Source organism: Acinetobacter sp. ANC 4910, assembly GCF_004331035.1.
Lineage (GTDB): Bacteria > Pseudomonadota > Gammaproteobacteria > Pseudomonadales > Moraxellaceae > Acinetobacter.
Genome location: NZ_SJNT01000002.1, coordinates 1 through 115,343, shown reverse-complemented (window position 1 = coordinate 115,343; position 115,343 = coordinate 1). Strand labels below are relative to the sequence as shown.

Annotated in this window: 98 protein-coding genes, 11 tRNA genes and 2 pseudogenes; 72 read left to right on the top strand and 39 right to left on the bottom strand. The window is 40.6% G+C overall.

Annotated features, from left to right (window positions below; genetic code table 11):
• Positions 1 to 35 precede the first annotated feature (35 nt).
• The 6 genes from E0H82_RS02355 to E0H82_RS02330 all read left to right on the top strand — a co-directional run bounded on the left by E0H82_RS02355 (position 36) and on the right by E0H82_RS02330 (position 5,938).
• Positions 36 to 2,606 carry a type VI secretion system Vgr family protein gene (locus E0H82_RS02355; protein ID WP_228258611.1) on the top strand — a complete coding sequence of 857 codons (2,571 nt, stop codon included), beginning with the start codon at positions 36 to 38 and terminating at the stop codon, positions 2,604 to 2,606.
• Between the two features lies 1 nt (position 2,607).
• Positions 2,608 to 3,123: a DUF4123 domain-containing protein gene (locus E0H82_RS02350; RefSeq protein ID WP_131262820.1), complete on the top strand. Its 516-nt coding sequence runs from the start codon at positions 2,608 to 2,610 to the stop codon at positions 3,121 to 3,123.
• Position 3,124: 1 nt separating this feature from the next.
• On the top strand, positions 3,125 to 3,550 hold the full coding sequence (locus E0H82_RS02345) for a hypothetical protein (protein WP_131262819.1): 426 nt from the start codon (positions 3,125 to 3,127) through the stop codon (positions 3,548 to 3,550).
• Entirely contained in the window at positions 3,541 to 4,248 is a 708-nt protein-coding gene (locus E0H82_RS02340) for a hypothetical protein (protein ID WP_131262818.1), read from the top strand. The genes E0H82_RS02345 and E0H82_RS02340 overlap by 10 nt, the downstream gene beginning before the upstream one ends.
• Before the next feature lie 2 nt (positions 4,249 to 4,250).
• Positions 4,251 to 4,772 (top strand): hypothetical protein, encoded by a 522-nt coding sequence (locus E0H82_RS02335; RefSeq protein WP_131262817.1) that lies wholly within the window; start codon positions 4,251 to 4,253, stop codon positions 4,770 to 4,772.
• Between the two features lie 569 nt (positions 4,773 to 5,341).
• Entirely contained in the window at positions 5,342 to 5,938 is a 597-nt protein-coding gene (locus E0H82_RS02330) for a hypothetical protein (RefSeq protein ID WP_131262816.1), read from the top strand.
• Positions 5,939 to 6,099: 161 nt separating this feature from the next.
• Here the strand turns inward: E0H82_RS02330 and E0H82_RS02325 are convergent, their stop codons facing one another.
• Entirely contained in the window at positions 6,100 to 6,915 is an 816-nt protein-coding gene (locus tag E0H82_RS02325) for an IclR family transcriptional regulator (RefSeq protein ID WP_131262815.1), read from the bottom strand.
• Between the two features lie 140 nt (positions 6,916 to 7,055).
• Between E0H82_RS02325 and pobA the strand changes: the two genes are divergently transcribed.
• A complete protein-coding gene (gene pobA / locus E0H82_RS02320; RefSeq protein ID WP_131262814.1) occupies positions 7,056 to 8,270 on the top strand; it encodes a 4-hydroxybenzoate 3-monooxygenase in 1,215 nt (404 codons plus the stop codon).
• 77 nt (positions 8,271 to 8,347) lie between these two features.
• Here the strand turns inward: pobA and E0H82_RS02315 are convergent, their stop codons facing one another.
• The 3 genes from E0H82_RS02315 to paaZ form a co-directional block, all read right to left on the bottom strand.
• Positions 8,348 to 8,899: a GNAT family N-acetyltransferase gene (locus E0H82_RS02315; protein WP_131262813.1), complete on the bottom strand. Its 552-nt coding sequence runs from the start codon at positions 8,897 to 8,899 to the stop codon at positions 8,348 to 8,350.
• Positions 8,900 to 9,405: 506 nt separating this feature from the next.
• On the bottom strand, positions 9,406 to 10,839 hold the full coding sequence (locus E0H82_RS02310; RefSeq protein ID WP_131262812.1) for a spinster family MFS transporter: 1,434 nt from the start codon (positions 10,837 to 10,839) through the stop codon (positions 9,406 to 9,408).
• A gap of 192 nt (positions 10,840 to 11,031) precedes the next feature.
• The gene (gene paaZ, locus E0H82_RS02305) at positions 11,032 to 13,140 is read right to left on the bottom strand and encodes a phenylacetic acid degradation bifunctional protein PaaZ (protein WP_131262811.1); all 2,109 of its coding nucleotides are present in this window, start codon (positions 13,138 to 13,140) and stop codon (positions 11,032 to 11,034) included.
• 261 nt (positions 13,141 to 13,401) lie between these two features.
• Here paaZ and paaA point away from each other — a divergent pair, with 261 nt between their 5' ends.
• The 13 genes from paaA to E0H82_RS02240 all read left to right on the top strand — a co-directional run bounded on the left by paaA (position 13,402) and on the right by E0H82_RS02240 (position 25,380).
• Positions 13,402 to 14,346, top strand: coding sequence for a 1,2-phenylacetyl-CoA epoxidase subunit PaaA (gene paaA, locus E0H82_RS02300; protein ID WP_131262810.1), 945 nt, complete (start codon positions 13,402 to 13,404; stop codon positions 14,344 to 14,346).
• A 30-nt stretch (positions 14,347 to 14,376) separates the two neighbouring features.
• Positions 14,377 to 14,667: a 1,2-phenylacetyl-CoA epoxidase subunit PaaB gene (paaB, locus tag E0H82_RS02295; protein ID WP_116760241.1), complete on the top strand. Its 291-nt coding sequence runs from the start codon at positions 14,377 to 14,379 to the stop codon at positions 14,665 to 14,667.
• A gap of 17 nt (positions 14,668 to 14,684) precedes the next feature.
• Positions 14,685 to 15,440, top strand: coding sequence for a 1,2-phenylacetyl-CoA epoxidase subunit PaaC (paaC, locus tag E0H82_RS02290; RefSeq protein WP_131262809.1), 756 nt, complete (start codon positions 14,685 to 14,687; stop codon positions 15,438 to 15,440).
• 25 nt (positions 15,441 to 15,465) lie between these two features.
• Positions 15,466 to 15,966 (top strand): 1,2-phenylacetyl-CoA epoxidase subunit PaaD, encoded by a 501-nt coding sequence (gene paaD, locus E0H82_RS02285; RefSeq protein ID WP_131262808.1) that lies wholly within the window; start codon positions 15,466 to 15,468, stop codon positions 15,964 to 15,966.
• A 67-nt stretch (positions 15,967 to 16,033) separates the two neighbouring features.
• Positions 16,034 to 17,092 carry a 1,2-phenylacetyl-CoA epoxidase subunit PaaE gene (paaE, locus tag E0H82_RS02280; protein ID WP_131262807.1) on the top strand — a complete coding sequence of 353 codons (1,059 nt, stop codon included), beginning with the start codon at positions 16,034 to 16,036 and terminating at the stop codon, positions 17,090 to 17,092.
• Between the two features lie 21 nt (positions 17,093 to 17,113).
• Entirely contained in the window at positions 17,114 to 17,884 is a 771-nt protein-coding gene (locus E0H82_RS02275; RefSeq protein ID WP_131262806.1) for an enoyl-CoA hydratase-related protein, read from the top strand.
• Positions 17,884 to 18,675 (top strand): 2-(1,2-epoxy-1,2-dihydrophenyl)acetyl-CoA isomerase PaaG, encoded by a 792-nt coding sequence (gene paaG, locus E0H82_RS02270; protein WP_131262805.1) that lies wholly within the window; start codon positions 17,884 to 17,886, stop codon positions 18,673 to 18,675. The genes E0H82_RS02275 and paaG overlap by 1 nt, the downstream gene beginning before the upstream one ends.
• Positions 18,676 to 18,678: 3 nt before the next feature.
• Entirely contained in the window at positions 18,679 to 20,235 is a 1,557-nt protein-coding gene (locus E0H82_RS02265) for a 3-hydroxyacyl-CoA dehydrogenase (protein WP_131262804.1), read from the top strand.
• A 13-nt stretch (positions 20,236 to 20,248) separates the two neighbouring features.
• Positions 20,249 to 21,460: a 3-oxoadipyl-CoA thiolase gene (gene pcaF, locus E0H82_RS02260; protein WP_131262803.1), complete on the top strand. Its 1,212-nt coding sequence runs from the start codon at positions 20,249 to 20,251 to the stop codon at positions 21,458 to 21,460.
• Between the two features lie 59 nt (positions 21,461 to 21,519).
• A complete protein-coding gene (paaK, locus tag E0H82_RS02255; RefSeq protein WP_131262802.1) occupies positions 21,520 to 22,812 on the top strand; it encodes a phenylacetate--CoA ligase PaaK in 1,293 nt (430 codons plus the stop codon).
• A 65-nt stretch (positions 22,813 to 22,877) separates the two neighbouring features.
• Positions 22,878 to 23,819, top strand: a complete 942-nt coding sequence (locus E0H82_RS02250; protein ID WP_131262801.1) for a PaaX family transcriptional regulator C-terminal domain-containing protein — start codon at positions 22,878 to 22,880, stop codon at positions 23,817 to 23,819.
• 35 nt (positions 23,820 to 23,854) lie between these two features.
• Positions 23,855 to 24,457 (top strand): gamma carbonic anhydrase family protein, encoded by a 603-nt coding sequence (locus E0H82_RS02245; RefSeq protein ID WP_131262800.1) that lies wholly within the window; start codon positions 23,855 to 23,857, stop codon positions 24,455 to 24,457.
• A 311-nt stretch (positions 24,458 to 24,768) separates the two neighbouring features.
• Positions 24,769 to 25,380, top strand: a complete 612-nt coding sequence (locus E0H82_RS02240; RefSeq protein ID WP_131262799.1) for a DUF805 domain-containing protein — start codon at positions 24,769 to 24,771, stop codon at positions 25,378 to 25,380.
• A gap of 150 nt (positions 25,381 to 25,530) precedes the next feature.
• Here E0H82_RS02240 and E0H82_RS16650 read toward each other — a convergent pair whose 3' ends face one another.
• Together E0H82_RS16650 and metG are read right to left on the bottom strand one after the other, a co-directional pair.
• Positions 25,531 to 26,016, bottom strand: coding sequence for a hypothetical protein (locus tag E0H82_RS16650; protein WP_228258610.1), 486 nt, complete (start codon positions 26,014 to 26,016; stop codon positions 25,531 to 25,533).
• A 572-nt stretch (positions 26,017 to 26,588) separates the two neighbouring features.
• Positions 26,589 to 28,646, bottom strand: coding sequence for a methionine--tRNA ligase (metG, locus tag E0H82_RS02230; protein ID WP_131262798.1), 2,058 nt, complete (start codon positions 28,644 to 28,646; stop codon positions 26,589 to 26,591).
• Between the two features lie 189 nt (positions 28,647 to 28,835).
• Here metG and E0H82_RS02225 point away from each other — a divergent pair, with 189 nt between their 5' ends.
• The 3 genes from E0H82_RS02225 (at position 28,836) to E0H82_RS02215 (ending at position 31,022) form a co-directional block, all read left to right on the top strand.
• A complete protein-coding gene (locus tag E0H82_RS02225) occupies positions 28,836 to 29,468 on the top strand; it encodes a hypothetical protein (protein ID WP_131262797.1) in 633 nt (210 codons plus the stop codon).
• A gap of 137 nt (positions 29,469 to 29,605) precedes the next feature.
• On the top strand, positions 29,606 to 30,406 hold the full coding sequence (locus E0H82_RS02220; RefSeq protein ID WP_131262796.1) for a hypothetical protein: 801 nt from the start codon (positions 29,606 to 29,608) through the stop codon (positions 30,404 to 30,406).
• A 142-nt stretch (positions 30,407 to 30,548) separates the two neighbouring features.
• Positions 30,549 to 31,022 (top strand): hypothetical protein, encoded by a 474-nt coding sequence (locus E0H82_RS02215; protein ID WP_131262795.1) that lies wholly within the window; start codon positions 30,549 to 30,551, stop codon positions 31,020 to 31,022.
• A 67-nt stretch (positions 31,023 to 31,089) separates the two neighbouring features.
• Here the strand turns inward: E0H82_RS02215 and E0H82_RS02210 are convergent, their stop codons facing one another.
• Complete coding sequence (locus E0H82_RS02210; protein WP_131262794.1) at positions 31,090 to 31,401, bottom strand: hypothetical protein; 312 nt, start codon at positions 31,399 to 31,401, stop codon at positions 31,090 to 31,092.
• 325 nt (positions 31,402 to 31,726) lie between these two features.
• Here E0H82_RS02210 and apbC point away from each other — a divergent pair, with 325 nt between their 5' ends.
• The gene (gene apbC, locus E0H82_RS02205) at positions 31,727 to 32,980 is read left to right on the top strand and encodes an iron-sulfur cluster carrier protein ApbC (protein WP_131262793.1); all 1,254 of its coding nucleotides are present in this window, start codon (positions 31,727 to 31,729) and stop codon (positions 32,978 to 32,980) included.
• 68 nt (positions 32,981 to 33,048) lie between these two features.
• Here the strand turns inward: apbC and E0H82_RS02200 are convergent, their stop codons facing one another.
• Positions 33,049 to 33,588, bottom strand: coding sequence for a DUF2062 domain-containing protein (locus E0H82_RS02200; RefSeq protein ID WP_131262792.1), 540 nt, complete (start codon positions 33,586 to 33,588; stop codon positions 33,049 to 33,051).
• A 371-nt stretch (positions 33,589 to 33,959) separates the two neighbouring features.
• Here E0H82_RS02200 and E0H82_RS02195 point away from each other — a divergent pair, with 371 nt between their 5' ends.
• From E0H82_RS02195 to E0H82_RS02170, 6 genes are all read left to right on the top strand, one after another.
• The gene (locus tag E0H82_RS02195; protein ID WP_131262791.1) at positions 33,960 to 34,553 is read left to right on the top strand and encodes a LysE family translocator; all 594 of its coding nucleotides are present in this window, start codon (positions 33,960 to 33,962) and stop codon (positions 34,551 to 34,553) included.
• A 127-nt stretch (positions 34,554 to 34,680) separates the two neighbouring features.
• A complete protein-coding gene (gene dcd, locus E0H82_RS02190) occupies positions 34,681 to 35,250 on the top strand; it encodes a dCTP deaminase (RefSeq protein ID WP_099338403.1) in 570 nt (189 codons plus the stop codon).
• A gap of 286 nt (positions 35,251 to 35,536) precedes the next feature.
• A complete protein-coding gene (locus E0H82_RS02185) occupies positions 35,537 to 36,934 on the top strand; it encodes a hypothetical protein (RefSeq protein ID WP_131262790.1) in 1,398 nt (465 codons plus the stop codon).
• A 10-nt stretch (positions 36,935 to 36,944) separates the two neighbouring features.
• Complete coding sequence (locus tag E0H82_RS02180; RefSeq protein WP_131262789.1) at positions 36,945 to 37,562, top strand: hypothetical protein; 618 nt, start codon at positions 36,945 to 36,947, stop codon at positions 37,560 to 37,562.
• Positions 37,563 to 37,585: 23 nt separating this feature from the next.
• The gene (locus E0H82_RS02175) at positions 37,586 to 39,823 is read left to right on the top strand and encodes a DUF6160 family protein (protein WP_131262788.1); all 2,238 of its coding nucleotides are present in this window, start codon (positions 37,586 to 37,588) and stop codon (positions 39,821 to 39,823) included.
• Between the two features lie 26 nt (positions 39,824 to 39,849).
• On the top strand, positions 39,850 to 41,187 hold the full coding sequence (locus E0H82_RS02170; RefSeq protein WP_131262787.1) for a hypothetical protein: 1,338 nt from the start codon (positions 39,850 to 39,852) through the stop codon (positions 41,185 to 41,187).
• A gap of 57 nt (positions 41,188 to 41,244) precedes the next feature.
• Here E0H82_RS02170 and E0H82_RS02165 read toward each other — a convergent pair whose 3' ends face one another.
• From E0H82_RS02165 to E0H82_RS02150, 4 genes are all read right to left on the bottom strand, one after another.
• On the bottom strand, positions 41,245 to 42,960 hold the full coding sequence (locus tag E0H82_RS02165; protein ID WP_131262786.1) for a proline--tRNA ligase: 1,716 nt from the start codon (positions 42,958 to 42,960) through the stop codon (positions 41,245 to 41,247).
• A gap of 89 nt (positions 42,961 to 43,049) precedes the next feature.
• Positions 43,050 to 46,154 carry an efflux RND transporter permease subunit gene (locus tag E0H82_RS02160; RefSeq protein ID WP_131262785.1) on the bottom strand — a complete coding sequence of 1,035 codons (3,105 nt, stop codon included), beginning with the start codon at positions 46,152 to 46,154 and terminating at the stop codon, positions 43,050 to 43,052.
• 15 nt (positions 46,155 to 46,169) lie between these two features.
• Complete coding sequence (locus E0H82_RS02155) at positions 46,170 to 47,273, bottom strand: efflux RND transporter periplasmic adaptor subunit (protein WP_131262784.1); 1,104 nt, start codon at positions 47,271 to 47,273, stop codon at positions 46,170 to 46,172.
• A gap of 26 nt (positions 47,274 to 47,299) precedes the next feature.
• Positions 47,300 to 47,941 carry a hypothetical protein gene (locus E0H82_RS02150; protein WP_131262783.1) on the bottom strand — a complete coding sequence of 214 codons (642 nt, stop codon included), beginning with the start codon at positions 47,939 to 47,941 and terminating at the stop codon, positions 47,300 to 47,302.
• A 282-nt stretch (positions 47,942 to 48,223) separates the two neighbouring features.
• Between E0H82_RS02150 and pilG the strand changes: the two genes are divergently transcribed.
• From pilG to E0H82_RS02120, 6 genes are all read left to right on the top strand, one after another.
• Positions 48,224 to 48,607: a twitching motility response regulator PilG gene (gene pilG, locus E0H82_RS02145; RefSeq protein WP_116760298.1), complete on the top strand. Its 384-nt coding sequence runs from the start codon at positions 48,224 to 48,226 to the stop codon at positions 48,605 to 48,607.
• A 20-nt stretch (positions 48,608 to 48,627) separates the two neighbouring features.
• Positions 48,628 to 48,996 carry a response regulator gene (locus E0H82_RS02140; protein ID WP_131262782.1) on the top strand — a complete coding sequence of 123 codons (369 nt, stop codon included), beginning with the start codon at positions 48,628 to 48,630 and terminating at the stop codon, positions 48,994 to 48,996.
• A gap of 3 nt (positions 48,997 to 48,999) precedes the next feature.
• Positions 49,000 to 49,536: a chemotaxis protein CheW gene (locus tag E0H82_RS02135; protein WP_016167068.1), complete on the top strand. Its 537-nt coding sequence runs from the start codon at positions 49,000 to 49,002 to the stop codon at positions 49,534 to 49,536.
• Positions 49,537 to 49,583: 47 nt separating this feature from the next.
• Complete coding sequence (locus tag E0H82_RS02130; protein WP_131262781.1) at positions 49,584 to 51,656, top strand: methyl-accepting chemotaxis protein; 2,073 nt, start codon at positions 49,584 to 49,586, stop codon at positions 51,654 to 51,656.
• Positions 51,657 to 51,813: 157 nt separating this feature from the next.
• Entirely contained in the window at positions 51,814 to 56,295 is a 4,482-nt protein-coding gene (locus E0H82_RS02125; RefSeq protein WP_131262780.1) for an Hpt domain-containing protein, read from the top strand.
• Positions 56,296 to 56,299: 4 nt separating this feature from the next.
• Complete coding sequence (locus tag E0H82_RS02120; RefSeq protein WP_116760308.1) at positions 56,300 to 56,761, top strand: hypothetical protein; 462 nt, start codon at positions 56,300 to 56,302, stop codon at positions 56,759 to 56,761.
• A gap of 65 nt (positions 56,762 to 56,826) precedes the next feature.
• On the opposite strand, the gene dapE is transcribed toward E0H82_RS02120, so the two are convergent.
• The 3 genes from dapE to E0H82_RS02105 form a co-directional block, all read right to left on the bottom strand.
• Complete coding sequence (gene dapE / locus E0H82_RS02115) at positions 56,827 to 57,960, bottom strand: succinyl-diaminopimelate desuccinylase (RefSeq protein ID WP_131262779.1); 1,134 nt, start codon at positions 57,958 to 57,960, stop codon at positions 56,827 to 56,829.
• A gap of 115 nt (positions 57,961 to 58,075) precedes the next feature.
• Positions 58,076 to 58,216, bottom strand: coding sequence for an entericidin A/B family lipoprotein (locus E0H82_RS02110; RefSeq protein WP_016167063.1), 141 nt, complete (start codon positions 58,214 to 58,216; stop codon positions 58,076 to 58,078).
• Positions 58,217 to 58,307: 91 nt separating this feature from the next.
• Positions 58,308 to 59,210 carry a DUF1853 family protein gene (locus E0H82_RS02105; RefSeq protein WP_131262778.1) on the bottom strand — a complete coding sequence of 301 codons (903 nt, stop codon included), beginning with the start codon at positions 59,208 to 59,210 and terminating at the stop codon, positions 58,308 to 58,310.
• Between the two features lie 96 nt (positions 59,211 to 59,306).
• Between E0H82_RS02105 and E0H82_RS02100 the strand changes: the two genes are divergently transcribed.
• The 11 genes from E0H82_RS02100 (at position 59,307) to E0H82_RS02050 (ending at position 61,956) form a co-directional block, all read left to right on the top strand.
• Entirely contained in the window at positions 59,307 to 59,681 is a 375-nt protein-coding gene (locus E0H82_RS02100; protein WP_131262777.1) for a YbaN family protein, read from the top strand.
• 42 nt (positions 59,682 to 59,723) lie between these two features.
• Positions 59,724 to 60,230 (top strand): cell wall-recycling L,D-carboxypeptidase ElsL, encoded by a 507-nt coding sequence (gene elsL / locus E0H82_RS02095; protein ID WP_131262776.1) that lies wholly within the window; start codon positions 59,724 to 59,726, stop codon positions 60,228 to 60,230.
• A 227-nt stretch (positions 60,231 to 60,457) separates the two neighbouring features.
• Positions 60,458 to 60,533: transfer RNA gene (locus E0H82_RS02090), tRNA-Val, on the top strand.
• A gap of 23 nt (positions 60,534 to 60,556) precedes the next feature.
• A tRNA-Asp gene (locus tag E0H82_RS02085) sits at positions 60,557 to 60,633 on the top strand.
• Between the two features lie 50 nt (positions 60,634 to 60,683).
• Positions 60,684 to 60,760: transfer RNA gene (locus tag E0H82_RS02080), tRNA-Asp, on the top strand.
• A 21-nt stretch (positions 60,761 to 60,781) separates the two neighbouring features.
• A tRNA-Val gene (locus E0H82_RS02075) sits at positions 60,782 to 60,857 on the top strand.
• 13 nt (positions 60,858 to 60,870) lie between these two features.
• A tRNA-Asp gene (locus E0H82_RS02070) sits at positions 60,871 to 60,947 on the top strand.
• Between the two features lie 100 nt (positions 60,948 to 61,047).
• Positions 61,048 to 61,123, top strand: a tRNA-Val gene (locus E0H82_RS02065).
• A 44-nt stretch (positions 61,124 to 61,167) separates the two neighbouring features.
• A tRNA-Asp gene (locus E0H82_RS02060) sits at positions 61,168 to 61,244 on the top strand.
• A gap of 94 nt (positions 61,245 to 61,338) precedes the next feature.
• Positions 61,339 to 61,414 (top strand) — tRNA-Val (locus tag E0H82_RS02055).
• Positions 61,415 to 61,494: 80 nt separating this feature from the next.
• Positions 61,495 to 61,956 carry a DUF2750 domain-containing protein gene (locus E0H82_RS02050; RefSeq protein WP_131262775.1) on the top strand — a complete coding sequence of 154 codons (462 nt, stop codon included), beginning with the start codon at positions 61,495 to 61,497 and terminating at the stop codon, positions 61,954 to 61,956.
• Between the two features lie 3 nt (positions 61,957 to 61,959).
• Here the strand turns inward: E0H82_RS02050 and E0H82_RS02045 are convergent, their stop codons facing one another.
• The 4 genes from E0H82_RS02045 to yccS all read right to left on the bottom strand — a co-directional run bounded on the left by E0H82_RS02045 (position 61,960) and on the right by yccS (position 68,673).
• Positions 61,960 to 62,745 carry a YdcF family protein gene (locus E0H82_RS02045; protein ID WP_131262774.1) on the bottom strand — a complete coding sequence of 262 codons (786 nt, stop codon included), beginning with the start codon at positions 62,743 to 62,745 and terminating at the stop codon, positions 61,960 to 61,962.
• Between the two features lie 132 nt (positions 62,746 to 62,877).
• Complete coding sequence (locus E0H82_RS02040; RefSeq protein ID WP_131262773.1) at positions 62,878 to 65,616, bottom strand: PepSY domain-containing protein; 2,739 nt, start codon at positions 65,614 to 65,616, stop codon at positions 62,878 to 62,880.
• Positions 65,617 to 65,777: 161 nt separating this feature from the next.
• The gene (locus E0H82_RS02035; protein WP_131262772.1) at positions 65,778 to 66,338 is read right to left on the bottom strand and encodes an SdpI family protein; all 561 of its coding nucleotides are present in this window, start codon (positions 66,336 to 66,338) and stop codon (positions 65,778 to 65,780) included.
• 160 nt (positions 66,339 to 66,498) lie between these two features.
• Entirely contained in the window at positions 66,499 to 68,673 is a 2,175-nt protein-coding gene (gene yccS / locus E0H82_RS02030; RefSeq protein WP_131262771.1) for a YccS family putative transporter, read from the bottom strand.
• Between the two features lie 140 nt (positions 68,674 to 68,813).
• Between yccS and E0H82_RS02025 the strand changes: the two genes are divergently transcribed.
• The gene (locus tag E0H82_RS02025; protein ID WP_131262770.1) at positions 68,814 to 70,031 is read left to right on the top strand and encodes a multidrug effflux MFS transporter; all 1,218 of its coding nucleotides are present in this window, start codon (positions 68,814 to 68,816) and stop codon (positions 70,029 to 70,031) included.
• Positions 70,032 to 70,101: 70 nt separating this feature from the next.
• Here E0H82_RS02025 and E0H82_RS02020 read toward each other — a convergent pair whose 3' ends face one another.
• Entirely contained in the window at positions 70,102 to 70,659 is a 558-nt protein-coding gene (locus E0H82_RS02020) for a hypothetical protein (RefSeq protein ID WP_131262769.1), read from the bottom strand.
• Between the two features lie 245 nt (positions 70,660 to 70,904).
• On the opposite strand from E0H82_RS02020, the gene E0H82_RS02015 reads away from it, so the two are divergent.
• Together E0H82_RS02015 and E0H82_RS02010 are read left to right on the top strand one after the other, a co-directional pair.
• Positions 70,905 to 72,404, top strand: coding sequence for a cation:proton antiporter (locus tag E0H82_RS02015; RefSeq protein ID WP_131262768.1), 1,500 nt, complete (start codon positions 70,905 to 70,907; stop codon positions 72,402 to 72,404).
• Positions 72,405 to 72,434: 30 nt separating this feature from the next.
• The gene (locus E0H82_RS02010; protein WP_131262767.1) at positions 72,435 to 72,779 is read left to right on the top strand and encodes an MGMT family protein; all 345 of its coding nucleotides are present in this window, start codon (positions 72,435 to 72,437) and stop codon (positions 72,777 to 72,779) included.
• 54 nt (positions 72,780 to 72,833) lie between these two features.
• Here E0H82_RS02010 and E0H82_RS02005 read toward each other — a convergent pair whose 3' ends face one another.
• From E0H82_RS02005 to carA, 5 genes are all read right to left on the bottom strand, one after another.
• On the bottom strand, positions 72,834 to 73,274 hold the full coding sequence (locus E0H82_RS02005; RefSeq protein WP_131262766.1) for a universal stress protein: 441 nt from the start codon (positions 73,272 to 73,274) through the stop codon (positions 72,834 to 72,836).
• Between the two features lie 343 nt (positions 73,275 to 73,617).
• The gene (locus E0H82_RS02000) at positions 73,618 to 74,244 is read right to left on the bottom strand and encodes a CatB-related O-acetyltransferase (RefSeq protein ID WP_131262765.1); all 627 of its coding nucleotides are present in this window, start codon (positions 74,242 to 74,244) and stop codon (positions 73,618 to 73,620) included.
• Positions 74,245 to 74,668: 424 nt separating this feature from the next.
• The gene (gene greA / locus E0H82_RS01990) at positions 74,669 to 75,145 is read right to left on the bottom strand and encodes a transcription elongation factor GreA (RefSeq protein ID WP_116760346.1); all 477 of its coding nucleotides are present in this window, start codon (positions 75,143 to 75,145) and stop codon (positions 74,669 to 74,671) included.
• A gap of 94 nt (positions 75,146 to 75,239) precedes the next feature.
• On the bottom strand, positions 75,240 to 78,473 hold the full coding sequence (gene carB, locus E0H82_RS01985) for a carbamoyl-phosphate synthase large subunit (protein WP_131262764.1): 3,234 nt from the start codon (positions 78,471 to 78,473) through the stop codon (positions 75,240 to 75,242).
• A 14-nt stretch (positions 78,474 to 78,487) separates the two neighbouring features.
• Positions 78,488 to 79,630, bottom strand: coding sequence for a glutamine-hydrolyzing carbamoyl-phosphate synthase small subunit (carA, locus tag E0H82_RS01980; protein ID WP_116760350.1), 1,143 nt, complete (start codon positions 79,628 to 79,630; stop codon positions 78,488 to 78,490).
• Positions 79,631 to 79,938: 308 nt separating this feature from the next.
• Here carA and E0H82_RS01975 point away from each other — a divergent pair, with 308 nt between their 5' ends.
• Entirely contained in the window at positions 79,939 to 80,394 is a 456-nt protein-coding gene (locus E0H82_RS01975) for a hypothetical protein (RefSeq protein ID WP_131262763.1), read from the top strand.
• A gap of 66 nt (positions 80,395 to 80,460) precedes the next feature.
• Here the strand turns inward: E0H82_RS01975 and E0H82_RS01970 are convergent, their stop codons facing one another.
• Together E0H82_RS01970 and E0H82_RS01965 are read right to left on the bottom strand one after the other, a co-directional pair.
• Positions 80,461 to 81,000 carry a DOMON-like domain-containing protein gene (locus E0H82_RS01970; RefSeq protein WP_131262762.1) on the bottom strand — a complete coding sequence of 180 codons (540 nt, stop codon included), beginning with the start codon at positions 80,998 to 81,000 and terminating at the stop codon, positions 80,461 to 80,463.
• Between the two features lie 9 nt (positions 81,001 to 81,009).
• On the bottom strand, positions 81,010 to 81,333 hold the full coding sequence (locus E0H82_RS01965) for a YhbY family RNA-binding protein (RefSeq protein WP_116760356.1): 324 nt from the start codon (positions 81,331 to 81,333) through the stop codon (positions 81,010 to 81,012).
• Between the two features lie 185 nt (positions 81,334 to 81,518).
• On the opposite strand from E0H82_RS01965, the gene rlmE reads away from it, so the two are divergent.
• The 5 genes from rlmE (at position 81,519) to E0H82_RS01940 (ending at position 87,352) form a co-directional block, all read left to right on the top strand.
• Positions 81,519 to 82,169 carry a 23S rRNA (uridine(2552)-2'-O)-methyltransferase RlmE gene (gene rlmE, locus E0H82_RS01960; protein WP_116760358.1) on the top strand — a complete coding sequence of 217 codons (651 nt, stop codon included), beginning with the start codon at positions 81,519 to 81,521 and terminating at the stop codon, positions 82,167 to 82,169.
• Positions 82,170 to 82,305: 136 nt separating this feature from the next.
• Entirely contained in the window at positions 82,306 to 84,195 is a 1,890-nt protein-coding gene (gene ftsH, locus E0H82_RS01955; RefSeq protein ID WP_131262761.1) for an ATP-dependent zinc metalloprotease FtsH, read from the top strand.
• 143 nt (positions 84,196 to 84,338) lie between these two features.
• Positions 84,339 to 85,190, top strand: coding sequence for a dihydropteroate synthase (gene folP, locus E0H82_RS01950; protein WP_131262760.1), 852 nt, complete (start codon positions 84,339 to 84,341; stop codon positions 85,188 to 85,190).
• 132 nt (positions 85,191 to 85,322) lie between these two features.
• Positions 85,323 to 86,915, top strand: a complete 1,593-nt coding sequence (locus E0H82_RS01945) for a vWA domain-containing protein (RefSeq protein WP_416224486.1) — start codon at positions 85,323 to 85,325, stop codon at positions 86,913 to 86,915.
• Positions 86,916 to 87,037: 122 nt separating this feature from the next.
• A complete protein-coding gene (locus E0H82_RS01940; protein WP_131262758.1) occupies positions 87,038 to 87,352 on the top strand; it encodes a DUF5713 family protein in 315 nt (104 codons plus the stop codon).
• Between the two features lie 85 nt (positions 87,353 to 87,437).
• Here E0H82_RS01940 and E0H82_RS01935 read toward each other — a convergent pair.
• Positions 87,438 to 87,523 (bottom strand) — tRNA-Leu (locus E0H82_RS01935).
• Between the two features lie 209 nt (positions 87,524 to 87,732).
• On the opposite strand from E0H82_RS01935, the gene E0H82_RS01930 reads away from it, so the two are divergent.
• Positions 87,733 to 89,517, top strand: coding sequence for an alkaline phosphatase D family protein (locus E0H82_RS01930; protein WP_131262757.1), 1,785 nt, complete (start codon positions 87,733 to 87,735; stop codon positions 89,515 to 89,517).
• A 40-nt stretch (positions 89,518 to 89,557) separates the two neighbouring features.
• Here E0H82_RS01930 and E0H82_RS01925 read toward each other — a convergent pair whose 3' ends face one another.
• A complete protein-coding gene (locus E0H82_RS01925) occupies positions 89,558 to 90,289 on the bottom strand; it encodes a hypothetical protein (RefSeq protein WP_131262756.1) in 732 nt (243 codons plus the stop codon).
• Positions 90,290 to 90,659: 370 nt separating this feature from the next.
• Between E0H82_RS01925 and E0H82_RS16780 the strand changes: the two genes are divergently transcribed.
• A complete protein-coding gene (locus E0H82_RS16780; protein WP_416224487.1) occupies positions 90,660 to 90,839 on the top strand; it encodes a WYL domain-containing protein in 180 nt (59 codons plus the stop codon).
• 155 nt (positions 90,840 to 90,994) lie between these two features.
• Here the strand turns inward: E0H82_RS16780 and E0H82_RS01915 are convergent.
• Together E0H82_RS01915 and E0H82_RS01910 are read right to left on the bottom strand one after the other, a co-directional pair.
• Positions 90,995 to 91,080, bottom strand: a tRNA-Leu gene (locus E0H82_RS01915).
• Between the two features lie 13 nt (positions 91,081 to 91,093).
• Positions 91,094 to 91,167 (bottom strand) — tRNA-Cys (locus E0H82_RS01910).
• 152 nt (positions 91,168 to 91,319) lie between these two features.
• Between E0H82_RS01910 and folD the strand changes: the two genes are divergently transcribed.
• Together folD and E0H82_RS01900 are read left to right on the top strand one after the other, a co-directional pair.
• Positions 91,320 to 92,168, top strand: coding sequence for a bifunctional methylenetetrahydrofolate dehydrogenase/methenyltetrahydrofolate cyclohydrolase FolD (gene folD, locus E0H82_RS01905; protein ID WP_131262754.1), 849 nt, complete (start codon positions 91,320 to 91,322; stop codon positions 92,166 to 92,168).
• A 300-nt stretch (positions 92,169 to 92,468) separates the two neighbouring features.
• Positions 92,469 to 93,137, top strand: a complete 669-nt coding sequence (locus E0H82_RS01900) for a class I SAM-dependent methyltransferase (RefSeq protein WP_131262753.1) — start codon at positions 92,469 to 92,471, stop codon at positions 93,135 to 93,137.
• A gap of 26 nt (positions 93,138 to 93,163) precedes the next feature.
• Here the strand turns inward: E0H82_RS01900 and E0H82_RS01895 are convergent, their stop codons facing one another.
• Positions 93,164 to 93,595: a hypothetical protein gene (locus E0H82_RS01895; RefSeq protein ID WP_131262752.1), complete on the bottom strand. Its 432-nt coding sequence runs from the start codon at positions 93,593 to 93,595 to the stop codon at positions 93,164 to 93,166.
• Positions 93,596 to 93,724: 129 nt separating this feature from the next.
• Positions 93,725 to 95,044, bottom strand: a complete 1,320-nt coding sequence (locus E0H82_RS01890) for an MFS transporter (RefSeq protein WP_131262751.1) — start codon at positions 95,042 to 95,044, stop codon at positions 93,725 to 93,727.
• A gap of 367 nt (positions 95,045 to 95,411) precedes the next feature.
• On the opposite strand from E0H82_RS01890, the gene glpD reads away from it, so the two are divergent.
• Positions 95,412 to 96,923, top strand: coding sequence for a glycerol-3-phosphate dehydrogenase (gene glpD, locus E0H82_RS01885; RefSeq protein WP_131262750.1), 1,512 nt, complete (start codon positions 95,412 to 95,414; stop codon positions 96,921 to 96,923).
• Positions 96,924 to 97,014: 91 nt separating this feature from the next.
• Here glpD and E0H82_RS01880 read toward each other — a convergent pair whose 3' ends face one another.
• Positions 97,015 to 97,380, bottom strand: a complete 366-nt coding sequence (locus E0H82_RS01880) for a hypothetical protein (protein ID WP_131262749.1) — start codon at positions 97,378 to 97,380, stop codon at positions 97,015 to 97,017.
• Positions 97,381 to 97,478: 98 nt separating this feature from the next.
• Positions 97,479 to 99,311: a phosphoenolpyruvate carboxykinase (GTP) gene (locus tag E0H82_RS01875; RefSeq protein ID WP_131262748.1), complete on the bottom strand. Its 1,833-nt coding sequence runs from the start codon at positions 99,309 to 99,311 to the stop codon at positions 97,479 to 97,481.
• Between the two features lie 413 nt (positions 99,312 to 99,724).
• On the opposite strand from E0H82_RS01875, the gene E0H82_RS01870 reads away from it, so the two are divergent.
• The 5 genes from E0H82_RS01870 to E0H82_RS01850 all read left to right on the top strand — a co-directional run bounded on the left by E0H82_RS01870 (position 99,725) and on the right by E0H82_RS01850 (position 103,930).
• Positions 99,725 to 100,657: a diacylglycerol/lipid kinase family protein gene (locus tag E0H82_RS01870; protein WP_131262747.1), complete on the top strand. Its 933-nt coding sequence runs from the start codon at positions 99,725 to 99,727 to the stop codon at positions 100,655 to 100,657.
• Positions 100,638 to 101,396, top strand: a complete 759-nt coding sequence (locus E0H82_RS01865; RefSeq protein WP_131262746.1) for a metallophosphoesterase family protein — start codon at positions 100,638 to 100,640, stop codon at positions 101,394 to 101,396. The genes E0H82_RS01870 and E0H82_RS01865 overlap by 20 nt, the downstream gene beginning before the upstream one ends.
• A 195-nt stretch (positions 101,397 to 101,591) precedes the next feature.
• Entirely contained in the window at positions 101,592 to 101,882 is a 291-nt protein-coding gene (locus E0H82_RS01860; protein WP_116763434.1) for a co-chaperone GroES, read from the top strand.
• Between the two features lie 60 nt (positions 101,883 to 101,942).
• A complete protein-coding gene (gene groL, locus E0H82_RS01855; RefSeq protein ID WP_131262745.1) occupies positions 101,943 to 103,577 on the top strand; it encodes a chaperonin GroEL in 1,635 nt (544 codons plus the stop codon).
• A 158-nt stretch (positions 103,578 to 103,735) separates the two neighbouring features.
• Entirely contained in the window at positions 103,736 to 103,930 is a 195-nt protein-coding gene (locus tag E0H82_RS01850; RefSeq protein ID WP_131262744.1) for a hypothetical protein, read from the top strand.
• Positions 103,931 to 104,047: 117 nt separating this feature from the next.
• Here the strand turns inward: E0H82_RS01850 and E0H82_RS01845 are convergent, their stop codons facing one another.
• Positions 104,048 to 104,422 (bottom strand): diacylglycerol kinase, encoded by a 375-nt coding sequence (locus E0H82_RS01845; RefSeq protein WP_131262743.1) that lies wholly within the window; start codon positions 104,420 to 104,422, stop codon positions 104,048 to 104,050.
• 425 nt (positions 104,423 to 104,847) lie between these two features.
• Between E0H82_RS01845 and E0H82_RS01840 the strand changes: the two genes are divergently transcribed.
• Positions 104,848 to 107,946 carry a multidrug efflux RND transporter permease subunit gene (locus tag E0H82_RS01840; protein ID WP_131262742.1) on the top strand — a complete coding sequence of 1,033 codons (3,099 nt, stop codon included), beginning with the start codon at positions 104,848 to 104,850 and terminating at the stop codon, positions 107,944 to 107,946.
• A 275-nt stretch (positions 107,947 to 108,221) separates the two neighbouring features.
• Positions 108,222 to 108,809 carry a DUF4112 domain-containing protein gene (locus tag E0H82_RS01835; RefSeq protein ID WP_131262741.1) on the top strand — a complete coding sequence of 196 codons (588 nt, stop codon included), beginning with the start codon at positions 108,222 to 108,224 and terminating at the stop codon, positions 108,807 to 108,809.
• 64 nt (positions 108,810 to 108,873) lie between these two features.
• Here the strand turns inward: E0H82_RS01835 and htpX are convergent, their stop codons facing one another.
• Both htpX and E0H82_RS01825 read right to left on the bottom strand, forming a co-directional pair.
• Positions 108,874 to 109,779 carry a protease HtpX gene (htpX, locus tag E0H82_RS01830; RefSeq protein ID WP_131262740.1) on the bottom strand — a complete coding sequence of 302 codons (906 nt, stop codon included), beginning with the start codon at positions 109,777 to 109,779 and terminating at the stop codon, positions 108,874 to 108,876.
• 130 nt (positions 109,780 to 109,909) lie between these two features.
• Positions 109,910 to 110,782 (bottom strand): lytic transglycosylase domain-containing protein, encoded by an 873-nt coding sequence (locus E0H82_RS01825; protein WP_131262739.1) that lies wholly within the window; start codon positions 110,780 to 110,782, stop codon positions 109,910 to 109,912.
• Positions 110,783 to 111,276: 494 nt separating this feature from the next.
• Here E0H82_RS01825 and ttcA point away from each other — a divergent pair, with 494 nt between their 5' ends.
• Both ttcA and E0H82_RS01815 read left to right on the top strand, forming a co-directional pair.
• Complete coding sequence (ttcA, locus tag E0H82_RS01820) at positions 111,277 to 112,200, top strand: tRNA 2-thiocytidine(32) synthetase TtcA (RefSeq protein WP_116763451.1); 924 nt, start codon at positions 111,277 to 111,279, stop codon at positions 112,198 to 112,200.
• 228 nt (positions 112,201 to 112,428) lie between these two features.
• Positions 112,429 to 112,812 carry an SCP2 sterol-binding domain-containing protein gene (locus tag E0H82_RS01815; RefSeq protein ID WP_131262738.1) on the top strand — a complete coding sequence of 128 codons (384 nt, stop codon included), beginning with the start codon at positions 112,429 to 112,431 and terminating at the stop codon, positions 112,810 to 112,812.
• Positions 112,813 to 112,876: 64 nt separating this feature from the next.
• Here the strand turns inward: E0H82_RS01815 and E0H82_RS01810 are convergent, their stop codons facing one another.
• Positions 112,877 to 113,989: a transglycosylase SLT domain-containing protein gene (locus E0H82_RS01810; RefSeq protein ID WP_131262737.1), complete on the bottom strand. Its 1,113-nt coding sequence runs from the start codon at positions 113,987 to 113,989 to the stop codon at positions 112,877 to 112,879.
• A gap of 367 nt (positions 113,990 to 114,356) precedes the next feature.
• Here E0H82_RS01810 and E0H82_RS01805 point away from each other — a divergent pair.
• Both E0H82_RS01805 and E0H82_RS16645 read left to right on the top strand, forming a co-directional pair.
• Positions 114,357 to 114,500 (top strand): annotated as a pseudogene (locus E0H82_RS01805) (transcription elongation factor GreB); the annotation flags it as partial.
• A gap of 288 nt (positions 114,501 to 114,788) precedes the next feature.
• Positions 114,789 to 115,343 (top strand): annotated as a pseudogene (locus E0H82_RS16645) (hypothetical protein); the annotation flags it as partial.

The window sequence follows — 115,343 nt, the reverse complement described above, 5'->3', positions numbered from 1 at the left end:
TAGAACAGCTGGGATTCACTACACAATAACGTGTATTGCATATCCAGTTTGCCAATGCGTTGCTGAATCAGCAGGTCTATTTACAGCGAATAGACGGGACGCATGGCTTAAATCAAGGCTTAACCGCCAGTTTAATTTGCTTGTCGACACATGCATTTATTCCGCTAAAACAGTTTATTGGCTGTCAGGTCGCTATAGACCAAGTGACTGACACAGGCCAATTGAGCCGTATCACAGGCATCATCACCCAAGCTCAAGCTGGAGCAAGCGATGGTGCACTGACTTTATATCGCCTCATACTTGAAGACCCGACCACCTTATGGAAACAACGCCGTAACAGTCGTGTGTTTATGAATAAAAATGTGGTGGATGTGGTCAACATTCTGTTCCAAGAGTGGCAACAAAAAAGTCCGCTATTTGCGGCAAGCCTGAGCCTTGATTTAGCAGGGCTGAGCCGAGAGTATGACATTCGACCTTTCATTATGCAAAGCAATGAAAGTGATTATGATTTTTTAACTCGGCTCCTCAGAAGCGAAGGGATGAGTTGGCTGATTGATGAAGCACAAACACTGCTTGCCCAAATTCACCAACCGATTCAAGCACAAAAACTACGCTTAATTGATGATAACCAGCACTACCAAGCCCTGCCACGATGTTTTATCCGTTTTCATCAGAGCAGTGCCGTTCAAGCCGCAGATAGCATTATCGATTGGCAGGCACAACGCCAGTTACAGCCCACAGCAGTGCATGTTCAGCGCTGGCAAGCTGATGCACTGACCCAAGATGATGGTGCAGGCAGTGTACAAAGCAAACATCAGCAAAGTGAGCAATATGATGTTGCAAGTTTAGGGCTAGAACAAGCATGGCATTTTTCACCCGCATGGATGCAAGACCTGAATGGGGAGGATGGTGCAACAGCATCGGGCAATCCACAACTAGAACAATTTAACCAGCAGTTATCGGACTATTACAATGCACAAGCCAAGCATTTCTGTGCCCAGTCTACGGTGCGAGATGCTCATGTGGGTTACTGGTTTGAACTGCAAGACCATCCAGAAATTAATCAACACAGTGGTGCAGACAAAGAATTTCTCATTACCGAAAAAACCTTTTATAGCCAAAATAACCTGCCTAAAGATTTAAACCAACAATTGGAGCAACTTCTCCAACAAAGTCACTGGCAATTTACATCTACACTGAGCAGCATTGCAAGTGAACAGCGCCAAGGCAATCTGCTGAGCTTACAACGTCGACATATTAAAACTGTACCCGCTTATCATCCCGAGCAACATCGCCCAGCTGCCCACCCGCAACGTGCTCAGGTGGTTGGACCGAATGGTGAAGAAATCCATGTCGATGAATGGGGGCGCATCAAAGTTCGCTTTTTATTCACAAGAAATGAAGACCATACACATGATGGTGGTGCGGGCAGCAATGATAACGATACGGACTCTGCTTGGGTGGATGTATTGACCCCATGGGCGGGTGAAGGCTACGGGGCACGTTTCTTGCCGCGTATCGGGGAAATTGTAGTCATTGACTTCTTTCAAGGAGACATAGATCGTCCTTTTGTGGTGGGACGTCTTCATGAAGCACAGCGTTCTCCTACAAAATTCGATAATGCAGGACAACTCCCTGATACCAAAAAACTGGCAGGCATTAAATCTAAAGAATATCAGGGAGAAGGCTTTAACCAGCTCCGATTTGATGACAGCACGGGTCAAATTAGTGCCCAGTTGCAAAGCAGTCATGCGGCAAGTCAACTCAATTTAGGTAAACTGAGTCATCCTAAAGCCACCGAAGAAAGTGAAGACCGTGGAGAAGGTTTTGAGTTACGTACTGATGCTTGGGGGGCAGTACGTGCAGGTAAAGGTTTACTAATTAGCGCTGCAAGCCAAAACAGTGCTTCAGATATTCAGTTGAATATTCAAGAACTGTTAATGCAATTAACGGAATCTTTGGATCAACTTAAAACTTTAGAAAACAATGCTCGAACCAGTAAAGTCTTTCAAGATGAAAATTATCAAATTAGTCAAGATCTTCTAACTCAAGTTGAGAGTACCTTAGAGAAATTCGACGAATTCAATATTTTAGTCAGTGCCCCCAAAGACTTTATTTCAGTAAGTCAGCAAAATCAAACTCATGTTGCTAAAGAAAATATAAAAATGATGGCTGGGAAACAATTTGATTTGAGCTCATCTGGTGAATTGACTGCTCATGCAGCAAAAGGCTTAAGTTTTTATACACAAGAAAATGGAATTAATGCTTTTGCCACACAAGGGAATATCAAAATTCATGCACAAAATGATGAGCTAGATTTAGCATCTTTAAAAGATTGCAAGATTATGAGCACTGAAAATGCCATCACGATTGCAGCCAAAAAAGAAATTATGCTGACTTGTGGTGGTGGGTACATCAAAATAAAAACTGATGGTTCAATTGAAATTAATAGTCCCGGATTAGTCGAAGTAAAATCTTCTCAAACTAAGTTCCTTAAAGGGAGCAATCATAATTTTCAGTTGCCGAATATTTCTAGCAAAATCTGTATTCCATGTTTGTTAGATGCAGCTAGGAAATCATTACCGTTTGTACATCGGGAAATTTGATATGAATACTAATCAACTCTTTGATCATATTTCTCAACAGCAAGAATCGAATCCAAATTTAAACTTTTATTTGCTTTTAGATAGTGCGAAAAATCATATCTACATTAAACGGTGGTTAAAGACACTGTCGGAAAAACAATTCAATCAAATTGGAAACTTATTTCACGGCACTATCGATGAAACTTCGCCCTTAGAAGTATCTCCTTTGTTGATGCACATCGATCAAGGAAACAATGAAACACTGCAATGGACACTTTTAGTTAGCGAGAATATAGGGATGTTTTCACTAATAGAAACATCTTTGTCTAAACAATCACTAATAAAGCATTTACAGCCATTTTTACAGGCTGAGATGCCGAATGGTGAACTCGCTTTGTTTCGGTTTTACGATCCATCTATTACTAAAATCTTAGATAAAATGTTGGATAAGCAGGAATATCAAAAATTATTTAAGCCCTTGAATAACTGGTGGGTTCAGCAAGCCAATGACACCTTTAATAATTTAGTGAGCGATTGATATGGCAATTAAGTTTACGCAAGAACAAATCGATTCATTTACTACAGATCGTGAAGAAGAATTAGCTTTGTGGAATTGGAATAGGTTAAAAGAAAAATTTCCTTTACTTTCCAAAAAATATTTTGACGATGATGAGAAAAAAGGTGTTGATTTTTTACTTCTTGCCCAAACTCGCGTGAAAAAATATTTACATGGTTTGGAAGATGATATTGACTACAACAAATGGCGCGCGGTCTATGGGGAGATTTGTTTCATTGTGAATAAATATAATATTGAAGAAGACAAATGGAATAGAGGAATTTTAGAAGAAAGGTTATGGCCCCCATATTTAAGAATAGATGTTTTAGCAGGGATTGTAGAAAGTTGCTTGAATAATTCTGAATCCCAAAAATTCTATGCTGCCTTGGAGAAAGAAACATGGCAGTAGCAGCGGATATAGGTAGTTTAGGTGGATGGGGAACAGTCTCTGAAACGGCAGGTACTGTTGTTAAAACAGGTACTAGAGTAAATCCTATCAGCGCGATATTGATTGGAGTTTTAACCCCATCCACATTAGGTGATGGAACAATTTCAGGAATGCATAATATTAATATTAATGTAGCAGAAGAGGATATAGAGGATAGCCGGTCATCTATTTCGCAGGAACAAAAAGATAGAGCATTAGCATCAAGTAAAGCAAAGACTAAAGAGTTAGAAAAATCTTGTAGTAGTAATAATAAAGAATGTAATAAAGGGCAACACAGTGGTCGAATCCAAGCACAAAATGGATATCGCATGATTGTAACTGCAACTGAAGCTGGTAGTGCTTGGACAAATCAACCAGTCCCACCACCATTACTTCTATGTAAGCAATATGCACTTTCAATGCGTATAGCTATGTTGAAAATAGAGGGGCATAGTAAACCTGACACGAAAATTAAAAGCCCTATTGATTATCATAATGGTGCAACGAAAGCATATAAGGCTCAATTAGCATGGATGAAATCTAAAACACCATACGGTGTTACAGTTGGAAAGCACTCATTTAGTTTTATAGGACGACATTTTACAGGTGTAATTCCTCCTGAATTTGATAGTCGAAGAATAGATTTAGATATTATTAAAGGTGAAATTTTAAAGGGTTAAATATGAATAAATCAGAACAAATAGTAGCTTTTTTTAGAAATCATCACAAATTTCCTTTTCATAATTGGTATACCAATTATGATGAATATTGTGCAATGTATTTATGTTTAACCAATTTGCTAAAATCTTATATTTCAGCGGAACAATATAAAGATTGGTCTTATGCTTACAATTATATAGATTTTAGACGTAATCCTGATGGTGAGGTTGCATATCCATTAATGTGCATTAACTCAAAAATAGAGCTTGTGGTTTATTTAGGATGTATCAAAGCTGATAAAAACGGTAATATTGAAACAAAGTTTTCAGTTCAAATTTCTAGGGATGATAGATGGGGAGACCGTTGGGAGACGAATGCACCTCAAGAAGAATGGTATAATGAAATTGCTATACTTCTCGACTTTAATAATACTTTGGCATTACAAAAGATAGATACGATTTTCAAAACAATCTTTGAAAAGAAAATGACTTTTAAAGATTTACAATACTTTGAAGAAAGTAATTTGAATTTTGATGATGAGTGAGTTGTGTAAATATTCAAGCTCACTCTTGAGTTGGTTTTGGAGGAGAGAATAAGACTTTATTGGTTCTGAGAAATTATATGTCTTAGTAGATAAGAAACGGCAAAATTGTAGACGTATTGACTTAGATGTGATGAAAGGCGAGATATTAAAGAGTTAATTATGAGTAAAATTGAGCAAGTTGTAAATTTCTTTCGTAATCATCCTCGGTTTCCATTTTTAAATTGGAATACTAATTAGCTCGAATCCTACTTAAGTCGATGTTTTCACAAGATGAATCATTGGCTTGTTTGTATAGTAGTATTGTTAGTCATACAAAATTCCGAAAATTATATAAGCAAAAAGAAACACAGAATAAATTGAGCAAGGCATCATAGTACTGATTTTTATCTAAATTTTTGTTTTTGTAATATAAGGTATCCATGATATTGACTTTGCCTTGTTATGGTTAAAAAATAGACATGACAAGAATGATAATCTTGAATTTCATTCCATTTTTAAAAGCTATGGCAGGTGTAGTGCAGAACCTAAGTTTGCATTACACACTTAACCTCAAAATCGGAGGATATGCCATGAATTTCCTCAAATTTTTAATCACTGCTGGATGTATTTTTTTATTGTCGCCCATGACTTTCGCTATGGATGATTACAACGGTTCTAGTATGGACATGGCAATGCATAGCTCGCATTCTGCCAATGATAAAAAAGCGATGATGAGTGCTATGAGTGCGGCACCAATGAATGTCAGTGCTGAAGCGACCATCATGGCAATGGATACCAATGGAAAAATGCGTATTTTGCGTAAAGGACAAAATAACTTTACCTGCATGCCCGATAACCCTGCAACACCTGGTCCAGACCCGATGTGTATGGATCCAACTGCTTTAGCATGGGCAGAAGCTTGGATTGGTCATAAAAAACCAGTAGAAGGTGAAATTGGTTTCATGTACATGCTTATGGGAGGGACTGACGCGAGCAATGTCGACCCCTATGCCACCAAACCAACCGCAAACAATCATTGGCTGCAAACAGGTCCGCATGTCATGATTGTAGGTGCATCGCAAAGTTTTTATGATATGTATCCGAAAAGCGCACAGCCTGATACCACAGTTCCTTATATTATGTGGTCAGGAACCCCTTATCAACATCTCATGATTCCTGTGAAATAAGCGGAGATGGCCCTTATTTTTATCTCTTAAAATTTAAAAAAAGCCATGCAATTGCCGTGGCTTTTTTATGTTGAACACATAGGTGTTATTCGTTTAGTATATTTTCTGGATTAAATGTCCAACATTTAGCTATCTGTGTAGCGCTTAAGTCTGAGTAGGCCTTAAATTAAGCCACGCAACTCATTTGCCGCATGTCTTAATAACGGTAAAACTTGCTGAATTAAATACTCTTCACTGGTACGGTTGCTTTGTGACATACAGTTAATGGCTGCAATGGTCTGGCCTTGTGCATTTAACACGGGTACAGCAAGCGCAATAATCCCCAACTCATGTTCTTCTTTCGATAGACAATAATCCGATAACGCTACAGTTTCGAGTTCTGCATAAAACTTATCTTTATCAGTAATGGTGAGCGGAGTTAAACGTTTAAGTCCATATTTATCTATCCAAGTGCGTTGTGCTTCTTTCGATAAAGCCGCCAATAAAACTTTACCTGTCGAAGTAGCATGTGCAGGCAGGCGATTGCCCAAATGCATACCATACGGATTAACGCGAAACTGATCTTGTTGTGGTAGATAACTACGCGCAATCGGCACCACTTCATGTTCATCTAAAACCACCATGGAAAAGGTTAGCGATGTCTGTGCACACAGTAAATTCAGTAAAGATTGTGCCACTTTAGGCAGATGTGCCGAACTTAAATAAGCGCTAGAAAAACGTAAGACTCGTGGGGTTAACCAAAAATAATGTTCATCGGTTTCCAAATAGCCTAAAAATTTCAGGGTTTTTAAATGCCGCCTTGCCGCAGTCCGGCTGATGCCTGTGCGTTCGGCCACTTGGGTCACGTTCAGACGCTGCCGATCGACTCCGAAGGCTTCCAAAATATGTAAGCCTTTGGCTAGACCTGCAATGTAGTCGGCTTGAAGTATGACGTCTTGTGAATGTGGATGTATGACCTTGTTTTGCTCAGCTTCCATACTGCTTATCCTGAAAAATGAATTGCTTTTGTCCGATATTCGGACAACTCTAATGATATACGGTCAATTTAAATTTTTCTATCTAGCTCAAAAGATCATCCCCGCATATTTTAAAACAAGGAATGAGCAAGGATGAAAACATGGAAACTGTAAAAACCAAAGTGGCAATTATTGGTTCAGGTCCCGCAGGGTTACTACTCGGGCAATTGCTTTATAAAGCAGGGATTGAGCATGTCATTATTGAGCAGCGTAGTGCCGACTATGTCGCTTCACGTATCCGCGCAGGGATTTTAGAACAGGTTTCGGTGGACTTGTTGACCGAAGCAGGTGTCGATCAAAATCTTAAAGCGCATGGTCTACCACATTCAGGGATTGAAATTCTGACTCAAGGGCAAAAACATCGCTTAGATTTAGCTGCACTGACAGGCGGTAAGCAAGTGACCGTGTATGGTCAGACCGAAGTGACCAAAGATTTAATGCAGGCACGTGAGCAAGCCGGTTTAAGTTCATTCTATGAAGCACACAATGTACAGATTGATGACTTTTATACACAGCCGAAAGTAACTTTTGAATATCAAAACCAGTCTTATCAAATAGAGTGTGATTTTATTGCAGGTTGTGATGGTTATCATGGCATCTGCCGTGCCAGTGTACCTGAAGATAAAATTAAGACTTTTGAAAAAATTTACCCTTTTGGCTGGTTGGGTGTGCTGGCCGATGTGCCGCCTGTGTCCGATGAATTGATTTATGTACAGTCGGAGCGTGGCTTTGCTTTGTGCAGTATGCGTTCAGAAACGCGCAGTCGCTACTATTTGCAGGTGCCATTAACTGATCATGTTGATAATTGGTCAGATGAGCAGTTTTGGGATGAGTTGAAAAACCGTCTAGACCCCGAAAGTCGAGAGAAATTAATCACAGGTCCATCCATTGATAAAAGTATTGCACCATTGCGTAGTTTTGTGACGGAACCGATGCGTTTTGGCAAACTCTTCTTGGCAGGTGATGCTGCACATATTGTTCCACCAACAGGTGCTAAAGGTTTGAATTTGGCGGCTTCAGATATTGCCTATTTATCCAGTGCCTTAATTCAGTATTACTTAGATGGCTCCGAGCAGGGTATTGAAGAGTACTCGGAAAAATGTTTGCAGCGGGTGTGGAAAGCAGAACGTTTTTCTTGGTGGATGACCCATTTATTGCATCGCTTTGAAACCGAAAGTGAGTTTGATCATAAAATTAAGCAGGCCGAATTGAGCTATGTACTCGGCTCATTGGCAGGACAGACTACATTGGCGGAAAATTATGTCGGTTTACCTTATGAAATTAAGCGCTTAAGTGATTTTCAGCAGGCCAGTTAAACCGGTTTTTCTATTCTTAGATTCTAAAAAGAGAGCACAATGCTCTCTTTTTTATTTTTACACAGATGGAATTGAGTTTAACCATCCTGAGGGTGTAGTGGGGTTGTAAGCGTTAGTTGGTAAAATGCAGCATCTAACCAACGCCCAAATTTAAACCCTGCCTGTTGAATCGTACCTGAATGGCTAAAACCAAGTTTTTGATGCAACTGAATACTGGCAACATTGTTGGCATCGATACAGCCCACCATGACGTGCAATTGTTGCTGTTGTGCTTTTTCAATGAGTGTCTGCATCAGGATTTTACTCAGCCCACAACCGCGATATGCATGGTGAATATAAATGCTGTGTTCGACCGTATATTTATAAGCTGGGAAGGCTCTAAAAGTTCCCCACGTCGCAAAGCCGAGTAATTCCCCAGTCGGATTAACGATGCCAAGCACAGGAAAGTTTTGCTCTCGTTTGATGGCAAACCACGACTGCATACTTTGCAGTGTGCGTGGCTGATAGTCATATAGGGCAGTGGAATTGAGTATCGCCTCATTCAGAATCTCTAAAATAGCAACTGCATGCTCGGTTTCATTACATTCAATCAGTTTAAACTCGGTTAAAGAGGCTTCACTTTGTGACATCACAGGTTCCAAGCAGGTGTAAGGCGCATATTGTATGAGATTTTTCTATCTTCAATCGTTAAAACATAACAATAAGGTTCTGTATTTGGATTGCTAAAAATAATCGGATGTTCTAAATGGATGGTAAGGTCAATCGCCCTGATTGAATATCAAGTTTCCCATCAATGACTCAAATTTGTTGTTGAATGGTGAAATCACGTTGAAGTAGATCATAGGTGATATGCTCCTATGCAGGAACAAGCACTTCGACCTGTTGCGTTGATGATGCCCAACCATGGGATGTTAAACTACTGCGAATATAAGCTGATTCTGGATCTTGCCAAACGGTTTAGTATATGAGAAGTAGTTTCATCTATTCGATTTATTGCATGCATAATGATGCCAAATAAATATTCTGCAATTCACAGCGTTAAGGTCGTGAATTGATTTATATCAAGCATCTTCAGTGCAAAACATAAAAAAGCGAAAGGAGAGCCTTTCGCCGATGTGAGTTGAACAGCACTGATCTACTGTGCGTGTTCAGCTTCTTTTTCGAGTTGAATACTGTCGCGGTAATATTGGCAACCTTTGTACAGTAAGAATGTACCAAGTACGCCTGCTACAGCATTCACAATCGAAATTGAATTACCCACCATCACAGTATTTTGGAAATATTTGTCTGTAATTAAAGCAACTGCGGTGGTGCCAATGCCTAAAGCAATTAAATTAGAAACCAGCAGAAATTTGGCAGACACTTGAGCACGTAATTGGTTTGGCGTGAGCATTTGGGTGGCTGCCGCTGACGCTGGAATTGGAAAAGTCGAGAAGAACATAGCCACAAAAATCAGGGCAAATGAGAGGTACATATTATCCACTTGGGTGAATAAAACACTTGGAATAATCAGGGCTGCACAGCCGATCATACCACTACGAATCGCTGCATCGCTATAACCTCGTTTAGAGAAAAAGTCGATGAGCCATCCGCAGAATAATGCGCCTGATGTATTGGCAATCAAAATAATCGTGCCAAGGATATAACCTGTTTGGCTGGCATCTAAACCATGATTACGCATATAGAAGGCTGGTGCCCAACCGAGTAATGCGTACAGCATCATGGTGTAAAAAGAGAAGCCGATAAAATGACAGAAGAAAGTCTTTTTATGGGTTTTAATAAAAGCAATCGAGTTTTTGAAACTGGCTTTTAGCACTTGACCATCTTGACCAATTTTCAAACCTTTACGTTCAGGTTCACGTACGGTCAGAATCATCAGTAAGGCCAATAATACACCCGGTAAGCCAACCAGCATAAAAGTGAGTTGCCATGTTTTAATCTCACCAATCAGTGGTAGCGTCACCAAGTTCACATTCTTGAGTAAACCAATCACATAACCCCCAATTAAAAAAGCCAGTCCTGAACCAATAAAGGCACCAATTGCATACAGACCTAAGGCACGCCCCAATTTTTCCTTTGGAAATAAGTCGGCAACAATGGAATAGAAGGCTGGAGAAAGTGCTGCTTCACCCGCACCCACACCTAAACGAGACAGGAACATTTGCAGAAAATTCTTGCTTAAACCGCAAGCCGCCGTAGCAAAACTCCAAAAGGCAATCCCAATCGCAATAATTTTAATCCGGGATTTTTTGTCGGCAAGGGCTGCAATCGGCACCCCCATAACCGCATAGAACAATGAAAATGCTAAACCTTGCAACAAGCTGAATTGGGTATCGCTCAGCATCAGGTCATGTTTAATTGGTTCAATCATCAAGGATAAAATTTGACGATCTACAAAAGAAAGAATGTAGGCCACCATACAAATGACCACCACATACCAATGGTAAGCACTACTGCGCGTTTGTACTGCTTCGGTATGTTCTGCAATGGGGTTGTGTTCGAAGTTTTTTACTTCTGGTTGAATCGTCCTTTCAACCAGTTCTATATCGATGGATTTATCGTTCATCATGCAACTTCCTGTGCTGACTGTTTGAGATTATTTGATACTTTTATATTTGTTTTTGTTTTTAATATGTATCGTCTTATTTTTAATCTACGGGTTAAATTAAGTGGGGTCAATCACTTTGTGGTAAAAAGATACATTTATTTTTTATTATAAAAAAAAGAGAATCATTTGATTCTCTTTTTTTATGGATTAGGTTTATGCAGCCCGTTCGACCAGAGTCAAAATGTCATAGGTTGCCACCAATTCATTACGTTGGTTTTTGACTTTAATGTCCCAAACCACCACACCATGCGGTTTTTGCTCTGGATCACGTAGTGGTTTTGGTGTTTTTTGCTTACAGGTCAATTCGACTTGAATGGTATCGCCGATTTTCACTGGCTCTACAAAACGCAGGTTATCCATACCATAATTGGCAATGACAGGACCTGCTGCTGCATCTACAAACAGACCTGCTGCTGCGGACACAATGAAGTAACCATGTGCAACGCGATCACCAAACAAGGAGTCCGCAGCAGCAATCTTATCCATGTGTGCATAGAAGTGGTCGCCACTTAGGCAGGCAAAATTCACAATGTCTGCTTCGGTCACGGTACGACGTGCCGTGAGTAAACGTTCACCGACGCGGAGTTCATCAAAGTCTTTTTTGAATGGGTGTACGCGGTCTTCAAACACTTGTGCACCCGCCGTCCAACTATGACCGACTTGAGTTATTGCATTTGGTGAACCTTGCAAAGCGGTACGTTGCATATAATGTTTTACGGCACGTAAACCACCGAGTTCTTCACCGCCACCTGCACGTCCCGGGCCGCCATGCACCAAGTATGGAAGTGGCGAACCATGTCCTGTACTTTCTTTCGCGCTTTCCGCATCCAGAATGTGTACACGACCATGCCATGGGGCAATTTTGGTAATTAAAGCTTCAATATTTTCATCAACATTACGCACCACGGAAGCCACCAAGCTGCCTTCACCACGCGCTACTAAATCTGCCAATTCAGCCAGATTTTGGTAGGGCATGAGGGTGGAAACTGGACCAAACGCTTCTACTTCATGAATATGTTTGGCTTGTGTCGGTTGTTCACACAGCAATAAAGTTGGTGGGTAAAATGCACCTTTTTCAGGATTTTTAGCTTGTATCTCGAAGTCTTGGCGTAAGTGGCTACCCAATACCACTTTAGCATCTTGGCTCAGTTGTTCCACTTTTTCAGCGACACTGAACTTTTGTTTCACACTCGCCAAAGCGCCCATGGTCACGCCCTCAATTTCAGGGTCGCCTACCACGACTTTTTGTAGCTTAGCCACTAAACGCGTTTGTACAGTTTCGAGCAAAGCTACGGGAACAAAGGCTCGACGGATCGCCGTACATTTTTGTCCTGCTTTGGTGGTCATTTCGCGGAACACTTCACACACAAATAAATCAATGGTTTCATCGTTGGCTTGTTCTGTCAAAATCGCACTGTTAACAGAATCGGCTTCCATACAGAATGGAATTGAATAGTGATTTAAGTGTGGATTTGCACGCAGGCTTTGACCTGTTGCTGCTGAACCTGTGAAGGTGACAGTGTCTTGTGGATTTAATTGTTCAATTAAATCATAAATTTGACCACAGATTAATTGGAGTGAACCTGCGGGTAGGAAGCCACTGGCCAAAATGTCTTTGACCACCGCATGGGTAAGTTCAGCACCTTCGGTTGCAGGTTTCACAATACATGGCACGCCTGCTAAAAGCGTTGGGGCAATTTTTTCCAGCATGCCCCAGATTGGGAAGTTGAAGGCATCAATATGTAATGCCACACCCGCTTTAGAGGTCAGAATATGTTTGGCACCAAAATTGCCGTGTTTAGACAATGGAATCCATGCATCTTCAACCAGTGCCGTTTCATCACTCAGTTCACGACGTACAAGGCTTGAGTAAGCAAATAAAGTTCCTATGCCGCCTTCGACATCAATCCACGCATCTTTACGGGTACAGCCCGTTGCTTTGGCCAGTTCGTAATAGTGTTCTTTACGCTCTAATAAATATTGTGCGACTTGTTTTAAGGCATTGGCACGTTGATGGAACGTCCATGTGGCAATTTCTGCACCTTGCTTTTTCGCATATTCCACAACGGCTTTGGTGTTGATGCCATGGCTACTGACTTGGTAAATCGCTTCACCTGTAATGGCATGATAAACCGTACGTAATTCCGCTTGAGACGAATATTCCTGCCCATACACCAACGAACTCAGGGTTTTAAGCGTCTGAGTTTGGTGGTCTTCAGTTGTATCGTGTTGCTCCACTGAGTTGTTGTCTAACTCTAGCATGGTAAAACTCCTTTTATGATACGTTTTAAACTATTTTTTAGTTTTGATGTTTCATAATTTGTTATTAAAATGCGTAAAAGTCAATCGTAATTCGTATGTAAAAAAATCAAACTAAAATTTAATTTTAACTAAATTTATTAAAAACAATATCTTACATTCAAGTGTGAAATTTAATTAAATGATACCTTAAAATTGATATTGATTTTATTTGTGTATCGTTTTAATTTAACTGTAACGACACTTGGGATAAGTGAGGGAAAAATGAATAACCAACAACAAGCTTTTGATCAGCGCATTGAAAAGGACATTTCAATTGAGCCAAAGGATTGGATGCCAGATGCCTACCGCAACACCTTAATTCGTCAAATTGGTCAACATGGACACTCTGAAGTTGTAGGCATGTTGCCAGAAGGTAATTGGATTACGCGTGCGCCAACCTTAAAACGCAAAGCAGTTTTGTTGGCTAAAGTGCAAGATGAAGCAGGTCATGCCTTGTATCTTTACAGTGCCGCAGAAACTTTGGGTGCTGACCGTGATGACATGATGGATAAGCTCATTGCAGGGCGTATGAAATATTCATCGATTTTTAACTATCCAACACTTACTTGGGCAGATGTGGCTGCGATTGGTTGGTTGGTGGATGGCGCTGCCATTGTGAATCAGGTTGCACTGTGCCGTACCTCTTATGGTCCTTATGCACGGGCTATGGTACGTATCTGTAAAGAAGAAAGTTTCCACCAACGCCAAGGCTTTGAAGCCATGATGCAATTGGCAAATGGTACAGAAGAACAAAAACAGATGGCACAAGATGCCGTGAATCGTTTTTGGTGGCCAGCCCTCATGATGTTTGGTCCAAGTGATGACAACTCTCCAAACAGCGCGCAAAGCATGCAATGGAAGGTCAAACTTTTCAGTAATGATGTTTTGCGTCAAAAGTTTGTCGACAACACCGTGCCACAAGTCTTGCAACTTGGCCTAACTGTTCCAGATCCAGACTTAAAATTCAATGAAGACACGGGGCATTACCAATTTGGCGAAGTGAATTGGGATGAGTTTTTTGACGTGATTGCGGGCAAAGGTCCATGTAACCACGAACGTATTGAAGCGCGACGTAAAGCATGGGAAGGCGGTGCATGGGTGCGTGAATCTGCCGCAGTCTATGCCAAGAAACAACAAGAACAGCAGCAAGCACAGAAAGTTGCTTAATTCAGATCAGAGATGAAGGGAAATAAGGTCATGGATAACAAAAATAACTGGTCACTTTACGAAGTGTTTATCCGCAGTAAACAAGGTTTAAGTCATCGCCATGTGGGTAGTATTCGTGCATCGGATGATGAAGTGGCACTGCAAAATGCACGTGATGTCTATACACGTCGCAATGAAGGCATCAGTATTTGGGTGATTAAATCTGAGTTGATTAGATCTTCTCAACCTGACGAAAAACCAGAATTTTTCGATCCCTCTTTAGATAAGGTTTATCGCCATCCTACGTTTTACAACATTCCAGATGGCATTGAGCACATGTAAGGGAAGGGAGAAAAACCATGAGTAAGCAAGTTTTAGCAGAATTTCTGTTACATGTGGGCGATAGCCAACTGATCCTGTCACACCGTTTGGCTGAATGGTGTGGACATGCACCAGAGTTAGAACTCGATATTGCTTTAGCCAATATTGGTCTGGATTTGTTAGGTCAGGCACGCACAGCCTTAAGTCTTGCTGGTCAGATTGAAGGTTTAGATCGCGATGAAGACCAACTGGCGTATTTCAGAACAGAACGTGAATACCGTAATTTATTGTTGGCTGAACAGCCGAATGGTGATTTTGCACAAACCATCGTGCGTCAATGGTTGATGGATCATTACCATGCATTGTTGTTGGCAGCATTAACCAACAGCAGCCACGCCGATGTTTCTGCATTTGCGCTCAAATCTTTAAAAGAAGTGAAATATCACTTACGTTTTTCGACCACATGGATGGAGCGTTTGAGCTTGGGCACTGCCGAAGCGCATGAAAAAACTCAAAATGGTTTAAACCAGTTATGGCGTTTTACTCAAGAATTGTTCCAGCTTAGCGCTGATGAAATGCAGTTGGTTGATGCAGGTTTAATTCCAAATCTTGAAATTTTAAAAGATCAATGGCTTGAGACTGTGCAATCAGAACTTGTCCGTATGCAACTCAGTCTTCCAGAAACAGGTGCCTATCGAAGTGGTGCAAAACAAGGACTGCACACGGAACACTTGGGTTACATCCTCGCAGAAATGCAATACATACAACGTTCATATCCAAATATGACTTGGTAAAACGAAATCACAGGGAGTGAGTCGTATGAATTTAATTCGACATGTCGCAGATGAATGCTGGAGTGTGTTAGCGCAGGTCTCTGATCCTGAAATTCCAGTCTTGTCTGTGCTTGATTTAGGCATGATTCGTGGTGTTGAACTCAACGCGCAGAATGAAATTGTCGTGCGACTCACGCCAACCTATAGCGGCTGCCCCGCGACGGATGTGCTCACGGCAGATATTACCCAAGCCTTTGCAGCCAAAGGTTTGACCCCAGTAAAAGTGGTGGTGGATCTTTCCGAAGTGTGGACCACAGATTGGATGAGCGAAGCGGGCAAAGAAAAATTGCAGCAATATGGAATTGCGCCACCGCAGGGGAATGCTCACAGTTGTGGTACGCATGTCGCTTTGACCGATGGCATTCAATGTCCGCGTTGCCACAGTCAGCACACCAAATTATTAAGTGAATTTAGTTCGACAGCATGTAAAGCCTTATATCGTTGCCAAGACTGCTTAGAACCTTTCGATTATTTCAAGTGCATTTAATTCAAGACATTTGCAAAGAACCCATGTCTCACACATTGAAAAATCGAAAAGAAAGAGGGAATTTTAGATGAGCCAATTTGTACCATTAACGATTAAATCCATTCAGCCACAAACTGAACAGGCAATTTGCATTGCATTTGATTTGGCACCTGAGCAGTTCGCTGCATTTGAATATCAGCCAGGACAACACTTAACCATTCGTCATATGACTGATGAAGGCGAATTACGCCGTTGCTACTCCATTTGTAGCGATGTCGCAGAAGACATGAGTATTGCGATTAAAAAAATTGATCAAGGGCAATTTTCAACGTGGGCCAATGATCACTTAAAAGCAGGCGATGTACTTGAAGTGATGCCACCGCAAGGCGTGTTCTTCCAAAAAGCCGCCAAAGTGGGCGGTCAAAATTACCTTGGTTTTGCTGCGGGCAGTGGCATTACCCCAATCTTATCGATTGTGAAATCGGTCTTAAACCGCCAAGCAGATGCACAGTTTACTTTGGTCTATGGCAACCGTTCTTGGAAACAAACCATGTTTGCAGAACAAATCATGGATTTAAAAGACCGTTTTAAAGAGCGTTTGCAACTGATCAATATCTTTTCTCGTGAAATGAACGACAGTGAAATTTTTAATGGCCGTATTGATGCAGAAAAATTACAGCAACTGTTCAAGGCTCAATTAATTCAGGCAAATACGGATCATTGTTTTGCCTGCGGTCCAGAAGAAATGATGACCGCCGTAGAAACAGTACTGCCAACATTTGGTATCGAGCGCAGCAAAATTCACACCGAACGCTTCAATACTGGCACGGCACCACGAGCAACGGCACAGCAAATCGAAAGCCGTAGCGAAGAAAAGGTCAACATTATTCTGGATGGTCGTGAACTGATCATTGAAGTATCTAAACAGGATGACAGTATTTTAGATGCAGCACTGCGTGCAGGTGCAGACTTACCGTATGCCTGTAAAGGCGGTGTTTGTGCAACCTGTAAATGTAAGGTGCTCGAAGGTCAGGTTGAAATGGCGATTAACTATAGCCTTGAACAAGATGAAGTCGAAAAAGGTTATGTGTTGAGCTGTCAAGCATTGCCAACGTCAGCCAATGTTCGTTTGAGCTTTGATGAATAAGCCCGAACAAGGAGCGGTAAGATGGAATACATTAAAACCAGTTCTCCAAAATCAGGCGTAGTACTGATTGAACTGAACCGACCTGAAAAACGTAATGCCTTAAACAATGCCACCTTGCAAGAAATTGCCGACTGCCTGCAACAGCTTGAAGCGGATAGTGCGGTGAAAACGGTGGTGATTACCGGCAATCCACAATGTTTTGCCGCAGGTGCAGACCTGAATGAATTGTCTAAGCTGGATGTGGTCAGTATTCAGCAAGACCTGCGCCCACAATTGTGGAAGCGTATTGATGAGTTTTCTAAACCCCTGATTATGGCGATCAATGGCTATGCCTTTGGTGCAGGTTTTGAATTGGCACTGCATGGTGACATCGTGCTTGCAGGTGAAAATGCACAATTTGCTTTGCCAGAAATTGGACTTGGTATGTTGCCAGGCGCAGGCGGTACGCAGCGTTTAGCCCGTTTGGTCGGGCAGCAACTCACCATGCGTTGGGCAATGACAGGGGAAATGATTTCTGCACAAACCGCGCTGCAACATGGCATTACTAGCCAAGTGTGCCCAGTGGGCCTAACCGTACAATATGCCGCGGAATTGGCGGAAAAAATTGCAAAACAAGCGCCATTGGCCATCCGCGTGATTAAGCAATCTTTGAAATCGATTCATGAAGTGACCTTAAGCCAAGGTTTAAAGCTAGAACGTCAGCATTTTGTTTGGTTGGCAGCAACGCAAGATCGTCAAGAAGGCATTAATGCATTTTTAGAGAAAAGAAAACCAGAATTTAGAGGTGTGTAATGGAATACCAAACCGTAATTGTTGAAGAAAAAAATGCAGTGGGCTATCTCACTTTTAACCGTCCACAACAACTTAACAGCTTTAATGAAACCATGCACAAAGAAGTATCGAGCGTACTTAAAGCATGGTCTAAAGACAGCAATATTCGTGCAGTGGTAATTTCGGCAAAAGGTCGTGGTTTCTGTGCTGGTCAGGACTTAAATGACCGTGTGGTGGATCCCAATGCAGATGCACCCGATTTAGGGTTATCAATTGAAAAATATTACAACCCATTAATCAAACTGATTACTGAAATGCCTAAACCTGTGATCTGTGCCGTGAATGGCGTTGCAGCAGGCGCGGGTGCCAACATTGCTTTGGCTTGTGACTTGGTGATTGCTGCAAAATCAGCATCATTTATCCAAGCTTTCTGCCGCTTAGGTTTGGTTCCAGATTCTGGTGGGACATGGTTCCTACCACGTTTGGTCGGTCGTGCACAGGCAATGGGCTTAGCCATGTTGGGCGATAAAATTCCAGCAGAGCAAGCAGTGCAATTGGGCATGATTTGGCAAGTGGTTGAAGATGATGCCTTGAAAGCAGAATCACAAAAAATGGCTGAACATTTGGCGAAACAACCGACTTATGGTTTATCCCTGATTAAGAAAGCCATTCATGCGGCTGCACACAACAATTTAGATGATCAGTTGATTCTAGAACGTGATTTACAGCGTTTGGCAGGTCGTTCAAGCGATTACCGTGAAGGCGTACAAGCCTTTATGCAAAAGCGTACTCCAGAATATAAAGGTTGCTAAAACATGGATAAAATCAATTTACAGCAGGCGCCTATCGCTGTAATTGGTGCGGGTACCATGGGAATTGGTATCGCCCAATTGGCTGCGATGCATGGACATCCAACCTTTGTGTATGATGTAGATGTCAGTAAAACTGAAGCTGCATTACAACAACTTGCTACGCAACTCACGAAACGTGTGCAAGCAGGAAAAATGACCCAGGAGCTGTATGACAGCACCTTTGCCAATTTAAGTATTGCACAGGAATTGTCACAGTTAGCAACCGCACAACTGATTATTGAAGCGATTGTGGAAGAGAAAGAAGTAAAGCAAAGCTTATTTCAACAGTTGGCCGAAGTGTGTTCTAAAGAAACAATTTTTGCATCGAATACCTCTTCAATTTCGATTACAGCCATTGCTGCGGCAATTCCACATCCAGAGCGCGTTGTGGGTTTACATTTCTTTAACCCTGCACCTGTGATGAAACTGGTGGAAATTATCCGCGGCTTAAAAAGTTCAGCAGCAATTGCAGATGCTTTGTTGGAATTGATGAAGTTATGGAAAAAAGTGCCTGTCTTGGCAAAATCTACCCCAGGTTTCATCGTCAATCGTGTGGCGCGTCCATATTATGCGGAAGCCTTCCGTGCGTTACAGGAAAATGTCATACGCCCTGAACAATTAGATTTTATTCTGCGTGAATGTGGTCGTTTTGCCATGGGACCGTGTGAATTGACTGATTTAATTGGTCAGGATGTCAATTTCTCGGTCACACAAAGTGTCTATCAAGAATTCTTTTATGAGCCGCGATATCGTCCATCGCTTATTCAAAAAGAATTGGTCGATGCAGGTTGTTTGGGTCGTAAAACCCAACAAGGTTTTTACGATTATGCACAAGCAACGCCAAGCCCACAGTTTGAATTGCCTGTGCGTTATGCCAAATCGGTTGAGAAATTGGCGGTCACGGTCAAAGGCGATTGGAAACATTCTTCAGGCTTGATTCAGCGTTTGGCACACGCCTCACACCTTGACGTGAAGTTTCAAGAAGGCATGCAGGATGAAATCTTAGTTGGTGAAGTTTCAATCCGTCTTTCATTGGGCGAGTCGGTCGATCTGGATTATGCAGATCAGAAAGTCGTGTTGATGGATTGGCATGCAGATTGGGCGCAAGCCAAAGCGATTCCTGTTGTAGCTTCAGTGGCATGTTCGGAAGTTGATCGGTCTGTTGTTGATATTTTGTTCATTGGTATGAATGTGATACCACTTTGGACACAGGACCATGCAGGACTTTATGTGTTACGAACTATTTCAATGTTGGTGAATGAAGCGTGTGAAGCGGTTTTACATGGTATTGCATCTGAGCAAGATATTGATTCTGCAATGAAATATGGTGTGAACTATCCACAAGGTCCATTCCAGTGGGCGGAAAAAATAGGATGCAACACTATTTTAAAAATTCTAAAAAATCTGTATCGTGTTTATGGTGAAGAACGCTACAGACCAAGTATATATTTAGCGAAAAAAACTGCACGAGGACAGGTGCAAAACAGCCCGCAATCACAACAATTTCTTATTGCAGGCTAAAGGAAGAAGACAAATGGAACAAGTTTATATTTTAGATGGTATTCGTACCCCGATTGGTCGCTATGCTGGTGGTTTAAGTGGCATTCGTGCCGATGACTTAGCCGCATTACCGATTCAGTATTTGAAAAATCAACATCCACATTTGCCTTGGAATGAATTGGATGAGGTAATTTTAGGTTGTGCCAACCAAGCTGGTGAAGACAACCGTAATGTTGCACGTATGGCATCCTTATTGGCGGGTTTACCCGATTCAGTCCCTGCAATTACCGTGAACCGTTTATGCGCTTCTGGTTTAGATGCAGTAGGACTTGCGGCACGTGCCATTAAATCGGGTGAAGTCCAGTTTGTATTGGCAGGTGGCGTGGAGTCGATGAGTCGTGCACCATTTGTACAATCTAAAGCGACGACGGCATTTAGCCGCACCCCTGAAATCTTCGATACCACCATTGGCTGGCGTTTTATCAATCCTAAATTCAAAGCGAACTTTGGTGTCGATAGCATGCCTGAAACGGCTGAACACGTGGCGGAAAAATACCAGATTAGCCGTGACGACCAAGACTTATTTGCCTACCGCAGTCAGCAAAAAACCGCAGTGGCACAGCAAAATGGTGTTTTGGCAGAAGAGATTTTGCCAGTGACTATTCAAGATCGTAAGAAAAACAGCATGACCATCGATACCGATGAGCATCCACGTGCGGAGACTACAGTTGAGACCTTGGCAGCTTTAAAAGCCCCTTTCCGTAAAGAAGGCGGTTCGGTGACTGCGGGCAATGCATCAGGTGTCAATGATGGCGCGGCTTGTATATTACTGGGCAGCCCAGAGTTTGCAAGCAAGCATGGTTTAAAACCATTGGCGAAAGTGATGGCAATTGCACAAGCTGGGGTTGAAGCCAAATACATGGGAATCGGTCCTGTGCCTGCGGTACAAAAAGTATTGAAACAGACAGGTTTAACCCTTGATCAAATGGATGTGATTGAACTGAATGAAGCCTTTGCAGCGCAGTCGCTTGCAGTGATGCGTGAACTGGGGTTGCAAGATGATGATCAGCGTGTCAATCCAAATGGCGGTGCCATTGCCCTAGGTCATCCATTGGGAATGAGTGGAACACGTTTGGTGATTACTGCGATGAAAGAACTCAAGCGCCGTAATGGAAAATATGCACTGTGTACGATGTGTGTAGGCGTAGGACAGGGTGTCGCACTGGTTATAGAAAATGTGGATTAAGGACATCATCCCAAAATGAATTAACCCGCAGTCAGGAAGACTGCTTAAGGACTTAAAATATGAATAACAATGCAATGGAAAAAATCGAAACGGTATCAGTGGATGAATTACGTAATGTGCAATTGGAGCGTATGAAAAAGACACTGCAACACGCCTATGAAAATAGTCCAGTTTATAAAAAGAAATTTGATGAAGCAGGGGTACATCCTGATGATTTCAAATCTCTAGACGACTTGGCAAAATTTCCGTTCACCACCAAAAAAGATTTACGTGATAACTATCCATTTGGCATGTTCGCTGTGCCACAAGAACAGATTATCCGTATTCATGCCTCATCAGGTACGACAGGTCAGCCGACTGTGGTGGGTTATACTCAAAATGATATTAATGTTTGGTCAGATGTCGTTGCGCGCTCATTACGTGCGGCGGGTTTGTCAAATAAAGACATTATACAAGTATCTTATGGCTACGGTCTGTTCACGGGTGGTCTAGGCGCGCATTATGGTGTAGAACGTTTGGGTGCAACTGTGATTCCAATGTCTGGTGGTCAAACTGAGCGTCAAGCGCAATTGATTCAGGACTTTAAGCCGACGGCATTGATGGTGACACCATCTTATTGCTTGAATATTATTGAAGCGCTAGAAAATAAATTTGGTACAGCAAAAGACTGCTCAATCAAAACGGGGATCTTTGGTGCTGAGCCATGGACCAATGAAATGCGCCGTGAGATTGAAGATCGTCTAGGCATTGATGCTTTGGACATTTATGGCTTATCTGAGGTGATGGGTCCTGGTGTCGCAATGGAATGTCTAGAAACCAAAGATGGTCCGACCATTTGGGAAGATCATTTCTATCCAGAAATCATTCACCCTGAAACAGGTGAAGTGCTCCCTGATGGCGAGTTGGGTGAGTTGGTATTCACGACCATTACCAAAGAAGGGATGCCCGTGATTCGTTACCGTACCCGTGACTTGACCCGTTTATTGCCAGGTACGGCACGCACCATGCGCCGTATGGATAAAATTGTTGGTCGTAGCGATGACATGATGATTATTCGCGGGGTAAATGTGTTCCCATCGCAAATTGAAGAGCAAATTTTACATATTCCACAATTGGTGCCGAACTACCAAATTCAAATTTGCAAAAAAGGACACTTGGATACTTTGCATATTCGTGCTGAAATGCGTAGAGATGTGAGTGAAACATTGACGCCGCAAATAGCTGCTTTATTGAAAGCCCAAATTAAAACCATGGTCGGTATTTCAGTCATGGTTGAAATTTTACCAGAAGGCAGCCTGCCACGTTCTGAGGGGAAAGCGCAACGCGTCTTTGATATTCGAAAATCGGCATAAGTTTTAGTTGAATGATAGATCACATGATTTATCATTTTGGTCTGACAAGGTAATAGTTGAACGAAATGAATCTAAAATTAAAACAAGTCATTGATGATTTCATTAGCAACGAAGCACTGAGTGGTACCTCGCTAATTATGACCATCTTTGGTGACTGTATTTTTCACCGTGGTGGCATTATTAGTCTGGCCAGCTTAATTCAGTTAATGGATGTGTTTGGTTTTAACGAACGTTCAGTTCGTACAGCCGTATTTCGCCTTGTCCAAAATGGTTGGCTGATTTCCGAGAAAATCGGACGCACCAGTTACTACCGTGTCACGGAAAGCAGTCGCCAACGCTTTATCATGGCAGACCAGAAAATTTATAGTTTTACGCAACAAGAGTGGGACCAAAAATGGGATCTGGTCTTACTCAGTTCTGTTGAACTGGAAAATAAAGTCACTTTGAAAAAAGAGTTGGAATGGCTCGGTTTTGCCAATATCGCCACCAATGTTATGGCGTATCCGGGCTGTGATCACCTGAAATTACAAAATTTGTTGCTTAGTTTGAAGATGACCGACCAAGTGGTGATCTTTAAAGCTGAAGCTTTACAGTTATGGCAAGAGTCTTATCCAACTGTGAAACGCATGGTCGAAATCAATTGGCCTGTACAAGAGCTACATCAGCGTTATGAAAAGTTCATCAGTGATTTCAGAGAATTCTTTAATTTGGTCGAAAGTGAAGATGAACTCGATCCGATACAAGCGTTTCAAATTCGAATTTTATTGATTCATCAATATCGTCGAATTTTATTGAAAGATCCGAATTTACCTTTTGAATTATTGCCATCGAATTGGCTGTCGCTCAATTCACGTAATTTAAGCAGTAATCTCTATCAAACCGTGGTACTGGCAGGGGATGAATTCTTCCTCGACATCGCACGGACTTCAGAAGGTTCAATGCCACCTGCACATCCACAATTCTATAAGCGTTTTGGTGGCTTAAAGCAGGAAGAGCCAAGTTACTAAGCTCAAATATAGCCCTACAGTTTAAGGAACAAACTATGCCGTGTTATGCCATAGATGGTGTTATTCCAGTGGTTAGCCCAAAAGCTTATGTGCATCCCACAGCAGTTTTGATTGGGGATGTAATTGTTGAAGAAGGGGCTTATATTGGTCCTTTTGCTGCCTTGCGCGCAGACTTTGGCGGCATTCATATTCATAAAAATGCCAATGTACAGGATTCCTGCATTATTCATGGGTTCCCGAACAATGTCACCGTGGTCGAAGAGTTTGGTCATATTGGACATGGTGCAATTTTGCACGGTTGCCGTATTGCTAAAAATGTCTTAATTGGTATGAACAGCGTAATTTTGGATGAAGCTATTATTGGCGAAAATACCATTGTCGGTGCCAATAGTACGGTGAAAGCCAAAGCTGAAATTCCAGCAAATTCCTTGGTGATCGGTAGTCCTGCACGCGTGATTCGTAGCTTGGATGAAAAAGAAATTGCGTGGAAATTTAAGGGTACTCAGCAATATATGGATTTAACTCTACGCTGTTTAAACAGTCTACAAGAGGTTGAACCCTTAACAGAAAACTCAGCAATGCGTTTAACGCATACACATTTTAATACTGACCATGTAATTAAGAGTCAAGCAGTTTAAAACTGACTTTGCAATATATGGCTTCACATGGAGCCATAAAACTGTTTGAAGTATCTATTTTTCCAAATTGTTAGATTTAATATTCTTCAACACTTCAAATTTTAGATCGCGAAAATCGTCTTGTTCGGTGTTTGGGGTAAGACAACTTTTCGCATCAATTTTATGTGTAAAAAATTGAATGGATACAGCCTTCAAACATTGCCAGTAAGGCATTTTGGAGCTGGTTACAGGAATTTGTTTTATAAAATAAAATGTTCCAGTATGATGAATCTTCCAACAATAAAATATTGAATATCAATTGGAACTTTATAATGAAAGGTACATTAGTAGATTTTAATTTCCAGATTAATGAAGGGGTAATCCAAGGGGACGATGGAAAGCGCTACAGCTTTTTTGGTTCGGAATGGAAAGACCATACTTCACCCGCACGTGGTCAAAATGTCGATTTTGCTGTGAATGATTTAAATCAGGCTGTCAGTATTTATGTGCAGGCATTTGCGCGTCAGCCTGTTTTTAAAAAAACAAATAATCAGCATGCAGACCAACTACAAACCGAAGAAAACTTTGGTTTCTTCGATTGGGCAATGAAATGTTTAAAGAATTACGTAAATTTTTCGGGGCGTGCTCGTCGTAAAGAATATTGGTACTTCTATTTATTCCAAATTTTAATTGGACTCATACTTGGTTTAAGTCTAGGTATTATGGGGGTGAGCGAAGGTGGAATAGATGCCATTTCTAGTTTACTTTCATTGTTCTTCTTTTTACCTACACTGGCAGTCGGGGTACGTCGCTTGCATGATGTGAATCGTTCGGGGTGGTGGATGCTCTTGGCGCTTACCATTATTGGTCTTATTCCATTGTTAATTTGGGCTGTTTCTGAAACCAAGCCTGAATCGAACCAGTGGGGAGAGCCAGCGAAGTAAATATATGCGTTAAGACTTGATTTGATCTGACAGTGACTCTTTTTTTGTGTTGCTGTCAGGTTGAGTTTAAGCTAGATCAAACAGAAGTAACTAGACGATTTTCATTTTTTGTGGGAGTAAATGAAAACAAATATGTTTGATTCGATAATATTATATTGTCTTTTTGAACAGAATATATTTGTAGAGTTCTATTTTTAAGCAATCTATGTTGTCATTGTAGAATGTATAAAGTTCCAATACGTTTTTCGTTGTTGTTGGGCGAACATATACAATTCCAAAATTTTTATAACTATTGGTATAGTTTTCTATAATGGTTAGTGTTTCTTGATCTTTGTTTTCAAAAGCGATTAAATCTAATTTTTTAATGATTTCTATATTTAAGTCCTTAAAAGTTTCAAATCGAGTCTTATCGAAATCGATTGGTACAAGCGGTTCTTGATTTTCAACAGCCATTTTAAGCATATCTTCAAGCACAAGATTCTTTTGATTGGGTATGCTATTTATTAAGTGAAATGCTTCTTTTGCTTCATTTGAGATAACCTCACTCCCTTTTTGTTTTTTCCAATTTATAAATATGATGAGAGCAACTAAAGCACCGAAAAAAGTAGCTATCGTATTTAATTGATCAATTTGCATTTAAGACTACCTTGTAAAATAAAATTTAGATGATCTTTACTTTTGACTGGGCAAAAGTAACAAAACCCCTTTGTTCGTTAAAGGGCACGTCCGTGTGCCCTTAACGAACGGGCGACATCCATGTCGCAGGTCATGTGATTGGATTAATACTAAATTTTAAGATTTCGCACGACGTTTGAGGCTTTTTCTATTTGCTTCATTAATTTGTTCAGATAACGTATAAATTGCAGTTATATACTAGAAAGTGTTTCATAATTATTGGTTTATATCGCTTTTAATTGTGAAAATCATACCCATAATTATGAATTAATCTAGCAGAACGTAAGATTAGAGAGGGCGACATGGATGTCGCCGTTAGCTTGTGATACATGGACGTATTATCAAGCTAACAAAAGATTTTTGTTACTTTTGATCTTTCAAAAGTAAGACAATGCCTACGCAATGAAAATTGAGTTTAGATTGTAAAGTGCGGCAGTGATTCAATAAATCCTCTCCTTTAAAAAGGAGAGGGAACTAAAAACTAATAAAAAAGCCCCTACAATGTAGAGGCTTTTTTATTTAAGACTTAAACCTTAAGACACTTTATCACCTGGTTTAGCACCAGATTCAGGTGAAATCACCCAAACACCTTCGCCATTACCTGCTGCAAGCACCATACCGTTTGAAATACCAAAACGCATTTTACGCGGTGCAAGGTTTGCCACCATCACCACCAATTTACCTTTTAGGTCTTCTGGTTGGTAGAACTCACGAATACCGCTAAATACATTGCGCGGTTCAGCTTCACCCACATTCAAGGTCAGTTGAAGAAGTTTGTCTGAACCTTCAACCGTTGCAGCTTCTAAAACTTCAGCGACACGAAGGTCAACTTTCATAAAGTCTTCGATACCAATAATTTCAGCTTCACCGACTTTAGGCTCAGGCTTTTTCTCGGCTTTCTTTTCTTTTTTCTTTTCCACTTTTGGTGCTTCTGCCGCCGCAGCCAAAGAGTCTTTAGATGCATCGACCATTGCAGCAACTGCTTTCGGGTCTACACGTTGCATTAAAGGTTGGAACAATGCAATTTCATGATCGACCAATGCTGTTTGAGCAGAAGCAAAGTCAAAGTTATCTAACTTCAAAAAGTCTTGAACTTGAGCTGCTAAAGTCGGAAGGACTGGGGCTAAATACACTGCCAATTGACGGAACAGGTTAATTCCCACCGAACAAACATCGTGTACTTGTTGCTCTTCGCCTTCAACTTTCGCTAAAGCCCAAGGCTTTTTCTCATCAATATATTGATTCGCTTTATCTGCAAGCGCCATGATTTCACGAATTGCAGCAGAGAACTCACGTGCTTCATAGGCTTTGGCAATAGAATCGCCCGCATCGATAAAGCTTTGTACCAATTCAGGCTCTGCACAAGTTGCTGATAATCTATTATCAAACTTGGTGTTGATGAATTTTGCACAGCGGCTGGCAATATTGACGACTTTACCGACCAAGTCTGAATTTACTTTCTGAACGAAATCATCCAAGTTCAAATCAGAATCTTCAACTTTATCAGACAATTTAGAAGCGAAGTAGTAACGTAAATATTCAGGGTTTAAGTGCTCTAAATACGTTTCAGCTTTGATGAATGTCCCGCGAGACTTCGACATCTTCTGACCATTTACAGTCAAGAAACCATTGACGAATAAACCTGATGGGGTACGGTAGTTTGCACCTTCAAGCATTGCAGGCCAGAACAGGGCATGGAAGTAAACGATGTCTTTACCAATGAAGTGATAGACTTCTTTGTCAGAATCTTTCTTCCAAAAGTCATCAAAACTTAAATCAGGACGTTTAGCTTTAATGTAGTTTTCAAAACTCGACATATAACCAATCGGTGCGTCTACCCAAACATAGAAATATTTGTTTGGTGCATCTGGAATTTCAAAACCGAAATACGGTGCATCACGTGAAATATCCCAATCCGATAAGCCCGCTTCAAACCATTCATCCAGTTTGTTTGCAATTGAAACAGGGAGGCGACCTTGGTCACGCGTCCACTTTTGCAAATATTCTGAGAAATTTGGCAGTTTAAAGAAGTAGTGATCTGAAGATTTCTCAACAGGCGTTGCGCCACTCAAAGTCGATTTCGGGTTTAAAAGTTCAGTCGCGTTGTAAGTTGTCCCGCAGACTTCGCAAGCATCGCCATATTGATCTTCTGACTTACATTTCGGGCACGTGCCTTTAATGAAACGATCCGATAAGAACATGCCTTTTTCAGGGTCAAAAAGCTGGTTGACAGGACGGATTGCAATATTGCCTGCTTCACGGTTTTTCACATAAATTTCAGAGGCACGAGAGCGGTTTTCATCACTATGGGTTGAATCATAATGATCGAAATGCACGCCAAAACCATCAAAGTCACGGATGTGTTCTTTTTGCACATTGGCAATTTGTTGTTCTGGAGAAATGCCATTGGCTTCAGCACGTAGCATAATGGCTGTACCATGAGCATCATCCGCACAGACATAAGTCACATCATGTCCCATTGCACGCATGGCACGAACCCAGATATCTGCTTGGATATAACCGAGTAAGTGACCCATATGGATAGGGCCATTGGCGTATGGTAGGGCGTTAGTGACTAAAATATTACGCACGGATATGACTCTCTCATTCGTATTTTATATAAGGTCAACGATTTTACCTTAGATAGCCGCGACTTGCACAAGTGAATCGGTGAAAAGTTTTCAAAAGAGACTAAAGCCAGTATGAATTGATGGGTTGGATTGAGTATTTATCGCCAATTTGAGTATGATGTTGAAAAAGAAGAACCAATAGGAAAGAGTTTGTCTAAAAAAAGCATTAAAAAGTTTGCTGATCTTTCCAATAAAATTTTAGACGGGGTTTTAAAACTGGTCGGTTATACCTTTATATTGTTGTTGGCTGTGATCATCATCTTCTATCTTGCATTTTCGATTTGGTTTGGAAATATAAGAGATGGGCAAAATGCAGAAAGATTGCTACACAGTCAGAATTATGACCATCAGACTTTTCCATATTTGGCTGAACCCATGTTCTTTTATAAGCGGATGCATATAGGTGATCGTGGTGCTTGGGTGGAGGTTTATCCTTTGGATGAACAGACCAAAAAGCAATTTTTACTTCAGTTACAACAGCAAGAAATTCAACCACAAAGCACGCAGATTGAATGTATCCAACCGACCATTAAAAAGCGTTGGAAAAGCTGGCATTCGAATATTCATTATGTACAGCCAGCTGAATGGCTAAAAGATCATAATGATTACAAAGTACATGATTCTTTTATTGTTTATGGTTCGGAGCAACACATTAAAATTGTAGAACGAGCTTGTATGGAGCGGCAATTTAAAAAGCTGGTTGGTAAGGATGTGCGACCACATGATTATTGGGCAATTTCTGAAAAGGAAAATTTGCTATACAGTGTATATGTCATCGACTAAATTAATTTAAATCTCTTTTGAGTGGATTGCGAAAGCTCAAAGCTTTGAGTCTAAAACTACTGCATATTTTCTCTATATTCATAAGGCAATAACAGCGATAATACGTCCATTCAGCCCGTTTTAAGAGTATGCAGTCCATGATCGATGATGATTTTGATTTCGACCAACCCGTGACCCGAATTCCGCAAAATCCACAAGCGACTAAACTATTGGGCAATCAACTTTTACAACAAGCTGAACAATACCTTGCTTCAATGGGGAGCCGAGCGCATGCACAATTGGTTGAGTCGCTCCGTCAGCTCGAGTTGGAAGATCCATACTTTGCAATAATGGCCGATCAGCTTGAGTACGAAAGTGATGAACCGATGGCCAATGACGTGCTCAATCTGTTGTATTTTTGGCAAATGGCTAATGAAAAAGAAGCGGATATTACTGAGTTTCAATTGCCCCATTTAATCCAAACGAACTATTTCCAAGCAGCTTTCCTTGAAGCGTATGATGCGATGGATTTGGGCACATTCCAAGCCCAACGCCGCAGCGTGATTGAAGAAACATTAAAACTGTATCAACAGCAATGTTATGCAGGTTGTATTACGGTTCTTTATGGTCAAATTGAAGGGATTTTGACGGATACACTGATTGAACATGGGTATTTACAGCAAAATCAAACCAAGTTTGTCGATGTGTATAAAATCGTACCAGGTTTGAAAGGGCATGAGGTCAAAAGCTTATGGCATAAAGTCAAAATTGCCAGTGAAATCAATCCGTATTTTCTGAGCCTTGAAGCATTGAAAATGGATGCAAGCTCAAGTGTGACCGCCAGCCGTCATAACATGGTACACGGTGCAGACGTTACTCATTTCACTCAAGCACGCAGTTTCATTTTGTTTATTTGGTTGTTTGCAGTCATCAGCTTTATCAGCACTTTACAGCGATAATCTATTCCTTATCGTGGTACAGGATGGCATTTAAATTGCTGCATCCTGTACAGCTATTGTTTCAATATGCTGTTTTGCATTTTAATCTGCCTTGATCGCGGTATAACTATAACCAGATGCCATAACAGAAAAAGGTGTAACAATGACTGTTGAAAATAAAATTGATGAATTAAAAGACAAAGCTGCGGAACTTGGTGATGATTTAAAACAAGTCGCAAAAGATGCTCAAACTGAAGGCGAACAGGCGATTGATGAATTAAAAAGTTCTGCTGTCGAAGTCAAACAAGCTGCCGAACAAAAGCTTGATGAAGTGAAGGGCAAGCTAGATGAACAACAAGCTGCGGTTGAAGATGCAGGTCTTGATAGCACCATTGAAGATGCCAAAGCCAAATGGGCTGACGTACAGCATCAGGCGCAAGAAAAGTACGAACATTTAAAAGCAGAAGCGAGTCATTTACTTGACGAAGCCAAAGTTAAGTCCGCAGAGCTGAAACAGGAAGCATCGGTAAAATTTGATGAACTCAAAATTCAGGCAACCGAAAAATTTGATGAACTCAAAAAAGCCGCGACCGACAAACTTAACAAATTTAAAAAAGATGATCACGATCAAACTTAATTTTAAATTATCTTGATCAGGTTAAATGAGTAAGCATTCGACATGGACGTTGAGTAGCTTTAGGTCATTAAGGATTTATGCTGACCCATTCGATTTGACGAATTCGGTCATTCACTACAGTAATGGTATAGCGTTTACCTTCTATTTCGTAAACATAGTGCATTGCAGTGTAGTTTCTTTGATTTTCGGTGACTGTTGAGCTGCTCATGCCCTCGGGAGACTGCCCCATATGTGTTGCTAATTTTTGATAACTGTCACCAACGTGTAGCACTACACCTGATGAGGTTCGTAGACTGTTCAGTTGTTGTATAGCTGCCCAAATGCTCGGGGATATGCTGAAACATAGGAAACTTAACACTAAAACATGCGGTATTTTCATGGCAATCTCCTGTTTTTATCTCAGATATGTTGGTTGCCTTGGTATTTGAATAATGCGCTGTAAAGCTAAAATGAGTTAAAGCCTGTATTTTTAAATTTAATGCCTATTTATTTACAAAACATCATGGAAATTGTTAATTATTTATCATTTTTAGCGTGTGAAAATCCTCATTTTCCAGTTATGAAAATAAAGTCGAATGATATCTGACTGAAATACTCGGTTTTTTCTGGCTTATTGGCAACGTAGCTCGGTGAAATGCTTAACCTAACGGAAAATAAGCGTTAAACTATATGATTCAGCTGTAATCCAGATTTGGAGTAAATGTATGTCTTGGCTTTCTTCACTTAAATCCATTTTTTCGCCCGCTCAGGAGGTGAAAGAAGAAGAAATCCAGCAGGTTTTACAGCAATATATTTTGCCGAATTCAAATCACGCTTTAAAAGACCGTATTTCTCAAATTAATGTGCAAGGTCGAGTATTACAGATCACCATTAATACTTATCCTGAAGAAGCCGATCATTTACAGCAAATTCATGATGATTTGGCTGAGTCCCTAGAAAAATGTGGGATTCAGGAACTTAATATGCATGTGATTCAACAAAAAACAGCACATGCTGAAAAATCTGGTGGCTGTGGGCATAATCATGCGCAAGGCGAAAGCTGTTCAAGCCCTGCTAAACCAGAGAAGACCAATTTGCCGCCAGTCATGGATGCTACCGCGACAATGCAAACCGAAGCAGATCCGAATAATCCACCTATTGCCAAAGCAGCCCCGCAACAACGCGATGTGCCGAAGCATCCACGTATTCAAAATGTGATTTTAGTGTCTTCTGGTAAAGGTGGTGTCGGTAAATCAACGACAACAGTTAATTTGGCTTTGGCAATGCAGCAATTAGGACTAAAAGTTGGTGTATTAGATGCCGACATTTATGGTCCAAGTATTCCAACCATGTTGGGCAATGCGGGTAAAACCCCAATGATTGAAGCTGAAAACTTCGTCCCGCTTGATGCGTATGGACTTGCTGTACTTTCGATTGGGCATTTAACTGGTGACAATAATACCCCTGTGGCATGGCGTGGTCCTAAAGCGACAGGTGCATTAATGCAATTATTTAACCAGACCTTATGGCCAGATTTGGATGTGTTGGTGATTGATATGCCACCAGGAACTGGCGATATTCAATTGACTTTGGCACAGCGTATTCCAGTGACTGGCGCTGTGATTGTGACTACACCACAAAATGTCGCACTCTTGGATGCGACCAAAGGCATTGAACTGTTTAACCGTGTGCAGATTCCAGTCATGGGCGTGATTGAAAACATGTCGACCCATATTTGCTCAAATTGTGGTTTCGAAGAGCAAATTTTTGGTACAGGTGGAGGTGATAAATTGTCAGAGCAATATCACATTCCATTATTGGGACGTTTACCGCTGGATGCATCCATCCGTGAAAATGCAGATGCAGGTCAGCCTTCTGTTATTGTTGGTGATGCTGCGGCAGAAAGCTACTTGGCGATTGCGGAAAAAATCGTGGCACAATTAACTAAGTCGGATAAAGATAAAAATCGAATTTTCTAAAGTCGATAAAAAAGGGATGTTGATCGCAACATCCCTTTTTACATGAAAGTTTTGGCTGAGTGTTTTTTTTAGGAATGAAATCTTTTATTCCATTTACGCAAAACCGACCATCGCCAAATAATACGTGTGCAAATATAAAGAATAAATGCAGTTAACAATGCTTCTAATACTAATCCTGTGACTAAAATTTTGGCAAGATGCAGATCAATATGACCATGCCCGAAGTTTTTAACCCAGTTCAAAATTTGGTGTAATACCCCCAAAATCATATCTTTATCAATCATATTGACTTGGAAGATTTTACTGCCTAACCAGAAGCCTAAATATAAAATCGGTACGACAGTGAGTGGGTTAGATAACCATGCAAGGGTTAGGCTCAGTGGGAGGTTCACTTCAATCAGTAATACTGTGAACACAATAAATACACTGTGAAATGGCACTGGTAGAATCCCCCAAAAAGTACCGATAAATACCGCATGGGAAATAGATTTTCGATTGACGTACCAAAGCACGGGATTTAAAGTGCGCTGACCAAAAATCCGCATAAACTTCAATTGATTGACTTTTTCAGGAGAGGGAAGCCACGATTGGAAAAATTTCTTTGCCATACGAAATCAGCTTTTCAGGACAGGGTATTGTGCATGATTTAAGTGAAAAACGATAGTTGATTCACCTTTTTGCTATAAGGAACTGTGCTTTAGAGTTACATACAAAACTGAAAATAAACTTAAAAAAACTGCTGAATCATGGTTTTAAATCGTATAGCACTGAATGAAAATTAAATGAATTGTGACAAAAAAAATAATATATTTTTACAGAATGACTCATAGGTTTTATGGGGCTTATTTTTGTTAAGATGATGATTTTTATTGGGTATGTTAAATTCCTAAAAACTTTTACCATTTTCCTTTACAATATTTTTTTTGCTATATTGAAACAATTCAACTACGCTTCATTTGCTCAAATGTGAGGTAAGAGTATGGTTTCTTTGTTCTTTATAGGGTTGGTGGTTTCTTTATTATTAACCCCAGGTCCTACCAATACTCTACTTGCTTCATCTGGTATTCAGGTAGGCATTCGAAAATCATTTCGTCTTATTCCTGCAGAAGCATTTGGTTATCTAATTTCTATTAGCGTGTGGGGTATCATTATTGGTACTGTATCGCGTCATTATCCTGTCATCCCGACTGCACTGAAACTTTTTAGTGCCAGCTATATTTTATTTTTAGCCGTTAAACTATGGAAAACGGCAGATGTAGAAGAAAGTTATAATCAACCAACCATTCGTGCTCGTGAGTTATTTTGTGCAACCTTGTTGAACCCTAAAGCGCTTTTATTTGCATCTGCTATTTTCCCAGCAGTTGTTTGGCTCAATGTGGATGCTTACATTGCACATATGTTGGTATTTTTAATTTTGATTGTTCCGATTGCTTTTTTCTGGACTTTTATTGGTTCGATCTTGGCATCCAATCGAGTAAGTTGGTTAACTAAATCTAATTTGCAAAAAACAGCATCGGTTGTGTTAATCAGTTTTTCTATTCCACTAAGTTATTCGGCACTATTAAACCTTTAATTATCCAAGCACGCGGTTGAATTCGAATTTTCAAAGCGTGCAGCATCGCATGTGCCCGTATTTTCATTGGGGCTGAATTAAGTTAAAGTACAGCGCAAGAATTGCTTGAAGTTTTGGAAATAGAATAATGGCTATTAAGTCTGATCGTTGGATTCGCGAAATGAGCGAAAAACACGGCATGATTGAACCGTATGCGGAAAATCAGGTACGTTTGGATGAGAATGGCGAAAAGCTCATTTCTTATGGCGTGTCGAGTTATGGCTATGATGTTCGTTGTGCGCGTGAATTTAAAGTGTTCACCAATGTTCACTCTGCAATTGTCGATCCAAAACATTTCGATGAAAAAAGTTTTATCGATATCGAGTCTGATGTTTGCATCATTCCACCAAACTCATTTGCTTTAGCGCGTACTGTGGAATATTTCCGTATTCCTCGTAATGTGTTAACCGTGTGTCTTGGCAAGTCGACTTATGCACGCTGCGGTATTATTGTAAACGTGACACCGTTAGAACCTGAGTGGGAAGGTCATGTCACGCTTGAGTTTTCCAACACCACCAATTTACCTGCGCGTATTTATGCGGGTGAAGGTGTTGCACAAATGCTGTTTTTTGAGAGTGATGAAGTGTGTGAGACTTCTTACAAAGATCGTGGTGGTAAGTACCAAGGGCAAACTGGTGTAACTTTACCGAAAGCCTAATTTGCAATAAGTTGTACCATCGCTAAAAACCTATTTGTTCAGTCAAATAGGTTTTTTCTGTTTTTAGGTTCCAAAATTACGTCTTTTTAAAAATTTTCATTCATCGGAAAATGTCGACATTTTCCGAGTTTTTTTTGCAATCGTGTAATTATTCAGCATAATGAGCTTTAAAAATGTCTTGGTGAAATGTACCTAATACGGAACATTTGACAGTAAAACAAAGCATAACCAAGTCTAGGATGAACAAAATAATGATGCGGAGCATCAAATAACAAGGAAGGTCGCGATGACGGATAGGCATACGACAATTTTGCGTAAAACATTGCTGGCGAGCATGATTGGGCTCTGTTGTTCTTATAGTTTTGCTTTAGAAGTACTTTCAGATCAGGTATTAAGTAATTCTACAGGCGAAGGCATTGCTATTCTGCCTGAAAATTTCAAAATGGTATTTCAAACTGCCGAAGATGGTTTAACCGCGGCACAGAATCAAACGCGTTTAGCCAATCGTAACTATGACACAGGGTTTGTGCGTTTTATTCCAGTAGGGCCACTTTCAGACACGGCTAAAACCGCGGGTGCCAAAAAAGCAGATGTCTTTGTTTATGGTTTGGCTTTGTCAGCATCGGACAATAATCTCAATTCCCGTTTTAGTAATCTGGGCTTTAATTGGGGACAAGAAACCAATCCTTGGGTGTTTAGTGTGAAATCTATTAGCAGCACAGCCAATCGCGTAGTTTATGATTTTGCTGGGGTCGCACAAGATTTTAGTTACTTATCGTTAGAAGCACCATATCTTTTAGATGGTGCTGCCAATACCGCAGCGGATAATAATATTAAATTAGGCTTGTGGGGAGACTTCTTCGCACGTAATCCTTTGGTTGCTGCACCTGTCGATGCTAAAAATGGTGCACCTGCGAATTTAAATGGTTTAGATAGTCGTTTAAGACTACAAATGGTGGCCAATGGTCTGTCTTTGAATGGATCTAATTTAAAGTTATTCCAGACTTTGGGAGGAGCAGCCAGCTCATCATTACCGACGTCTTATAACAATACTTTAGGTTTAGCGGCACTCATTCGATTAAATACCAATGATAATCCGAGCACTGCAACTGAAGACAAATCTAAAGCATTACGCATTAGTACGGCAGAAACCTTAAGCACAGATATAACCAATGATTTAACCACACCTGCGATTTCTAAAACTTCGGCACCAAATTTTAATGCGAATGATGGCGTGTTTTTATATAGTCCAAATATTAACTTGGTACTAGGCAGTGTGTATCAACCGTTAATTGTTGATACGGCGGCAGATGGTCAAAACTTTGTTATTGAATTGACCCGTATTCCGAATAAAGCCAATGTTTATCAACAAATTTATACCGACTATACGGCATTGGCGAGTGGAACCACTTCGGCGTATAAAGGTTCAACTTGTAATGTTCAATACTGTGGTGATCCTATCACCATGGGGCAAACCTATCAGGGTAATACAGCCACACACAGCAGTATTTCCATTGGTACAGTCGGTTTTACCAATAACAATAAATTTTTAAAAGCAGATACCAGTACCAATGCGGTGGGAGTGAGTTTTGTCACACCAACAGGAACCAAGACCAATTTAGGGTCCGCAGCCATTGATGGAATGTTAATTCAACATCTAAAAATTACCACCACAGGGCTATAAGGAGAAATAGATGAAACATTATATTCTTGCTGCCCTATTGTTGAGTTCTCAGTATGCTTCGGCTGCGTTAGATGCATTAGATGCGAACCAATTATCGAATATACGTGGACAAGGTGGGGCAGATTTAAGCTGGTCATTTTCTTTAAATCATAACCTGCCGACCAATACTACAGAAGTCCCTTATGACTATTCCTGTAATGGCGCAGGTAATGAATTTTGCCGTTTAGCCTTTAACGTAAGTAATCGTAAAGATGCCAGTGGAAACTTGTATTGGCTCGTTTTCAAAAAAATACAGGGCACAATTGCGATCGATAAATTTCAATTAGATGGCACCACTGTGACGACCAGTGCAGGCTATAAAACGGCAATGAAATTGACCTTTTTAGACGGTTATCCAATCCAGATTCGTAATTTTGGTTTTGAAGCACTTGCCATTGAAAAAGACTCAGGTACGAGTGATGCACAAAAAGGTTATTTAAAACAAACCACTTATAGTTCATCGCATGAGTCTGTGTTTGATCGTGGTTTAGAGACAGGCTTTACAGGCCTAAATATGCATGGAAATTTAGCCTTATCGGGAACAATGAAGTTTTTTAGTTGTAATTCTACTGCGACTTCACGTTGTTAATTCAATCACATAAGGAACTGTGAATGAGTACAAACAAAATTATAAAACTCAGTGTGTTGGCTTCGAGTGTGTTATTGGCGCAGCAGATTTATGCTTTAGAAGCACTTTCAGATCAAAGCTTGCGTACTGTTTCAGGACAGGATGGAATCAGTTTAAGTTATGAAACTGACCGAGTCACCATTGACCAATTAAATTGGAAAGACAATACCAATTTCTCAAATGGTACTTCAGGGAATCTGAATCTTTCCCTGAATAATATTGAAGTGAGTAAAATTGATAATAATAAAATTGGCGGAAAAGTTAAGCTTGATGTGGGCACCAATGCCAATAAGACGGGCATGCGGATAGAGGCGGTGGTTAATCCTGCCAATATACATATTGCTAAAGTGGCCGTTTGTGGTGATGGTACACGTGGTGCAGATTGTGCGAACCAAAATACCTTGGGGGCTTTAACTCTGCAAAATCGGGCACCGATGAATTTTGTTTTAGAAACCAGAAGTGGTTTATTTAACTCAAAAGATAAAGCTTATTTGGAATTTGGCCTGCAAAATGCCAATATTTTTCATACTTTAAAAAATGGCAATGAATATAACCAGTTTATCTTAAAAGACTTTAACTTTAATTTTAAAGGTATGGGTTATTTATATTTAGATGCCAATAAAGGCATGGTGTTATCGACCAACTCTCCAAATGCTTCGGACAGTACAGTGAATGAAGTTGTTCTTGAGCGTGTTCAAGACTTGGATAATCCAGGCAAGACTCGCCCTGGTTTTAATATTGATGTGCGGTATAAAACCAATGTCGGCAATGATGGAAAATTGTATACCGCCAATGAGAATACAGACCAACTCAATTCTATTATCCGTTTAGGGGCATCGGGACGTTTACGAGATGCAGAAGTATCGGTCAATGCTGATCGTACAAATTTGGGTGGAGCAGAAGGGGCTTCAACTTCTAGCACTCAAATGGCGGGTTCAACAGGGCTACATCTGAATGTAAAAACCAGTTTTACTCGTGATGAGAAGAATGCATCTGGTGTTGTGACTGCGGAAGGGACAAAATTTGAGCTGGGGCATACAGGTAAGAATTCTTATGCCATAGAGTTTGGGAATTTAACGCCATTACAAATTCGTACTCAAAGTGGTGCGAGTTTGGTAGCCAATAATAATTTGGCCTATATTAATTTTGGTGACATTTATATTAATGCGGTACAAACCAAATCATTGGAGTTTGAAATTGGGCAAAATATTGCCAAATTATTAGGCAAGCAAGCAGGCATTGGTCGTTATAACTTAAGCAATAATACACAAAACGCTGTCGCAATTGCAGTACGAGGTATGGATTTTCAAGCGATTGCACGAAATGCTAAGTTTATTGCCAATAACAGTAATGACGTGAGCCATCAAATTACCTCCCAAAGTGCAACATGGGGGCTGGGTATTCCCATTTATAATTTGAATGCTAATTTAGGTTTATATGGCACGACTTATGGTGCAAATAATGCCGAAGCGATTGGTTTTGGTTTAACTATGTCTACTCAGGGGCGTGATGCAACAGGTTCTAAAACAACCTCTATTATTTTGATTGATGGTGCTCCGAACAGTTTCAATACGGCTGAAGAAGTGAATTATTACACAGGCCTACGCAATATTGATTTCTTCATGGATACGCAAGGCGTGTTAGCAATGGAGCAATCAGGCATTAAGTTAGACTTGCCTCGTTTAGTCATTGCAATGGGTGCTGAAATTGCATTGGGGCAGTTACCAGGCAGTCGCTATGAGGCTGCTGCATGTGCGAATGCTGCAACAACCAGCTTAAATTGTTTTGTTCCAGCCAATAGTTTTACCAATACGGATGATGTGTTATTCGGATTGGCATTGCGTTTGGATGCTTCAGCACAATTGAACATTTTACCAGGCACTGTAGCAGATAATCATTTAGCGATTCAGGGGAATATTAAACTGAATGCTTCTGATGCAAGCACCAATAAAAACTACCTGCATTTGACCAATGTTCAAGACAATGCCACGATTGGTTTTGACCGAATTCAAGGTGAGCTTGATTTGAATGCCAAAATTTTGGTAGAGAAGGATCAAGTTAAATTTAATAATAACATTCGCTTGAACCCGACTAATCAGGCTGCTGGGGTTTTAAAAGCCGATGTTAATTTATACCCGACAGCAGATCGAGCCCAGAATTTAGGCACAATGGTGTTCACTGGTGGAAATATTCGTAGCAGTTTCGGCATTACACCAAGATAAAAAGAATGAAAGGAATTTAAGTGGTCATGAAGACGAAATTATTATTAAGCATTTTACTGGCTACAGTTGTTACACCCGTCATGGCAAAGAGTTTGCAAAGCCTTTCCGATCAGGAACTGTCAGATGTATCAGGTCAAGCTTTATTAACTTTGCAGTATTTACAGGGCACTACACAAACTGACCAGAAAGGGGATACTTATAATCAATCCAATATTGGCTTTTATAAGTTAGGTCTTGAAGCGGTCATGGAGCTGAATGCTAATATCAATAAATTGGCATTGGGCTGTGGTGGGGTCAACAACAGCGTGCGTGCCAGTAGTTGTGACATTGATATTGATAATATTTCTTTAAGTGGTTTACCTGCAAACGCAAATTATACATCTGATGAGCGAGCAGCAACCTCGGCTAAAATTACCAATCCTTTTTTACAATTTGCGATTAAAAATCCAAGTTCAGCAGCGACGCGAGAAGTGGTGGGATTCCGAGTCAGTGCCGAGAAGATTTCAGGACTCATGACTTTGGGTACAGAAAATTCTGCAACACCAAATGGAATTAACACTTTTAGTGGTTACATGAAAACCAAAACTGCAACGGGTACAGCTGTAACTCAGGCGCGTAATATGACTTACGCAGATACAGGCTTAACGATCAATGGTATTGTGCAAGGCCGATTATTGGGAAGTAGTTCTGGAACAACGTGTGTCGATGGTTTTTTAGATCCTTGTTATGATATTTCTTATACCTCGAATAATTATAATTTAAGCCTTTCTTCAACTTCGGCCCCTTTTACGATTAATTCTACCATTGTGTCGGGAACGAGACTAAAAGATGTGGTATTAAAAGGCAGTGGTACTGTAGGGCAGATTGATTTTAGTGGACAATTACAGGCGACAGTTGCTGGTTTTTTGAACTTGGATAAACAGGTCACAGGCAATATTACAGGGCTTAAAACCGACATTACGGTCAATCAAAATTTGGGCTTAATTCATGCATTATATTTAAATAACCCTGCATCGTTGTCATTGCAATCACAAAAAATCTTATGGCCGGGTGCTGCTGTTGCAGCCAATCAAGGCTGGTGGTTATCTATGGAAGATGAAGTGGAATTGGGGAGCCTAAGTCCAACCACGCAAGTCGCAATTACCAATCAAGTTTTACAGCAAACCATTGCTGGGATTAATAAAGACTTAACTGAAAATCCACGAAATTGTGGAAACCTATTAACAGGATGTGTAGGGGGTTCTGCATTAGTCGTGGGTAATGTTCCTATGAATAGTACGACTTTGGATTTCCCGCTGACCAACTTAACCTTGCAAGGGCAAAATTTCCGTTCCAACTGTTTTGGTGGCATGAAATTTTGTTAATTCAGTTCTCATAAAAAATCCCGCAAGTAGCGGGATTTTTTATTCTAAGTATAAAAATTACTTGGCAATTTTTGCTAATAATTCATCTTTAGAAATGTTTACAGATTCGGCATCGCTACGGCCTTTATATTCAAACGTACCTGCATCCAGACCTTTCTCGCCAATCACGATACGGTGTGGAATACCTGTTAATTCAAGATCTGAGAATTTCACACCTGGGCGTTCATTGCGATCATCCAGTAATACGTCATAACCCGCAGCAGTTAACTCCGCATATAAAGCTTCAGCAGCTTCTAAAGTACGTGGAGATTTATGTGCATTCATTGGCACAATTGCGACTTCAAACGGTGCAATTGCAGATGGCCAGATAATCCCTTTATCATCAAAATTCTGTTCAATTGCAGAAGCCACCACACGGGTAACCCCAATGCCATAACAACCCATAGTGACAGTAAATGGTTTGCCATCTTCGCCCAATACTTTGCAGCCTAAAGCTTCTGAGTATTTTTGACCCAATTGGAAAATATGACCAACTTCAATTCCGCGTTTAATTTGCAGCGTACCTTTACCATCTGGAGATGGATCGCCTTCAACCACATTACGTAAGTCGTACACTTCAGTGAATTGAGCATCACGTTCCCAGTTTACACCTGTCGCATGTTTGTCTGCTTCATTGGCACCCGCCACAAAGTCAGACAGTACCGATGCAGCACGGTCAACAATGACCGTTAAACCTTTTTCAACTAAACCTTGTGGACCACAGAAACCTGCTGTTAAGCCAAGCGCTGTAAGTTGCTCGTCTGTTGCAAATGTTAATGGTGATGCAATGAGTGGGTGCTTCTCAGCTTTAATTTCATTCAGCTCGTGATCACCACGCAAGAATAAAGCGATAACTGGAGTTTGGCCGTTCTCATCTGCTACACCTTGTACCAACAATGCTTTTACAGAGTGTGCAGGATCAGAATTCAAGAATGCAGAGACATCTGCAATGGTTTTCTGATTTGGTGTATCGACAACTTCCAACACTTGGGTTGCAGCAGCGCGTTCACCAACCAATACCGCTTCAGCCATTTCAATGTTGGCTGCATAGTCAGATTCGGTCGAGAAAGCGATATCATCTTCACCGCTTGAAGCCAAAACATGGAATTCATGTGAACCTGAACCACCAATCGAACCTGTATCGGCTTGTACTGGACGGAAATCCAAACCTAAACGGGTGAAAATGTTGCAGTAGGTTTGATACATCAAATCATAGGTTTCTTGTAGAGACGCTTGATCTGCATGGAAAGAATAAGCATCTTTCATAATGAATTCGCGTGAACGCATTACGCCAAAGCGTGGGCGAATTTCGTCACGGAATTTGGTTTGAATTTGGTAGAAGTTAATTGGTAATTGCTTATAACTTTTTAATTCATTACGTGCTAAATCAGTAATCACTTCTTCGTGGGTAGGACCCAAAACGAATGGATTACCATGACGATCTTTAAAGCGTAATAATTCTGGGCCATATTGCACGTAACGACCAGACTCTTCCCAAAGACTTGCAGGTTGTGCTACGGGCATGAATACTTCAAGTGAACCAGAGCGGTTCATTTCTTCACGGACAATCGCTTCAACTTTATTTAGCACACGTACGCCCATCGGCAACCAAGTGTATAAACCTGAAGCCAATTTACGAATCATGCCCGCACGGAGCATAAGTTGATGTGAAATAACTTCAGCATCGTTTGGGGTTTCTCTTAACGTTGCAAATAAAAAGCGACTCGCGCGCATGAATACTGTCCTAATATTAATCGTGAAGGATAATCCAATCTAAAATGAAACAGTCATTCGATGCTGACTGTCCATTGAACTGCCATGGATTATGCCATGATTTTCTGTTTGAGACGAAGTAGAAAATTCTTAAAGTCATCTAAGTAACTAAAGATCACAGGAACCACCACCAAGGTGAGCAGGGTAGAGGTAATGACTCCACCAATCACGGCATGTGCCATCGGTGCGCTTTGCTCACCACCTTCACCCAGTCCGAGCGCTAGTGGAATCATGCCCATGACCATCGCACTCGTGGTCATTAAAATTGGACGTAAACGGGTTTTACCTGCTTGTAAAATCGCATCATAACGGCTGCTGCCAGATTCCATAGCTTTTTTAATAAAATCGATCAGTAAGATGGCATTTTTGGTGACCAGTCCCATCAGCATAATGATGCCAATAATGGAGAATAGATTCATGGTTGAATTAAATAAGAACAGGGCCAAAAATACCCCAATCAATGACAGAGGGAGTGACGCCATAATCGCAGCAGGGTGAATAAAGCTATTAAACTGTGAACCTAAAACAATATAAATAAACACGATCGACAAGGTAATTGCCGTGAGTGCATAGCCCGCCGATTCAGCCATATCGGCATTTGCTCCTTGAGTATCGAAGCTATAACCCGCAGGCAGTTTAAAATTATCCTGAATTTTTTGTATATCGGCACCAATATCGCCCGCGGGGCGCCCAGCCGTATTGGCTTCAACTAAGACTTCTCGTGCCAAATCACGACGATTAATCTGAGAAGCTCCTATGCTTTGGTCTAGACTGGCGATACTGCCAAGAGGCACTAAAATATTTTGTCCTGACTGATCTTGTTTTGCAGAGTTGATGTATAAATTGCCTAAATCACTTGGTAGGCTACGCTGGCTTTCTGCTAATCGAACATTGACATCATAGGTTTCACCTTTGTCATCTTGCCAAGAGCTAACATCATCTCCTGCAATTAAAGGGCGCACAACATTGGCAATTTGACTGACAGATAAGCCTAAATCATTGGCCAAAACCCGATTAATATGGACTACCAAGCTCGCTTTAGGTTCTTTGAGTGAACTTTCTAGGTCGACAACGCCGCGAACCTGAGCAACTTCTTGCATGAATTGGTCTGAGATCTTTTGCAGTTGATCTAAGTCTGGCCCTTTAATCGAAATCATAATAGGCTTTTGCCCGCCAGAAACATTTTCATCGGCAGAGGCAACCGAAGTGACACTTATTCCCGCAATACTTTTAAGACGATCACGAAACTCATTATTCAATTGAATTAGTGTTTTATCGCGTTGTTGGCGTGGCGTCACCGTCACATGCAGGCTGACATGGTTTTTTCCACGATCTGTAACGCCGTTAATCACACCATAAGTGCCTAATACTTCAGGGTTCTGTCTTAGAATTTGCTCGACTTGTAACAGTTTGGCTTGTGAATATTCCAAAGATGCGTTAACTGGCGTTTCAAATTTGATGCGAATTTGGGCTTTATCTGGCGTAGGTACAAATTCAGTACCGATCATTTTAGATAAAGCCAATGCACCGAAAAGAGAGGCAATCGCAATCATGAGCGTAATCAAGCGAAAGCGTAATGCTAACTTTAATAAGTATTCGTAAACGTGGGTAATACGCTCTAGCAGATGTGCAATGGCATCAAAGAAGCGTGTGAATAGATTTGGCTTTTTCGTTTTTTTGTCTGAATCTGTCCAATGTGCAGAGAGCATTGGGTCAAGGGTGAAACTGACAAACATGGAAATCAGTACTGCGGTACTGACCGTTACCCCAAATTGGTAAAAGAAACGACCAATAATGCCGCCCATAAAGGCAACGGGTAAAAATACCGCCACAATGGTTAAGGTCGTGGCTAAGACTGCTAAGCCGATTTCTTTGGTGCCATCCAAGGCTGCACTGACATGATCTTTACCCATATCAGCATGGCGGACAATGTTTTCCCTAACCACAATCGCATCATCAATCAGTAAGCCAATACTCAGCGATAGTGCTAACAGCGTCATCATATTAATGCTAAAACCAAAAGCCCAGATCATGGCTAAAGTCCCCAGCAAAGAGATGGGCAGGGTCATACCAGTAATAATGGTAGAACGGAAGGAGCCAAGAAAAAGTAAGACAATTAAAACCGCAAGTATTGCGCCTTCAAGAATGGTTCGGCTGACATCTTGAATACTGCCACGAATGCCTTGAGAGCTGTCGACTACAACTTTGACACTGACACCTTTCGGGAGTTGCTGTTCAATTTTGGCTAAAGCTTTGCGGGTGCCATCCACCACTTGAATAATATTTGAATCGGAGTTGCGTAATACATCTACAGCGACAGCAGGGTTACCATTTAAAAAAGCGCTAGAGTCAAGTTCTGCCTGACTGTCTTCAACAGTCGCAACTTGTTTTAAAAAAATCGGACTGCCATTTTTAGTGGCAACGATTAAATCTCCAAAGGCGTAGGGATGAATCACTTTGGATTTAATTTCGACCACAAGTTCTGAATTGGCTTGTTTAAGTGTACCGCCCGGAACTTCAATATTTTCACTTTTTAGGGTATTGATGACTTGGTCTACGCCAATTCCATAGCTTTGTAATTTGTATGGATCAATGACAATTCGAATTTGGCGTTGGCTATCACCTAATAAATTGACCGCACCCACGCCAGATACCGTTTGTAATTCTGGCACAATCCGCTGGTCGATATAGGTACTGAGCTCTCTTAAAGATTGTGTGTTCGACTCAAATACAATTGACATAATTGCACTGGCTGTTGGGTCATAGCGTTCTACCACAGGATCCTGAATTTCATCTCGAAATTCAGCAGTCACAGGTGCAATTTTGTCACGAATATCTTGAGCAGCGACAGCAGAGGGAACGTCTAAGTTAAACTCAACAATGATGGTGGAAAGCCCTTCACTCGATTGTGAGATAACTTGTTTAAGCCCTGAAATGGTATTGATCTGATCTTCCATTTTTTTAGTAATTTCAGATTCAATTGTTTCAGGTGAAGCACCAGGATAAGTGGTATGCACGACCACAAATGGAAAATCGACATCAGGAAATTCCTCCACGCTCATGCGTTGCCAAGAAGCTAAGCCGAGCACCAACAGCGATAACATCATCATGATGGTAAATACAGGATATTTTACGCTGATACGGGTTAACCACATTTTAAGACCCTAAACTTATTTGTTTTGCTGAATCGTAACGGTTTTATGCAGATCTTCATCATTGAACTTTACACGGCTAATTTGATCGCCATTGGCAAGTCCAGAGACGACAGCCATATTTTCGCTATAACATTGCTCAAGTATTTGTATAGGAATGCGTTCAATTTTTTGCTGATGGATCACCCAGACATAAGGCTTTTGTTCAATGTTTTGAATCGTATCTAAGGGAATTAATTGTCCTGATGCAGAAGGTACTGCCAGAATATTACCTTCGACAAAGGCACCTATACTCAACGGGTTTAGTACTGAGTTTGGTGTGGCATAGAATTCAATTTGACGGCTATTTAAATCAGCAAGGGGGGAAATACGACTCAGGGTTGCGGTCAGTACTTCAGTACTACCTTGTATGCGGTATTCAATTTTTTGCCCAGCTTTTAATGCATTGCGTTGATCACTCGGTAAGCGAACCTGTAGTTCTAACCGTGTTGGGTCAACGATTTCGAATAAGGTTTGACCCGCAGCAACTGTTTGACCGGGTTCAACCTGACGTTTGGTCACAATTCCTGTAATCGGGCTACGTAAAGTCCCATCTTGTTCAGCCTTCAGTGCAATATTGACCGTCGCTTGTTGCGCGTTGACATTTTCTAATTGCGCCTGATAGTCCACCTGACTTTGTTCAAATTCAACTCTGGAAATAAAGCCCTGATCAAGTAACCGTTGCTTACGTTTCATCATGTTTAGAGCAAGGTTGGCTTGTGCTTTGGTCGCGGCTAAATTCGCTTTCGCTTGAGCTAGACGAGCCTCATTATCTTGATTGTTGAGTTGGATTAAGATTTGTCCTTGCTGTACAGCATCTCCAATATCAGCACGCACAGAAGTCGCTGTTGCAGTCACTTGAGATTGCAGGCTGCTTTGATTCACAGCACGAATGCTGCCAGTAAAGGATGTTTTTTCTACAGATTGACCATAATTAAATGCAACTAAATCTTGCTGAATCAGCTCAATCTTCTTATTTTCACTGGTTGGTGGGGTTTCGGGTTGTTTTTGACATGCTGTGAGTAAAAGACAAATGCAGATAGTGAGGGCGGGTGATTGAAATAATCGGAATACATGCTGCATCTAAATGTCCTTACTGCATTGTAGGATTAGTTTTCCATGGCTTTTAGGCGCGCAATGATATTCGCGTATTCAGCCTGTGTATTGCGATAGTTGGTTTGTAACGTCTGAATTTGCTCTTTTTTATTGCTGATATTGGTCGCATTATTCGTGAGGTTACTTTTCAAAATCGCTGGAATGGGATCACCTTTACGTAAATATTCCATTTCTTGTCGTTTAAAGAAAATATGATCGCTTTGTAATTGTTTGAGTTGGTTTTGTTGAAAGCTGATCTGTTTTTTGAGATAAGCTAAGGCATCATCACGCTTTTGGATAGCAACTTGACTATTGGTATAGGCACGTTTTAAACGTAAATCAGCTTCACGCTGTTTCGCCTGAGCAGCACGTTGCGGCGCTCTTTTTTCTTCAGTTTCTGCATTATAAGGGCGATTGCGTTTAATCACCTGCATATTGCGGTCGAGTGCTTCATAGCCATAGCGAATATGATTGGGGGTGACACTGGTGCTAATATTCGCCACACCTTTGCTATCATAGTAACGATACCAAACAGCCTTTACGCCTTCAGCAAAAGTAAATGCCGAGTGGAGGAGCAACAGGCTAATCAACAATACTTTAAATGCGATTTCTTTTTCTGCAATGAAAGCAAGTTTTCGACTAAACTGACTTTTCATTGAATCCCCCACAAAAGTTAAAGTTGACTAAATTACTTATTTTTAAGTAATAATAAAGTTATATTAGAACTAATCTAGAGAAGAAAAAACCTCTATTCATCAAAAAAAATATTGGGATGAATTAAAATGTGAGATTGTTTGTGAAATTAGATGAAAATGTCGACTTAGTTCAAAACTGTTCATTGAAAATACAAGTAAATATATGTTAAAAATGTTAGCAACTTGTAATAAAATTTTATATACCAAATGTATGTACATTCTAAAAATGGGACGGGTCATTAAATGGACGATAAATTTCAAAATCTAAAAGTCATGGTAATTGATGATTCAAAAACCATTCGTCGTACAGCTGAAACATTATTACAACGTGAAGGTTGTGATGTGGTCACCGCAGTAGATGGCTTTGAAGCTTTATCAAAAATTGCTGAAGCAAATCCAGATATTGTTTTTGTCGATATCATGATGCCGCGTCTAGATGGCTATCAAACTTGTGCACTGATTAAAAACTCACAAAATTATCAAAATATTCCTGTCATTATGCTATCGAGTAAAGATGGCTTATTTGATCAGGCTAAAGGACGTGTTGTCGGTTCTGATGAATATTTAACAAAACCATTCAGTAAAGATGAACTTTTAAACGCAATTCGTAATCACGTAACAGCATAAGTTTTGTATTGGGGAAGAGCATGGCTCGTATTTTGATTGTAGATGATTCGCCTACAGAAACATTTCGTTTCAGAGAGATATTAGGCAAGCACGGATTTGAAGTCATTGAAGCTTCAAATGGTGCAGATGGGGTAACAATGGCACAAGCAGAGCTTCCTGATTTGGTGCTTATGGATGTAGTAATGCCTGGTGTGAATGGTTTTCAGGCAACACGTCAAATTGCGCGTGGCGATACGACCAAGCACATTCCAGTTGTTATTGTGAGTACCAAAGATCAAGCAACTGACCGTGTTTGGGGTAAACGTCAGGGGGCATGCGATTACTTAACCAAGCCAATTGATGAACAGCAATTAATCGACACCATTAAGCAGCACCTCAACGTAGGATAAACTATGGCAGCGAACGGATTTATCGAATTACTTCGCTTGGCAAAACGTGGAAATAAAAACTACGTTTCGACTGAGAATGAAGTAAACCGATGGTCAGGGATTGCATTTGAAATGATGGGGCAATATTTCGTTGCCCCTCTAGGTGAGGTTTCGGAAGTTATTTATCCACCAAAATATACGCCAGTTCCCAATACTCAGTCTTGGGTGATGGGGTTAGCGAATATTCGTGGGCGATTGCTTTCTGTTGCAGATTTGTCACACTATATTTCTGGACATCGAAGCCAATATTCACCGACACAAAAAGTCTTATGTATCAGTCATCATGATCATTATGTCGGATTAGTCGTCGATCAGGTTTTGGGCATTCAACACTTTAATAAGAAAAGTTTCTTTTCTAAACATAAAGATTTAGATAGTAATTTACAAGAATATTGCCAAGGGTATTTTCATCAACATAACCAACAATGGCATGTTTTCTTATTTAGTCGTTTATTGCAAAATCCAAAATATATGAACGCATCTATAAAACTTATAAATTAAATAGTCCCACTCATTAAGAATGAAGGCAAAATTCGGGGAGAAGCTGCATGGGCTTTAAGCTAAAAAAGAAAAATGCAGGTGAAAGTACCAACCGTGCGGGTGGTAATGCTTTAGTAGCAAAATTTCAATCACAGACGGAACAGTTTTCACGTGTATTCGGTGACAGTGAAAAGTCCAAACCATTAATTTTGGGTGCAGCTTTTTGTATCATCTTGGCCCTATTTCTTCTGTTATATCTTTTCTATAGCGTACCGCGTAATAACGAATTTACGCGTAGTTTGGGTGACTTACGTTTATTATCTCAAACGATTTCACGCCAAGCGACAGAAGCAACTGCTTCAGGTACACCAGAATCCATTAAAAAGTTGACAGATTCGCAAAAGGCTTTCGCTGAAAACCTTGAAACCGTGAATGATATTCAAGCGAGTACTCCAGCACTACGTGAAGTGGATGCACAATGGAAAAAAGTTTCTGAAAATATTGATTTAATTGCGTCACAACAAAAAATCATTAATCAGTTATATGACACTAACATTGCAATCAGTGAAAGTATTCCAGGCATTCAGGCTGAATATAACTTGATGGTTGACCAAATGGCACGTCAAAATATGCCAAGTAGTCAGGTAGTTATTGCGAAAAACCAGGTGTTTATTGCGGAACGTATTTTACGTTCGATTAACTCGGTATTAACAGGTACTACTAACTCAAGTGCATCAGCAGATGACTTTAGTGCGGATACTGAAACGTTTGGTTCATATTTGAATGCACAGATTAACGGCAGTGCAGAACTGGGTGTGCAACAGATTACAGAACCTGCTTTACGTGAATCTTTAGATGGTATTAAAGCGGAATATGATGAAGTATTAAAATCTGCGGCAGCGACAGTTTTAAAGAACTCCACGCAAATTGTAAAAGTACGTCAAGCTTCTTCTTCAATTTTTGAACAATCCGATGCATTGTTAACCAACTTAAACAAGTTATCTGGTGGTACAGGTTGGTTAATTGCAATTCCTGCTTTGGGCCTAATTCTGGCACTGATTGGTTTCTTATTCTGCGGATTTAAATTACTGGCACTTCGTGGTGAAGCCGATAAGGTTCGTGTATCACGTTTACAAGAAGAATATGACCGTAACCAGAATGCGATTTTACGTTTACTCGATGAAATTGCCGACTTAGCAGATGGTGACTTACGTTCATATGCAACGGTATCTGAAGATTTTACAGGCGCAATTGCCGACTCGATTAACTTCGCGATCGACCAATTACGTGAGTTAGTTTCGCGTATTACGGAAACTTCAGCAGAGGTTGCACACTATACGCAAAATACGCAGGTCATTACCAACCAGTTAGCCGAAGCGTCTGAGCATCAGGCACAAGAAATTGCAGGTGCATCTGCCGCAATTAATGAAATGGCAATGTCCATTGACCAAGTATCTGCCAACGCTTCTGAATCGGCTACGGTAGCAGAACGTTCAGTACAGATTGCAACCAATGGTGCGGAAGTTGTAAACCGTTCAATCGAAGGTATGGATATCATTCGTGAGCAGATTCAAGAAACATCAAAACGTATTAAGCGTTTGGGTGAATCGTCTCAAGAGATTGGTAACATTGTTGCCCTGATTAACGATATTGCAGACCAAACGAACATCTTGGCATTAAATGCAGCTATTCAGGCATCTATGGCGGGTGAAGCTGGTCGTGGTTTCGCGGTTGTAGCCGATGAAGTACAACGTCTTGCGGAACGTTCTGCCTCTGCAACCAAGCAGATTGAAACACTGGTAAAAACCATTCAAACAGATACCAACGAAGCCGTTATTTCAATGGAACAAACCACTTCGGAAGTTGTCCGTGGTGCGAACTTATCTAAAGATGCGGGTGTTGCACTGGATGAGATTCAAAACGTATCGGGTAACTTGGCAAAACTGATCGCGAGCATTTCGGATGCAGCCAAACTGCAATCGGCATCTGCAGGTCATATTGCGACAACGATGAATGTTGTACAAGAGATTACGTCACAGACGACGACAGCGACCTTCGATACAGCACGTTCGGTTTCTGAACTTGCCAATATGGCAGAATCTCTGCGTGAATCTGTAACGGACTTCAAACTACCTGAATAAGTTAGCTATTCAAGGGTATTCCGATCTGACACAGATCGGAATACTTATCTAGTTTTAAGCATCGAACCGCTGTACTTCTAGAATAAAGTTCGGCGTGATGATTACACTCAGGTTTTAGCGCCTTTTATGGTGGCGAGAAACGTAAGAAGCCAAAGCTATGAAAGAAATATTAAAAAATTTAGTCGATACGACAACGCTTCCAGAAGATAGTTATCTTGAACAAGATGCTGAAATTCTAGAGATCTTTGTAGAAGAAATTGAAGAAATTTTTGAAGAATTAGATACTGTTTTTGAACAGTGGTTAGCAAATCCTTCTGATCAGGATACTTTAACGACCATTCGACGCCATTTTCACACGTTGAAAGGCTCGGGTCGTATGGTGGGGGCAAAGTCTGCTGGTGAAGTGGCTTGGGCTGTCGAAGATACTTTAAATCGTGTCATTTTTGGTTCTGTTCCTTTAGAGCTTAAGATCCAGAAATTTGCAGAAACGGTTTATCGTGTTTTTCAGTTTAAGCTTTATCCGCAGTTTAAATCGGTCAAACCGATAGAAATTGATTTAAGACCTTTGGTTCTATTGGGGCAAGAGCTACAACAGGGGCGATCAATTGAACCTGCACTTGAAGAGTTATTATCTTTAGCAGATCAACTCAGATCTTCGGATGATTTGACTGGACTGGAATTGGATGCTGCTCAAGCAGATATTGTCTTGGTGGAAGAAGAGCTATCTGCCGAATCTAGTGATTTGCAAGAAGTGACCACTTCAATTTTCATTGAAGAAGCAGAAGAACATCTTGCAACGATTGATCACTTCTTAAAACAAGAAGCTGGTGAAGTACCTGATTATAATGGGTTGATTCGTGCCTTGCATACTTTGCGAGGAAGTTCATCTATGGCGCACATCCAGCAAATTTTTGATGCCAGTTCTAAAGTTGAAAATTTATTTAAGACGCTTTTACAAGAAGAGATTGTTTCAACTTCAAATGAAACAGCATTGCTCATTCAGTATGCAGAATTTGTGCGAGACTTCTTGCATATTTTACGTCAGGGTAAAGTCGAAAACTTAAGTCAAATTGATCAAACATTTAATCAAGCATGGGAAAATTACGGCTTTAATCAAGAAGAGTTTGAATCTAGTGCAAATCCACAAGGTTTAGTATCGCAATTAATTGAATTAGATATTGATCTGTTATTGGATGCAGAACTTGAATTTGAAAAACGGATTAAGAATGAATTTCCTACTTATGTCGAGCAATTAAGTCAAAAGGCGAGTTTACTCGCCGAGCATACCAATAATCGTGCTTCACAAGGGATTCATGATTTTATTCAGATTTTAGATAAATGTTATCAAACACTTTTAGCTAAACCGACATTACTCAATATTGATTATGCTTATGAGTTATTTGCTCAGGCGCATCAAGAATTTATCTATCTGTTTGATACTTTAGCTGCTGGGCAGCGCATAAGTTTATCTGCACCAGTAGAGCAAGTGCTTCAAAACTTAACGGCATTTGTACAGCAAGATCTGGAAATTTTTGATTCAGTTGAGGACACCCTATCTGAAGAAAATACTTCTGAGCCTGAAGCAGATTTAACGACAGAATCTGGTCATCAGGTCGCTGCCGTTAACTTTGCGACTTTGTCAAAACGCTTGCACAGTGATGCGAAATTAGTGGATGTCGATGAAGCCAATCGACAATTTGATGAAGACCTGTTGGATATCTTCCTCGAAGAAGCTGATGAGTTGCTGATGGGGATGGATCAGGATGTTCATACATGGAGCAGTGATCAATCTAATACGGCGGCATTGAATAATTTAATGCGTTATTTGCATACCCTAAAGGGTGGTGCAAACATGATTCAAGCGACGCATATTGGTTTAATTGCACATGAATTAGAAACCATTTATGAGCGTATTATCAATCAGCAAATTCAAGCATCTCCTGCTTTGATTCAGATTGTTCGTTTGGTTCAAGACAACATTGCCGATCGTATTCAAACCATTCGAGAAGAAAAAGTTGATTATCCAGCTCCAGAAGCGATTGATATTTTAAATAATATTCAAGCTTTGGTTGCGGGGTCTGTAGTATCTACAGATACGGAAGTGGTTAAAGAACAAAAACTACCTGTTGTTGAACACGTGGTTGCATACGAAGCTACAACCATTGAACCGCCTGCTATACAGCCTGTACGCACAGAAGTCAGTTCGTTTGAAGAAGAACCTGAAACTTCCGATTGGGTTGAACCAGTATCACAATCGAACATTGTTGAGCCATCACTTCAAGTTGAATCTTTAGCACTTGATGAGAGTGTACGCTCAATTGTTGAAGAAACTTTCTACGAAGAAGCCGCAGAAATTTTCGATACCATGGAAAAGCTGCTGCGGAATTGGTCAGAGCAACGTAGTGACCGTAGTTTATTGCTTCAATTGCAACGTGCAGCACATAGCCTTAAAGGTGGTGCGCGCATGGCTGAAATTGAGCCAGTCGGGGCTATTGCATATCGTTTAGAAAGTGCTTTTGAACAGTTTGCAGTTCATCACTTCAATTCAAATGTTTACGATCCGTTACTACAAACCACGATTACATGGTTAAGACATGCAATTTTTGACCATGATTATACTAATTTCGATAGTTTAAAAGCGGGCTTGGAAGCAATTGAATATGCAGATGTCACTGTTCAATTGCCAAGCCGTAATAACTCTAGTCACACGCAGATTACTGCACCAAGCTTTGAATTTATTCAAGGGGATGGAGCAGAACCACCTGCAATGATGGGCGAGTGGGAAAGCTTTGGAGCCAATGATCAATCGAATGAGATGATCCGAATTTCAGCAGATTTGATTGAGAAGATGATTGATTTGTCGGGTGAAAATTCGATTAACCGTTCACGTATTGAAATGGACCTTGGTCAATTAGGCAATACATTGAATGAAATGGAATTGGCGATTAAGCGTCTTGCAGACCAGTTGCGTCGAATGGAAGGTGAATTAGAGTCACAAATTATTGCCAAACACGGCAGTGAAGTTGGTCGATATGCCGACTTTGACCCATTGGAAATGGACCAATATTCATCGTTAAATCAGTTGTCTAAATCCTTGGCGGAATCTGCTTCGGACTTGGTCGATTTCAAGAGTACTTTGGCTGAAAAAATTCGTGATACGGAAGGTTTGTTATTACAACAATCTCGTATTCAGGCCGAAATTCAAGAAGGCTTAATGCGAACACGCTTGGTGCCATTCTCACGTTTATTACCTCGTTTGCAACGTATTGTGCGCCAGACAGCTTCAACGCTAAACCGACCTGCTGAGTTAATTGTCAATAATACTGAAGGGGAATTGGATCGTACAATTCTTGAGCGTTTAGTAACCCCGCTTGAGCATATGTTACGAAATGCTGTCGACCATGGTATTGAAGATCCTGCACAGCGTCAGTCGGCAAACAAGCCTGAAATTGGAAAAATTGAACTCAACATTAGCCGTCAAGGCACAGATGTTGTAGTCGAATTCCATGATGATGGTAAAGGGATTGATGTGAATCGAATCAAAGAAAAAGCCATTTCTTTAGGTTTGATGAAAGCTGATCAATCACTTGAAAAAGAAGAGATTCTACAGTTTATTTTCCATCCAGGTTTCAGTACGGCACAGCAGATTACCCAAATTTCTGGACGTGGTGTTGGTTTGGATGTCGTGCAAAGCTCGATTAAAGCGTTGGGTGGTCATGTCACTGTAGACTCAATACTTGGAAAAGGAACAAGTTTTAGTATTCGCGTTCCAACGACTGTGGCTGTCAGTGACGCCTTAATGGTGAAATCTGGCGATCAGCAATTCGCACTTCCGTTGGCACACATTGAGCGTATTGTTCGAATTGCACCAGCAACTTTAGAAACTTACTTCAATAGTAAAGAAGATTATTTCAAGATTGATAATCAAAGCTATAAGTTGCGTTATATTTCGGAATTTGTTTCCAACCAGCCTTTACCGCGTTTAAGCAGTATTGCTCATTCGTTGCCTGTGCTGTTAATTAAGGGCAATAGTGGTCAAACCATTGCCTTATTGGTTGATCAGTTGATTGGATCACGTGCACAAATTGTGGTGAAACCAATTGGTCAGCAATTTGCAGCAATTGGTGCAATTGCTGGTGCAACCATTCTGGGTGATGGTCAAGTGTGTTTGATTCTGGATGGTCAAAATATTGCCCGTCAAGTGCAAACCACACAACGTGTGAAACATGGTCATGACCAACGTGAATACCGTTACAGTGATACACGTCGTTTAATTATGATTGTGGATGACTCGGTTACAGTACGTAAAGTGACTTCACGCTTGTTAGAACGACAAGGTTATGATGTAGTCACTGCAAAAGATGGTGTTGATGCTATAGAGCAGTTAGAAAACGTCAAACCAGATTTAATGCTACTGGATATTGAAATGCCACGTATGGATGGATTTGAAGTGACGAACTTGATTCGCCACCATGAAGTTCATAAGCAATTGCCTATTATCATGATTACATCACGTACGGGTGAAAAGCATCGTGAACGCGCATTTAGTTTGGGAGTCACTCACTACATGGGCAAACCATTCCAAGAGGCTGAATTGTTGAATAACATAGAAAGTCTTTTGACTGTGAAACAGGGGTAATTTGATGAGTGAGAAAATCGCGAATAAATCGGTTTTAGACCAAATTAGTCAGCAAGAGTTACATCATCTTATTACAGTTTCTACTGGATTTATTGATGCTTACATCATTCAGTGCTATGGCAAAGTGGCAATGTTATTGCCACAAAATATCGTGCTTTCAGCATTAGATAGCCAGACACATGTTTCTTCAGTGGAGTGGCATGATGTGAAATTACCTGTTTATGCAGTGAATGATCCTGCAAAAGAAACGGGTGTTGCATTGGTGATTGAAGGTGATGAAGTCGATCAGCGTTTTGCCTTGATGTGTAATGAAATGCCGAAATCTGTGCGTGTTCGTATTTCTGAGGTGGTTGACGAAGAAATGACAGTCACTGATCCAATGGTGTTTCAGTACGTGAGAATGGGTGAACAAACGTTCCAAGTGCCTAATGTTGTACAGATTCAAACCAGTTTAGGCATCAATTAGTCAGGCTTCAATAAAAAAACCCATGTTCAACATGGGTTTTTTTATTGTTTGATTGATCAGAAATGTTAAGTCAATAAACCTTCCAGAATCTGTTCATAAATTTCAGCTAAAGGCTCTAAATCGGCCACATTTACGTGCTCATCAATTTGATGGATACTGGCATTGAGTACCCCAAGTTCAAGTACTTGAGCGCCTGTAGGAGCAATAAAACGACCGTCAGATGTACCACCGCTCGTAGATAACTCAGTTTCACGACCAGTCACATTACGAATTGCATTTTGAGCTGCACTAACCAATTCGCCGACTGGAGTTAGGAATGGTAAACCTGAATGTGTCCATTGAATTTCGTATGTTAAACCATGACGATCTAAAATTTCCAAGACACGTGCTTTCAATTCTTCTGCAGTGAGTTCTGTAGAATAACGGAAGTTAAATGTCACAGTCATCGTACCAGGAACGACATTGGTTGCGCCTGTACCTGCTTGAATATTAGAAACTTGGAAAGAAGTTGCAGGGAAATACTCATTCCCATGATCCCAAACGGTATCGCACAGTTCTGCAACGGCTTTAGACGCCATGTGAATTGGATTAATCGCAAGATGAGGATAAGCCACGTGACCTTGCTTACCTTTGACTGTGAGTACTGCATTTAATGAACCACGACGCCCATTTTTTACGATATCACCTAACTGATGCGTACTTGATGGTTCACCCACAAGACACCATGTCATTTTCTCTTGGCGAGCTTCTAGCGTTTCAATGACTTTGACAGTTCCATTAACTGCAGGACCTTCTTCATCAGAGGTAATTAGAAATGCGATTGAACCTTTGTGATTTGGGTGCTTAGTCACAAATCGCTCTGATGCCACAACCATTGCAGCCAATGCAGTTTTCATGTCTGCACTACCACGACCATAGAGCTTACCATCCCGAATTTCTGGAATAAAAGGCTCTGAATGCCAAGCATTTAAGTTGCCTGTTGGTACCACATCTGTATGTCCTGCGAAACAAAAAACAGGAGCTTCAGTCCCTTTACGCGCCCAAAGATTATCAACATCATCAAAACGCATAGGTTCAATGTTAAAACCAATTTTTGCTAAACGTTCAGCCATAATGTTCTGACAGTCATGGTCGACAGGCGTAACAGAAGGTTGGCGGAGTAATTGCAGACTAAGTTCGAGTGTTTCAGAGTGATTCATACAGAAAAGCAAATGAAAAATTTGCTGCTATGATAGGCGAATCGAATCAATAAAGGGAGTTTTGATATAAAAAAACCTTATCGTTTTGATAAGGTCTTGATGTTCTTTGGGGGGATTATAATTTGTCTGCACTTTTTTCCGCACTATCTGTAACGACATCCCCAACTTTGGAAACGTCTTTACCTACACCTGCGACCGTATTACAGCCTGCGAGAAAAAAAGTGAGTAGTAATGAGATCGCAATTGCTTTTTTCATAGTGTTCTCCAAAACATGAATTATTATCTTGAACAAATATAGATTAAAAAACATTCAGCATAAACAGTACCATGATTTGATTATAAAAAAGTTAAAGAATGTATATGGCATTATTTTGCGGCTCAGTGTAATGCTGTAGCAAAGGACGGTTACGATACATATAAAAGTTTTGTTCTCCATCTTTATCCAAATAACAATACAGGCCATCTGTCCAGAGCTGTGGTGTTATGCTGGTTGCAGATGCGTGAGGGCAAAGCCATTCATGCCGCTGTAAACGATAAGGTGATGCAGCGTAAGGAATCGCATCATAGCCCCACAAGCCTATTCTCCGGTGCTGATTCACCCAGTGTGGTATTTGCTGTGTCGTTGCATGTAAAGGAATATACAGCTGACCTTTTAGAATAACGAAGCGTTGTTGTATTACGTGATTAAGTGCTTGATAAAATTGAAATTGCTTTTGGGTAAAATGGTTTAATTTGCGCTTTAATGTATCTGTTCGATTGAGCCCATACCAATGCGGAAAAGAAAAATCACATTCTGCTAAATAATATTTTAAAGCCACTTCCCAATGTTCAATTTGATTGGTCTGCGTATTTTTAAGTAAGAAATCTAATTCACCTAAAGTTTTCGAGCCGGCAATTTGTTGAATACTATGACCTAAAAGCTCATAAGGATGATAATCATCATCACGTAACCAAAACCAAATGAACATTTCAAAGCGTAATCCGAGTCGAGTGCTTTTTAATTGATTTAAAAAATCTTCTAATTCAGTCGGATGCTGATCTAAATATTGTAATCGTGTTTGGTAAAGATGAAAATATTGTGTCCAAATAAGCTCAGTATGTAATTGAAATGATTGTTGGATCTCAAATTGATCGGGATAAGCGCGCAGAATATTGGGACTTGCAAGGCTAAAAGCCAATTGCCGCACCAGTGGATTTTTAAAATACAGCCATGGTTCAAAAAGATGGTCTTGTTGTAAGGTCAAAAACATAGTGAAAACCGAAATGGCAGAATAATGTACAGAATTTAAAAAGGATAAAGTGTAAAAACATTTTATACTAGCGCAATTCTGGATTAGGGCTTGAAGATGAAGATATTGTTTTGGCGAAGTTTAGTGGTGCTTTTTGTCATCCTTGGCTTTATTGGTGCTGTACTACCAGGTATGCCAACAACAGTATTTTTAATTTTAGCTGCTTGGGCAGCCTCAAAAGGTTGGCCGCAAGTGGATGATTGGTTATTGAATCATCCCAAACATGGCGCAACATTACGTGCTTGGCGTGAAAATGGCACTGTGCCACGCAAAGCCAAATGGATTGCATCGATCATGATGTTATTTAGTGGTGCGTTGATGCTATTCACAACCGCCCCATTTGCAGTCAAAGTCTTTACAGATTTGACCATGTTGATTGTCGCGATTTGGTTATGGTCGCGCCCAGAACCCACTTCGAGTGAAGCACGATAGATTATGCTTATAACAAGTTGCACTTTTATTTAGGTCAGTTCAATGCAATATTCATTACAACAAGCAGATATTTTAATAGATTTGGCAGAGCAAACTTTGCAACTGCCGAAGCATAATAAGTTTTATGTAATTTCATCGGGTAAAAATGGCATTGGTGAACAAGAAAATAGCGGCAAGACACCAAGAGGATGGCATCAAGTGGCATTAAAGTTTGGTGAGTCTGCACCAATCAATGCGGTCTTTATTGCACGTAAAGAAACGGGGGAGGTCTATGATCAGGCGCTTACCACAGAGTTTCCAGAACGTGACTGGATCTTGTCGCGTATTTTATGGCTTGCTGGTTTAGAGCCACAGTTTAATAAAGGTGAGGGGTGCGACACCTTTAATCGCTATATTTATATTCACGGCACACCAGATAGCGAACCAATGGGTATTCCAATGTCGCATGGTTGTATCAGAATGCGTAATCAAGATGTGATTGAGCTATTTGAACTGATTCCTGAAAATGCATTGGTCTATATTTCGGAACAAACTTTAAATTTAAGTTAAACCGTCGTCATTTTTATATATAGCGTTAAAAATGTTTGAAAATAAAGATAGAACTATGTGTAAAAAATACGCATATTTTCTAAATAACTTACAGAATTTGCTTGTTTTTATAGCAAAACACTTATTTTTTAATCACTCAAACATAAAATTATGAAAACAGTGAGAAAAGCGTTTGACACTGGGTCAGGATTCTCTATAATGCACCACACAAACGATGAAGACGTTAAGGGCGCTTAGCTCAGTTGGTAGAGCGTCTGCCTTACAAGCAGAATGTCGGCGGTTCGATCCCGTCAGCGCCCACCAAGCCTTTACGTTAAACTCTCAGTGCAGCGGTAGTTCAGTTGGTTAGAATACCGGCCTGTCACGCCGGGGGTCGCGGGTTCGAGCCCCGTCCGCTGCGCCACTTGATGAGTTTAATAATTGTTTGTACCACAAATGCGATATTGTGTAAGTGCAGCGGTAGTTCAGTTGGTTAGAATATCGGCCTGTCACGCCGAGGGTCGCGGGTTCGAGCCCCGTCCGCTGCGCCATTTACACGAAGTAGCTTTTGAGGGCGCTTAGCTCAGTTGGTAGAGCGTCTGCCTTACAAGCAGAATGTCGGCGGTTCGATCCCGTCAGCGCCCACCATAATCTTTGCGATGCAGCGGTAGTTCAGTTGGTTAGAATATCGGCCTGTCACGCCGAGGGTCGCGGGTTCGAGCCCCGTCCGCTGCGCCATTTCAAAGAAGTTTTACAGTCTGACAAGCTGTGTTTTAAAAGATAAGCTTTGTTGTTTATCTTGCATCATAAAAATAGTGATGCTATTTTTAATGCCTTAGGGCGCTTAGCTCAGTTGGTAGAGCGTCTGCCTTACAAGCAGAATGTCGGCGGTTCGATCCCGTCAGCGCCCACCATAATTTTGACAAATTATGGATTTTGGTTTTAAGAATTCCGTGTTGCAGCGGTAGTTCAGTTGGTTAGAATATCGGCCTGTCACGCCGAGGGTCGCGGGTTCGAGCCCCGTCCGCTGCGCCATTTTAATATCTTATTACCCTGAATAAGATGTTTAATCCAGATAAAGCTCCTTTATCTAGATTTAATAAAAATAGGTCTCTATTTTTATTCTTCAGGGCGCTTAGCTCAGTTGGTAGAGCGTCTGCCTTACAAGCAGAATGTCGGCGGTTCGATCCCGTCAGCGCCCACCATATATCTCCTTCATATTGTTTAAGCTCAGTCTTTTATATAGAATTTATTACTCAATAATAATTCAATATATATCATTGATATGAGAAACCCTTATCAGCGTAAAGCTGCATCTAAAAGTCAAAATTCTAGCCCGAGCGCGCAGAATATCTATCGGCAATTTATTGAAAATATGGTTGCTCAAGGATCTGTGAGTGCTTTATATCAGGATGGTTGGGCATTGTGTGCAACCCCAACAGGGCAACGTGCATTTGCAATCTGGCAAAATAAAAATTTAGCTAAATTGTTGATTAGAGATAATTGGGCAGATTATCAATTAAAAGAAATCAGTCTCAAAGATTTGGTAGAAAAACTGATTCCCTATCTAAGAAAGGAACATACCACCATTTCGATGGACTTGACTCCTGAAGGACAGAATATTTTGGTTGCACCAGAAAAACTATTGTTAGATTTAAAAAACTATTTATATCAAGTGTATATGCAAAAACCTGAGTTATTTCAGGACATGAAGCTTCCTCTACCTCGTCATATTCGTCTGAATTAATCTTTAAAATTCATTGAAGAGCCAGCCACTACCATAAGCAAAATACTCTCTGAGCCATGAATTATAACGGTTAATTAAAGGAGTGGGGGCGGCTACAGTAATGATATGACGATAGCCTTGTTTACGGGCAATCGCGGCAGCTCTTAAGGTATGAAAATCACTGGTAATGATGGCAATCGGTTCATTCAATTGAATATTGAGCTGAGCTAGAATCGGTTGGCTATTTTTTAGATTTAAATCGGTACTGGTACTTTTGTCTTCAAGCCAAATACGGGTAGGGGATATAGAGAATTTTTGCTGCACATACTTGGACATAATTTCTGCTTCAGTGTATTTCTCTCTAAAATCTAAACCGCCTGTCATAATGAGAGGAACGTTGGGTTGTTGTTCTGCCAGTGCAGCAGCCCGATCTAAGCGTTGTGCTAAGGTGGCGGAAGGTTGCCCGTTTTCTATGCCACTCCCCAGAACAATAATGGCTTTCACAGGGGCTTGCTGAGTATTGTTTTGAGTTGCTAGATGTAAATAGACAAAAAAGCAAACTACACTCGTGCTCCAAAGGAGAAAACCTAAGCAGCCTACACGCCAGATGATATTTCTCAATGGTGTTTTATGAATAGAAATTTGAATTTTAGGGTAGGAAATTGCAAAGACCAGTAGACCTAATCCAATCAACAACGGCAGTATAGTACCTAAATGAATTTTATTGAGACTGATTAAGTAAGTCCCATCCAGGAAGAGCACAGTTCCAATGAGTGCCGCGAATCGTCTTTTTAATGGTGTTGATTGCATAGGTATAAATTGGATTTATATATTTACCATGAATGGTAACCGAGTTTAAGGCATTGCTGCTTATGATATTGAATTGATCAATAAAAAACCGAGCCTATTTAAGCTCGGTTTTTTATTTTATGCTACTGCTTTTTAGTACACATCACGACGATAGCGACCTTCTTGACGAAGTTGCTCTACAGTACTTTCACCTAGAATATCAATGAGGGCTTGATCGACATCTTGGGCCATTCCCTGAATGCTACCGCAGACATAAATTACTGCACCGCGATTAAACCATGCTACAAGTTCTGTTGCTTGATTACGTAGAACATGATGAACGTATACTTTTTCTGACTGATCACGTGAAAAGGCTAAATCTAGACGCTCCAACATGCCTGTGGTTTGCCATGCTTCAATGGTGCTTTGGTAGAAAAAGTCATGTTCCCGTTGACGTTCACCAAAGATGAGCCAGTTTTGGGTGTAATCAGCACGAACTCGAGCATGAATCAGACTCATCAGTCCAGCAAGGCCTGTTCCGTTACCAATACAGATGATAGGGCGATTGTCATCAATGAGGTGGAATGATTCATTATTGCGAATACGGAGTGCAATTTCTTGTCCAATTTCAGTATGTGCAGTTAACCAGCCAGAACCTAGACCAAGTTCACCTGTGAGATCACTTTGCTGACGCACCACCAAACGCAGTGTTTGTTGTGATGGAATGCTGGCAATCGAATATTCACGTGAAGCCAAAGTGTGCAGTTGCTCAAGCAAATGTTCCATGTTGGCAAAAGGTTCAACATCGATATTCAGTTGTTTATCCCATAACGCCTGTTCAATTGTAACAGCTAAAGATTCCACCTGAGTCTGGGGTGCAATTTGATGTTTCGCCATAAATGCAGCGATACGTGCAGGACTATTGCCGGGTTGAATTTCTGCAATATCCCCCGCTTGCCAATGTGCTTCATGTTTGGCTTGAAGTTCGATATTGAATGCGGGTGCGCCAAGACTATTTGGATTTAATAAATCACGTTGGGTTAAGGTCCAGCGATCAAATGTTTTATCGATGTACATTGCTTGCAGCTCAAGCTTGCTACTTTTTGCGAGTGCATGATTCCAACGCTGTATATCTTCATGGTTGGCATTATCGACTTCTATGGTATCGAACAGTGCGTGTGCTTGGTTTTGTTTGAGCCAAGCAGCAATGGCATGTCCGAAGCGACAATAACTGTCTGGATATTCTTTCGATCCTAAGGCCAATACTGCAAAATGCACATGGCTTAAATCTATTTGACTATTCAGTATTTTCTTGGCAAAACCAGAAGCAAGATCAGGTGCATCGCCCGTACCATAAGTACTTGCAACAAACAAGATTTGTTGAGCAGATTGTAGATCTTCTAGGGTCAATTGTTGCACTGTTTTGACGGTTACAGGTTGGCGAGCTTCTTGTAAACTGGTGGCTGTACGCCAAGCCAATTGTTCGGCCACACCCGTTTGTGATGCATAAGCAATAAGCCAAGGTTTCGCATTTGGATCTACAGTAATGCCATAATGGCTTAAACGGGCTGCTTGAGTTAATTTCTTCTGCTTGCGACGTTTAAGATACAACATCCATCCTGTGACAAAGAACAATGGCATTGCAAGTGCGGCAAGCATTGCAAAGAAGTGATACACAGGACCAAAGAAGCTACCTCGGTGTACAGGCAGCATACTGCTCATGATTTTTTCATTGAGCTTTTTGTCTGCATATAATTCAACATCTTGCACGGTTGCAGTTTGATAGTTATAGATGGCTTTATTGCGTGCTCGGTCATGTTGCGGGGTTGGATCGACAAAACCAAGTTCAACTTTGCCATCTGCTTTTTTCGGAAGATTTAAGGTCAGTGTTGAATAGTCATGTCCAAGTTTAGCTTGCACGCCTGTCCATGTTTGTGAAAGTACCGTTTGCATTTGTGCTGGACTGAATTCAGCATGTTGTTCGGAGCCTTTGGTTTCACTATTTGAACGTTCTCGAGCTTCAGGATTACCTTTCATACCATCAAAGGCTTGACGTGATTCTGGATTGCGATCATTCGTTTCAGCTTGACTGCGTGCTGTACCATTTCGACCTTCAGTGTGATCAGAACGATCTTGAGGAACATGTTGGCCACGTTGTTCACCTGATGCCCCACGTGGAGCTTGCCCTTCGGGTTTACCGCCTTGCATTTCTGGTTTCGGTTGTTCAACCCCCATAACCTTGAACATGCCACTACGCCACCAATCATAAGACCAGTAGAGTCCTGTACATGCCATGAGTAAATAAAACACCACCACCCACGTACCCACCACGGCATGTAAATCCCACAGAAAATTACGACCTTTGAGTTTGGGCTTAACAAATAACCATTGTTTAACTGAGTGTTTTTTGGGCCAACGTAAGTAGAGACCACTCAAGACAAAGAAAATCAGCATGAGTGTACATGCAGCCGTAATTTGTTTACCTACAGGACCAACGGTTAAATTACGATGCAACTGCTGCACAAATTGGAAGAAGCCTTGTCCCTTTATTTCTGGCAGAACTTCAGCAGAGTAGGGGTTGACCATCATGTTATAGCCGCGTCGAGCACCTTCTTTGACAATATTGACGGTGCTTGACGCAGTAGGGTCTTTCGCAATTGTGATGCTGTTAATTTGGATATTGGAATCGACGTGCTGAAAATGTAAATAGAGTTCAGCTGGTGTCAGCTTGTCTCGATTTTCAGCCTGCACAACATAGCTATCCGTATTGATCCATTTAAGGATTTGTTGATCATAAGAATAAATAGCGCCAGTTACGCCCATGATGGACAGTATTAATCCAGCGGTAATCCCCATAAACCAATGAATTTGGAAAAATATTTTTTTCAACATGATGGTCAAGTGTTGGAAGTGTGAAAAAATTGACGAAATTATAGCTTAAGATTTAGAAGATAATGTGGATTTTGAGGATAATATTTATTCTCATTATCATTTTTAATTTGTTTCGTAAAAAAGCCTTCATATTTCAGAAGGCTTTTCTTGCATTCGGCTGCTTAGATTTTCTTCGCTTCGCCTACAGACTCATTTAGATGTTTGCGAATAGTCTCGAAAGAGAAATTACGCGAGTCCATACGCTTAGGTAAAATATAGGCACCTTGTTGACCTTTCACTTTAAAGTTCAACAACATAAATTCTGGCGTGTTATACCATTCATAAATGTCTTTCCAGCCAATGGCACCCACACCTTCTTGCATGCCCATTTGTTGGCGCATCACGAGACCGTGAGGTTGTACACCCAATTTTACGCCTTTGATTTCCTGCACAGGAAATTCATTCATTTTGCGTTTAACATACCATTCTAAGCCATAAGTACGAATTGCAAGGTATAAAGCCACCCCAACAATTGCCACCCAGCAGAAAATGGTTGAGTAGTTTTTTAATAAGATGATGCCCAAAATCGCAAGAGCTACGATGGCACCCATAATCATCCATGCTTTGGTGCTAATTTTATTGGTACTACGCCAAATCACCAACTGAGCATGACGCTGCTCGGCTTCAGAGATTTCGTAGTTCACAGGTTGTAGCGTGTAAGCGTATAAATTTTTTGCGGTCATAGTGAAAAGAGCAAATTTAAAACTGGAGAAAGTTTAGCATTAAATACACAGGGTTGATACGTTATAAATGCATTGTATTGCGGGTAAGATGCTGCTTTTTTAACAGCAAAATTTTTAATGTCCCGCAAGCCAATTTGTAATGTGTAGAATTTAATATCTTTTATAAAGGTGCAAACTCGGTCGCCTGATCGTCACGTTCATTGCTCAAGTTTTGCTTGAGGTGGCTAAGTTGCTGCAAGATGCTGAACATTAACGATAATTGCTGCAAAATAATCAAAGACAATTGATCTTCTTTTTTATCTTGCGTAAGGCGTTGTCGAATGGTTTGCAACATATTTTGCGCTGTTAAATCAGGCATTTCGTCTTTAAGTAATGCGCCTTGAATATCTTCCTGTGCTTGATTCAGCAGATTTAGAATTTCAGGGTCAGTGATTTGGGCACGATGTGCACCGAGTGCAGCGATATAACTCAAGAAGGTATGATTTAGACAAAGAAACTCAAAGGCCTGACTTTTTTGCGTAGGGTCAAAGTCAGGTTCGGTCGCAAGGGTTGAAATAAGGGATGCGACATCAGCATCCGTATTGTGTGCAGCACGTCTAACCACACGATAATTCAAACTATTATTTCGACCTTGTTTATATTGTTGAATCACTTCATTTAAATAGGTGCATTGAGCTTGTAAGCTACGTTGAATACTATGCGGCAGACGACGGAATTTCCAATCTGGAAAAATAAAGGTCACACCTAGCCATGCGAGGGCACAACCAATCAAGGTATCAATCATTCGCGGTACGGCTGCCGAAAATCCTAAACCATCTAAATTAAAATTAATTAAGGCCAAGATGGTAATAAAGGCAGTCGCTTGTGCATACTGTTTACTGCGTAATTCAAAAAACAACACGCCACTTAAAATCAACAGCAGTAACTGACCTTCAATTGAAGGAATAAAGTACAGTACTGCCTCACCAATGATAATCCCGATTAGGGTTCCGATTACGCGTAGGCGGAGTCGACGTTTGGTGGCATTAAAGTTGGGTTGGCAAACAAACAGAGCAGTTAAGATAATCCAGTATCCATATTGAATTTGGGTTACTTGTACAAAAATATAGCTGACCAGTAACACAATTGAGAGTCGAATGGCATGGCGAAATAAAACGGATTCAGGCGTAAGATGCTGTTTGATTCGAATGACAATATCATCCCAACCTTTAAGATCATCATCCTTCAGCTGGTTTTCAATATGTTTACTTTTATCAAAAACAATGTTTTGTTCAGTTTCCAAATTACGCAACTGAGCATCAATTGACTTCAGGTTTTGGTATAAGGAGAACAGGGCATTGATCCAAATCGGATCGTAATGGTTGTCGTCCCGCAATTTTTCTAAAGACACTTTTAGATTTTGAAAAGTATGTTTAAAGCGTTTGTTATGTTTATAGTTTTTCCGCAATAAAATGCTTTCACTCAAATCCTTACAGGCTTTACCCTGAATAGATAAAATACGTTGAAAGCGAAACAGGATATCGCTATGTTCAAAAACTTTGGTCAGAATTTGATAGTCAATGTGAGCGGAATCGGCTCGTTCATGGATATCTTGTGCAACAAAATAATATTGCAAACTACGTCGAGTATCGCGCTGACCACGGTCACCTTTTAGGCGGGTGAGTAGCGCAGTTTTCATTTCGTTAAAGATACCGACTAACTTGCCATTTTCAAGTGACAAATCAATCATGCTTTGCTGGTAGCTTTGTGGCGTCATATCGACATCAAAAAGATTGGATTTTGCAAACAGGAAGTTACCTAGCGATGAATAACATTCAGATAATTTGTCTTGGACTTGGCGAACGGGGAACAATAAGAAACTGATGGTTGAAATTAAGCCATACCATGCCGCGCCTGCAACCAATAGCGAGGGTTGCATATACCATTGATCAAATAAATGTACGCCCAACATGGAATACACGGAAATGACCAAACAGCCATAGGAAATGGTGGCATAGCGACGCCCTAAAGAACCCAATAAAATAAAACCAATGCAGGAAATAATGAGTCCGATTGCAAATAGAACAGGGTGTGGAAAAAGAAAATAAATTGAAGTTGCTGTAACAAAAAAACCGATATAGGTATAAACCAAATTTAAAAGACGCACCGAGAAGCGGTCATCAATGTCACTCAGACCCGCAGCCACAACACCTAAGGTAAGGGGGATGGTTGCCAGTTGGTGCCCTAAAAAGTAGGGAACAAAAGCAGTACCTGAGAACGCAATAATCATGCGTACGTTATACATAAAAGTAGTGTTATAAGTGGTTTGCTTCAGACGAGTAAGCCAAGTGTTCAAGCGGTTTCCTTCAAGAGATGTACATCAAACCTTTATGCAAAAAGTAGATTTGAGTCAGGATTTAATTTCACTTTTTTGATCAAGAAATAATACTATGGAGAGTGTAAGCTTGTCTTGTTTCTTCGTAGTTAAAATTAAATATGAATACTCCTCCATCTCCCGTAAAAAAAACCTATTCGACCACTTGGATCATGTTATTGGCCCTATTAACTGCTTTAGGTCCACTTTCCATTGATATGTATTTACCTGCTTTACCACAGATGGCAAAAGACTTTGGGGTTAGTACCCAAATGGTGGCAAATACGTTACCTGCTTATTTTTTGGGGCTTGCCATAGGGCAGCTCATTTATGGACCATTGAGTGATCGGATTGGACGGAAGAAACCACTGTACTTTGGTTTAAGTCTATATGTGGTTGCCAGTTTATTGTGTGTGCTTGCAAGTAACGAATGGGCACTCATCGCAGCCAGAGTATTACAAGCACTTGGGGGATGTGTAGGGGTGGTGATTGCACGAGCTGCGATTCGAGACCGTTTAGATATGAATGCTTCTGCACAGGCTTTTGCCAGTATGATGATTGTGATGGGGGTTGCTCCAATTTTGGCACCAACACTGGGAGCATTGGTACTCAGTTATTTTAATTGGCCTGCCATTTTTGTTTTTCTAATGATCATAGGTGTGGCTTGCTGGTTATGTATTCATTTCTTCTTTCATGAAACCTTAGCGCCTGAACGTCGTCTACGTTTGAATTTAACTCAAGTTTTTCAGTTATATGCGGCTATTTTTCAAGATCGTAGTTTCCGCATCCCAATGCTAGCAGGCTGTTTCTCGGGGGGAGTATTGTTTTGTTATATCAGTTCATCTGCAGCCGTCCTGATGAATGGCTATGGTCTGAATCAGCAACATTTTGCGATTGCTTTTGGTTCCAATGCTTTCGGTATTATGTTGTTATCGACCTTGAATAAAAAACTCGGTAAGCATCTTTCAGTTTTCACACGCTTGAAAATTGGTGGATTTATTCAGTTGTCGGGTGCACTGGTTTTGGTGGTTGCAGGTATGCTGCAACATGCACCGATTGAACTGGTGTATTTAGGTATGTTTTTGGCAGTTTCAGGCATTGGTTTTACAGGACCGAATGCTATGGCATTGGCAATGTCAGAACAGGGTGCACGTGCAGGAACGGCTAGTGCCGTGATGGGCAGCATGCAATTTGCCTGTGGCTTGCTGGGTGGTGTGATTCTGAATTTCTTGGTCTGGACTGATTTGATGAATATGGCGACTTTAATGTTGTGCTTTATTAGTATCGCGATGTTGGCAATCTTTAGTTTATCTCCACAAAAAGTAATGGTTCAGTCATAGGTCTGAATTGAAGTAGGACAGCCATCACTGTCATTGCAAATGATGGCTGTCTTCAAGATTTATTAAAGAGTTACTTGCGTAGAAATTGCTTAAAGTTACGCAAAATACGGTAGCTGACATACAAGGCAATCAGCGCAAAGATGGCAATCCCGAAAACCACATACTTTAATTGCTGAATGTCCTGTTGGAAGAACGTGTGGATTTGTGCATCACTATAATTAAAACGGCTGACTTTCTGAGTTTGGCTGTCATGAAATTGAATATGCTGAATATAATGTTGTTGTCCAATTTGTTTCAAACCAAGTGAGTCAATTTGACGTCGATGAGTTTGATTTTCAGCATCGATACACAAGTCTTGGGCATAATGCTCACAGCTTATTTTGGCAATAAACCCTTGATTGGCGACTAAAATAAAAACGGATTCGTCAGGTTTTTGATTGTTTGTGACCAAGACTAACGGTTTAGCTGTGCTAGATTTCAGCTCAAACTGCTGAGTTTGAGCCAAAGCTTGAGCGGCATTTTTAATTTCTAACGTTTTGACAATACATGTCCAGACCAATGCCAAGGTAATTAAAAAAATACTGGCTGCGAAACACAGGCGAAAAACGGTTTTAATGGTCTGGTGCATAAATGAGCCAATATCCTAAAAGTTTAGAGCACAAAATAAAGGGAGTAATTTAAAGATTGACTCAATCTAAACGCTTTGTTTAATTTTGCACAAGTTTTATGTTAAAAAAATTAACGAAACTAGGAGGCTAGCTTTAAAAGGCGGTACACTAAAAACGTAAAAAACAGTGTTTAAGTCAATATTTAGTCCATAAAGCATTGAGTTCATTCGCTTGATTTCACCCCTAGGTTAGCATCGGAACTCGCATGGGTAATTTTTTATTTCTTCAAATTTTCACCGTTATTTTTGCCTTATCAATTGCGACCACGATTTTTAATAAGCGAATTTTAGGTTTCCCACAAGCGATAGGTGTGCCCATTGTTTCGGCAATTTTTGTCTTTATTTTGCAGTGGGGAGCAAGTTTACTCAACGGTAATCGGTTTATTACCATCAATATTCATAATATCGAAAATGCTGTACGTCACATCGACTTTTATGACTTTCTGATTAATGGGGTGATTTGTTTTATTCTGACCTCCTCGGCCTTGAAATTCAAAGTGTCCGATTTACGCAGTTATTGGAAGCCAATCAGTATTTTAGCCAGTATTGCATTGGTACTCTGTGCCGTGTTCTTTGGGGTGGCACTCTATGGTTATCAATTCTTAGTCGGGAAGCATGTCGATCTGTTGGTGTTATTGCTTTTGGGTGCGGCTTTAGGTGCGACGGATCCGATTGGGATTAAAGGGGTGTTAAGTTCCGTTCGTGCGCCACATCATTTAATGGTTAAGTTAGAAGGCGAATCCTTATTTAACGATGCAATGTGTATTGCCTTATTCATGACCTTACTCAATGTCCTGCAAGGTGAGCATTTTAGTTTTATCGGTACACTACAAACCTTACTGTATGAAATTGTTGTTGCGATTATTATTGGTTGGGGCTTTGGTTTAGCCATTCTCAGATTGCTCCGTGGCAAACATGAAATGGAATCTCTCATTTTAACTACCGCTTTGCTTGCCTGTGGTTCTTATTTGGTTGCGCTATTTGCTCATGCTTCCGCACCGATTGCTTGCGTATTTGGTGGATTAATTGTCGGGAATCGGTGGAAAGAGATTCTGCAAGAGCGTGAAATCCGTGAGGTTAATCATTTTTGGCATACCGTTGAAGGGATTATTAATTCGTTCTTATTCACCCTAATTGGTCTAGAACTCTTTATCTTAGATTTAAGTGTAAGTCTGATTTTGGGTGGCATTATTGCCTTTATTATTCTGCATGCATCACGTTTTGCAGCCAATTATCTCGCTTTTGCTTTTTTCCCAAGTTTTCGACACAAAAGTTATAACGGAAGTTTAGCAATTCTTTCTTGGGGTGGGGTACGTGGTGGAATTTCCTTGGCTTTAATTCTTGCTGTTGCCAATATTCCACAATTGAGCGAATACAGCAGTATTTTAATTGGATATACCTTTATAAGCGTACTTTTGTCGGGTTTGGTCTGCGGATTAGGGCTTCCTGCAGTGATGAATGCTTTTTATTACAATCCTGATGAAGAAACTGAAGGCTTTAAAGGTTGGTACCAGCGTTTATGTCATAAGATGAATCGCAAAGGTTTTCAATATATCGTTGGGGAAGATGCGACTGGCAATGAAACCATCACCATTTATAACCCAGATGCATATGTGGATGTAAAAGCAGATGATGGGGTTGCAGCGGTGCATAATCCAGAAAAAGTCCAAGAAGTGAAACGTCTGGAGAGCCCAGGTAACTTCTAATTGATCTTCAGCTTAGGAATAAACTCAGAAATGCCAATTGCTAAAACATCTTCCCAAGAATTAGCACTGTTAATTTTGCAAGTGGTTGCTTTAATTCCTTATGGGAGGGTTGCGACCTATGGACAAATTGCCCAGATGGCAGGTTTACCTAAACATGCCCGTTTAGTTGGGCGTGTACTGCAACAAGTTGAAGATCAGCATTTGCCTTGGCATAGAGTGATTAATTCACAAGGTAAAATTAGCCTAAGTAAATTGGACCCTCAAGGAGATAATCTTCAGGTCGTAAAATTACAAGCAGAAAATATTGCTGTTATTGCAGGGAAGGTAAATTTGAAGCTCTATCAGTGGAATGGAGAAATTTACAGACTAGGTTAAAGGGTCTTACACTCAACGCTGAGTATGAATGTAAGACCAAGTTGATTGATTAAATTATTGACGAACCACCAATACGGGTACGCTTGTCTCGCCCAGAATTTTTTGTGCCACACTACCTAAGAAGAATTTTTTCAGCCCTGTACGACCATGTGAACCAATCACAATTAAATCGGCATTGGTTTCTTTGGCAGCATTAAGAATTTCCTGATGGATCATTTGTCCTTCAAGTAAACGAGTTTCAACAGTTAAACCCTCGGCACCAAATTTAGCTTTGGCATCTTCAAGTGTACCTTCAATTGATGCACGAGCACGTTCAATCAGATCGTTAGTCTGTGCCGCAGTAATATATTCGGCTGCAATATAAGGGTCTAAAGCAAGTACTTGCACAACTGTAATTTTACTGCCAAATACTTTGGCAAGTTCTGCTGCTTGCTTCACTGCTGCAAAAGAGGTTTCTGAACCGTCAACTGGGACTAAAATATTTTGATAAGCCATCTGTATTACTCCTTGTTTTCATTACAATCTTTTTTAAAACTGTTTTATTTGAGAGTTGCGACTCAAAACTATTGTTTATACTTTTATACTAACGCTAATTTTGATTTTATAAAACCTAGTATTTTCATAGGGATAAGGCTTTATAAACCGTCGATTCCATAACTTAACTTAGCATGTTTTTTGTCTAAAAAGTATGCGTTGTTGTACTAAAGTCTGGTAAAAATTGTGATAAAAATGAAACGGCTATTGGTAAGAGAAAAGAAGCGGCATTGAAAATAATATGAGTTGTATCAAGGCTGCTCACTTTATTGAATATTTAGATGATTGAATTGAACGGATTCTCTCAAACATTCTTTGAGAAGTATTGTATGAGTGCAACAACATCATCCGTCTGCAATTGTTCCCGCATTTTTAAAATCTGCTTTTCATCTAAGTCGTATAGCTTCAGGGAAAGCAGTTTTTCAATGTCTTGTTCAGGAAAACGATACTTAATCACTTTGGCAGGCACACCGCCTACTACTGCATAAGGTGGCACATCTTTGGTGACCACAGCCCCAGTCGCAACCACAGCACCTTCGCCCAGTGTCACCCCTTGCATAATCATGGCACGACTGCCAATCCAGCAGCCATGACCAATGATGGTATCTCCAGAAGGAACAAAACTACGCGTATCAAAGGGGAAAGCTGAAATCCAGTCGGTACGATGCAGCTGATTCCCACCCATCATAATCACGCATTCAGCCCCAAAACAAACAAAGTTGCCAATATGCAGTTGGTCAATCGGTTTTTCAGGAGTCGACGGCTTGTCATGTAAATAGCGTACGACACAGCGCTCAAAACCTTGATCCCAATAGGCTGAATAATATGAATAATTCCCTTTAATGTGAATATTCGGATTCTTCACAGTCTTTGAGATGAATTCAAATTCACACCAGTGTTTGACAGGGGAGTTAATCAAATGTTCAGACATAAAATACATCACAAAGCATGAGGATGTGCATTATAGCGGATCACATGCCGTTTCCCTATTGGGTAATTTTGATGTGGTTGTTTATGGTATATTCGGATGATCATGTTGTGCTAACGAAAGAAATTCCAAAATAATTTAAACCCGTGTTGGATAAAATTGGGGAAAAGAAAATCGGCAATAGCGGAAATTATGGTCGTCATCAGGATGATCATCACTGAGTTAGTACTGCTGTTAATATACATTGACCATGTGAAGGTAAGCATTATTCCAAGCAAAACAGCACCAATTGCGGAGTAGAAAGCTTGGATGATTCTATTGTCCATTATTTGAGTAGTCGTTTTGAATATATGTTTATATTTATCTTAAAAGGTTTTGTACAAAAAAGCCCCTCAGCGGAGGGGCTTGAATCTCTAATTACATAAAATTAAAGGTATTCAACACTGACAATTTCGTATTCAACTTCGCCATTTGGCGTTTGAATTTTTGCTTCGTCGCCTTCGCTTTTACCTAAAAGACCACGTGCAATTGGCGAATTGACAGAAATCTTATTAATTTTGAAATCAGCTTCGTCATCGCCCACGATCATATAGGTCTTTTGTTCTTCGGTATCTAAGTTTTCGATCGTGACTGTGACCCCAAAAACCACACGACCGTTCTGTTCAAGTTCTTTTACATCGATAACTTGAGCCGCACCCAATTTACCTTCGATGTCTTGAACACGACCTTCACAGAAACCTTGTTGCTCACGCGCAGCATGGTATTCCGCATTTTCTTTCAAATCCCCGTGCTCACGTGCTTCAGCAATTGCCGCAATAATACGTGGACGTTCAATACTTTTTAATTGATGTAATTCTTTCTCTAAGGCTAATTTGCCTTGGGGAGTCATAGGATAACGTTGCATTGTTGTCCCTCAAGTCTGTGAGTGTAAAAAAATATAGGTTTATAAATGAAAAAAGCCCGCCACCGAGAGGTGGCGGGACTTCTCGGTAAACGAATTAACCTACAGGTTGTAAATCTTGCAAACGGTATACATCCATTGGCAATTGAATCGCAAAAGCTTGGCATACAGCATCAGCACCGTTCAAGGTCGTCGTGTTATACACTTTCGCTTGAAGCGCTGAACGACGAATCGAGAACGAATCTTGTTGAGCTTGTTTGCCTTCAGTTGTGTTGATAATGAGGTGAACTTCGCCATTTTTCAAGCGGTCCACGATATTAGGACGGCCTTCAGTGACTTTATTTACACGTTCACACTCAATACCCGCAGCTTTAATGAACTCATAAGTACCGCCAGTTGCAAGTACTTTGAAGCCAAAGCCTACCAGTTGCTTCGCAATACCAACAGCACGAGGCTTGTCAGAATCACGCACAGAGATAAATGCATGCTTCACTTCGCCTTCTGTAGGAAGACCAGGTACGCGTTCATTCGAGCCTAACACAGCTTTGTAGAATGCTTCACCAAATGTTTTACCTACGCCCATTACTTCGCCTGTAGATTTCATCTCAGGGCCAAGAATAGGGTCAACACCCGGGAATTTGTTGAATGGGAACACTGCTTCTTTTACAGAGAAGTGAGTCGGGATAATTTCTTTAGTGAATCCTTGAGATTCTAAAGACTGACCCGCCATACAACGTGCAGCGACTTTCGCTAAAGACTCACCGATACATTTAGATACGAATGGCACCGTACGAGACGCACGTGGATTCACTTCTAGAATGTAAACGTCTTCGCCTTTCACAGCAAACTGAACGTTCATTAAACCAATAACGCCAAGCTCTTTCGCCATCGCAACGGTTTGACGACGCATTTCGTCTTGGATTTCATCAGAAAGCGAGTATGGAGGAATCGAACATGCTGAGTCACCTGAGTGAATCCCTGCTTGTTCAATGTGCTGCATAATACCGCCAATCACAACGTCTTTACCGTCAGATACACAGTCTACATCAACTTCAATCGCATCATCTAAGAAACGGTCAAGTAGAACAGGCGCTTCATTTGATGCTTGAACCGCATCACGTAAGTAGCGTTTAAGCTCTTCGTCGTTGTATACGATTTCCATCGCACGACCACCGAGTACATAAGAAGGACGTACTACAAGTGGGTAGCCTACTTTCGATGCTTCAGCCATACCTTCTTCAGCAGATTTTACGATGCTGTTGTTGGGTTGACGAAGTTGAAGACGTTGAATCATTTGTTGGAAACGTTCACGGTCTTCTGCGCGGTCAATCGCATCTGGTGATGTACCGATAATTGGTGCACCAGCTTCTTCTAAAGCACGTGCCAATTTAAGCGGCGTTTGACCACCGTACTGAACGATAATGCCTTTTGGCTTTTCAGTACGTACGATTTCAAGTACATCTTCCAAAGTGATTGGTTCGAAGTACAAACGATCAGACGTGTCGTAATCGGTTGAAACCGTTTCAGGGTTACAGTTCACCATGATGGTTTCGTAGCCATCTTCACGCATTGCAAGCGCTGCGTGTACACAGCAGTAATCGAATTCGATACCTTGACCAATACGGTTAGGACCGCCGCCGATCACCATGATCTTATCTTTATCAGATGGGTTTGATTCACACTCTTCATCGTAAGTTGAATACATGTATGCAGTGTCAGATTCGAATTCTGCTGCACAGGTATCTACACGTTTGTAAACTGGAGTCACGCCCAAGTTCCAACGGTGCTTACGGAATTGCTTTTGTGAAATACCCATCAAGTTCGCGATGCGAAGGTCAGATAAACCTTTACGTTTGAATGAACGGATGTTGTCTGCGTTTAGATCACCAAAACCTAAAGTTTTGATTTCATTTTCAGTTTTGATGATGTCTTCGATTTGGATCAAGAACCATTTATCGATTTTCGTCGCTTGGAACACATCTTCTAACGTGAAACCATGACGGAATGCATCAGCCACATACCAAATACGCTCCGGACCCGGAACTTTAAGTTCAACCAATATCTTTTCTTTCGCGCCTTCAGTACCTACTGCGATTTTTTCATCAAAACCACATGCACCTACTTCAAGACCACGAAGCGCTTTGTTTACAGATTCTTGGAAGTTACGACCAATCGCCATCACTTCACCGACAGATTTCATCTGAGTGGTGAGCGTTGCGTCTGCTTGTGGGAATTTTTCGAAGTTGAAACGTGGAATTTTTGTTACCACGTAGTCAATTGCAGGTTCGAACGAAGCAGGAGTGGTTCCACCTGTGATGTCATTTTTCAATTCATCAAGGGTATAACCGACAGCCAGTTTCGCTGCGATTTTTGCAATCGGGAAACCTGTTGCTTTCGATGCAAGTGCAGATGAACGCGATACACGCGGGTTCATCTCGATGATGACCATACGGCCAGTATTTGGGCAAATACCGAACTGAACGTTAGAACCACCTGTTTCAACGCCAATTTCGCGAAGAACTGCTAAAGATGCATTACGCATCAATTGGTATTCTTTGTCTGTCAATGTTTGTGCAGGAGCAACAGTGATTGAGTCACCTGTGTGCACGCCCATTGGGTCAAAGTTTTCGATCGCACAAACGATAATACAGTTGTCGTTTTTGTCACGAACAACTTCCATCTCGTATTCTTTCCAACCAATTAAAGATTCATCAATCAATAACTGTTTGGTTGGAGAAAGATCGAAACCGCGTTCACAGATTTCAAGGAATTCTTCTTTGTTATAAGCGATACCGCCACCTGAACCACCCATGGTGAATGATGGACGGATAATTACAGGGAAGCCGAAGCGTGCTTGAATCGCTAACGCTTCTTCCATGTTTTCAGCAATTGCAGCTTTTGGACATTCAAGACCAATTTTACGCATTGCCTCATCAAACAGTTTACGGTCTTCAGCTTTTTCAATCGCTTCTTTACTCGCACCGATCAATTCAACATTGTATTTTTCTAAAATACCGTTGGCATCAAGTGCAAGCGCACAGTTCAGGGCTGTTTGACCCCCCATTGTTGGAAGGACAGCATCTGGACGCTCTTTTTCAATGATTTGTGCAACAGTCTGCCAGGTGATTGGCTCGATATAAGTTGCATCTGCCATAGCAGGGTCGGTCATAATGGTTGCTGGGTTAGAGTTTACCAAAATAACACGGTAGCCTTCTTCACGAAGAGCCTTACACGCTTGCGCACCTGAGTAGTCAAACTCACATGCCTGTCCGATGACAATCGGACCTGCACCAATAATTAAGATACTTTTAATGTCTGTACGTTTAGCCATGATCGCTTCCTTAATTACTTCTTAGATGCTTCGATAAGTTCGATGAAATGATCGAACAATGGTGCGCAGTCATGCGGACCAGGGCTTGCTTCAGGGTGACCTTGGAAGCTGAACGCTGGTTTGTCTGTACGATGAATCCCTTGAAGAGTTTGATCGAACAAAGACTTGTGCGTAGCTTTCAAGTTTGCAGGAAGTGTTTCTGCATCCACTGCGAAGCCGTGGTTTTGCGAAGTAATCATCACTATGCCAGTTTCCATGTTTTGAACAGGGTGGTTAGCACCGTGGTGGCCATGAGGCATTTTCACCGTTTTTGCACCTGAGGCAAGTGCAAGAATTTGGTGACCCAAGCAAATACCAAAGACAGGTAGGTTGCGAGCGTCTTCTACAATTGTTTTTACAGCTTCAATTGCGTAGTCACATGCAGCTGGATCGCCAGGGCCATTCGATAAGAACACGCCATCCGGATTCAATGCAAGCACGTCAGCAGCAGGAGTTTGTGCAGGCACGACAGTGAGTTTACAACCGCGGTCTGCAAGCATACGTAAGATGTTGGTTTTGACACCGTAGTCGTATGCAACAACATGGAATTTAAGTTCAGGTTGTGTGAAGCCTTTGCCTAATACCCAAGAACCTTCTGTCCATTCGAAACCAGTCGGGTCACAGCATTCTTTAGCTAGGTCTAAACCATTTAAACCACCGAAAGCACGTGCTTTTTCTAAAGCTTGCTCTTCAGTAATATTTTCACCAGCAAGGATGCAACCATTTTGCGCACCTTTATCACGCAAAATACGGGTTAATTTACGCGTATCAATATCTGCAATTGCGACAACATTATGTTCTTTTAAGTATTCGCCTAAAGATTGCGTTGATCGGAAGTTGCTATGCAATAAAGGCAGGTCACGAATGATCAATCCGTTGGCCCATACTTTATGAATTCGACCTGACTCAGCGTCTTCATCATTACAACCTGTGTTACCGATATGAGGGTAAGTTAAAGTCACAAGTTGTTGTGCATAACTCGGGTCAGTCAAAATTTCTTGATAGCCAGTCATGGCAGTGTTGAAAACGACTTCACCAGTCGTACTACCCGATGCACCAATAGACGTTCCTTTAAAGATCGTACCATCGGCAAGGGCTAAAATTGCTGGGGTGCTCAAACCAAAGCTCCTGAAATTTAGGCTGTAAAAAAGCGAGTAGACGAAAAAAAAGGAAGGCTATCTAAAAACCTACCCTCCCTATGTCTGCTCGCTTGAACTTAACATGGCACTATACGCAACTTTACTTATAAAGTCCATGCCAATAAGATGGAATTAACAAGATAAAGGACTTTTATTTTGTAAGGAAAGCAGTTTTTAAGTTTTAAAAAGAAAAATGTAACAACAAATAATTGTCTAACAAATCAGAATCTAAATTTTATCAAATCACGCTAAGCTGTCGCTGTGTATATAACAACAGGAATAAAATCATGACTGAACAAGAAAAAGTGACTAAACCAAAGCCAGCGTTGAAAGAAGTCGTTGCAGAAAGCACTGAAAAGCTTGAGCAAGTGGCGAAAGAAGCAACAGAGCAGGTCACTGAAGCCGTAGTTGAAAGTAAAGAAAAGCTTGAGGCAGAAGCGAAACATCTCAACGCCAGTGTGCAAGATCAAATTCGTCAGTTGAAAGAAGATGTATTGCAGCGTATCGACAGTTTGAAATCACAATTAAATCTGTCTCAAAAAGATTTAACCGAGCTTAAAGATTTTGTGAAAACTGAAGTCAATGCTGTGATTGATGATTTGAGCAAATTTGGTAAAGAGTTAAAAGATGATGTGAGTCAGATTTCTGTCAAGCATAAAGATCAACTCACTGAAACTTTTAAACGTTCTAAAGAGCATACGCTTGAAGCTTGGAATAAAGTATCAAGTAAAGAAATCTCTTGAGCTTGTTAGTAAGTAAAAACCTTTAAGCTTCACCTCTCCTTGTAAAAGGAGAGGAGTCGAATTGCTTTAGAGCTGATGTAGCCAATCACGCTTGTTGTGGAAGTCTGCATTTGGACTGCTATGCTGCATGGCGTAGAACTGTTCACCTTGAGTAGTTTTTAGCACAGCCGTTAAACCAATAAATAAGTCAGACCATTTCAACTTATGTTTCAGTATAAATTCGGTTAAATCTAAACTGACATTCAGTCCATAGTGCGTGCGCTTAAGTTGATTTAACTCAATATCATACGCAGCATGTGGTGGCATATCTTCAGGATAGCGATATTCTTCAAATTGATAAACTTGCCAGGCTTGAGACGGCGACAAATTGATTTCACGATAAAAATCTTCGTCTTTCACGCCAATAAAAATCTCAAAGCAGGTGCTTTCCCAAAGAAAATCCTGACGTGGGTGAGCGGAAACCAATGCAGGCCACTCAATCCACTGATTCGGGTCACGAATCCAAAAGCCAACATTTAGAGTAAAAGGGCTGACTTGTTCAATCGCGCCGACCACTGAAATCGCTTGAAAGCGGCGATCAAATGCACTGAGCTCGTAGCTTGCCATAAATTGAAATTACTTAGATAAATGTGCGTGGCGAACAAGGTTCGAAAGTTTTGGATTTTGTTGCTTTGCTTTTTTATAAAGCAGGGCAATTTTACCAATTGTCTGTACAACTTCAGCACCTGTCACTTCCGAGATTTCAGCAATAGCCGCTACACGTGCTTCACGATCTTCACCAGCAATCTTAACTTTGATAAGTTCGTGATCATTTAATGCACGAGTAGTTTCCTCAACGACATTTTCAGTCAAACCTTGACCACCAATCATTACTACAGGATTAAGTGCATGACCAATTTGACGTAAACGCTTGCGTTCCTGAATAGATAGAGCCGCCATGAAAGATAACCTAATTTTAAAAACGACCTAGTATAGCAAAATTGAGTTAAAGCGGTTGAAATAATCGATCTTGTTGATTGAAAAAAACAGCAGGATAAAGTCGATTTAGATACAGATGTATACTGCAAGCACTTGGTTTTTCACGTACAATAAAAAATTAGAAGTTTTTATACGCATAGAGAGTTATGGCAACACGCATTACCAACCAAAAATTATCCCAAAGTAGTCGTGCGTGGATGAGAGAACATCTTGATGATCCTTTCGTGAAAAAAGCGCAAAAGGAAGGTTATCGAGCACGTGCTGCTTATAAGTTGTTGGAAATTCAAGAAAAATATAAAATTATTAAGCCCGGTATGACCGTGGTGGATTTGGGAGCTGCTCCAGGGAGTTGGTCTCAAATCGCAGGAAAACTGGTCGGTGACAAAGGTTTAGTCATTGCATCTGATATTTTAGAAATGGATGCTTTACCAGATGTGACTTTTTTACAAGGCGACTTTCGTGAGGAAGAAGTCTTCGAAAAATTGTTAAATATTTTAAATGGGCGCGTTGTTGACGTTGTAATTTCAGATATGGCCCCCAATACATCAGGTAATAAGGCTGTAGATCAACCTCGTCAAATTTACCTTTGTGAACTTGCACTTGATTTTGCCAATAAAGTTTTAGGACCGAAAGGGCAGTTTGTGGTGAAAGTTTTCCAAGGCACTGGATTTGACGAATTCCGTAAACAAGTGGTCGATAGTTTTGACGTGCTGAAGACGGCTAAGCCGGCTGCATCACGTGCTCGTTCGAAAGAAGTTTTTTTAATCGGCCAAGGGCGCAAGAAGGCTTTGAAGTAAAGTTTACTTGCCAACTCGTTAAAAATTGTGCATTTTGTACTTTTTTACATTATTGAACAGCTGGGTTTACAGCTTACATTATTAAGGTCACCCATCCTTGGGCATGATCAAATTAGATTGATATGGGAATAAAGCTTTGAGCGATCTCTTCAAGAATGCCGTGTTGTGGCTCATTATACTGGGTGTGCTGATTTTAATTTTCAGCAACATCAGTGACCGTGATAAGCCAACTGCAATGAACTATTCAGAGTTCGTTACAGCGGTGAATGCTGGTCAAATTAAGCAAGTCACAATTGATGGTGAAAGAATTAGTGGCACTAAATCAAATGGATCTGAATTTGAAAGTATCCGTCCAGCGGTGCAAGATCCTGAATTGATGCCTAGCCTGATTAAAAACAATGTTGTCGTTGAAGGAACTGCACCACAACGTCAAGGTTTGTTGATGCAACTTCTGATTGCAAGCTTCCCTGTACTTTTAATCATTTTGTTATTCATGTTCTTTATGCGCAACATGGGTGGCGGAGCAGGTGGTAAAAACGGCCCGATGAGTTTTGGTAAGTCAAAAGCGAAAATGCTTTCTGAAGACCAAATTAAAATTACATTTACTGATGTAGCGGGCTGTGATGAAGCAAAGCAAGAAGTAGTTGAAATTGTAGACTTCTTGAAAGATCCTGCGAAGTTTAAACGTCTAGGTGCAACTATTCCGAAAGGCGTTTTGATGGTGGGTCCACCAGGTACAGGTAAAACTTTGCTCGCAAAAGCCATTGCGGGTGAAGCGAAAGTTCCTTTCTTTAGTATTTCTGGTTCTGACTTCGTTGAGATGTTTGTGGGTGTTGGTGCATCACGTGTCCGTGATATGTTCGAACAAGCTAAACGTCATGCGCCATGTATCATTTTCATTGATGAGATTGATGCGGTAGGTCGCCATCGTGGTTCGGGTACAGGTGGTGGTCACGATGAGCGTGAGCAAACCTTAAACCAGATGCTGGTAGAAATGGATGGTTTTGAAGGTAATGAAGGTATTATCGTCATTGCTGCAACCAACCGTGCAGATGTATTGGATAAAGCATTGCTACGACCAGGTCGTTTTGACCGCCAAGTCATGGTGGGTCTTCCAGACATTAAAGGTCGTGAGCAAATTTTAAATGTTCACTTGAAGAAATTGCCGTCGGTGACTGGTGTAGATCTGAAAGTTCTTGCACGTGGTACGCCTGGTTTCTCCGGTGCACAATTGGCAAACTTGGTAAATGAAGCTGCATTGTTTGCTGCTCGCCGTAATAAAAACACGGTTGATATGCATGACTTTGAAGATGCGAAAGACAAAATTTACATGGGACCAGAGCGTAAATCGATGGTTCTACGTGAAGAAGAGCGTCGTGCAACGGCTTACCATGAAGCAGGTCATGCCATTGTTGCAGAAATTTTGCCAGGCACAGACCCTGTACATAAAGTTACAATCATGCCACGAGGTTGGGCATTGGGTGTAACTTGGCAGTTGCCTGAACAAGATCAAATTAGCCACTATAAAGACAAGATGTTGAATGAACTTTCAATTTTGTTTGGTGGTCGTATTGCAGAAGAAATCTTTATTAATCAACAGTCAACTGGTGCTTCGAATGACTTCGAGCGTGCAACCAAAATGGCACGTGCGATGGTGACCAAATATGGTATGTCGGACAGATTGGGTGTAATGGTTTATGAAGATGAAAACCAAAATGGTTTCTTCGGTAATGTTGGTAGCCGTACCATTTCTGAAGCTACACAGCAAAAAGTAGATGAAGAAGTACGTCGTATTTTGGATGAGCAGTACCGTGTGGCACGTGAAGTCTTAGAAAATAACAAAGATATTGCACATGCCATGGTAAAAGCTTTGATGGAATGGGAAACGATTGATCGTGATCAGATCCGTGACATTATGGAAGGTCGCGAGCCACAACCACCTAAAGTGTATGTGGCTGAGAATCCTGTGATTGATGTGACACCAGCCAATGGTCCATCTACTCCACCACCATTACCAGCAAGTTAAGTTTAAACGTCAATGAAAAGAGTCTCTACATGAGGCTCTTTTTTTGTGCTGATGCTTTTAAGGTGATGTTTGGGTTAAAAATTTTTCAGCCAGAGAGAGCATTGAATTGCTACACTAATAGCACTTGTTTCAGGAGTGTTTTCATGCAAATTATGCCCTTACCCAATCGAGTTTTAGTATGTGGTCGTTTAAGTTTAGATTTGTCACAACCACATGTAATGGGGATTTTGAATGTTACGCCTGATTCTTTTAGTGATGGTGGATTACATAACACCAAGGATGCGGCTGTTGCGCGTGCATTACAGATGGTCATTGAGGGTGCAACTGTAATTGATGTTGGTGGGGAATCTACGCGACCAGGAGCATCTGTGGTTGAGATCGGGGAAGAAATTCGACGAGTGATTCCTGTGGTGGAAGCACTTGCACAGCATGATGTGATTATTTCAATTGATACTTCTGAACCAGAGGTGATACGTGCAGCTGTGGCGGCAGGAGCACATATTTGGAATGATGTCCGTGCATTAACTCGACCACAAGCCCTTCAAACTGCTGCTGAACTCGATATACCCATTATTATTATGCACATGCGTGGTGAGCCAACTACGATGAATAATCTGGATCAATACCAAGATGTCACGGAAGATGTGATAGCTGAATTGCAGCAACGAGTTGATGATGCATTGGTTGCTGGGGTTAAGCCAGAATATATTCTGATTGATCCGGGTTTTGGTTTTGCTAAAAATGCCCAGCAAAACCTTAAACTGCTCAAAGAGTTTTGGAAGTTGAATGCAATGGGGTATCCAATTCTATCGGCATTGTCACGTAAGCGTTTTATTGGTGAAGCATTAGGAGGAGCTGACGCAGGGCAGCGAGCAGTAGGTTCAGTTGCTGCACATTTACTGAGTATTCAGCAAGGGGCATGTATGGTACGTGCACATGATGTTAAAGCAATGTCCGATGCGATTAAAGTCTGGCAAGCCATGCAGCAGGCTTAGCTATTGATTGAGTTCTTTAAGGGAATAAAGAGATTGTCCATTTTGTTTTTCTGATTATTACGCAGTACATGTGCTGTAAAGATATACAAAAATTTATTGAATGTTTGAAATTAAAATAACACGGGAATGATTATGATTGTGAAACCTAAATCTCTAGTTGTGAGCATGAGTGGTTTATTGTTGGTGGCTTGTGGGCAAATGCCTGGTCAACAGATGTCTATGAGCAAAATGGCAGCTGTGGAAGTGGGGATGCCGGCACCATCAATGGTAAATGCTTATGAAAGTATGCCCCAACCTATTGAGAATACTGAAAATTATCAAAAAATTGAGACGAATCCAGTGCATGCCGTTGCACAACAGCCCATCTCGACTTTTAGTGTTGATGTGGACACGGGCAGTTATAGTAATGTCAGGCGTTTTCTGACACATGAAGGGCAGTTGCCACCTGTGGACGCGGTTCGAATTGAAGAAATGCTGAACTACTTTAACTATCACTACCCAAATCCAACGGGTCAGCACCCATTTTCTGTGAATACGGAGGTGGTGAATTCACCGTGGCAGCAGAATGCCAAAATTATCAAAATTGGTATTAAAGCTAAAGATTTGGAAATAAAGCAATTACCACCCGCCAATCTGGTATTTTTGGTGGATGTTTCGGGCAGTATGGATGAGGACAATAAACTGCCTTTGGTCAAAAAGACTTTAACATTACTCACTGAGCAATTGCGCCCACAAGATAAAGTTACCATTGTGACGTATGCCAGTGGTGAAGATTTGGCATTGGCACCGACTTCTGGTGCAGACAAGGATAAAATTTTAAAAGTCATTCACCAATTAAAAGCAGGTGGGGCAACTTCAGGAGAGCGGGCAATTCAATTGGCCTATGAACAAGCACAAAAATCTTATGTTCAGGGGGGCATTAACCGTATTTTGATTGCAACGGATGGTGATTTTAATGTAGGAATTACCAATTTTGAAACCTTAAAAGGGATGATTGCTGAGAAACGAAAGTCAGGGATTTCTTTCTCTACATTCGGTTTTGGAACGGGTAATTATGATGAACAGTTGATGGAACAATTGGCTGATGCAGGCGATGGTAACTATAGTTATATCGACAATGAGCGTGAAGCAAAAAAAGTATTGCAGCGACAACTGAGTTCGACATTAGCAACGGTTGCTCAAGATGTAAAAATCCAAGTGGAATTTAATCCATCTACAGTTAAAGAATACCGTTTAATTGGCTATGAGAATCGTGTATTAAACAATGAAGATTTTAATAATGATCGTGTCGATGCGGGAGATATTGGTGCGGGACATACTGTCACAGCCTTATATGAAATTATTCCTGTAGGGCAGAAAGGTTGGTTGAATGAATCACGTTATCAAGCGCCAATCAATTCATCTAAAGCCAATAAACAAGAATATGCTTATGTGAACGTCCGTTATAAACAACCAAAACAAAGTCAAAGTGTTTTATTGAGTCAACCTGTCCCAGCACGCAGTCTAGCATTGGCACAATCGTCTTCAGATACTCGCTTTGCTATTGCGGTTGCATCCTACGCACAGCAGTTACGTGGTGGGCAATATAATGCCAATATGAAGTGGGATGATATTTTTAAATTGGCCCAAAGTGCAGCTCAACCAGATGAATTTGGCTTGCGTGCAGAATTTTTAGATTTGGTGAAAACAGCGAAAAGCTTAAGTGCCGAGCCTGTAAAACTCTAAGAATTCACGTTATTTTTATATTTAGATAAATGGGCAGGATTTATACTGCCCATTTTTTATTTGGTAAATGTTCATCTTTGTGCTATATAGGCTCGCGTTTATAAGTAGTTTTGAGTTGCTGTATGTTTGCAGATTTACTTCTCCCAATGTTTGACGATGATTATTACCCAGATGTATTGGTGGCTGAAGTACAACAGTACATTGTGCAATTTGCGAAGAAAGTCGCGAAGGTCAAAGAGAGCACAGCAGAAATTTATCGTTTTGCTAATGAAACAGTGGTGGCAATTAATGCAATGAAACCACAGTTTGAAGATTTGGATTCATCTTTGGATGATACCGCTGCGGATTATATTGCGGAAGCGATGATGATGGTGGTGCAAGAGCATGGCCATTTCGATGTAGAAATGGAAGAGTTGATTGTAAATCGAGAGTGGTAACACTCTCTTTTTTTATTTATTTTAGACATAAAAAAAACCAGCATTCGCTGGATTCTTTATTGCACCATTTTAAGAAGTATTAAAATGGTGCCCGGGGCCGGACTCGAACCGGCACGCTTTGAGGGCGGGGGATTTTAAATCCCCTGTGTCTACCTATTTCACCACCCGGGCATGAGCGCAATAATAGAGTACGAATTTATTCTTTGCAAGACTATTTCTTTGTGTTTGCTTTATTTTCAGACAATTCAGGTGTTTGTGATTAAAAAATCACAATTTCAACATGAATCTGGTTTTTATTGTCATCATCTGGTCATGTAATTGAGATCATTATTAAATATTTATTGTCTATTTTTAACTCACGTTTGTAGTGGATTAAAAAAATGACAAAAACTGTAACGCGCCGTGAACTCATTCAAAAAACTTTAGCAGGTTTGGGTGCTGTATCTTTACCTATTACACTCACTGCTTGTGGTGATGACTCGGATAATTCTTTAGGTTCGAGCGAGAATGTTCAATTTGAGCATGGGGTTGCCAGTGGTGACCCTTTACAAGACCGAGTGATTATTTGGACACGTGTCACACCTAGTGATGTGCAAGCTCGCTTAGAAATTGTTTGGGAAGTTGCTCTAGATGTGCAATTTACTCAAATTAAAACCTCAGGTAAAGTGCAAACAAGCCCAGCACAAGACTTTACCGTAAAAGTAGATGTTACTGGCTTACAGGCACAGCAGCGTTATTTCTATCGCTTCCGCTTTGGGCAAAAAGTTTCACCGATTGGGCAAACCAAAACCTTGCCGTCGCAAACCAATCAGGTGAAATTAGCCGTCTGTTCTTGTTCAAACTATCCTGCGGGCTATTTTTATGTCTATCGTGAAATGGCTAAACAAGATGTTGATGTGGTGCTGCATCTTGGAGACTATATTTATGAATACGGTCAAAATGGTTATGCGACTGAAGATTCGGAAAAGTTAGGACGCTTATTGGCAGCTGATAATCAGCAAGAAATATTGAGCTTGGAAGATTATCGCAAACGTTATGCTTTGTATCGTCAAGATGCTGATTTACAAGCGTTGCATCAGCGACATCCTTTTATTGTGATTTGGGATGACCATGAGCTTGCCAATGATACATGGCAAAATGGCGCGGAAAACCATACTGAGATGACAGCTCAGGCACAAAATGAAGGTAAGTTCTCAGAGCGTAAATTGGCAGCCTTGCAAGCTTATTTTGAGTGGATGCCTATTCGCCCTGTTTCAGAGGATGATCATTTACATATCTATCGTCAGTTTGATTTTGGTTCATTGGTACAGCTCACCATGTTGGACACTCGAATTATTGCACGTGATCAGCAATTGGATTATGCCAATTATATGACGGCTCAGGGCTTAAATACGGTGCAGTTTCAGCAAGATTTGTTGGCACAAGACCGAACCTTACTTGGCTATGAACAACGTGATTGGTTGTTACAAAAAATGATGCAAAGCAATGCAAAGTGGAATGTGTTGGGGCAGCAAATTCTAATGTCAAAAATGTTTATTCCTGCCGAGTTGTTATTATCTTTGGCAGAAATTAGCAGTGGCTCTGTCAGTGCTGAAACACTCACAAAAATGAATACTCAAATTACAGAGTTGGTGACAATTAATTTGCGCTTAGAAGCAGCTGATCCTACATTGACAGATTTGGAAAAGGCGCGGGTAAATACGCTAGCACCCTATAATTTGGATGCATGGGATGGCTATTATTATGAGCGAGAAGTGTTGTATGCAACGCTCAAGGCATTGAATAAGAAAGTAGTGGTCTTGGCTGGGGATACGCATAATGCATGGTATTCTGAGTTGCTGAGCAAGGATCAAGACGTGGTTGGTGTCGAATTGGCGACGAGCTCTGTGTCTTCGCCTGGTTTGGAAAAATATTTGAATATTCCTTTGGTGCAATTGCAGCAATTTGAATATGCCTTTCAAACACTCATTAACGATTTAGCTTATTGTAATTTGAATCAGCGCGGCTATCTGTTGGTGAGTTTTACTGAGCAGAACATGCAAGCTGATTGGATCTTTGTTGATAGTATCAAGGAAAAAAATTATGTGGTCGATGAAACCAGAGGATATCAATTGATATTCAATTCACAGCTACAAGTGTTGGAATCCTTACCACAATCAGCATAACTGCAATAAAATAAAAAACTGGGAAAGTCCCAGTTTTTTATTACATCAAGCTATCCAGATAATTTTCTAAATCTTGATGTTTATGTGTTTGGCAAAGTTGTTGTTCCATATGCATAGATTTTAAATGCAAAGCATGAAAGTGCTGTAATTGTTTAGTTTTTTGCTGATATTTTTCAGTATCTTTTCCAGTGAATTTTAGTTGAAATTTTAGTTTAAGCGTCTGTTTATAACTCCAGAAGTTAAAACGTCTTAATTCTTGCAGGTAATACAATCCAACATGAGTTGCGCTATTACGAAAAAGATTTTCTTTATAAAATTTCACAAAGCCAAAACCCATAGCAAAGAAAAACAGTACAATTTGCAAAAAAGTACTTTCAATAAATGCGATATTAATTGCTTGTAGAATAATTAATGCTGCAATTTTAATCGGTGCATGTTGTTGCTGTTCATAACAGGAGCTTGAGCTGTGTTTCATTTGTTTGAGTACAATCGGAACATACAGCATAAATAACAACATAAAGCACAATACAGCAAAGCCATGCGCTTGAAAGGTGGTAAAGCGAGGAAAATATATTTCGAAATAATGTCCTAAGCTGAAGGACAGGGAAACAAAAATCATAATGGCTAAGATCCAAGGAATAAATTCTTTGATTTCATCCATTAAACCTTTGGTTTTGAGCATGCCGTAAAATACAAAGTTACGTTTAAATGCTGCGGGATACTGCATTTGTAACGGCTTTAAAAAAAGTGCTGCCTGCTTATCACTGACCATAAAAATGCGTACTTGAAAGTTACGGCATTATAAATCAGAAATACACTTTTTGTTTAAATGATCTTAAAATCGATTAGAAGAGTATAAAATTTGATTGTGAAATAGAATCGTGACATAACCTTGCCTGTAGATAGCATATTTAAAAACTGAGATCAGTTGAAGGTTTTATGAAAACTACCGCTATGCCATTACATAATTTATATAAATTTTAAGAGTTGCTTTTTTTGTTTTGTTTGTTATTTCGTGGCTATCAGATATGGGTAGATTGCTTCTAAGCCTTGAGCTATTATTTTTGCAGGAACTCCTTGGCAATCAAGATATGGTAAAAGGCTGTAGTTTTGAAGATGTAATATAACTCCCCAAGCAGACTATCCTCAAAGAAATGGAAAATGGAAATTTGCACTTATCTATTTCCATAACTCATCCGAAGCAATTGCTACCTTTTGTTCGTTATTGGATTCCCTATGTGCAAATTATTGAGCCAAGCAGTTTAAAAGAAGATCTCTTTCAGGAATTGAAAACTTATATGCAGCAATCTTTGATCACTTAACGAAATAATTAATTTAAAAAATCAGAGCTTTGTAGTTTATCTAATTTTAATTTGAAGGCTTTGCTGAAGGGGTTAAGCACAAGGGGTATATTTTAGACATAAAAAAACCAGCTTTCGCTGGGTTCTTTATTGCACCATTTTAAGAAGTATTAAAATGGTGCCCGGGGCCGGACTCGAACCGGCACGCTTTGAGGGCGGGGGATTTTAAATCCCCTGTGTCTACCTATTTCACCACCCGGGCGTTTTAACAAGATTGGAGGCGGAGGTCGGAATCGAACCGGCGTACACGGAGTTGCAGTCCGCTGCATGACCACTCTGCCACCCCGCCATGTCTTGTTGATGCACATATTAGCAACCTTTAAAAAAATTACAATACTTTAAATAGCGCATATGAACATAAAATCAGCATGTAGAATAAAATTGCCTAAATAATCATGTATTATTTGCAAAATTGATTCATATCTACCTTGGAGATGTGCTGTGGCATTAGTTTTAGATGGTCGTACGTTGGCGAAACAAATTGAAACTGACTTGTTAACCCGTGTTGAAGCGTTGAAAGCAAAATCAGGTCGTACCCCAATTTTGGCAACGATTTTGGTCGGTGACGATGGTGCATCAGCGACTTATGTACGTATGAAGGGAAATGCCTGCCGTCGTGTAGGTATGGATTCATTAAAAGTTGAGCTTCCAAAGGAAACTACGACTGAACAATTATTGGCTGAAATTGAAAAATTAAATGCGAATCCTGATGTTCATGGGATTTTGTTGCAGCATCCAGTGCCTGAGCAAATTGATGAGCGTGCATGTTTTGATGCAATCTCTCTTGCTAAAGATGTGGATGGCGTGACTTGCCTTGGCTTTGGTCGTATGGCGATGGGCGAAGCGGCATATGGTTCTGCAACCCCAGCAGGCATTATGACGATTCTGAAAGAAAACAACATTGAAATTGCAGGTAAGCATGCCGTTGTAGTTGGTCGTTCTGCAATTTTAGGTAAACCAATGGCTGCAATGTTATTGGAAGCAAATGCAACAGTAACGATTTGCCATTCACGTACCCAAAACCTTGCTGAGTTTGTTAAACAAGCCGATATTATTGTGGGTGCGGTAGGTAAAGCTGAGCTGATTCAAAAAGACTGGATTAAGCAAGGCGCTGTTGTGGTTGATGCGGGCTTCCATCCGCGTGATGGCGGTGGTGTAGGTGATATTCAATTGGTAGGGATTGAAGAGATTGCATCTGCTTATACGCCAGTTCCAGGTGGTGTAGGTCCAATGACCATTACCACTTTAATTCGTCAAACAGTTGAAGCGGCAGAGAAAGCATTAGGCTAATACTTTAAGTGCGCTTCTAAAAAGCTGTATAGCATAAAACTATACAGCTTTTTTTATGGGGTAGATTCCATTAAGGAGAATTTTAAGCTTAGTTAAAAAATCCTCTATTTAAGCCGCTTTGAGTGATTGTGGAGGTTTACTAAGCGGATTATTACTTTTCAGTCATACGTAGCTAGATTATGATCGCCTGATCTGTTGATTCTAACGACAGCGATGATAGTATTTAAATTCCTGTTTCTATACGATTCGTTGTTTCTGGACGATGTATATTTTGCATGGCGTTAAAGGTTTATAAATTTAATGAGCTGTACTTTTCAAATGGCGAAAGCACCACAACATTTATTGGATGCATTGCATGAGGTCATTCCTCAGGCGGAGCTATTGGCGCAACAGTTGCCAGAAACTCCTATTTCTTTGTGGCTTATTCCACCTGTCTTTCCAACAGATCGTCTAGATGATGAGGTGATTCGTCGTATTTGGAGTGAAACCCCATACTGGATTTTTTGCTGGGCTTCGGGATTAGCAATGGTACAGTGGTTATTGGCAGAGCCTCATCACGTGAAAGATAAAGTGGTTTTGGATTTTGGGGCTGGTTCGGGTGTGGTCGCGATTGCAGCCAAAATGGCGGGTGCGAAACGCGTGATTTGTTGTGATATTGATTCCATTAGCTTGGCTGCCTGTAAAGAAAATGCAGCGCTAAATCAGGTCGAATTGGAATATTTAGATGATTTATACCAAGCTGAACAAGTCGATGTACTGTTGGCAGCAGATGTGTTGTATGACCAATGCAACCGTTTTTTCTTAGATGAATTCTTAAAATTTGCACCCGAAGTTTGGGTGGCAGACAGTCGGGTGAAAAATTTTAGTCATCCCCAATATATGAAAATTGATGAACGTAGTGCCACAACTTGGCCGGATTTGGATGAAGCAAAAGAGTTTCGCAATGTGAGCTTTTATAAGACGCTATAACGCATAGCGCCTTATTGGAGGGGATTTTACGAGCAGCTATAACGTACAATACGTAAGGTGCTTGGGCGTGCTTCTAAAGCCTGACGCGTTGCGTAGTCTTGGCCATTGTGTAAGTCAGGCGTGTTGCTTAGACCGATAGACGTGCGTGAGTTGCCAATTTGGCGACCATAACTATCGGATGTTATCGCAGCGGGGTTAGCAACTTCATTCACGCTGAGAATTTGCAGTTTAAAGGTTTTATTTGTACCTAAAACCTTTTGGCAAGTGCGTTGTAGTTTTTTGGCATCCAGATCCTGATTTTGACGACCAGCTAAAGTATAAGCGAGGGTTGCTGAGTCCGCTGTTTGGCTTTCTACACGGTAACCAACTTGACCATTATACTGTTGGGGAGTGCTTTGGCATGCTGCAAGACCTAAAGCGATAAAACCGAGCCCTAAAAATTGAAACGTTTTTTTCATGGTGAAAGTTCCGTGTTTTATTCTTGGGCACAGTATGACATAAGCCCGTGAAAATAACGATGTGATTCAAAGTAAAACGACCCACCTGTAACAAAATAAAGCTAGGTCGTCAGTGCTTATTTTAAGCGTTTAATGGTCTGTGATCAGACTATGTTTTTTAGTGTCCTTCATGAAGACGTAGGTGATGAGTGAGAGGCCAATCATGAAAGTAATATAGTAGAAGAAGTAACTTTCATGTCCTGCATTTTTAAAGCTCAAAGCCACCAATTCTGCTGTACCGCCAAAAATGGTGTTGGCAATCGCATAAGGCAGTGCAACCCCTAAGGCACGGATGTGTGGTGGAAATAATTCTGCTTTTACGACCGCGTTAATTGCAGTATATCCAGTAACAATAACCATCCCGCTCATACAGAGCCAGAATGCAGTGGTTGCATCAGTGGTCGTTCCTAGACGATTGAAAATCGGCACGGTAAACAGAACCCCACAAATACCGAAAGCGATCATAATTGGTTTACGCCCAATTTTATCTGACAAGGCGCCTACCGCAGGTTGAATCAGCATAAAAATAAAGATGGCTGCTGTGGTAATTTCAGTGGCAGTGCTTTTGTCAAAACCAGAAGTATTCACCAAGTATTTTTGTAGATAAGTGGTAAAGGTATTGAATGCGAGCGTTCCGCCCGCAGTCAGCATAATGACAGTAAAAGCAGCTTTAGGGTGTTTAGTAAATAACTCGATTGCCCCTGATTTTGGGCCACCTTGTTTGGCTTGTTCTTGCGCTTCTTTTGAAGATTGGGTTTCAACCAGTCCACGACGAATCCAAAATACAACAATGGCTAACATGGCACCAATCAGGAAGGGAATACGCCATCCCCAAGCATGTAGTGCTTTTTCGGAAAGCGTATGTTGCAGAATAATCAGTACACACAGGGCGATAAGCTGCCCTGAAATTAAAGTCACATACTGAAAACTAGAGAAAAATCCGCGATGGTTTTTTCCTGCCATTTCGGTGAGGTAAGTCGCACTCGAACCATATTCTCCACCGACACTGAGCCCTTGTAATAGGCGTGCAAACAATAAAATTGCAGGCGCTAACATTCCCGCAGCATCATAGGAAGGGGCGCAGGCAATCATTAGTGAGCCAACACACATCAAAGATACGGATAGGGTTAAACCTGCTTTACGCCCTTTTCGATCTGCATAAATGCCCATAATCCAAGCGCCAATAGGACGCATTAAGAAGCCTAAGGCAAATACGGCTGCTGCTTGTAAAAGCTTGACGGTTTCATTGCCATCTGGGAAGAAAACAGGTGCAAAATAAAGTGTGAAAGCCGCGTAGACATACCAGTCGTACCACTCTACAAGATTACCGGCGGACCCCCCTAAAATAGATTTAAAACGCGTTTTTCGATCAAATGGCGTGTGTGCAATTTGTGGAGATGAGTTTGACACAAGAAATTCCAAAGCTGTGGCAAAACACATTCTTTTAAGTTCTTTCCAGTGGGAGAAAAACTTAAAAACATGTATTTTTTAGGAGAAATAATATGATACTTTTCACATTTATTTATACGCTCTTGAGATGGATTTCGCATTCGACTTTAGTCGCAATAAAGTGTGTGGTAACTGAGGAGTTATTCAAGATCGAATTGGCTAACCGCAATTGATGACACATGTGTAAAGACTTTGCAAAGAACACATTTTACTGCAATGGTTAGACAATAAATGCCTTGCAATTTGGGTTTTCTGTTAGGATTGAGTAGAGAATTATATAAACAAAATAAAAGTTGCTGAAAGCACGCAAAATAAGAGGAGCCTGAATATGGATCAACATCATATATATGACATGGTCGTCATTGGTGGCGGAATCAACGGTGCAGGTATTGCTGCCGATGCCGCAGGGCGTGGGTTATCTGTTTTGTTGTGTGAAAAGGATGATTTGGCTGGCCATACGTCATCTGCCAGCAGTAAATTGATTCATGGCGGGTTACGTTATTTAGAGCATAAAGAGTTTCGTCTGGTACGAGAAGCTTTGGCTGAGCGTGAAGTCCTCATGGCGAAAGCGCCACATCTCATTCGTGCCATGCGCTTTATTATGCCACATCGCCCACATTTACGGCCCGCATGGCTGATTCGAACGGGCTTATTTTTCTATGATCATTTGGGCAAACGTGAAAAATTGGCATCTTCGAATCTGGTTGATTTCGATCCAGAAACCAGTTTATTTAAACCTGAAATCATCAAAGGTTTTGAGTACTCGGATTGCGCTGTGGATGATGCACGTCTTGTCGTTGCGAATGCAATTCAAGCACATGAAAATGGCGCCAGTATACAAACACGCACACGCTGTATTGCTGCGCAGGCAGAGCAAAACATTTGGACGGTACAATTACAAAATACACAAGGGACTTTCGTTGTTCGTACCAAAGTTCTGGTGAATGCCGCAGGGCCATGGGTCACCGAATTTATACAGCAAAATTTAAAAATGCAGGCAGCTTATAGTATTCGATTGATTCAAGGTAGTCATATTATTGTGCCTAAAATTTATGCAGGAGATAAGGCTTTTATTCTGCAAAATGATGATCAGCGGATTGTTTTTGCTATCCCGTATTTAGATGAATACACTTTGATTGGGACTACGGATCAGCGTTATTTGGGCAATCCAGATCAGGTGGAAATTACAGAAAGTGAAATTGATTATTTGTTGCAAGTCATGAATGCACATTTCCAACAACAATTAACGCGCCAAGATATTATTTCAACTTATTCAGGCGTCCGTCCATTGTGCGATGATGAGTCTGATAATCCATCTGCTATGACGCGTGATTATACCTTGGTATTGACTCAACAGCAGCATGCGCCCTTACTTTCAGTGTATGGGGGCAAGCTTACGACTTATCGTAAACTGGCTGAATCTGCCATGCATCAGCTCAAACCATTTTTTAGTAAATTGAAACCTGACTGGACGGCCAAAGCCTTGTTGCCAGGTGCAGAAAACTTCTTTAATGCTGAGCGTCTGGTTAAAGAGCTAGAGCAATATTTACCAGACGTGCCGAAGTCTCTGGTCGAGCGCTGGGTGCATAGCTACGGTTCCCGAGTATGGAGAATGCTTGGAAGTTGTGAACATGTTGCTGCATTAGGACAGGATTTTGGTCATGATTTATATCAGCAGGAAGTGGATTATTTGGTTGCGAATGAATGGGCGGTGAGTAGCGAAGATATTTTAAAGCGCCGTAGCAAACTGTATTTAAAATTTGACCAAGACCAGATTGCTAGATTGGACGAGTATTTGCTTGCTTTACATAAACGTCGTGCACAAGAAATAGCTGCGTAGTCTTAATTTTGAGTAAGTATGGATTATTTTTTAATTATAATCGGCGTTGGATCTTTGATTAAAAAAAGCCGCGTATGCGGCTTTCTAGTCTTTAGATTTCGATACCGCCAAGTTGTTGGCAGTTTACAGGCGTATTCCATTTAACGGCTGTACCCCAAACTACAGGGCGTACAATACGCCAAGGCCAAAAACCAAATCTTTGGCTTGCATTATAGTTAATAACCACATTACCACCGACTTGATGGGCACGCTCGGCGAAGCGAGGGTAGAGCTCTTCTACGCTACCATAAGTCCCTTTCGCAACTTTAATCCGCTTCTTAATCTGAAATTGATTGGAATCGGGTGTACCTTTAATCGCACAAACATGCAGAGTAGGTTGTTCGGTTGTTTCGGTGTTAGCTAGAGCAAGACTAGATAAACCAAACAAACAAGTTGTAAGTGTAAGTGCTTTTAGCATGAATTTCCCCTTTTATGTTTTTGTTAAATTATAAAGTTTATAAAATAGGTAGAAAAAAGACCGCTTACACGGTCTTTTTTCTAAGTTTTATTTTGTACTTAAGCAGATTGCTTAACTGCTTCTAAAAGTTCGTTTTGACGAGCTTTAAGTGCAGCTGGTAAACGCTCACCTAATTGATTGAACAATTCAGTGTGACTTTCAATTTCTTTGATCCATTGCTCTTTGTCTTGAGAGGTAATTAGGTCAAATTGAGCTTGAGTAAAGTCAGAACCAGTCCAGTTTAACTGTTCGTAAGTTGGCACACGACCAATTGGAGTTTCAACTGCATCAGCACGGCCTTCACAACGATCAATAATCCATTCAAGCACACGCATGTTTTGACCGAAACCAGGCCATACGAAGTTGCCTTCAGCATCACGACGGAACCAGTTTACATTGTAGATACCTGGAAGTTTGTTACCCGCAGCTTTCGCTTTTGCTTCAACTTCTGCACCCATTTCTAACCAATGAGAGAAGTAGTCTGCCATGTTGTAGCCCGCGAACGGAAGCATAGCAAATGGATCACGACGAACAATACCTTGTTGACCAACAGCGGCAGCAGTTGTTTCAGAACCCATTGTTGCAGCTTTGTACACGCCATCTACCCAGTCAAATGCTTCTGAGATTAATGGAACTGTGTCCGCACGGCGACCACCGAAGATGAATGCAGAAATTGGAACACCAGCTGGATTTTCCCAGTCAGCGTCAATAGAAGGACATTGACCAGCAGCTACGGTGAAGCGCGCATTTGGATGAGCTGCTTTTTCAGTACCTGTATGAGGTTGGCCTTTCCAGTTAGTAAGGTTTGCAGGCGCTTCTTTAGAAAGACCTTCCCACCAAACTTCGCCGTTGTCAGTTACAGCAACGTTGGTATAGATGACGTCTTTGTGAAGTGTCGCCATACAGTTCGGGTTAGTCTTGGTATTTGTACCAGGCGCAACACCGAAGAAACCAGCTTCAGGGTTAATTGCATATAAGCGACCATCTTCACCTGGTTTAATCCAAGCAATATCGTCACCTACAGTTTCAATTTTCCAGCCTTCGTAGCCAGCTGGTGGAATCAACATTGCAAAGTTTGTTTTACCACAAGCAGAAGGGAATGCCGCTGCGATGTAGTGTTTCTCACCTTGAGGATTAGTCACACCAAGGATAAGCATGTGTTCAGCTAACCAGCCTTGTTCACGACCCATTGCTGATGCAATACGGAGTGCCAAGCATTTTTTACCCAATAATGCATTGCCGCCGTAACCAGAACCGTATGACCAAATTTCACGAGTTTCTGGATAATGAACGATGTATTTTTCAGGGTTGCAAGGCCATGCAACATCTTTTTGTCCTTCTGCAAGTGGTGCACCTACAGTGTGGATACAAGGAATGTACTCGCCATCAGTACCAAGAACGTCATAAACGGCTTTACCCATACGTGCCATTTTAGACATGCTTACAGCAACGTAAGGTGAGTCTGTTAATTCAATACCAATGTGTGCAATGTGGCTGCCCAAAGGACCCATAGAGAAAGGAACAACGTACATTGTACGCCCTTCCATTGCACCTTCAAATAAACCATTTAAACGAGTGCGCATTTCTGCAGGAGCTTCCCAGTTGTTTGTCGCACCAGCATCTTCTTCTTTTTCAGAACAGATATATGTACGACCTTCAACACGTGCAACGTCAGAAGGGTCAGAATTTGCAAGATAAGAACCAGGGTGTTTTTCTTGGTTTAAAGCTTGCATAGTGCCGTTAGCGATCATCAAGTCGATAAGACGTTGATATTCTTCTTCGCTGCCGTCACACCATTCAATCTTTGCTGGTTTGGTTAATTTCGCAATTTCTTCAACCCATGCAATAAGCTTAGGGTGACGAACGAATTCTGGTGCGTTCACTTGGGTCATGGTGAGGCCTATCTTAAAAGTGTACAAATTTTGTACAAAGTCCAATCTAAGTAATCAGGTTACCTAGATGAAAGTAAAAAAAAGTGGCAGTATTAAAGCACAAAACGATGAAAAAAATAAGACACCCGTATCTACTTGTAGATATTGATAATTTGTATTGTGTTTTTGATTTTCTATTATAAATCATTGTGTTGTGATTTATATTTTTAAACTTTATTTGTATTTATTTTGTTTATGGAAATTATTTATTTAAATTATGTTATTTACATACAATGACTTATGTGTATTTTTTTTATGAGAACTATTATTGATTAAATGAATGGTGGTAATTTGAATTTTGCATAAGGGCATTGTTAATTGGTGATAAATTGGACAAAATTAGAGCAAATACTTCATAGAAGTGAATTTGCGGGATGAATTTAAAACCCCTTTCCATTATTTACAATGCACGCTCTGGTTTTCATGCCAGTAATAAAGAAGAAATCTATGAGCAATTGCTGACATATTTTACAGAGCAAGGCTTTGAGATTCAGGTTTTTGAGCTTGGTGAAAAAAAAGATTTTCCTACTCTGATGCAATCTATTATTCAACGTCATCAATCTTCAAATAGTATAGGTGTTATTGTTGCTGCAGGTGGCGATGGTACTTTAAATTCAGTCGCTAAAGCGCTATTAGGCAGTAACATCCCTTTAGGTATTTTACCTTTAGGCACATTTAATTATGTGGCTCGGGTTTTGAATATTCCACTTGAAATTATGCAAGCCGCTGAAGTGATTACTACAGGGCAGATACGCTCCATTCATGTGGCTAAAATTAATGATCAAATTTACTTAAATAATGCCAGTTTGGGGTTATATCCTTTATTCATTCAACGCCGTGAACTCTATAATGCCAAGTTTGGGCGTTTTCCTTTACATGCCTACACTTCGGGTTTAGATGTGTTGATTCGAGATCGTAAAGAGTTGAAGCTAGAGGTGGAAGTGGATGGGAAAATCTACCCTGTAAAAACCCCCTTAATCTTTTTTGGTAATAATCAACTACAGTTAGCGGAAATGAAATTACGTATTGCTAAATGTGCAGAGCAGGGGCAAGTTGCTGGTCTAGTCGTGGCAAAAAGCGATAAATTAACTTTATTTCGAATGTTATTACAGTTGATTCGTGGTGAGCTAGAAAAAGCACCTGATGTTTATAGTTTTGCCGCAGACGATGTCAAAGTCTTTTCACAACGTGAAAAATTAACAGTTGCACTAGATGGTGAAATTGTAGAAATGCGTCCTCCACTGCATATCACCGTACAAAAAAATGCAGTTAACATAATGGTGCCTTATGCTGCTGCATCTGTCTGATCTGCATTTTGGTACTGAGCGACCTGAATGTCTGACTGCGATTCAGCGGTTTTGTCGTGAACAACAGCCCGAACTGGTGGTTGTGAGCGGGGATTTAACCCAACGTGCACGCTATAGAGAATTTTTTCACTGTAAACAATTCCTCGACAGCCTGAATTGCCCTTACTTGGTGGTGCCAGGTAACCATGATATTCCGCTGTACCATATTTGGGATCGTATTTTTAATCCCTTTACGCGCTACCAATTGTTTTTTGGCAATATGGAAATGACCTTGGAAACTGAGCACTTTTATGTGATTGGGGTCAACAGTATCCGCCGTCGTTACCATACGCGCGGGCATATTTCTTTAGAGCAAATTCAGCAGATTGATCAAATATTACAGCGTGCACCAGAGCACAAAATAAAAATTATTGCAGCACATCAGCCTTTTTACGCATCGCCAGAAGATCCGCATGACATTAAAGACTGTCCTGTACTTGGGCGTATGGCATTGGAAGTTTGGAGTAAAAGTGGTTTAAAGGCACTGCTGCATGGTCATTTGCATCAGTCAGCGGTATTCGATTTAAATTATTTATACCATTTAAATGTTGGGCATCCTGTGTTGGATATTCATGCAGGAACAGCAACGTCTTATCGTTTACACCATGCTTTAAGTAATAGTTTTAATGTGATTGATGAACAGGCAGATGTACGACATTATCAATTTAGCCTTCAACATTTAGAGTTTGAATTGGTATAAATTGCTGAATTAATCGACGAATCATTCGTGTTGCCTAAAAAAAATACAAAAAAGATGCTTTTTTTTTAAAGCAGCCCTTGAAGCGTTCTTTTCCATCCCCACAAAAGTGTCATCTAAATTCATTTTGATGATGACCAAAGGAATAAATAAGTCGTCATCAGTCATCTTAATAGACTTAGTCTGATGGAGTTATTTATGAGCAACATTCGTCCATTACATGACCGTGTAGTTATTCGTCGTGTTGAAGAAGAAACGAAAACCGCTGGCGGTATCTTATTGCCAGGTTCTGCAGCAGAAAAGCCAGCACAAGGTGAAATTATTGCAGTAGGTAATGGTCAAATCACGGACAACGGTATTCGCGCTTTAGATGTAAAAGTTGGCGACAAAGTATTGTTCGGTACGTATGCAGGTACAACTGTAAAAGTACAAGGTGAAGAACTTCTTATCATGAAAGAGTCTGACATTTTAGCTGTATTAGAAGGCTAATTCTGTCCTTACTCGTTCAATCTCAGATTAGTAAAGATTAAAAAATTTCGGAGTCTATAAATGTCAGCTAAAGACGTAAAATTTGGTGATTCAGCACGCTCTAAAATGATTGCAGGCGTTAACGTTCTTGCAGATGCTGTAAAAGTAACTTTAGGCCCTAAAGGTCGTAACGTTGTTATCGACCGTTCTTTCGGTGCACCGCACATCACTAAAGATGGTGTAACAGTTGCGAAAGAAATTTCTCTTAAAGATAAATTTGAGAACATGGGCGCTCAATTGGTTCGTGAAGTATCTTCTAAAACCAATGACATCGCAGGTGACGGTACAACAACAGCAACTGTACTTGCTCAAGCAATTTTAAATGAAGGCATCAAGTCTGTAACTGCGGGTATGAACCCAATGGACTTGAAACGTGGTATCGACCTTGCAGTTAAAGCATTGGTTGCTGAAATTAAAGCAACAGCAAAACCTGCTTCTGATACTAAAGCAATTGAACAAGTGGGTTCAATCTCTGCAAACTCTGACGAAACTGTAGGTAAACTCATTGCACAAGCAATGGAACGCGTGGGTAAAGAAGGCGTAATTACTGTTGAAGAAGGTTCAGGCTTTGAAGATGCTTTGGACGTTGTTGAAGGTATGCAGTTTGACCGTGGTTACATCAGCCCGTACTTTGCAAACAAGCAAGATACCTTAACAGCTGAATTAGAAAACCCGTTCATTTTGCTTGTTGACAAAAAAATCAGCAACATCCGTGAATTGATTACTGTACTTGAAGCTGTTGCTAAAACAGGCAAGCCACTTTTAATTATCGCTGAAGATGTTGAAGGTGAAGCGTTAGCAACACTTGTTGTAAACAACATGCGCGGCATTATTAAAGTATGTGCAGTGAAAGCGCCTGGCTTTGGTGACCGCCGTAAAGCAATGCTTCAAGACATCGCAATCTTGACGGGTGCGACTGTTATTTCTGAAGAAGTAGGCATGTCTTTAGAGCAAGCTTCTCTTCAAGATTTAGGTACTGCACACAAAATCACGGTTTCTAAAGAAAACACTGTGATTGTAGATGGTGCTGGTGATGCAGCTCAAATCGCTGAACGCGTTACTCAAATCCGTGCACAAATTGAAGAATCTACGTCGGAATATGACAAAGAAAAACTTCAAGAACGTGTAGCTAAATTGGCTGGCGGTGTTGCAGTGATTAAAATCGGTGCTGCGACTGAAGTTGAAATGAAAGAGAAGAAAGACCGTGTTGACGATGCGCTTCATGCAACGCGTGCTGCGGTTGAAGAAGGCGTGGTCGCTGGTGGTGGTGTTGCACTCGTACGTGCTGCTGCTGCGCTTGATGGCGTAAACGGTGCGAATGACGATCAAAACGTAGGTATCAATATTTTACGTCGTGCAATTGAAGCACCACTTCGTCAAATCGTTGCGAATGCGGGTGATGAGCCTTCAGTTGTGATCAACGCAGTGAAAAATGGTGAAGGTAACTTCGGTTATAACGCTGCTACTTCTGAGTATGGCGACATGCTAGAAATGGGTATTCTTGATCCTGCTAAAGTAACGCGTTCTGCACTTGAACACGCTGCTTCAGTTGCTGGTTTAATGCTCACCACTGAATGCATGATCACTGACATTCCAGAAGACAAACCAGCTATGCCAGATATGGGCGGCATGGGTGGTATGGGCGGCATGATGTAATCTGCACCCCAGATTCACAGATCTAAAAAAATCCCCACTTGATGTGGGGATTTTTTTATTTTTATCGGTTTAATTGAGTTAGAAAAAGATTCTAAAACAATAAAAAAAAATATTAAAAGAGTATCAAGGCAGTCTGATTTTTCAGTGATTGGCAAAACTTGCCGAATCAACAGCAGACAGAACAGAAGATGGTGGTATTTTTAACTGAGCCAGATAAGCATTATCAACTTGCCAGTGATTGTTTAAAGCAACATGATCAGCTTTCACAGCGAGAGGTTAAAATTTGTCAACTATGTGTTGATGGATACAATCTTGAAGCCATTACAGAAGAATGTACGCTGACATTCGGTTAGGTCCGTACCTATAAATGAAGTACATTTTTGCCAAAACGTAGTGTTCAACTCAAGTCGAATTATTTCGCTTATGGGTAGGGATAAGTCTGGATTTTGAACATATTCCTTAAGCGTACTTTAACCCCATAAAATCAGTGTCCAAGTGACAGCAATGATACTTAAAGCAACAAATTGTGCAGCACTGCCCATATCTTTGGCATTTTTAGACAAGGGATGACGTTCTAAAGAAACGCGATCGACAATGGCTTCTAAGGCAGAGTTGAAGAGTTCAACAATAATTGCCAATAGACAGACTGCAATGAGAATGGCTTGTTCGCTACGACTCACGTTAAGAAAAAACGTGACGGGAATTAAAATAAGATTGATATAAATAATTTGTCGAAAAGCGGCTTCATGTTGAAAAGCAGCTTTAAAGCCAGCGATAGAATAGTGGGTTGCGTTAAAAATTCGTTTAAAACCAGTTTTACCTTTAAGGGGAGAATATTCGCTCATGATGGATTGGATCGTTCAAGGTAGAGAAGAGAATAGCCCCGATAGATTAAAGTGGGCTTAAAACATACAAAAATATGTATGTCCAGTTTAGCATGAATTACGCTCAATCAAATGAGCAAAAAGTTGTAACTTGGCTTGGAATAAAGAGATATTCATCCTTTAAGTTCAGCATTATATTCAAGTTGGCATTGGTTTTATGTATTGAAAAACATAGAGCAGACATTGGATTGAAGCTTGATTTGCATGATTGATTAAAAAATTATAGGGTGGAAGGAATGGATCTTCATCATTTCTACATAATTGAATAATAAATCCGTAACTATGTTAATAATGATTGTGTTTTATGGTTGGGTCATTGAATATCAACATAAATTTGCTAGTTTTTCTTCCTCCTTTGAATTCTAATTTTTAAGTGGCGCAAACCTATGTTGTCTAAGTTTTTTATACAACGTCCTATTTTTGCTGGTGTACTTGCAATTATTGTGATGGCTTTGGGGCTTTTTGCCGTTCTGAATTTGCCAGTAGAACGTTATCCCGATATTGCGCCACCACGAATTACTGTGAGTGCAACTTATACAGGTGCATCTGCGGAAACTGTAGAGGAAAGTGTTACGCAAATTTTAGAACAGCAAATCAAAGGGATCGATCATCTTTTATATTTTAGTTCCAGCAGTGATTCTTCTGGACGTAGTCGAATTAGCATCAGTTTTGAAAATGGCACAGACCCCGATACGGCACAGGTACAAGTACAAAATGCAATTAACGGTGTCGTCAGTCGTTTACCAGAAGATGTACAGCGCCAAGGCGTAAATGTCTATAAATCACTGGGGGATACCCATATGGTGATTGGCTTGTATGATGCCTCTGGTCGTAGTGACAATATAGAATTGTCTGATTATATGATGACGCATTTGGAGCAAGACATTGCCCGTATTGACGGTGTCGGTGAAGTTGATGTATTTGGCTCACAATATGCCATGCGTATCTGGCTGAATCCGAGCCAACTTAAGCAATATAGTTTAATGCCATCCGATATTCGTAGCGCAATTGAAGCACAGAATACCCAAGTGGCAGCGGGCGGCATTGGCGATTTACCCACAGTCGAAAATCAATATCTGAATGCAAAAGTGACTTCGGGATCTCGGCTTAAAACTGTGCCTGAATTTGAACAGATTATTGTGAAATCAAACCGTGATGGTAGTTTCGTTTTTTTGAAAGATGTGGCTCGAATTGAGTTAGGTGCGGAAAACTATCAATCTTTTAATACCATTAATGGTTTTGCATCGGCAGGGATGGGGATCTCTTTATCTTCTGGAGCAAATGCACTTGCGACATCTGCACTGATTAAAGCTGAGGTTGAGCACTTATCCAGTAAATTACCCGCGGGGTATAAAATTGTTTATCCGCGGGATAATACGCCGTTTGTGCAAGAGTCGATTAAGGAAGTCGTCAAAACCCTGTTTGAAGCGGTCATTCTGGTGGTCATTGTCATGTTTCTGTTTTTGCAGAATTGGCGTGCAACCCTGATTCCAACTATTACCGTGCCTGTGGTGATTTTGGGCACGATGGCAATACTCTATGTTTTAGGTATGAGCATTAATACCTTAACGCTATTTGCTTTGGTTTTAGCAATTGGTTTATTGGTAGATGATGCCATCGTGGTGGTCGAAAATGTGGAGCGTCTGATGCACGAACAGCATTTGTCTGCCAAAGATGCTGCCATTGAATCCATGCAGGAAATTAGTGGTGCTTTAATAGGGATTACTTTGGTACTGACTGCAGTATTTATTCCCATGGCATTTTTTGGTGGGTCAACTGGGGTAATTTATCGCCAGTTTTCTATCACTTTAGTGGCTGCAATGGGGCTTTCCTTAATGGTGGCTTTGGTGTTAACGCCAGCCCTATGCGCTTTAATTTTGCAGCCCAGCAATAAGCAGAAAAAATGGGCAGTGTGGTTCAATCAAAAGTTAGACCAGTTAAAAACACATTATCTTAAACTTACGAAATTGACCATACATCATAAACGCATCAGTTTGGTAATATTTACTGCGTTAATCGCCGTGTTTGCCTTGTTCTACCGTGCCTTACCGACCAGCTTTATTCCGAGCGAAGATCAGGGCATGTTAAGTGTGCAATTTGAGCTGATCAATGGCGCACCGTTATCTAAAAGTCGTGAAGTCGGTGAGGAAATTCGCGAGTATTTTCTGAGTCAAGAAAAAGACAATGTCAATTTGGTGATGGTGCGTTATGGGCGTAATTACTCTGGAACTGGACAGAATTTAGGGCAGGGTTTTGTTGCCTTGAAACATTGGGATGAACGAAGTGGTCGACATAACTCAGCCCAAGCCATACGTGAACGGGCGATGCAGCATTTCCGTCAGAATCGTAATGCCAAGATTATGGTGAATATGCCATCTTCAGTCAGTGGTTTGGGACAAACTGATGGTTTAGAGTTCTGGATTCGAGACATTAACGGCAATGGACGTCAATTCTTAGATGCGGAATTTAAAAAATTACAAACTGCTACAGAACACTATAAGAGCTTTGAAAATCTGGATAACAAAGCAAACCCCGATAAAGCTGAGTTACAAGTCAAGGTTGATCAAAAACAAGCATTGGCTCTAGGTTTATCTCAGTCTGCTATTAATAGTACCTTATCGGCTGCGTGGGGCGGCTCATATGTGAATGATTTCATTGACCGTGGGCGGGTCAAACGCGTGATGATGCAGGGAGATGCCGAATATCGATCGAAACCTGAAGATTTGCAACAATGGTATGTCCGCAATGATGCCAACCAGATGGTGTCATTTGCCAGTTTTGCCAACGTCAACTGGGGTGGTGGACCTGAAGTCGTAAAACGCTTTATGGGCTATACCGCTTTAGAGATGGAAGTTGATACAGCCAAGAATGTCAGTTCAGGTGTTGCCATGAGCGATATTCAGAAACTGGTAGAGCAGCAGCCCGATATTGACTTGGCATGGAGTGGACTGTCTTTTGAGGAGCAGAAATCAAGTCATCAGGCATTATGGTTATATTTAATTTCGATTGGTTTTATCTTTTTATGTTTGGCTGCGCTGTATGAGAGCTGGACGATTCCCACAGCTGTGATGAGTGCTATTCCTTTAGGCATTGGAGGAAATATTCTCTTTAGCTATTTTGTAGGCTTTCCAAATGACATTTATTTCCAGATTGCCTTACTCACTACAATTGGCCTGTCCTGTAAAAATGCCATTTTGATTGTGGAATTTGCTTCTATGGCGCAAACACGTGGTCTCACGGTGATGCAAGCGGCCATGGAGGGGGCGAGTTTGCGCTTACGCCCAATTTTGATGACTTCTTTGGCTTTTGGTGCTGGGGTTATTCCTTTGGTATTTGCCTTTGGTGCAGGGGCGGCAAGTCGTCAGGAAATAGGCATTAGCGTCTTAGGCGGTGTGATTTTTGGGACAGTCTTGGTATTGATTTTTATTCCCTTTATGTATGTATTGATTCGTTCCATTGTTGGTGTGAAAAATCAGCAATTATAGTGCTTCGAACTGTTGATGGTTTTCTATGCTTTGTAAATCCGGCAGCAGTATGAGCATGGAGAGATTTCTAAAATTTCATGTTGCAAGTGATTCACCTACGAAACCATGTAATGGCAAAGTTCATACAAACTGCTGATTCATGCTTGACGACTATTCTGCTAGATGAATGGAAAGTAGTGGTTTAATTTTCTGGAATTTTGAATAACCCTTTGTTACGGCATTCGCAAGAAAAATGCTTTAAGCTGTAGTGAAATCAACATCATGCCGACATGAACATGCCTGAACAGCAGCGAGCTACCCAAAAAACACCGCAAGAAGTGATTCGTTTAGAGCGTGATTTGGCTAAATATGCCAATCTCATGGATTCAGTGATTCGTATTCCTTTTACCAAGCAGGGTGTGGGGGCAGATGCTGCTTTAGGCACCATTCCTATAGCGGGAGATGTCGCAGGTTTTGCCTTAACCTGTTATGCAATTTACAAAGCCAAGCAAATTGGGGTGCCACAACATAAATTAAATGTGGTGTATAAACTGGCGCTAATGGATTTGGTGGTGGGATTTATTCCGATTGCAGGGACGTTATTTGATATTTTTATTCGTCCAAGCCGTAAAGCACTGGATATCGTGCATGAGCATATTCGTGAGGAATATCAAATCCGCGATACTGCACACGTGGTCCATCCTTATTTACATGAAAAATTAGAAGTGAAACAACAGCATTCGGCATTTTGGCGTCATCCTGTTATTGCTTGGTTATGGTTACATATTCCAGATTTAGTGGGTCTGGTCTTTATTATTGGTCTGCTATTGGCAACGTGGTTTGGATTTACCATAGTATGGGCTTGGTATCAAAACTGGTCATAAGTTAATTCTTAGCATAAAAAAAGCCTCCATGTGGGAGGCTTTTTTTGAATCTTTAAAATCAAGTTTATGCACAGTCTAATTGTTGTAAGGCTGCTACACGTTGTTCAATTGTTGGGTGAGTTTGAAATAAGGCTGCTAAGCTAAATCCTTGTTCTTTACCTTCTGCAATTGAAAATGCTTTCATTTCTTTTGGCATTTGGTCTGGAAGCTCTGATTCTGCTTGTAAGCGTAATAAGGCAGAAATCATGGCTTGTTTGCCTGCTAAACGCGCACCGGCTTCATCAGCACGGTATTCCCGATGACGTGAGAACCACATCACGATGGCAGAAGCCAAAATACCAAAGACGATGTCGAGAACAATTGTAATACCGAAGTAAGCTAAGCCAGGGGCTTCACCATCTTCACGACCGAAGACATTACGGTCAATAAAATCGCCTACAACACGAGCAAAGAACATGACAAAGGCGTTAACGACACCTTGGATCAATGCCAGTGTGACCATATCACCATTGGCAACGTGACCAATTTCATGAGCCAGTACCGCACGCAATTCATCTTTATTCATACGCTCAAGTAAGCCTGTAGAGACAGCTACGAGCGCATCATTTTTATTCCAACCTGTTGCAAATGCATTCGATTGGTAAGATGGGAAAATACCCACTTCTGGCATGTTAATACCAGCATGCTGAGACAATTCCGCAACTGTTTGTAGCAACCAAACCTCTGCTTGGCTACGTGGAGCATTAGGGTCAATAAGTTCAGTGCCAGTTGTTTTTTTTGCCATCCATTTCGACATGAACAGAGACACTACAGATCCAACCATACCAAACACGAAACAGACGACTAAAAGGTTGCCTAGATTCAAGCCACCCGCGCCATGATAACTACCGACACCGAAGAGTGACAAAATAATGCCAGCTACAACCAGTACCGCGAGGTTGGTTAGCAAGAACAAACCAATCCGCATCATTGAGAAAATCCTCTTAATATAGAAATATAATCTGATTTATAACTGATAAATCATAAGAATCAATATGCGGTGAATATTGCAAAAATTCAAGAAAAAATCGTGATTCGTCGCGAAAAATAACATTTTTCCATTAATAGATTCGTGCAGATGCAGACGCATGCTCAGTCGAATATGAGCCTGCTCTTGGTGCATCAGTATAACTACCATCCGCTGCGATGATGATCTCACGCTGCCCATTTCTGGACGACGGGTTTGGAATGGACTGTGCCTGTGCCGATTGAGCATTGGTTTGATTCGGACTGTAATTTACAGATTGGGCAACGATTTTCCCTGAGCTGCCACCACTGCTGATCAGACCACCTGAATACAGATTGCTATAACGACTGCTCACACGGCGTACATAGTCTTGGGTTTCTTTAAATGGAGGGATACCGCCGTATTTGTCGACATTACCTTCGCCTGCATTATATGCAGCCAGTGCTAAAGAGGTATTGCCATTAAAACGTTTGAGTAACCAGCTTAAATATTTTGCCCCCCCCATAATGTTTTGCTGAGGGTCATAGGCATTTGAAACATTAAAGCGACGTGCAGTTGCGGGCATTAGTTGCATTAAGCCTAAAGCACCCACAGGCGAGCGAGCATTGACATTAAAGCCAGATTCAGTATGCATTACTGCTTTAATTAAACCTTCAGAAATTCCATGGGTTTGGGCAGCTTGACGAATCATGCTGTCAAAAGCATTTCGATTACGGTTATAACTGGGTAAAACCGAGGATTCTGAATTTCCCCAGTTACTATAACTGTGCATGTTACTGTCGGGATAATAGGTTTTTTTTTCGACTTTCAAATGGCTATATTTACTTTTTTTATTGGTGAGCAAGGTTGTACCATTCGAATCGGTCAATTGATAAATGGTTTCGCCAGCAACGCAGGCTGGGCTTATCAATACTAAAGATGCACAGCCAAGAAGGTAAGCTTGCATGTTATGCCATTTATTTTTCATTTTTTATCAATTTTTCTGTCCCCAAACAGTCAAGCTAAGTTTAGCAAAAAACGCTTAGATAAAAAGCGTTACTGGATTTTATTTTTCATGACTTTGTAAAAATCAAGCTTAATTGCGGAGTTAATAATCAAAAAAAAAATTAATTTATTTTTAATCGGGATTGCTTGACTATGGTAAGCCATTGATATTTAATTAAAATAAAATTGATCAAAAAATGATCAATTTAAATAGAAGCCTTAGACTATGGGAAGCATCACCTGTCAAGTGTTTTGAAATCCACAAAGTTATCCACAGCTTTTGTGGACAACTGTGGAAAAGTCCAAAAGATAAGCATTTGGGCGAAAAAATGAACTGCAACGTTCAAATTTACCCTTTAAGTAATACGAAAAAATGACAAGTAGATTCGGTCATGAGAATTTACATTCTTTAGATGCGATTGCTTGGCGAATCATATAAAATTGCGCGGTATTTTCATTTATGGGTTAATCGTGTCTATGTACTCGCCAGTTGAGTCCGAACAAGGGTTTAATTTCAAGCCAGAACTCCCAACCAGCTCTGCCTACTATCGTTTGTTAAAAAAGCTTCGCCGCCAAGTGGGGCATGCTATTCGTGATTTTAAAATGATCGAAGACGGCGATAAGGTCATGGTCTGTATTTCTGGCGGTAAAGACAGTTATACCTTGCTGGACATCTTATTGCAGTTTAAACGTATTGCACCGATTAACTTTGACGTGGTTGCGGTAAACCTTGACCAAAAGCAACCGGGTTTTCCTGAAGATGTATTACCGCGTTATTTAGAAGAAAATAACATTCCCTACTATATTTTGGAAAAAGACACTTACAGCATTACTAAGCGTCTAACCCCAGAAGGGAAAACCTATTGTGCGGTGTGTTCACGGTTACGTCGCGGTTCGTTGTATGGCTTTGCACAAGAGATTGGTGCAACCAAAGTGGCGCTCGGACATCACCGTGATGATATTTTAGCGACCTTCTTCCTGAACTTGTTCCATGGCGGTAGCTTAAAAGCCATGCCACCAAAATTGTTGTCTACAGATAAAAAGAACATTTTGATTCGTCCACTGGCCTATGTGGAAGAGAAAGACATTATTAAATATGCAGAAATGCGTCAGTTCCCAATTATTCCATGTAACTTATGTGGTTCGCAGGAAAACCTGCAACGCGCAATGTTAAATGACATGTTGCGTACATGGGACAAGGAGCATCCGAAGCGTTTACACAGCATTTTTGGTGCATTACAGAACGTTTCACCATCCCAATTGGCCGATCGTGAACTGTTTGATTTTGAGGTGCTCGATTCACAACGTGAATTCGACTTTAAAGGCGAAAGTTGTTCGACTGAAGCTGAACCTGAGAACAAACGCATTAATATGGTTAATCTTGGCTTTGCTGTTGAATAATTTTGTCATTTAGGCCAATAAAAAACACCAATCCATGATTGGTGTTTTTTTATGTAGATGATTTTGATCATCTTTGTATAAGAAATATAAAATATGAACGGTACGTACAAAAAACTTTAGGCACATGTAAGATATACATGCTATAACAATCTCCACGTGTATTTAGCTTCACAATGATGTCGACTGGATAGGCGACACAAAATGAACAAATAAATTTGAGGAAACATCATGCCTGCCTTTTTAACTGATGATTGGTTTTCAACTGTAGAAACTTTGACTGCACAAGCAGGGGACTTGAATTTGCCACCCGCTTTGGCAAATTTAGCCATTAACTTGGTTGTGACAGATACGAGTGGTAATACCGAATTGGCATTAGATGGCGGCAAAATCTTAAAAGGTTTGTCTTCAAATGCCAAAACAACGCTCAATATGGATGCTGATACACTTCGTAAAGTATTCTTAGAGTTTGATATGGCTGCTGCGATGCAAGCATTCATGACAGGTAAAATCAAAGTTCAAGGTGATATGTCACAATTGATGGCGTTGCAAACCGCAAAACCAAGCCAAGAACAAAAGGATTTATTTAAGAAAGTACTTGAGCATACAGCTTAAGTTTTTCGCAGAAAAAAAGCTTACCCATGGGTAAGCTTTTTTTCTACCTTCAATTCATGACTATTTATATATTCACCAATTGAGGCGTGTTTTTGATGTATTCCAAGTAAGAACGAATACGCGTGACATATTGTACTGCTTGGCGATAGCGACCATTTTGTGCTTTATGACCATCTAAATAACTATATAGGTTTACCCAGTTATTCGGATCTTTGCCTTGAGCACTGATACGCTTTTGAATCTGATCTACGGCACCTGGTCCCATATTATAAGCGACCAAGGCATACCAGTTACGATCTGGATACGGCACTTCTTCGAACTTGCTGAGCATAAGGTCGTAATACTTCGCACCACCTTGAATACTTTGAGCGGGATCGGTGCGGTTACTTACACCCATCGCTTTGGCTGTGCTATTGGTCAGCATCATGATACCGCGTACGCCTGTGGGCGAAATTGAATCGGGTTTTAAATACGATTCCTGATACCCAATGGCTGCCAAGAAATGCCAATCGAGATCATATTTCTCGGCTGTACGCTGGAAACTGGCTTTATAAATCGGCATACGTTTGGTGAGATCACGTTCAATAGAATCCCATGACTCGGCCTGTACAACATTACGATTATAAAAAGAAGCCAATTGGCTAATTGAACCCGTTTGCTTACCTTGACAAACAAAACCACTGGCAGTTTGAGTCAAAGGGTCATCCGCATGTTTAAATACCCAATTCAATTGAGTATTTAAGCCATTTTTCTGTAGGCTATATAAGTCACCACAGGTGGCTGAAAACGAGGTCAGTTTTTTACTTTCAATTTTTTGAATGCTTGAGGTAGTAATGGCAAAGTTTACTTTACCTTGATCAACCAATTTTAATGCCGTGGCATCATCAGGAACTGTGGTAAACACCAGTTCAACATTCATACTGTCAGCATAATTACGCGCAAGGTCATAACCAAAGCCATGTAAATACTGTCCATCTTTAAAAACAGTCGATGGATTTTCTACACCAACCACTGTGAGTTTGTTGTTATTAACAACAGCGTCATATTGGTAAGCCTTGCTAGCATTAATTGTATGAAACGGAATTAAGGCTGCGGTGAGTGCTAAGGCTTTTAAAGGGAGAGAGAAAGTTAATGAGTTAAGGCTAAGCCTCGACCCAGAAGGTGAACTACTGTGCATGTTGTCTCCGCTACAAGTAATTTATGCCCTAAAAAGCCAAAGCAAACGAGGCCTTAAACTTCTTTAAAGTTTGATAAATTCAATAAGGGGTGGGCAGTCATGGACGTCATTCAAAATGACATGGGAAAAAAGGAAATTATGCAGTAAAAAACCACATAGGTTAAAAAGTACACTAAACAGAAGATGAGGGCATAATAAAGTCGGAAATTTAGATTGTCAAATTTAGTATAAAAAATAGTGAAAAAATGTAATGTAACTATATAATTTAATTAATAAATTATTTTTATACCCTTTTGTTGTAGTGAAATTGGGCATAAAATAGCTTAAAAATGTATCTGTTTCGTACTTTGAAAAGACAATTTGCAATATGAAATCTAACTTAATTACACGTTCTGGACACGATAAATTGGTGGCCGAATTGCAGCGTTTATGGCGTGAAGAACGCCCAGAAATTACCAAAAAAGTGAACTGGGCTGCTAGCCTTGGTGATCGAAGTGAAAATGCGGATTATACTAAATAACCCTTATTTTCATACTATTTAATTTTATATTATTATAAAATAATGAGTTATAATTAGTATATAAACTATTTCTTTATACTATTGTTAATGTACTATTTTTTTGTTTTGATCTTATTGTGAAGTGGTGTATAAAAAACATTAAACAAGATAATTGAGTGATTAGTAAGCTAAAGTAGCAGCTCTGTCAGGGGGTTACATTGATGAATTTAGCACTTTAATGCCACATCTTATGATGACTAGTACACTGAAATAGAATGTTCTTTTTAAGAAGAGAAAAAAATGTTATTGATGAATACAAAAGATTTCTCCGTATATCATGTAGGAGATGAATGTAACAATTATTTAACACTTATTCAGGATTACTGGGAACTAAATAAAGAATTATCAGCTTTTAAATATTCTACGAAAGAACTGTTATTAAAATATGGTTTTAAAAGTTTGCATATACTAGAAGCCTCGGTTTCAAAGTATAGTTATATTACATCTGAGTCTGATCATTTTAAATGTCAAAATTGTGGGGGAATTTTTAAAATTAAATTGAGAAATGATTATAAAAAATTAATAAAATCTCTATTTGAATGTAATACATGCTTAGCAAAGGAAACTGATAAATTAGCACAAGAAGTTTTGTGTGAAATAGAATCAATCATAGAAGATAAATATAATTTTCTCTTTAAAAAAAATATATTTAATTTAACCTATTTAGAGAAAATATATTTATATCTCATTGTCTATAAATGCCAAGTTAATGAGTTTGGTAAGTTAAATAAAGAATCTTGGCAAGATATGTTTATTACTGAAAGAGCTGATAAAAATTTTTTAATAAAGTCTTTA

Coding starts and splice junctions, on each gene's coding strand:
- E0H82_RS02340 (WP_131262818.1), top strand. CDS start 3,541: ATGGCAGTAGCAGCGGATATAGGTAGTTTAGGTGGATGGGGAACAGTC.
- E0H82_RS02210 (WP_131262794.1), bottom strand. CDS start 31,401: ATGAAAATACCGCATGTTTTAGTGTTAAGTTTCCTATGTTTCAGCATA.
- dcd (WP_099338403.1), top strand. CDS start 34,681: ATGGCTATTAAGTCTGATCGTTGGATTCGCGAAATGAGCGAAAAACAC.
- apbC (WP_131262793.1), top strand. CDS start 31,727: ATGTCTTGGCTTTCTTCACTTAAATCCATTTTTTCGCCCGCTCAGGAG.
- E0H82_RS02200 (WP_131262792.1), bottom strand. CDS start 33,588: ATGGCAAAGAAATTTTTCCAATCGTGGCTTCCCTCTCCTGAAAAAGTC.
- E0H82_RS02105 (WP_131262778.1), bottom strand. CDS start 59,210: ATGTTTTTGACCTTACAACAAGACCATCTTTTTGAACCATGGCTGTAT.
- E0H82_RS02345 (WP_131262819.1), top strand. CDS start 3,125: ATGGCAATTAAGTTTACGCAAGAACAAATCGATTCATTTACTACAGAT.
- E0H82_RS02170 (WP_131262787.1), top strand. CDS start 39,850: ATGAAGACGAAATTATTATTAAGCATTTTACTGGCTACAGTTGTTACA.
- E0H82_RS02005 (WP_131262766.1), bottom strand. CDS start 73,274: ATGGCTTATCAAAATATTTTAGTCCCAGTTGACGGTTCAGAAACCTCT.
- E0H82_RS01860 (WP_116763434.1), top strand. CDS start 101,592: ATGAGCAACATTCGTCCATTACATGACCGTGTAGTTATTCGTCGTGTT.
- carB (WP_131262764.1), bottom strand. CDS start 78,473: ATGGCTAAACGTACAGACATTAAAAGTATCTTAATTATTGGTGCAGGT.
- E0H82_RS02000 (WP_131262765.1), bottom strand. CDS start 74,244: ATGTCTGAACATTTGATTAACTCCCCTGTCAAACACTGGTGTGAATTT.
- E0H82_RS01810 (WP_131262737.1), bottom strand. CDS start 113,989: ATGCACAGTAGTTCACCTTCTGGGTCGAGGCTTAGCCTTAACTCATTA.
- E0H82_RS01965 (WP_116760356.1), bottom strand. CDS start 81,333: ATGGCGGCTCTATCTATTCAGGAACGCAAGCGTTTACGTCAAATTGGT.
- E0H82_RS02310 (WP_131262812.1), bottom strand. CDS start 10,839: ATGATGAACGATAAATCCATCGATATAGAACTGGTTGAAAGGACGATT.
- E0H82_RS02195 (WP_131262791.1), top strand. CDS start 33,960: ATGGTTTCTTTGTTCTTTATAGGGTTGGTGGTTTCTTTATTATTAACC.
- E0H82_RS01930 (WP_131262757.1), top strand. CDS start 87,733: ATGACAAAAACTGTAACGCGCCGTGAACTCATTCAAAAAACTTTAGCA.
- E0H82_RS01970 (WP_131262762.1), bottom strand. CDS start 81,000: ATGGCAAGCTACGAGCTCAGTGCATTTGATCGCCGCTTTCAAGCGATT.
- E0H82_RS01900 (WP_131262753.1), top strand. CDS start 92,469: ATGAGCTGTACTTTTCAAATGGCGAAAGCACCACAACATTTATTGGAT.
- pcaF (WP_131262803.1), top strand. CDS start 20,249: ATGGAACAAGTTTATATTTTAGATGGTATTCGTACCCCGATTGGTCGC.
- E0H82_RS02135 (WP_016167068.1), top strand. CDS start 49,000: ATGGCAGCGAACGGATTTATCGAATTACTTCGCTTGGCAAAACGTGGA.
- E0H82_RS01940 (WP_131262758.1), top strand. CDS start 87,038: ATGTTTGCAGATTTACTTCTCCCAATGTTTGACGATGATTATTACCCA.
- E0H82_RS02335 (WP_131262817.1), top strand. CDS start 4,251: ATGAATAAATCAGAACAAATAGTAGCTTTTTTTAGAAATCATCACAAA.
- E0H82_RS02185 (WP_131262790.1), top strand. CDS start 35,537: ATGACGGATAGGCATACGACAATTTTGCGTAAAACATTGCTGGCGAGC.
- E0H82_RS02150 (WP_131262783.1), bottom strand. CDS start 47,941: ATGAAAAGTCAGTTTAGTCGAAAACTTGCTTTCATTGCAGAAAAAGAA.
- E0H82_RS02240 (WP_131262799.1), top strand. CDS start 24,769: ATGAAAGGTACATTAGTAGATTTTAATTTCCAGATTAATGAAGGGGTA.
- paaB (WP_116760241.1), top strand. CDS start 14,377: ATGGATAACAAAAATAACTGGTCACTTTACGAAGTGTTTATCCGCAGT.
- E0H82_RS02160 (WP_131262785.1), bottom strand. CDS start 46,154: ATGTGGTTAACCCGTATCAGCGTAAAATATCCTGTATTTACCATCATG.
- E0H82_RS01895 (WP_131262752.1), bottom strand. CDS start 93,595: ATGAAAAAAACGTTTCAATTTTTAGGGCTCGGTTTTATCGCTTTAGGT.
- E0H82_RS02025 (WP_131262770.1), top strand. CDS start 68,814: ATGAATACTCCTCCATCTCCCGTAAAAAAAACCTATTCGACCACTTGG.
- paaE (WP_131262807.1), top strand. CDS start 16,034: ATGAGCCAATTTGTACCATTAACGATTAAATCCATTCAGCCACAAACT.
- E0H82_RS02045 (WP_131262774.1), bottom strand. CDS start 62,745: ATGCAATCAACACCATTAAAAAGACGATTCGCGGCACTCATTGGAACT.
- E0H82_RS01865 (WP_131262746.1), top strand. CDS start 100,638: ATGCTGCTGCATCTGTCTGATCTGCATTTTGGTACTGAGCGACCTGAA.
- paaZ (WP_131262811.1), bottom strand. CDS start 13,140: ATGCTAGAGTTAGACAACAACTCAGTGGAGCAACACGATACAACTGAA.
- E0H82_RS02265 (WP_131262804.1), top strand. CDS start 18,679: ATGGATAAAATCAATTTACAGCAGGCGCCTATCGCTGTAATTGGTGCG.
- E0H82_RS02245 (WP_131262800.1), top strand. CDS start 23,855: ATGCCGTGTTATGCCATAGATGGTGTTATTCCAGTGGTTAGCCCAAAA.
- E0H82_RS02175 (WP_131262788.1), top strand. CDS start 37,586: ATGAGTACAAACAAAATTATAAAACTCAGTGTGTTGGCTTCGAGTGTG.
- elsL (WP_131262776.1), top strand. CDS start 59,724: ATGCAATATTCATTACAACAAGCAGATATTTTAATAGATTTGGCAGAG.
- E0H82_RS02100 (WP_131262777.1), top strand. CDS start 59,307: ATGAAGATATTGTTTTGGCGAAGTTTAGTGGTGCTTTTTGTCATCCTT.
- glpD (WP_131262750.1), top strand. CDS start 95,412: ATGGATCAACATCATATATATGACATGGTCGTCATTGGTGGCGGAATC.
- E0H82_RS01975 (WP_131262763.1), top strand. CDS start 79,939: ATGACTGAACAAGAAAAAGTGACTAAACCAAAGCCAGCGTTGAAAGAA.
- E0H82_RS02035 (WP_131262772.1), bottom strand. CDS start 66,338: ATGACCGCAAAAAATTTATACGCTTACACGCTACAACCTGTGAACTAC.
- E0H82_RS02125 (WP_131262780.1), top strand. CDS start 51,814: ATGAAAGAAATATTAAAAAATTTAGTCGATACGACAACGCTTCCAGAA.
- paaA (WP_131262810.1), top strand. CDS start 13,402: ATGAATAACCAACAACAAGCTTTTGATCAGCGCATTGAAAAGGACATT.
- E0H82_RS02315 (WP_131262813.1), bottom strand. CDS start 8,899: ATGTCACAAAGTGAAGCCTCTTTAACCGAGTTTAAACTGATTGAATGT.
- E0H82_RS02050 (WP_131262775.1), top strand. CDS start 61,495: ATGAGAAACCCTTATCAGCGTAAAGCTGCATCTAAAAGTCAAAATTCT.
- groL (WP_131262745.1), top strand. CDS start 101,943: ATGTCAGCTAAAGACGTAAAATTTGGTGATTCAGCACGCTCTAAAATG.
- E0H82_RS02110 (WP_016167063.1), bottom strand. CDS start 58,216: ATGAAAAAAGCAATTGCGATCTCATTACTACTCACTTTTTTTCTCGCA.
- E0H82_RS02215 (WP_131262795.1), top strand. CDS start 30,549: ATGACTGTTGAAAATAAAATTGATGAATTAAAAGACAAAGCTGCGGAA.
- htpX (WP_131262740.1), bottom strand. CDS start 109,779: ATGATGCGGATTGGTTTGTTCTTGCTAACCAACCTCGCGGTACTGGTT.
- E0H82_RS02015 (WP_131262768.1), top strand. CDS start 70,905: ATGGGTAATTTTTTATTTCTTCAAATTTTCACCGTTATTTTTGCCTTA.
- pilG (WP_116760298.1), top strand. CDS start 48,224: ATGGACGATAAATTTCAAAATCTAAAAGTCATGGTAATTGATGATTCA.
- folP (WP_131262760.1), top strand. CDS start 84,339: ATGCAAATTATGCCCTTACCCAATCGAGTTTTAGTATGTGGTCGTTTA.
- E0H82_RS01875 (WP_131262748.1), bottom strand. CDS start 99,311: ATGACCCAAGTGAACGCACCAGAATTCGTTCGTCACCCTAAGCTTATT.
- paaG (WP_131262805.1), top strand. CDS start 17,884: ATGGAATACCAAACCGTAATTGTTGAAGAAAAAAATGCAGTGGGCTAT.
- E0H82_RS01840 (WP_131262742.1), top strand. CDS start 104,848: ATGTTGTCTAAGTTTTTTATACAACGTCCTATTTTTGCTGGTGTACTT.
- E0H82_RS02250 (WP_131262801.1), top strand. CDS start 22,878: ATGAATCTAAAATTAAAACAAGTCATTGATGATTTCATTAGCAACGAA.
- E0H82_RS02140 (WP_131262782.1), top strand. CDS start 48,628: ATGGCTCGTATTTTGATTGTAGATGATTCGCCTACAGAAACATTTCGT.
- E0H82_RS01925 (WP_131262756.1), bottom strand. CDS start 90,289: ATGGTCAGTGATAAGCAGGCAGCACTTTTTTTAAAGCCGTTACAAATG.
- E0H82_RS01880 (WP_131262749.1), bottom strand. CDS start 97,380: ATGCTAAAAGCACTTACACTTACAACTTGTTTGTTTGGTTTATCTAGT.
- E0H82_RS01825 (WP_131262739.1), bottom strand. CDS start 110,782: ATGAAAAATAAATGGCATAACATGCAAGCTTACCTTCTTGGCTGTGCA.
- E0H82_RS01945 (WP_416224486.1), top strand. CDS start 85,323: ATGATTGTGAAACCTAAATCTCTAGTTGTGAGCATGAGTGGTTTATTG.
- E0H82_RS02220 (WP_131262796.1), top strand. CDS start 29,606: ATGATCGATGATGATTTTGATTTCGACCAACCCGTGACCCGAATTCCG.
- E0H82_RS01835 (WP_131262741.1), top strand. CDS start 108,222: ATGCCTGAACAGCAGCGAGCTACCCAAAAAACACCGCAAGAAGTGATT.
- paaC (WP_131262809.1), top strand. CDS start 14,685: ATGAGTAAGCAAGTTTTAGCAGAATTTCTGTTACATGTGGGCGATAGC.
- ttcA (WP_116763451.1), top strand. CDS start 111,277: ATGTACTCGCCAGTTGAGTCCGAACAAGGGTTTAATTTCAAGCCAGAA.
- E0H82_RS02350 (WP_131262820.1), top strand. CDS start 2,608: ATGAATACTAATCAACTCTTTGATCATATTTCTCAACAGCAAGAATCG.
- E0H82_RS02155 (WP_131262784.1), bottom strand. CDS start 47,273: ATGCAGCATGTATTCCGATTATTTCAATCACCCGCCCTCACTATCTGC.
- E0H82_RS02330 (WP_131262816.1), top strand. CDS start 5,342: ATGAATTTCCTCAAATTTTTAATCACTGCTGGATGTATTTTTTTATTG.
- paaK (WP_131262802.1), top strand. CDS start 21,520: ATGAATAACAATGCAATGGAAAAAATCGAAACGGTATCAGTGGATGAA.
- E0H82_RS16650 (WP_228258610.1), bottom strand. CDS start 26,016: ATGCAAATTGATCAATTAAATACGATAGCTACTTTTTTCGGTGCTTTA.
- E0H82_RS02130 (WP_131262781.1), top strand. CDS start 49,584: ATGGGCTTTAAGCTAAAAAAGAAAAATGCAGGTGAAAGTACCAACCGT.
- E0H82_RS02325 (WP_131262815.1), bottom strand. CDS start 6,915: ATGGAAGCTGAGCAAAACAAGGTCATACATCCACATTCACAAGACGTC.
- E0H82_RS02165 (WP_131262786.1), bottom strand. CDS start 42,960: ATGCGCGCGAGTCGCTTTTTATTTGCAACGTTAAGAGAAACCCCAAAC.
- dapE (WP_131262779.1), bottom strand. CDS start 57,960: ATGAATCACTCTGAAACACTCGAACTTAGTCTGCAATTACTCCGCCAA.
- E0H82_RS01845 (WP_131262743.1), bottom strand. CDS start 104,422: ATGAGCGAATATTCTCCCCTTAAAGGTAAAACTGGTTTTAAACGAATT.
- E0H82_RS02020 (WP_131262769.1), bottom strand. CDS start 70,659: ATGCACCAGACCATTAAAACCGTTTTTCGCCTGTGTTTCGCAGCCAGT.
- pobA (WP_131262814.1), top strand. CDS start 7,056: ATGGAAACTGTAAAAACCAAAGTGGCAATTATTGGTTCAGGTCCCGCA.
- E0H82_RS02040 (WP_131262773.1), bottom strand. CDS start 65,616: ATGTTGAAAAAAATATTTTTCCAAATTCATTGGTTTATGGGGATTACC.
- rlmE (WP_116760358.1), top strand. CDS start 81,519: ATGGCAACACGCATTACCAACCAAAAATTATCCCAAAGTAGTCGTGCG.
- E0H82_RS02275 (WP_131262806.1), top strand. CDS start 17,114: ATGGAATACATTAAAACCAGTTCTCCAAAATCAGGCGTAGTACTGATT.
- E0H82_RS02010 (WP_131262767.1), top strand. CDS start 72,435: ATGCCAATTGCTAAAACATCTTCCCAAGAATTAGCACTGTTAATTTTG.
- greA (WP_116760346.1), bottom strand. CDS start 75,145: ATGCAACGTTATCCTATGACTCCCCAAGGCAAATTAGCCTTAGAGAAA.
- E0H82_RS02180 (WP_131262789.1), top strand. CDS start 36,945: ATGAAACATTATATTCTTGCTGCCCTATTGTTGAGTTCTCAGTATGCT.
- E0H82_RS01815 (WP_131262738.1), top strand. CDS start 112,429: ATGCCTGCCTTTTTAACTGATGATTGGTTTTCAACTGTAGAAACTTTG.
- E0H82_RS01870 (WP_131262747.1), top strand. CDS start 99,725: ATGAATTTAAAACCCCTTTCCATTATTTACAATGCACGCTCTGGTTTT.
- paaD (WP_131262808.1), top strand. CDS start 15,466: ATGAATTTAATTCGACATGTCGCAGATGAATGCTGGAGTGTGTTAGCG.
- E0H82_RS02120 (WP_116760308.1), top strand. CDS start 56,300: ATGAGTGAGAAAATCGCGAATAAATCGGTTTTAGACCAAATTAGTCAG.